This is a genomic window from Sphingomonas bacterium (genome assembly GCF_903642285.1).
Lineage (GTDB): Bacteria > Pseudomonadota > Alphaproteobacteria > Sphingomonadales > Sphingomonadaceae > Sphingomonas.
Map to the genome: position 1 here is coordinate 1 of NZ_CAHJWJ010000007.1, position 113889 is coordinate 113889.

The 113889-nt window shown below is 65.1% G+C and carries 115 protein-coding genes and 2 tRNA genes (1 of these 117 only partly in view); 60 read left to right on the forward strand and 57 right to left on the reverse strand.

Annotated features, from left to right (window positions below; all coding sequences use genetic code 11):
• Positions 1 to 828: IS1595 family transposase (locus HUU99_RS05070; protein WP_217430777.1), on the forward strand; the 828-nt coding region annotated here is incomplete at its 5' end.
• Between the two features lie 15 nt (positions 829 to 843).
• Here HUU99_RS05070 and HUU99_RS05075 read toward each other — a convergent pair.
• Positions 844 to 1347 carry a hypothetical protein gene (locus HUU99_RS05075; protein ID WP_174285498.1) on the reverse strand — a complete coding sequence of 168 codons (504 nt, stop codon included), beginning with the start codon at positions 1345 to 1347 and terminating at the stop codon, positions 844 to 846.
• A gap of 338 nt (positions 1348 to 1685) precedes the next feature.
• Between HUU99_RS05075 and HUU99_RS05080 the strand changes: the two genes are divergently transcribed.
• Entirely contained in the window at positions 1686 to 1919 is a 234-nt protein-coding gene (locus tag HUU99_RS05080) for a hypothetical protein (RefSeq protein WP_174285499.1), read from the forward strand.
• A complete protein-coding gene (locus tag HUU99_RS05085) occupies positions 1919 to 2161 on the forward strand; it encodes a hypothetical protein (protein ID WP_217430778.1) in 243 nt (80 codons plus the stop codon). Before HUU99_RS05080 ends, HUU99_RS05085 begins: the two co-directional genes overlap by 1 nt.
• A gap of 90 nt (positions 2162 to 2251) precedes the next feature.
• Here the strand turns inward: HUU99_RS05085 and HUU99_RS05090 are convergent, their stop codons facing one another.
• Positions 2252 to 2797, reverse strand: coding sequence for a type II toxin-antitoxin system VapC family toxin (locus HUU99_RS05090; RefSeq protein WP_174285501.1), 546 nt, complete (start codon positions 2795 to 2797; stop codon positions 2252 to 2254).
• Entirely contained in the window at positions 2784 to 3638 is an 855-nt protein-coding gene (locus tag HUU99_RS05095; RefSeq protein WP_174285502.1) for a hypothetical protein, read from the reverse strand. The genes HUU99_RS05090 and HUU99_RS05095 overlap by 14 nt, the downstream gene beginning before the upstream one ends.
• A gap of 140 nt (positions 3639 to 3778) precedes the next feature.
• Here HUU99_RS05095 and HUU99_RS05100 point away from each other — a divergent pair, with 140 nt between their 5' ends.
• Together HUU99_RS05100 and HUU99_RS15495 are read left to right on the forward strand one after the other, a co-directional pair.
• The gene (locus HUU99_RS05100) at positions 3779 to 4051 is read left to right on the forward strand and encodes a hypothetical protein (protein ID WP_174285503.1); all 273 of its coding nucleotides are present in this window, start codon (positions 3779 to 3781) and stop codon (positions 4049 to 4051) included.
• Between the two features lie 284 nt (positions 4052 to 4335).
• The gene (locus HUU99_RS15495; RefSeq protein ID WP_174285504.1) at positions 4336 to 5208 is read left to right on the forward strand and encodes a nidogen-like domain-containing protein; all 873 of its coding nucleotides are present in this window, start codon (positions 4336 to 4338) and stop codon (positions 5206 to 5208) included.
• A 60-nt stretch (positions 5209 to 5268) separates the two neighbouring features.
• Here the strand turns inward: HUU99_RS15495 and HUU99_RS05110 are convergent, their stop codons facing one another.
• Positions 5269 to 6012 carry a DNA adenine methylase gene (locus HUU99_RS05110; RefSeq protein ID WP_368039922.1) on the reverse strand — a complete coding sequence of 248 codons (744 nt, stop codon included), beginning with the start codon at positions 6010 to 6012 and terminating at the stop codon, positions 5269 to 5271.
• Positions 6013 to 6304: 292 nt separating this feature from the next.
• Here HUU99_RS05110 and HUU99_RS05115 point away from each other — a divergent pair, with 292 nt between their 5' ends.
• Both HUU99_RS05115 and HUU99_RS05120 read left to right on the forward strand, forming a co-directional pair.
• The gene (locus tag HUU99_RS05115) at positions 6305 to 6487 is read left to right on the forward strand and encodes a type II toxin-antitoxin system HicA family toxin (protein ID WP_174285505.1); all 183 of its coding nucleotides are present in this window, start codon (positions 6305 to 6307) and stop codon (positions 6485 to 6487) included.
• Positions 6480 to 6989: a type II toxin-antitoxin system HicB family antitoxin gene (locus HUU99_RS05120; RefSeq protein ID WP_217430779.1), complete on the forward strand. Its 510-nt coding sequence runs from the start codon at positions 6480 to 6482 to the stop codon at positions 6987 to 6989. Before HUU99_RS05115 ends, HUU99_RS05120 begins: the two co-directional genes overlap by 8 nt.
• Here the strand turns inward: HUU99_RS05120 and HUU99_RS05125 are convergent.
• Together HUU99_RS05125 and HUU99_RS05130 are read right to left on the reverse strand one after the other, a co-directional pair.
• Positions 6986 to 7237, reverse strand: coding sequence for a hypothetical protein (locus tag HUU99_RS05125; protein ID WP_174285506.1), 252 nt, complete (start codon positions 7235 to 7237; stop codon positions 6986 to 6988). The genes HUU99_RS05120 and HUU99_RS05125 overlap by 4 nt on opposite strands.
• A gap of 3 nt (positions 7238 to 7240) precedes the next feature.
• Entirely contained in the window at positions 7241 to 7672 is a 432-nt protein-coding gene (locus tag HUU99_RS05130; RefSeq protein WP_174285507.1) for a hypothetical protein, read from the reverse strand.
• Positions 7673 to 7987: 315 nt separating this feature from the next.
• Here HUU99_RS05130 and HUU99_RS05135 point away from each other — a divergent pair, with 315 nt between their 5' ends.
• Entirely contained in the window at positions 7988 to 8194 is a 207-nt protein-coding gene (locus HUU99_RS05135; protein ID WP_174285508.1) for a hypothetical protein, read from the forward strand.
• 332 nt (positions 8195 to 8526) lie between these two features.
• On the opposite strand, the gene HUU99_RS05140 is transcribed toward HUU99_RS05135, so the two are convergent.
• The 4 genes from HUU99_RS05140 to dapB form a co-directional block, all read right to left on the reverse strand.
• Positions 8527 to 8976, reverse strand: a complete 450-nt coding sequence (locus HUU99_RS05140; protein ID WP_174285509.1) for a hypothetical protein — start codon at positions 8974 to 8976, stop codon at positions 8527 to 8529.
• Positions 8969 to 9045: transfer RNA gene (locus tag HUU99_RS05145), tRNA-Arg, on the reverse strand. Before HUU99_RS05145 ends, HUU99_RS05140 begins: the two co-directional genes overlap by 8 nt.
• A 39-nt stretch (positions 9046 to 9084) precedes the next feature.
• Positions 9085 to 9729 carry an endonuclease III gene (gene nth / locus HUU99_RS05150; RefSeq protein WP_174285510.1) on the reverse strand — a complete coding sequence of 215 codons (645 nt, stop codon included), beginning with the start codon at positions 9727 to 9729 and terminating at the stop codon, positions 9085 to 9087.
• The gene (gene dapB, locus HUU99_RS05155) at positions 9726 to 10454 is read right to left on the reverse strand and encodes a 4-hydroxy-tetrahydrodipicolinate reductase (protein ID WP_174285511.1); all 729 of its coding nucleotides are present in this window, start codon (positions 10452 to 10454) and stop codon (positions 9726 to 9728) included. Before dapB ends, nth begins: the two co-directional genes overlap by 4 nt.
• Positions 10455 to 10721: 267 nt before the next feature.
• Here dapB and HUU99_RS15780 point away from each other — a divergent pair, with 267 nt between their 5' ends.
• Positions 10722 to 11537 (forward strand): alpha/beta hydrolase, encoded by an 816-nt coding sequence (locus HUU99_RS15780; protein WP_368039923.1) that lies wholly within the window; start codon positions 10722 to 10724, stop codon positions 11535 to 11537.
• A gap of 768 nt (positions 11538 to 12305) precedes the next feature.
• Entirely contained in the window at positions 12306 to 13019 is a 714-nt protein-coding gene (locus tag HUU99_RS05165) for an NAD-dependent deacylase (RefSeq protein ID WP_174285513.1), read from the forward strand.
• On the opposite strand, the gene HUU99_RS05170 is transcribed toward HUU99_RS05165, so the two are convergent.
• From HUU99_RS05170 to HUU99_RS05190, 5 genes are all read right to left on the reverse strand, one after another.
• Positions 13004 to 13402: an acyl-CoA thioesterase gene (locus HUU99_RS05170; protein ID WP_174285514.1), complete on the reverse strand. Its 399-nt coding sequence runs from the start codon at positions 13400 to 13402 to the stop codon at positions 13004 to 13006. The two genes, HUU99_RS05165 and HUU99_RS05170, sit on opposite strands and share 16 nt — an antisense overlap.
• Positions 13399 to 13980 carry a DedA family protein gene (locus HUU99_RS05175; protein ID WP_174285515.1) on the reverse strand — a complete coding sequence of 194 codons (582 nt, stop codon included), beginning with the start codon at positions 13978 to 13980 and terminating at the stop codon, positions 13399 to 13401. Before HUU99_RS05175 ends, HUU99_RS05170 begins: the two co-directional genes overlap by 4 nt.
• Positions 13981 to 13987: 7 nt before the next feature.
• A complete protein-coding gene (locus HUU99_RS05180; RefSeq protein ID WP_174285516.1) occupies positions 13988 to 16048 on the reverse strand; it encodes a S9 family peptidase in 2061 nt (686 codons plus the stop codon).
• Between the two features lie 157 nt (positions 16049 to 16205).
• A complete protein-coding gene (locus HUU99_RS05185; protein WP_174285517.1) occupies positions 16206 to 16586 on the reverse strand; it encodes a hypothetical protein in 381 nt (126 codons plus the stop codon).
• A gap of 600 nt (positions 16587 to 17186) precedes the next feature.
• Complete coding sequence (locus HUU99_RS05190; RefSeq protein ID WP_174285518.1) at positions 17187 to 17930, reverse strand: helix-turn-helix transcriptional regulator; 744 nt, start codon at positions 17928 to 17930, stop codon at positions 17187 to 17189.
• A 33-nt stretch (positions 17931 to 17963) separates the two neighbouring features.
• On the opposite strand from HUU99_RS05190, the gene HUU99_RS15505 reads away from it, so the two are divergent.
• Positions 17964 to 18314 carry a hypothetical protein gene (locus HUU99_RS15505; protein ID WP_254602939.1) on the forward strand — a complete coding sequence of 117 codons (351 nt, stop codon included), beginning with the start codon at positions 17964 to 17966 and terminating at the stop codon, positions 18312 to 18314.
• Between the two features lie 269 nt (positions 18315 to 18583).
• Here the strand turns inward: HUU99_RS15505 and HUU99_RS05200 are convergent, their stop codons facing one another.
• Entirely contained in the window at positions 18584 to 18832 is a 249-nt protein-coding gene (locus HUU99_RS05200; protein WP_174285520.1) for a glutaredoxin domain-containing protein, read from the reverse strand.
• 201 nt (positions 18833 to 19033) lie between these two features.
• Here HUU99_RS05200 and HUU99_RS05205 point away from each other — a divergent pair, with 201 nt between their 5' ends.
• On the forward strand, positions 19034 to 20836 hold the full coding sequence (locus HUU99_RS05205; protein WP_254602940.1) for an aminopeptidase P family protein: 1803 nt from the start codon (positions 19034 to 19036) through the stop codon (positions 20834 to 20836).
• A gap of 47 nt (positions 20837 to 20883) precedes the next feature.
• Here HUU99_RS05205 and HUU99_RS05210 read toward each other — a convergent pair whose 3' ends face one another.
• On the reverse strand, positions 20884 to 21036 hold the full coding sequence (locus HUU99_RS05210; protein WP_174285522.1) for a hypothetical protein: 153 nt from the start codon (positions 21034 to 21036) through the stop codon (positions 20884 to 20886).
• A gap of 81 nt (positions 21037 to 21117) precedes the next feature.
• On the opposite strand from HUU99_RS05210, the gene HUU99_RS05215 reads away from it, so the two are divergent.
• From HUU99_RS05215 to HUU99_RS05245, 7 genes are all read left to right on the forward strand, one after another.
• A tRNA-Thr gene (locus HUU99_RS05215) sits at positions 21118 to 21192 on the forward strand.
• 492 nt (positions 21193 to 21684) lie between these two features.
• Complete coding sequence (locus HUU99_RS05220) at positions 21685 to 22317, forward strand: hypothetical protein (protein ID WP_174285523.1); 633 nt, start codon at positions 21685 to 21687, stop codon at positions 22315 to 22317.
• Positions 22318 to 22324: 7 nt separating this feature from the next.
• Positions 22325 to 22585, forward strand: a complete 261-nt coding sequence (locus HUU99_RS05225) for a hypothetical protein (RefSeq protein ID WP_174285524.1) — start codon at positions 22325 to 22327, stop codon at positions 22583 to 22585.
• 87 nt (positions 22586 to 22672) lie between these two features.
• Entirely contained in the window at positions 22673 to 23725 is a 1053-nt protein-coding gene (locus tag HUU99_RS05230) for a hypothetical protein (protein ID WP_174285525.1), read from the forward strand.
• A gap of 341 nt (positions 23726 to 24066) precedes the next feature.
• Entirely contained in the window at positions 24067 to 24924 is an 858-nt protein-coding gene (locus HUU99_RS05235; RefSeq protein ID WP_174285526.1) for a hypothetical protein, read from the forward strand.
• Positions 24911 to 25507, forward strand: coding sequence for a papain-like cysteine protease family protein (locus HUU99_RS05240; protein ID WP_174285527.1), 597 nt, complete (start codon positions 24911 to 24913; stop codon positions 25505 to 25507). Before HUU99_RS05235 ends, HUU99_RS05240 begins: the two co-directional genes overlap by 14 nt.
• On the forward strand, positions 25500 to 26054 hold the full coding sequence (locus HUU99_RS05245) for a hypothetical protein (RefSeq protein ID WP_174285528.1): 555 nt from the start codon (positions 25500 to 25502) through the stop codon (positions 26052 to 26054). The genes HUU99_RS05240 and HUU99_RS05245 overlap by 8 nt, the downstream gene beginning before the upstream one ends.
• Before the next feature lie 272 nt (positions 26055 to 26326).
• On the opposite strand, the gene HUU99_RS05250 is transcribed toward HUU99_RS05245, so the two are convergent.
• Positions 26327 to 26491, reverse strand: coding sequence for a VOC family protein (locus HUU99_RS05250; protein ID WP_174285529.1), 165 nt, complete (start codon positions 26489 to 26491; stop codon positions 26327 to 26329).
• Positions 26492 to 26499: 8 nt separating this feature from the next.
• Between HUU99_RS05250 and HUU99_RS05255 the strand changes: the two genes are divergently transcribed.
• The 4 genes from HUU99_RS05255 (at position 26500) to HUU99_RS05265 (ending at position 29316) form a co-directional block, all read left to right on the forward strand.
• Positions 26500 to 26778: a hypothetical protein gene (locus HUU99_RS05255; protein WP_174285530.1), complete on the forward strand. Its 279-nt coding sequence runs from the start codon at positions 26500 to 26502 to the stop codon at positions 26776 to 26778.
• Positions 26778 to 27176, forward strand: a complete 399-nt coding sequence (locus HUU99_RS05260; protein WP_174285531.1) for a hypothetical protein — start codon at positions 26778 to 26780, stop codon at positions 27174 to 27176. Before HUU99_RS05255 ends, HUU99_RS05260 begins: the two co-directional genes overlap by 1 nt.
• The gene (locus HUU99_RS15370; protein ID WP_217430781.1) at positions 27169 to 27318 is read left to right on the forward strand and encodes a hypothetical protein; all 150 of its coding nucleotides are present in this window, start codon (positions 27169 to 27171) and stop codon (positions 27316 to 27318) included. The genes HUU99_RS05260 and HUU99_RS15370 overlap by 8 nt, the downstream gene beginning before the upstream one ends.
• Positions 27319 to 28581: 1263 nt before the next feature.
• Positions 28582 to 29316: a hypothetical protein gene (locus HUU99_RS05265; RefSeq protein WP_174285532.1), complete on the forward strand. Its 735-nt coding sequence runs from the start codon at positions 28582 to 28584 to the stop codon at positions 29314 to 29316.
• Here the strand turns inward: HUU99_RS05265 and HUU99_RS05270 are convergent.
• Entirely contained in the window at positions 29277 to 29636 is a 360-nt protein-coding gene (locus HUU99_RS05270; RefSeq protein ID WP_174285533.1) for a hypothetical protein, read from the reverse strand. The two genes, HUU99_RS05265 and HUU99_RS05270, sit on opposite strands and share 40 nt — an antisense overlap.
• Positions 29637 to 29773: 137 nt before the next feature.
• Here HUU99_RS05270 and HUU99_RS05275 point away from each other — a divergent pair, with 137 nt between their 5' ends.
• Together HUU99_RS05275 and HUU99_RS05280 are read left to right on the forward strand one after the other, a co-directional pair.
• The gene (locus HUU99_RS05275) at positions 29774 to 30739 is read left to right on the forward strand and encodes a nucleoside hydrolase (protein WP_302479972.1); all 966 of its coding nucleotides are present in this window, start codon (positions 29774 to 29776) and stop codon (positions 30737 to 30739) included.
• 23 nt (positions 30740 to 30762) lie between these two features.
• On the forward strand, positions 30763 to 31713 hold the full coding sequence (locus HUU99_RS05280) for an isopenicillin N synthase family dioxygenase (protein WP_217430782.1): 951 nt from the start codon (positions 30763 to 30765) through the stop codon (positions 31711 to 31713).
• An 18-nt stretch (positions 31714 to 31731) separates the two neighbouring features.
• Here the strand turns inward: HUU99_RS05280 and HUU99_RS05285 are convergent, their stop codons facing one another.
• The 16 genes from HUU99_RS05285 to HUU99_RS05360 form a co-directional block, all read right to left on the reverse strand.
• A complete protein-coding gene (locus HUU99_RS05285) occupies positions 31732 to 32496 on the reverse strand; it encodes a class II aldolase/adducin family protein (protein WP_217430783.1) in 765 nt (254 codons plus the stop codon).
• A gap of 14 nt (positions 32497 to 32510) precedes the next feature.
• Positions 32511 to 33485: an isopenicillin N synthase family dioxygenase gene (locus HUU99_RS05290; protein ID WP_217430784.1), complete on the reverse strand. Its 975-nt coding sequence runs from the start codon at positions 33483 to 33485 to the stop codon at positions 32511 to 32513.
• On the reverse strand, positions 33466 to 35790 hold the full coding sequence (locus HUU99_RS05295; RefSeq protein WP_174285536.1) for a TonB-dependent receptor: 2325 nt from the start codon (positions 35788 to 35790) through the stop codon (positions 33466 to 33468). The genes HUU99_RS05290 and HUU99_RS05295 overlap by 20 nt, the downstream gene beginning before the upstream one ends.
• A gap of 89 nt (positions 35791 to 35879) precedes the next feature.
• Entirely contained in the window at positions 35880 to 36593 is a 714-nt protein-coding gene (locus HUU99_RS05300; protein WP_174285537.1) for a TauD/TfdA dioxygenase family protein, read from the reverse strand.
• Between the two features lie 196 nt (positions 36594 to 36789).
• Positions 36790 to 37572, reverse strand: a complete 783-nt coding sequence (locus HUU99_RS05305) for an ABC transporter permease (protein ID WP_174285603.1) — start codon at positions 37570 to 37572, stop codon at positions 36790 to 36792.
• Positions 37569 to 38408: an ABC transporter permease gene (locus HUU99_RS05310; protein ID WP_174285538.1), complete on the reverse strand. Its 840-nt coding sequence runs from the start codon at positions 38406 to 38408 to the stop codon at positions 37569 to 37571. Before HUU99_RS05310 ends, HUU99_RS05305 begins: the two co-directional genes overlap by 4 nt.
• Positions 38405 to 39457 (reverse strand): ABC transporter ATP-binding protein, encoded by a 1053-nt coding sequence (locus tag HUU99_RS05315; protein ID WP_174285539.1) that lies wholly within the window; start codon positions 39455 to 39457, stop codon positions 38405 to 38407. The genes HUU99_RS05310 and HUU99_RS05315 overlap by 4 nt, the downstream gene beginning before the upstream one ends.
• Before the next feature lie 38 nt (positions 39458 to 39495).
• Positions 39496 to 40515, reverse strand: a complete 1020-nt coding sequence (locus tag HUU99_RS05320) for an ABC transporter substrate-binding protein (RefSeq protein WP_217430785.1) — start codon at positions 40513 to 40515, stop codon at positions 39496 to 39498.
• 85 nt (positions 40516 to 40600) lie between these two features.
• Entirely contained in the window at positions 40601 to 41578 is a 978-nt protein-coding gene (locus HUU99_RS05325; protein ID WP_254602942.1) for a pseudouridine-5'-phosphate glycosidase, read from the reverse strand.
• On the reverse strand, positions 41575 to 42696 hold the full coding sequence (locus HUU99_RS05330; protein ID WP_217430786.1) for a carbohydrate kinase: 1122 nt from the start codon (positions 42694 to 42696) through the stop codon (positions 41575 to 41577). Before HUU99_RS05330 ends, HUU99_RS05325 begins: the two co-directional genes overlap by 4 nt.
• Positions 42697 to 43026: 330 nt before the next feature.
• Positions 43027 to 43203, reverse strand: a complete 177-nt coding sequence (locus HUU99_RS05335; protein WP_217430787.1) for a PfkB family carbohydrate kinase — start codon at positions 43201 to 43203, stop codon at positions 43027 to 43029.
• Positions 43194 to 43754 carry a PfkB family carbohydrate kinase gene (locus tag HUU99_RS05340; RefSeq protein ID WP_174285605.1) on the reverse strand — a complete coding sequence of 187 codons (561 nt, stop codon included), beginning with the start codon at positions 43752 to 43754 and terminating at the stop codon, positions 43194 to 43196. Before HUU99_RS05340 ends, HUU99_RS05335 begins: the two co-directional genes overlap by 10 nt.
• Positions 43747 to 44457, reverse strand: a complete 711-nt coding sequence (locus HUU99_RS05345) for an NADPH-dependent FMN reductase (RefSeq protein WP_174285543.1) — start codon at positions 44455 to 44457, stop codon at positions 43747 to 43749. Before HUU99_RS05345 ends, HUU99_RS05340 begins: the two co-directional genes overlap by 8 nt.
• Positions 44454 to 45536 carry a pyrimidine utilization protein A gene (rutA, locus tag HUU99_RS05350; RefSeq protein WP_174285544.1) on the reverse strand — a complete coding sequence of 361 codons (1083 nt, stop codon included), beginning with the start codon at positions 45534 to 45536 and terminating at the stop codon, positions 44454 to 44456. Before rutA ends, HUU99_RS05345 begins: the two co-directional genes overlap by 4 nt.
• Positions 45537 to 45579: 43 nt before the next feature.
• On the reverse strand, positions 45580 to 46308 hold the full coding sequence (gene rutB / locus HUU99_RS05355; RefSeq protein WP_302479971.1) for a pyrimidine utilization protein B: 729 nt from the start codon (positions 46306 to 46308) through the stop codon (positions 45580 to 45582).
• 26 nt (positions 46309 to 46334) lie between these two features.
• Positions 46335 to 47834 carry a CoA-acylating methylmalonate-semialdehyde dehydrogenase gene (locus tag HUU99_RS05360; protein ID WP_174285545.1) on the reverse strand — a complete coding sequence of 500 codons (1500 nt, stop codon included), beginning with the start codon at positions 47832 to 47834 and terminating at the stop codon, positions 46335 to 46337.
• 145 nt (positions 47835 to 47979) lie between these two features.
• Here HUU99_RS05360 and HUU99_RS05365 point away from each other — a divergent pair, with 145 nt between their 5' ends.
• The 5 genes from HUU99_RS05365 to HUU99_RS05385 all read left to right on the forward strand — a co-directional run bounded on the left by HUU99_RS05365 (position 47980) and on the right by HUU99_RS05385 (position 51855).
• Positions 47980 to 48639: a TetR family transcriptional regulator C-terminal domain-containing protein gene (locus tag HUU99_RS05365; protein ID WP_174285546.1), complete on the forward strand. Its 660-nt coding sequence runs from the start codon at positions 47980 to 47982 to the stop codon at positions 48637 to 48639.
• A 522-nt stretch (positions 48640 to 49161) separates the two neighbouring features.
• The gene (locus tag HUU99_RS05370) at positions 49162 to 49389 is read left to right on the forward strand and encodes a hypothetical protein (protein ID WP_174285547.1); all 228 of its coding nucleotides are present in this window, start codon (positions 49162 to 49164) and stop codon (positions 49387 to 49389) included.
• The gene (locus tag HUU99_RS05375) at positions 49382 to 50014 is read left to right on the forward strand and encodes an HD domain-containing protein (protein ID WP_217430788.1); all 633 of its coding nucleotides are present in this window, start codon (positions 49382 to 49384) and stop codon (positions 50012 to 50014) included. Before HUU99_RS05370 ends, HUU99_RS05375 begins: the two co-directional genes overlap by 8 nt.
• Before the next feature lie 96 nt (positions 50015 to 50110).
• A complete protein-coding gene (locus tag HUU99_RS05380; protein WP_174285548.1) occupies positions 50111 to 50527 on the forward strand; it encodes a hypothetical protein in 417 nt (138 codons plus the stop codon).
• 8 nt (positions 50528 to 50535) lie between these two features.
• Positions 50536 to 51855, forward strand: coding sequence for a hypothetical protein (locus tag HUU99_RS05385; RefSeq protein WP_174285549.1), 1320 nt, complete (start codon positions 50536 to 50538; stop codon positions 51853 to 51855).
• 247 nt (positions 51856 to 52102) lie between these two features.
• On the opposite strand, the gene HUU99_RS05390 is transcribed toward HUU99_RS05385, so the two are convergent.
• The 3 genes from HUU99_RS05390 to HUU99_RS05400 all read right to left on the reverse strand — a co-directional run bounded on the left by HUU99_RS05390 (position 52103) and on the right by HUU99_RS05400 (position 55264).
• Positions 52103 to 53299 carry a hypothetical protein gene (locus tag HUU99_RS05390; RefSeq protein ID WP_174285550.1) on the reverse strand — a complete coding sequence of 399 codons (1197 nt, stop codon included), beginning with the start codon at positions 53297 to 53299 and terminating at the stop codon, positions 52103 to 52105.
• Positions 53300 to 53439: 140 nt separating this feature from the next.
• A complete protein-coding gene (locus HUU99_RS05395) occupies positions 53440 to 54441 on the reverse strand; it encodes a cation diffusion facilitator family transporter (RefSeq protein WP_174285551.1) in 1002 nt (333 codons plus the stop codon).
• A gap of 49 nt (positions 54442 to 54490) precedes the next feature.
• On the reverse strand, positions 54491 to 55264 hold the full coding sequence (locus tag HUU99_RS05400; RefSeq protein WP_174285552.1) for an N-formylglutamate amidohydrolase: 774 nt from the start codon (positions 55262 to 55264) through the stop codon (positions 54491 to 54493).
• A gap of 16 nt (positions 55265 to 55280) precedes the next feature.
• Between HUU99_RS05400 and HUU99_RS05405 the strand changes: the two genes are divergently transcribed.
• Entirely contained in the window at positions 55281 to 56207 is a 927-nt protein-coding gene (locus HUU99_RS05405; protein ID WP_174285553.1) for a transglutaminase family protein, read from the forward strand.
• The gene (locus HUU99_RS05410; protein WP_174285554.1) at positions 56207 to 57022 is read left to right on the forward strand and encodes a transglutaminase-like domain-containing protein; all 816 of its coding nucleotides are present in this window, start codon (positions 56207 to 56209) and stop codon (positions 57020 to 57022) included. The genes HUU99_RS05405 and HUU99_RS05410 overlap by 1 nt, the downstream gene beginning before the upstream one ends.
• Before the next feature lie 2 nt (positions 57023 to 57024).
• Here HUU99_RS05410 and HUU99_RS05415 read toward each other — a convergent pair whose 3' ends face one another.
• The 7 genes from HUU99_RS05415 to rpiA form a co-directional block, all read right to left on the reverse strand.
• Positions 57025 to 57402, reverse strand: coding sequence for a winged helix-turn-helix domain-containing protein (locus HUU99_RS05415; RefSeq protein WP_174285555.1), 378 nt, complete (start codon positions 57400 to 57402; stop codon positions 57025 to 57027).
• A 15-nt stretch (positions 57403 to 57417) separates the two neighbouring features.
• Positions 57418 to 58164, reverse strand: coding sequence for an HAD-IIB family hydrolase (locus tag HUU99_RS05420; protein ID WP_174285556.1), 747 nt, complete (start codon positions 58162 to 58164; stop codon positions 57418 to 57420).
• Entirely contained in the window at positions 58161 to 58979 is an 819-nt protein-coding gene (locus tag HUU99_RS05425) for a Cof-type HAD-IIB family hydrolase (protein WP_254602943.1), read from the reverse strand. Before HUU99_RS05425 ends, HUU99_RS05420 begins: the two co-directional genes overlap by 4 nt.
• On the reverse strand, positions 58976 to 59956 hold the full coding sequence (gnd, locus tag HUU99_RS05430; protein ID WP_174285557.1) for a phosphogluconate dehydrogenase (NAD(+)-dependent, decarboxylating): 981 nt from the start codon (positions 59954 to 59956) through the stop codon (positions 58976 to 58978). The genes HUU99_RS05425 and gnd overlap by 4 nt, the downstream gene beginning before the upstream one ends.
• Before the next feature lie 169 nt (positions 59957 to 60125).
• Positions 60126 to 61250, reverse strand: a complete 1125-nt coding sequence (tal, locus tag HUU99_RS05435; protein ID WP_174285558.1) for a transaldolase — start codon at positions 61248 to 61250, stop codon at positions 60126 to 60128.
• Positions 61250 to 63346, reverse strand: a complete 2097-nt coding sequence (gene tkt / locus HUU99_RS05440) for a transketolase (protein ID WP_174285559.1) — start codon at positions 63344 to 63346, stop codon at positions 61250 to 61252. The genes tal and tkt overlap by 1 nt, the downstream gene beginning before the upstream one ends.
• Before the next feature lie 66 nt (positions 63347 to 63412).
• A complete protein-coding gene (gene rpiA, locus HUU99_RS05445; RefSeq protein WP_174285560.1) occupies positions 63413 to 64102 on the reverse strand; it encodes a ribose-5-phosphate isomerase RpiA in 690 nt (229 codons plus the stop codon).
• Between the two features lie 180 nt (positions 64103 to 64282).
• On the opposite strand from rpiA, the gene HUU99_RS05450 reads away from it, so the two are divergent.
• The 7 genes from HUU99_RS05450 to HUU99_RS05480 are packed head-to-tail and all read left to right on the forward strand — an operon-like array spanning position 64283 to position 73315.
• The gene (locus tag HUU99_RS05450; protein ID WP_174285609.1) at positions 64283 to 65512 is read left to right on the forward strand and encodes an efflux RND transporter periplasmic adaptor subunit; all 1230 of its coding nucleotides are present in this window, start codon (positions 64283 to 64285) and stop codon (positions 65510 to 65512) included.
• Between the two features lie 6 nt (positions 65513 to 65518).
• Positions 65519 to 68827, forward strand: coding sequence for an efflux RND transporter permease subunit (locus tag HUU99_RS05455; RefSeq protein ID WP_174285561.1), 3309 nt, complete (start codon positions 65519 to 65521; stop codon positions 68825 to 68827).
• The gene (locus HUU99_RS05460; protein WP_174285610.1) at positions 68827 to 70473 is read left to right on the forward strand and encodes an efflux transporter outer membrane subunit; all 1647 of its coding nucleotides are present in this window, start codon (positions 68827 to 68829) and stop codon (positions 70471 to 70473) included. Before HUU99_RS05455 ends, HUU99_RS05460 begins: the two co-directional genes overlap by 1 nt.
• Positions 70361 to 70861 carry a poly(R)-hydroxyalkanoic acid synthase subunit PhaE gene (locus HUU99_RS05465; RefSeq protein ID WP_368039920.1) on the forward strand — a complete coding sequence of 167 codons (501 nt, stop codon included), beginning with the start codon at positions 70361 to 70363 and terminating at the stop codon, positions 70859 to 70861. Before HUU99_RS05460 ends, HUU99_RS05465 begins: the two co-directional genes overlap by 113 nt.
• A 20-nt stretch (positions 70862 to 70881) precedes the next feature.
• Complete coding sequence (locus tag HUU99_RS05470) at positions 70882 to 71949, forward strand: alpha/beta fold hydrolase (RefSeq protein WP_174285563.1); 1068 nt, start codon at positions 70882 to 70884, stop codon at positions 71947 to 71949.
• Complete coding sequence (locus tag HUU99_RS05475) at positions 71946 to 72479, forward strand: GNAT family N-acetyltransferase (RefSeq protein ID WP_174285564.1); 534 nt, start codon at positions 71946 to 71948, stop codon at positions 72477 to 72479. Before HUU99_RS05470 ends, HUU99_RS05475 begins: the two co-directional genes overlap by 4 nt.
• A gap of 47 nt (positions 72480 to 72526) precedes the next feature.
• Positions 72527 to 73315 (forward strand): esterase/lipase family protein, encoded by a 789-nt coding sequence (locus HUU99_RS05480; RefSeq protein WP_174285565.1) that lies wholly within the window; start codon positions 72527 to 72529, stop codon positions 73313 to 73315.
• Positions 73316 to 73417: 102 nt separating this feature from the next.
• Here HUU99_RS05480 and HUU99_RS05485 read toward each other — a convergent pair whose 3' ends face one another.
• From HUU99_RS05485 to hisS, 4 genes are all read right to left on the reverse strand, one after another.
• Positions 73418 to 74458 carry a DUF4167 domain-containing protein gene (locus HUU99_RS05485; RefSeq protein ID WP_174285566.1) on the reverse strand — a complete coding sequence of 347 codons (1041 nt, stop codon included), beginning with the start codon at positions 74456 to 74458 and terminating at the stop codon, positions 73418 to 73420.
• A 239-nt stretch (positions 74459 to 74697) separates the two neighbouring features.
• A complete protein-coding gene (gene prmC, locus HUU99_RS05490) occupies positions 74698 to 75651 on the reverse strand; it encodes a peptide chain release factor N(5)-glutamine methyltransferase (protein ID WP_174285567.1) in 954 nt (317 codons plus the stop codon).
• Complete coding sequence (gene prfA / locus HUU99_RS05495) at positions 75644 to 76717, reverse strand: peptide chain release factor 1 (RefSeq protein ID WP_174285568.1); 1074 nt, start codon at positions 76715 to 76717, stop codon at positions 75644 to 75646. Before prfA ends, prmC begins: the two co-directional genes overlap by 8 nt.
• Before the next feature lie 127 nt (positions 76718 to 76844).
• Complete coding sequence (gene hisS / locus HUU99_RS05500) at positions 76845 to 78110, reverse strand: histidine--tRNA ligase (RefSeq protein ID WP_174285569.1); 1266 nt, start codon at positions 78108 to 78110, stop codon at positions 76845 to 76847.
• A 50-nt stretch (positions 78111 to 78160) separates the two neighbouring features.
• On the opposite strand from hisS, the gene HUU99_RS05505 reads away from it, so the two are divergent.
• From HUU99_RS05505 to ppc, 4 genes are all read left to right on the forward strand, one after another.
• Positions 78161 to 78811, forward strand: coding sequence for a DUF1345 domain-containing protein (locus tag HUU99_RS05505; protein ID WP_174285570.1), 651 nt, complete (start codon positions 78161 to 78163; stop codon positions 78809 to 78811).
• A 67-nt stretch (positions 78812 to 78878) separates the two neighbouring features.
• On the forward strand, positions 78879 to 80801 hold the full coding sequence (locus HUU99_RS05510) for a M61 family metallopeptidase (protein ID WP_174285571.1): 1923 nt from the start codon (positions 78879 to 78881) through the stop codon (positions 80799 to 80801).
• A gap of 103 nt (positions 80802 to 80904) precedes the next feature.
• Positions 80905 to 81471 (forward strand): inorganic diphosphatase, encoded by a 567-nt coding sequence (gene ppa, locus HUU99_RS05515; RefSeq protein ID WP_174285572.1) that lies wholly within the window; start codon positions 80905 to 80907, stop codon positions 81469 to 81471.
• Between the two features lie 160 nt (positions 81472 to 81631).
• A complete protein-coding gene (gene ppc, locus HUU99_RS05520; protein ID WP_174285573.1) occupies positions 81632 to 84316 on the forward strand; it encodes a phosphoenolpyruvate carboxylase in 2685 nt (894 codons plus the stop codon).
• 234 nt (positions 84317 to 84550) lie between these two features.
• On the opposite strand, the gene era is transcribed toward ppc, so the two are convergent.
• Genes era through lepB form a run of 3 tightly spaced genes read right to left on the reverse strand, consistent with a single transcriptional unit; the run spans position 84551 to position 86957 of the window.
• The gene (gene era / locus HUU99_RS05525) at positions 84551 to 85444 is read right to left on the reverse strand and encodes a GTPase Era (RefSeq protein WP_174285574.1); all 894 of its coding nucleotides are present in this window, start codon (positions 85442 to 85444) and stop codon (positions 84551 to 84553) included.
• Positions 85441 to 86124, reverse strand: a complete 684-nt coding sequence (gene rnc / locus HUU99_RS05530; RefSeq protein ID WP_254602944.1) for a ribonuclease III — start codon at positions 86122 to 86124, stop codon at positions 85441 to 85443. Before rnc ends, era begins: the two co-directional genes overlap by 4 nt.
• Positions 86121 to 86957 carry a signal peptidase I gene (gene lepB, locus HUU99_RS05535; RefSeq protein WP_254602945.1) on the reverse strand — a complete coding sequence of 279 codons (837 nt, stop codon included), beginning with the start codon at positions 86955 to 86957 and terminating at the stop codon, positions 86121 to 86123. The genes rnc and lepB overlap by 4 nt, the downstream gene beginning before the upstream one ends.
• Positions 86958 to 87027: 70 nt before the next feature.
• Between lepB and pgi the strand changes: the two genes are divergently transcribed.
• The 5 genes from pgi to HUU99_RS05560 all read left to right on the forward strand — a co-directional run bounded on the left by pgi (position 87028) and on the right by HUU99_RS05560 (position 91480).
• Positions 87028 to 88521, forward strand: coding sequence for a glucose-6-phosphate isomerase (pgi, locus tag HUU99_RS05540; protein ID WP_174285575.1), 1494 nt, complete (start codon positions 87028 to 87030; stop codon positions 88519 to 88521).
• A gap of 38 nt (positions 88522 to 88559) precedes the next feature.
• Positions 88560 to 88955, forward strand: a complete 396-nt coding sequence (locus HUU99_RS05545) for a DUF4174 domain-containing protein (RefSeq protein WP_174285576.1) — start codon at positions 88560 to 88562, stop codon at positions 88953 to 88955.
• 44 nt (positions 88956 to 88999) lie between these two features.
• Positions 89000 to 89200, forward strand: coding sequence for a type II toxin-antitoxin system VapB family antitoxin (locus tag HUU99_RS15785; protein WP_368039921.1), 201 nt, complete (start codon positions 89000 to 89002; stop codon positions 89198 to 89200).
• Entirely contained in the window at positions 89201 to 90550 is a 1350-nt protein-coding gene (gene gorA / locus HUU99_RS05555) for a glutathione-disulfide reductase (protein ID WP_174285578.1), read from the forward strand.
• A gap of 132 nt (positions 90551 to 90682) precedes the next feature.
• Positions 90683 to 91480: a hypothetical protein gene (locus HUU99_RS05560; RefSeq protein ID WP_174285579.1), complete on the forward strand. Its 798-nt coding sequence runs from the start codon at positions 90683 to 90685 to the stop codon at positions 91478 to 91480.
• A gap of 50 nt (positions 91481 to 91530) precedes the next feature.
• Here the strand turns inward: HUU99_RS05560 and HUU99_RS05565 are convergent, their stop codons facing one another.
• Entirely contained in the window at positions 91531 to 92304 is a 774-nt protein-coding gene (locus HUU99_RS05565; protein WP_174285580.1) for an enoyl-CoA hydratase/isomerase family protein, read from the reverse strand.
• A 279-nt stretch (positions 92305 to 92583) separates the two neighbouring features.
• On the opposite strand from HUU99_RS05565, the gene HUU99_RS05570 reads away from it, so the two are divergent.
• Positions 92584 to 93780 carry an acetyl-CoA C-acyltransferase gene (locus HUU99_RS05570; RefSeq protein WP_174285581.1) on the forward strand — a complete coding sequence of 399 codons (1197 nt, stop codon included), beginning with the start codon at positions 92584 to 92586 and terminating at the stop codon, positions 93778 to 93780.
• Positions 93781 to 93814: 34 nt separating this feature from the next.
• Here the strand turns inward: HUU99_RS05570 and HUU99_RS05575 are convergent, their stop codons facing one another.
• From HUU99_RS05575 to HUU99_RS05585, 3 genes are all read right to left on the reverse strand, one after another.
• Positions 93815 to 94204 carry a hypothetical protein gene (locus HUU99_RS05575; RefSeq protein ID WP_174285582.1) on the reverse strand — a complete coding sequence of 130 codons (390 nt, stop codon included), beginning with the start codon at positions 94202 to 94204 and terminating at the stop codon, positions 93815 to 93817.
• 210 nt (positions 94205 to 94414) lie between these two features.
• Positions 94415 to 95038, reverse strand: coding sequence for a TetR/AcrR family transcriptional regulator (locus tag HUU99_RS05580; protein ID WP_174285583.1), 624 nt, complete (start codon positions 95036 to 95038; stop codon positions 94415 to 94417).
• A 57-nt stretch (positions 95039 to 95095) separates the two neighbouring features.
• The gene (locus tag HUU99_RS05585; protein WP_254602946.1) at positions 95096 to 96553 is read right to left on the reverse strand and encodes an ArnT family glycosyltransferase; all 1458 of its coding nucleotides are present in this window, start codon (positions 96551 to 96553) and stop codon (positions 95096 to 95098) included.
• 157 nt (positions 96554 to 96710) lie between these two features.
• Between HUU99_RS05585 and HUU99_RS05590 the strand changes: the two genes are divergently transcribed.
• The 6 genes from HUU99_RS05590 to HUU99_RS05615 all read left to right on the forward strand — a co-directional run bounded on the left by HUU99_RS05590 (position 96711) and on the right by HUU99_RS05615 (position 103515).
• Positions 96711 to 97646 (forward strand): hypothetical protein, encoded by a 936-nt coding sequence (locus HUU99_RS05590; protein ID WP_174285584.1) that lies wholly within the window; start codon positions 96711 to 96713, stop codon positions 97644 to 97646.
• A 212-nt stretch (positions 97647 to 97858) separates the two neighbouring features.
• Positions 97859 to 98779, forward strand: coding sequence for a glycosyltransferase family 2 protein (locus HUU99_RS05595; protein ID WP_174285585.1), 921 nt, complete (start codon positions 97859 to 97861; stop codon positions 98777 to 98779).
• On the forward strand, positions 98751 to 99554 hold the full coding sequence (locus HUU99_RS05600) for a ChbG/HpnK family deacetylase (protein WP_174285586.1): 804 nt from the start codon (positions 98751 to 98753) through the stop codon (positions 99552 to 99554). The genes HUU99_RS05595 and HUU99_RS05600 overlap by 29 nt, the downstream gene beginning before the upstream one ends.
• A gap of 37 nt (positions 99555 to 99591) precedes the next feature.
• Positions 99592 to 100146 carry an RNA polymerase sigma factor gene (locus tag HUU99_RS05605; protein ID WP_174285587.1) on the forward strand — a complete coding sequence of 185 codons (555 nt, stop codon included), beginning with the start codon at positions 99592 to 99594 and terminating at the stop codon, positions 100144 to 100146.
• Positions 100143 to 101114, forward strand: coding sequence for a FecR family protein (locus tag HUU99_RS05610; RefSeq protein WP_254602947.1), 972 nt, complete (start codon positions 100143 to 100145; stop codon positions 101112 to 101114). The genes HUU99_RS05605 and HUU99_RS05610 overlap by 4 nt, the downstream gene beginning before the upstream one ends.
• A gap of 28 nt (positions 101115 to 101142) precedes the next feature.
• Positions 101143 to 103515, forward strand: a complete 2373-nt coding sequence (locus HUU99_RS05615; protein ID WP_254602948.1) for a TonB-dependent receptor domain-containing protein — start codon at positions 101143 to 101145, stop codon at positions 103513 to 103515.
• On the opposite strand, the gene HUU99_RS05620 is transcribed toward HUU99_RS05615, so the two are convergent.
• Positions 103481 to 104980 carry a hypothetical protein gene (locus HUU99_RS05620; protein ID WP_174285588.1) on the reverse strand — a complete coding sequence of 500 codons (1500 nt, stop codon included), beginning with the start codon at positions 104978 to 104980 and terminating at the stop codon, positions 103481 to 103483. The genes HUU99_RS05615 and HUU99_RS05620 overlap by 35 nt on opposite strands.
• A 220-nt stretch (positions 104981 to 105200) precedes the next feature.
• On the opposite strand from HUU99_RS05620, the gene HUU99_RS05625 reads away from it, so the two are divergent.
• The 5 genes from HUU99_RS05625 to HUU99_RS05645 form a co-directional block, all read left to right on the forward strand.
• On the forward strand, positions 105201 to 106871 hold the full coding sequence (locus tag HUU99_RS05625) for a thiamine pyrophosphate-binding protein (RefSeq protein ID WP_174285589.1): 1671 nt from the start codon (positions 105201 to 105203) through the stop codon (positions 106869 to 106871).
• 185 nt (positions 106872 to 107056) lie between these two features.
• Positions 107057 to 109183: an NAD-dependent DNA ligase LigA gene (ligA, locus tag HUU99_RS05630; RefSeq protein WP_174285590.1), complete on the forward strand. Its 2127-nt coding sequence runs from the start codon at positions 107057 to 107059 to the stop codon at positions 109181 to 109183.
• Positions 109184 to 109340: 157 nt separating this feature from the next.
• Positions 109341 to 112637 (forward strand): TonB-dependent receptor, encoded by a 3297-nt coding sequence (locus tag HUU99_RS05635; protein ID WP_174285591.1) that lies wholly within the window; start codon positions 109341 to 109343, stop codon positions 112635 to 112637.
• Between the two features lie 118 nt (positions 112638 to 112755).
• Positions 112756 to 113862 carry a sensor histidine kinase gene (locus HUU99_RS05640; RefSeq protein ID WP_174285592.1) on the forward strand — a complete coding sequence of 369 codons (1107 nt, stop codon included), beginning with the start codon at positions 112756 to 112758 and terminating at the stop codon, positions 113860 to 113862.
• Positions 113859 to 113889: the start of a LytR/AlgR family response regulator transcription factor gene (locus tag HUU99_RS05645; RefSeq protein ID WP_174285593.1), read on the forward strand. Its footprint extends 785 nt past the window's final position; only the first 31 of its 816 coding nucleotides appear in the window; it begins with the start codon at positions 113859 to 113861; the stop codon falls past the right edge of the window. The genes HUU99_RS05640 and HUU99_RS05645 overlap by 4 nt, the downstream gene beginning before the upstream one ends.

Below are 113889 nucleotides of genomic sequence, written 5' to 3' on the forward strand. Positions count from 1 at the left end.
GAAACGACCCATCCGACGCCTCCCGCTAACACCTCACAGCATAGCATATTACGTCGTTTTCACACAGCCTCGGTGGTCGTCGCGCTGTTCGCCAACGGCGTGAATGGCGTCGCCGCCTGCCGGATGCAGCGCGAGATGGACGTCTCCTACAAGTCTGCCTTCGTCCTGCTCCACAAGATCCGCAAGATCATGGGATCGGACGAGGACGCGGCCCAGCTGGGCGGCGTCGTCGAGATCGACGGCACCGTCTTCGGCGGCAGCGTCCAGCGGCTGCCGAACGAAAAGGCGCTGTGGAAGGAGTTCATCGAGAGGAACAAGGCCGCCGCGCGCAAGAAGCGGCGCCTCATCGTCGTCATCCGCGAGCGGCAGGCCGAGAACGCGGACGGTCCCGGCAAGGTGCGCACGTTCCTCCTGAACAAGGAGGGCGACGCGATCGAGATCGCCCGGCGCATGGTCATGCCGGACGCGATCCTCCACGCCGACTTCAGCACCCAGTGGGAGCCGCTGCACCTCCACTTCGAGACCAGGCGCATCAACCACTCGGAGAGCTACTCGAAGGACGGCGCCTGCACCAACATGGCCGAGAGCTTCTTCAGCCGGATGCGCACCGCCGAACGCGGTGTCCACAAGATCCTGTCCGGCGCGCATCTGGCCCGCTACGCGATGGAGATGGGCTGGCGCGAGCAGTATCGCCGCAGGTCGAACAAGACGCAGTTCGAGATGATCATCGGCGCGGTCGGTCGATCGAAGCCCTCGACGACGTTCCTCGGCTACTGGCGGAAGCGCGCCGGCAACGACAACGGCCTGTTCGACGCGGTGGCCAGCTAGTTCTCCCGCCTGCGACTATGTCCGTGCCGGGCCCGCGCGTCCGACGATGCGCCAGCGGATCGGCTCGTCGTCGGTCTTCTCGACGTGGTTCCGTCTCGCCATCGACCGCAGGGTGCCATCCACCGCCTTGTTCACCTGGGCGACGAAGGCCTTGTCCGCGACGTCCATCTCCCGTTCCGTCACGAGCTGCCTGGCGATGTGGATGCTCCGCATCGGCACCGGCGACCGGCGGAGTATGTCCAGCGTCCAGCGGGTGACCTCGCCGTTCTCGAACGGGAGCGAGCTCGCGTGACGCTGCGCCGGCGTCACGGCGGGCGGATCCCAGACATCCGATATCTCGCTCATGATGACGTCGACGCTCGCGATCAGCCGGGCGCACTGCTCCACGCGTCCGCGCTTCTCCTCGAGCGTCAGGTGCGCCTTCTCGATCTCGTCGATCTGCCTCTCGAGCAGCTGCTTCTCGCCGAGCCACCGCCGGTAGGCGAAGACCAGAGACTCCTGGAGGTTCGTGTAGCCCATCCTGAAACCGGTATCGCGGCATCCGCGATTCGGCAAAGACCGGATCGCGCCCGGGACACAGGTTCCTTTGCGCCATAAGGTCGCGGAAATGGCGCACCCGACTGGATTCGAACCAGTGGCCTCTGCCTTCGGAGGGAAAGGGATAGGCACATAAACGGCTGAAATCCGTCATTTTCGCGCTATCCAAACCGGAACGCGCGGGGAACATGCAGGCAACATCGGGGAATAACACCGGAGCGACACCGGGGCGCTCGCGCGCCAGGTTGCCGCCGCCCATGTTCAGAACAGATCGGGAACACCGTATTGATCGCGTCTCTCGATTCGGCTGGAGTGACCTCATGCAGACCAACACTGAGCCAGCCGCACCGCGCCCGCCGTTCAGTGCTTGGCTGCTTACGCAGCAGGATCGGGGAGGCTTGGTCGGTCAGCTCAGCACGGGCGCGGCGGCAGACCGCCGGTTCCCGAAGCATGGCGGTCCTGATGACGTCCGCGCCCACCTGACCAGGATGCAGGCTGACGGCGACATGTTCGCCGCGGTCGACGACGCTGAAACCGACTGGTTGTGCTACTGATGCCCGGCGATTGCACCGGGAAAGACAGCTATGTGGCGCTGTTGGTGATGATCGGCCGCTCGCCCGGGTATCTGTGGCGGTTCGTCAACGACGGTATCCCCCGCGCGCTGAGCGAGCGCGACCACGGGCAGTTGCCCGATTTCTTCGGACAACCGCTCGGCCACCGGGGTCTGTGGTTGCATGCCCCAGCTGAGGCATCGCTGCCGTCTTTGCACCGCGAACGATCACGACGCGCTAATTGATCACGTCGCCGAGGAGCTATGGGAGAGCCGCCGCCACGGTTCGCCTGACGACTGGCCGTGGGCGGAGGCGGGCGGGTATTGGACGACGATTTACCGGGAACTGGCCGAAACGGCGGTCCGAAGCCTACACGCCGTCGAATAGGCTCGGCGGCGGCTCCGGCGGCTTCCGTATCGACAGCAGCCCGCCGCTTGGAAGAACGATTTTCTGATCTGATCGATCTGGAGCAGCTTTCGATCGAACGTATGCAGCTCGGGCACGTCGGCTACGAACGCTGTTGCGAGATGAATTGCATCCGGCGGCTTCAGGCCGGGATGCTCGCTAAATAGCAATTGCATAAGCTCGCGCGCTTTGGTGCCGACATACCCGTCGACCGGCACAATCAGGATGTAATCGTTCCGGAAAAAATCGGCCAGCATGTCGCCGTCCTCAGCCTTCACCCCGTCGTCTTTACAGACTTCCGCCAGCGAGAGACCGGACGTCAGAACCTCCAGTTGCTTCCGTCTCGCTTGATTGATGACATGGTTGCAAAGTCGCGCCCGGTCCTCAAAACCCCCGCCCTTGAGCGGAGCTTGTTCCTGTAAAATCGTCGCGATCCAGACGCATGCGTCCCATACAATCCGTCTAGGCTTCGCCACTGCGCAGCCTCTCTAGGTAGTCCTCGGAGGACAACCCGTTCGTGAAGTTCCGATCGATGATGTCGGTAAGCTGCGGCAGCTTCTCGGCTGGGTCTATAAAGTCGAGACGATGAACATCCGCTTGGCTGAGGCGTCCTGGCGAGCGATATCGCAATATTCCGATGACGGTCACGCTGCGGTGCCGCCAAACAACGTTGGCGACCGGCTGCCCCTCCAATTCTTTCAGCGCCTCACCCTCTAGGATACAGCGCACTTCAGCGCCGGTGAGGCGGCTTTTCACCACTATATAAGGCCGCTGATACCCGTCCGTCCCAACGTTCTGGATGTTGCCCTCAAAGCTACCCAGTTCGCGGTAAGGGTGGATCGGGTCGCTTTCCCTAACGACGGTCAGGTTTTCAATAACTCGGACGGCGTCGGCAGTGCCGAGGGTCAACGCCGCGCCGGTCGCATCGCTGATTACGGTTTCCGTCAGGCCGCCGGTCACGCGTCTGGCGAAGCGATCAGCTGCCTCGATCACGTTATCGGTGAAATACAGCGGTCGGGTGCCGCCGCTCCGGAGCTGATCCAGTCCCTCGGTTACCAGATCGCGAGCCTGGGCGGCTACGGTTGGACCCTCGGGATGCCCAGCCAGGGGGATCGCCTCCAACGTCATTCGAGCGGGGCTGTTTTTACTCAGCCCAACGACCCGCCAGTCGTACCGCTGGACATCGTCGCCAGCTACCGACGCAGCGACACCGCCCATCATAGCGACGAAATCTTCAATCTGGCCAAGCATGTCAGTGAGGAGTGGCGCGTCAGCCTCCCCCCTCCCTGCAATGCTGATTTCAACGCGCGTGGCCATAGCTGCTCCATAGAGCGGCAGAATTGCCGTTAGGTAAAGCGTTTCTATATCGTCGACCGACCGCGTCCGTTCCCGCCGAGCCGGGGGCACGCGGAGTTGCACAGCATTGCTGCCGGTCGCGAAAGGAGTACCGTGAACACATGACCTCGAGCGGCCCACCACGCATTCGGATCGACGAGTGCGACGAAGACCAACTGGCGATGGCGGCGCTTCTCGGCTGCGATCCCACGACCGCAGAGCGGCAATATATCGCCTACTTCGACGACGACACCGGCCGTGTGGAAGAGCGCCCCGGGCTTGTCGTCTTATGGCGCGGTGAGCGGCGTTTGATCGGACAGGCCGGCACGGTCTGGCTGTTGCGAGCGCCGCCGGCCGTCCCGCCGCCACCGCCCAAGCTATACCTCGTCCAGTGATAATGGAGCAGTTTGAACGGGCTTATTACTATTAAGCCCCTTCGCCTTCCCCCGCACGATCAATTCCCCTGCCCGCTCGGCCGCGCCATGGTTCGTCCCGATCGTATAGGTCACCGGCACCGCCTCGATCCGACATATGAATGGCGTATGCCGTTGTACCAAAACGAGACCTGGAACGGATATACCAGCCGTGGGATGCTTGTCCGGTTGAACAAACCTTTCATTTGCATTAACGGGCGAGTCCAGCCCCGCTCTGAGCGCGGCACAGGGAAGGGCAAAAACTCATGAAGACGGTTATTAAGACATTGCTCGCCGCGACGGTTTTGGTGGGCTCGGTTGCGCCTGTACCAGCTTTTGCTCAGATCGCTTCTGGGTTCAACAGCACATCGCTGGGCAGGAACGACGACGGTTCATCCGGATTAGTTACTCTGCCGTTTGCAATCAACTTCTACGGCCAGACTTACTCCGGCGTGTACGTGAATAACAACGGCAATCTGACGTTCAATTCCGCCAACTCGACCTACACTCCAGGTGGTCTTGGCTCTGGTTACTCCGGTCAGCCGATCATCGCCCCTTTTTATGCGGATGTTGATACGAATAACGTAGGTAGCGGCGTGGCGGCTTACGGTAACGGTATCTACAATGGCCATCAAGCATTCGGCGCGACGTGGGACGGGGTTGGTTACTTTTCGAGCGCCGACAAGCTGAACACGTTTCAGGCACTTTTGGTCGATCGCAGCGATGTAGGCTTGAATGACTTCGACATTATCTTCAAATACGGCAACATTAATTGGGAAACCGGTGATGCGAGCGGCGGTAATGACGGGCTTGGCGGTACCTCGGCAGCAGTTGGGTTCAATGCTGGAATCGGTGATGCCAATGGCACCTATTATCAGGCTCCTGGCTCGCTCCAGAATGGCGCATTGATCGATGGCGGTCCGGATGCGCTTAACGGTGAGCAACTCGGGTTCCAGGTCAGGGCTGGCCTGCCCGTCGCCATCCCGCCGGTAGCCGCCGCCGCTCCCGAGCCCGGCACCTGGGCGATGATGATCCTCGGCTTTGGCGTTGTCGGCTTCGCGATGCGGAACGCCAAGCGCCGCTCCGACGATAAGTTCGACGCCAAGATCAAGAAGATCACGTACGGCGCTGTCGCCTGATCTAGATACTTTCGTCACTGGGCTGGAGGCCGTCGATCGCAGATCGGCGGCCTTCTCGTTTCAGCGGGCAATGGTTCGAACGATCAGCTCACCAGTGCGTCGGGCGTCGCCGTGCACCGTGCACATGGTATAAGTTACCGGCACCGCCTCGATCGCGAACCGGCCGAACACCTCCCGCGCGCCGGGCGTGTCGTTGATCGACAGGATGAACTGACCCTCAATCGCCGCAAGGATTTGCGACATGCGCTCGAAGTCGGCGCGTTCGAACACGCCGGTGCCGTAATCTTCTTCGCATCCCCAATAGGGCGGGTCGATGTAGAACAGGACATCGGGCCCTTCATAGCGCCTGATCAGGTCGGGATAGGGCAACCGCTCGACGACGACGCCCGCCAGCCGCTCGTGCAGATCCAGTAGCAGCGGCTCCAGCTTCGTTACGTCGAATCGACCGGGGGTGCCGCGACTGACGCCGAAGCCGCGGCCGGCGACCTTCCCGCCGAACGTCGTGCGCTGGAGGTAGAGGAAGCGGGCGGCGCGCTCCAGATCGGTCAGCGTGGTCGGATCGATCGCGACCAGGCGCTCGAACTCGGCCCGGCTGGTGATCTGCCATTCCAGCACGTCCATGAACGCCTGATAGTGCCGCTGGAGGATGCGGTAGAGTGTCGCGACATCGCCGCTGACGTCGTTGATGACCTCCGCCTTCGGCTTGGTCGTGCGGCGCAGGAATACGCCGCCCATGCCGACGCAGGGCTCGACATAGGTTCGGTGGGGAGTGGCGTCGATCAGCGCGCACAGACGCCGAGACAGGACACGCTTGCGCCGATGTACGGAGCAGCGGGGTGCGCAGCGCGCATGGGGTCTTTAACGGGGATCATACTGGATCAAGCTCACAGGAACCGTCCCGCGCAAGCGGGCGGGATGTCCGTCGTCGCCGGCCGGACTTGTCGAGGGTTCTAGTCCTCGTCGGCTCTGCCAGCTGCACCCGGTATCACCCGCGGCCTTTTCCGACCGCCTAAAAATGCGATTAACGGAGTCGCTGGCATAGACGTTTGTGTCTATGGTGCTTGCGTATGTAGACAGATGCGTCTACTTAGAATGCATGAACAGCGATCAATTCCGCCGCTACCTTGCCAAGCAGGGCACCACCTTCGAGCCGGGCAAGGGCGGTCACCTGATCTGCCGCCGGGACGGCAGGATGTCGGTCCTGCCGCAGCACGGCGGTGCCAAGCAGCTCGGCACCGGGTTAATGCGGAAGATCAAAAAGGACCTCGGGCTTGAGTGAGCCCGAGCGTTCCAATCCCACCACTCACGCCAAGGATGGCACGATGCTCAATTACCCTATCGAATTGACCCCCGACGATAACGACACCGTCATGGTCATCTTTCCCGATGTCCCCGAGGCGGTGTCGTTCGGCGACGACGAAGCGGATGCGCTTGCCCGCTCCGTCGATGCGCTGGAAACGGCCCTGAACGGGTACATCACCGACCGGCGCGATATACCGGTTCCGTCCGATGCGAACGGTCGGCCCTGCGTTTCCCCGAGCCTGCTCGCCTCGCTCAAGCTGGGCGTCTACGGCGCGATGCGCGCGCACGGCTGGCGCAAGGCGGAATTGGCGCGGCGTATGGCGGTCAACCCGCGCCAGATCGATCGGCTGCTCGATCTCACGCACGCCAGCACGGTCGGACAGCTTGAGCAGGCGGCCGCCGTCGCTGGAGGTCAATACTACGTTGAGGTGCGCCACGTAGTTGGAATTGGAGAGCGCGAGGTACGGGTTAGCGCTTAGGCCGGCGACAGCGGCCCGTCCGGGTCAGCTTCCCACGTCAGCTTGTGGACGCGCCAGTTGCGGGACTCATCCCAAGCGTAGTGCGGCCCGAAGCTGATCGTCGATCCCACCGGCGGGTCGTTACCGATCGGAATGAAGAACGACGTGCGAGCGCCGCCCGGAAGGTCGACGATGACCTTCCGGGCGGGCTTGTTGTCGTCCGGCTCGTTCGCGCCGATCACGACCGAGACGACGCCGGTGCCGGCCAATCGTCAGACGTTCACGCCGATGTCGTGGAGCAGGGCTGCGCCGAGCTTGGCGAGCGGCGTCAGCTTCAGCAGCGACAGTTCGTTCTCGATGATCATCTCGGCGAACCGCTCTGCCTCTGCCTCAACGCCGGCCAAGCCGACCTTGGCCACCTCGGCGATCACGACCGGGGTAACGACCGCGATCGCGCTGGTCAGCTTCGCCTTGCTGGTCATGGACGGGTCGCTGGCAGCTGCGGCGTCCGATGCCGCAATTGCCGACGCCACGGCTACGCCGATCGGGTTGCTCTTGTCGGCGGTCGCGGCGATCGCGCCAGCCAGGCTGTTGCCCATCTGGTGGATACTGGCGAGCGCCGCGGTGCTGACCGTCGCGGAGGCAGCAGTGGCACCGATGCCGACAGCATGGGCGACGGAAGCGAAAATGGACTTTAAGGACATGGTGGGTCTCCGTGAGTTAGCGCAGCCGGAAGTGGCGAAGCGCGTAGTCGAGCGGCAAACCATCAAGGTCGTGCCGCGTGGGTTGTTCGGGATCGCTGTCGGAGCAAAAGCGCGGCAGCGGGTGGGGAGCGGCCGTCAGCGGCCGTTCCTTCTCGGCGTCACTCCGCCGGCGTGAAGTCGACATAGAACCGGTCGCCGACCGCGAAGTTGCCGATCAGCCGGGATCGCGTCGTCGCGTTCCCCTCGCCAGCGAACCGGATTGCAGCGTGACTAACGCAAGTTTTCCGATCGCAGCAAGCTTGGGGGATTTTGCTGATGGGTAATATCGTGGATCTGGCGCGACACTGGTCGCGACAGTCGGACAAGGGGAAGGGGATCAGGATCGAGGCTGACGCGCTCGATGTGCTCAACGCTATTGGTGTTGGCGAGCTGATCCTGACCAAAGCAGCCGAACAACAGAGGGAAGCATGCAGTCAGCGACTGACGATCTCTACGCCCGGGGAAATACCGGCTCGCCTATGACCGACGACGAGACGGAAGCCTCCGATCGCCCTTCCTCCAGATCGTCTGGTACGACCGGGACGCGGGACGTAACCGCAGCCGCTCGACGGGCACAGAGAGCATCGGGGAGGCGAGGCGGAGTTAGACGCGCTTTACCTCAAGCGCGAGCGCGGACAGGCGGTATGCGGCACCTGCGGCCAGCCGCTGCGCGCAGGCGCGCTCCATCTGATCACCGCCGCGATCGCCGACTATCTCGTCGCGCGCGAGGGGCGCTCCAGCATCGGATCAATCCGCCCGCGGCTCGCGCACGTCGCAAGCGCGACCAGTGGAACTCGAACGCGCGCGCGCTGAACCTAAATCCGCGGGATCGCGCCCAGACGAAGAAGCACCGGCCGATCGTGCCGATCGGGCAGATCGTTGCCACGCTGCTCGACGCAACGACCGGGTTCTACGTGTCGGTCGATTCGGTGCGGAAGTCGTTCGAGGCGATGCAGGCGGCTCTGTCGCTCCCCGGCGATGGCGAGGCGGGCATGAAGCTGATCCGCCGGTCGATGGCTCACCTGGCGCGTCAGCGGCTCGGCGAGCGCGACTGGGTCGAAGGCCAGATCATGCTCGGCCACAAGAAGGTGACCACGTCCGACACCTATGCGCCGTTCGATACCGGCTATCTCGGTCGGGCTCTGGAAGTCACCGAGGCAATCATCGCGGAGATCGAAAAGCTCGTTCCGGGTGCTTTTCACCCGGCGAACACCGGAGGAAGCGACGGAGCCGATGATGAAAATCGGCGGAAAGCCGTGGTGCACCCGACTGGATTCGAACCAGTGGCCTCTGCCTTCGGAGGGCAGCGCTCTATCCAGCTGAGCTACGGGTGCCTGAGCGATCGATCGCGTAGCAGGCGGGTGGCGCGGGCGCTAGTCCTTTGGCGGCGGGGTCTTGGGTTCGAACGCGCACAGGTCGGCGACGATGCAGCGCCAGCATTCGGGTCGCCGCGCCTTGCACACATAGCGCCCGTGCAGGATCAGCCAGTGATGTGCGTGGCCACGGAACGGGGCGGGGGTGACCCTGTCGAGCGCAAGTTCCACCGCCAGCGGCGTCTTGCCGGGCGCGAGGCCGGTGCGGTTGCCGACGCGGAAGATATGTGTATCGACCGCGAACGTCTCCGCGCCGAACGCCACGTTCATGACGACGTTCGCGGTCTTGCGCCCGACGCCGGGCAGCGCCTCCAGCGCGTCGCGGTCCGCGGGAACCACGCCGCCATGATCGCGGATCAGCGCCTCGGACAGCGCGATCACGTTCTTCGCCTTGGTGTTGAACAGCCCGATCGTGCGGATGTGCTGCTTCAGCACGTCGATCCCGAGCGCGACCATTTGCGCGGGCGTATGGACGGCGGCGAACAGTGCGCGCGTCGCCTTGTTGACGCCGACATCGGTCGCCTGCGCGGACAGCACGACCGCGACGAGCAGCTGATAGACATTGTCCGACGCCAGCTCGGTTTCCGGGTGCGGATTGTCCGCCGCCAGCCGTGCGTAGAATGCGACGACCGCCGTCTTCTTCACAGGCCCAGCACGTCGCCCATCGCGTAGCGTCCCGGCGTGCGCCCGGCGAGCCACAGCGCCGCGCTGACCGCGCCCTTGGCGAAGATCGACCGGTCGTCGCCGCGGTGGTTCAGTTCGATCCGCTCGCCTTCGCTGGCGAAGATCACGCTATGGTCGCCGACCACCGATCCGCCGCGCACGCTCGCAAAGCCGATCGTCCCTTCGGACCGTGCGCCGACCAGCCCGGCGCGGCTGTCGACACGCACCTCGCCGAGCGTCGTGCCGCGCCCCGCCGCCGCCGCCTCGCCGAGCAGCAGCGCGGTGCCCGACGGCGCGTCGACCTTGTAGCGATGGTGCATCTCCAGGATCTCGATGTCCCAATCCGCCCCCAGCCGCGCCGCGGCCTCGCGTACCAGGATCCGCAGCAGCGCGACGCCGAGCGAGGTATTGCCGGTCTGGAGCACCGCGATCTGCGCGGCGGCGGCGTCGAGCGCGCGCTGGTCCGCGGCGCTGAGCCCGGTGGTGCCGATGACGATCGGCGTCCCCGCCGCGACCGCGGCGGCCAGATGCGGCTGGAGCGCGGTCGGGGTGGAGAAATCGACCAGCACGTCGGCCGTGCGCGCCAGTGCGGCCGGATCGTCCCCCGCCTCCGCCCCGCCCGCCAGCGTCGCGCCCGCATCCTCGATCGCAGCGACGATCGCACGGCCCATCCGCCCGGCGATGCCGTAGATGCCGATCGCGGTCATTGGGTGGTGGTGGAGAGGGTGGTGGGCATGCGGCGCACCTTTGCACGAAGCGGGCGGCGGGGAACAGGTGGGATTACCGTCTATATGCATCTTGGGTTGGGTACACGGCGGCAAGCGCCCAGTTGTTGGCCGGGAGAGACATTACTGGCGGGGTATGAAAGCGGACGCTAACATCGTGCGATGCGGGTAAGAATAGGTGCGCTCAATAGTTTTATGTTGGCGTCAACCGCGCTGGGCTTGGGCGCGTGCTGGGTCGCCGGCTCGATCATGACTGCCGGCCACAATTCGCGCGTGGTATCGGCAACGTCACCGTCAGAGGATATCCGGCTCGAGACGCAGGATGGTGTTTCCATCGCGGCGACGTTCACGCCCGGTCGAAATGACCGATCGCCCGCCGTTCTTCTTTTGCACGGTGTTGGCGCTTCGCGACAAGCGACCGCCGCGAACGCTGGGTGGCTGGCGAGCCTCGGCTATGCGACGCTCACTATCGATTTCAGGGGACATGGTCAGTCGGGTATCAAGCCGCGTACTTTTGGTCTTAACGAGGCACTGGATGCACAGACCGCTTTCGCTTGGCTGAAGCATCGGCAGCATCACGCGTCTGTCGCTATCATCGGGATATCTCTTGGTGGGGCTGCCAGCCTTCTCGGCGACGACGGGCCGATCCCGGCGGACGCCTTGATATTGCAAGCCGTATATCCTGATATCAGACAGGCCATCAGAAATCGCATTGCGAGCCGCACGTCCGTCGGCGTCGGCTATTTGTTTGAGCCGTTGCTGAGCTACCAGGCACCGTTGCGCTTCGGTGCTTGGCCATCTCGGCTTTCGCCGTTAAAGGCATTGCCACGATACCGCGGGCCCGTTCTTGTCATTGGCGGTGAGCAGGACAGGTCAACTCCGCCCTCCGAAACACGCGCAATGTTCGCAGCGGCCCCTGGGAGGAAGGAGCTATGGCTGGTGCCATTCGGTGATCACGCTGACATATGCGATCTTGCGAGTCCAGCTTACCGGCGTCATGTCGAGGCGTTCCTTTTGAAGACGATCGGCAGGCCTGCCAATACGGGGTCAGAGATATCCGCTTAAAGCTAAATCATCCAAAGCCGCCAGACTGTTTCCCACCAAACCCGCCGTTCGTAACGCAAAGATCAAGATCTTTGCATCACGGTCCTGAACCTATAGGCTGATAGACACCCTTAATAGGGCGGGAGAAAAGCATTGCTACCTTTAGCCGCATTCGTCCTCCACAATTGACCCCGCCTGTCAGTGCCTCTGCGTCGGGCAACCTTTCAGAAACGCTCTATTGGGCGAGCACAGATGCGACTGGAAACCGCCTTTGTGATCGTAAACGAAGCGTACGGTACACGAAGCAATTCAACCGCCGCTATGGCGTGCGAGTTCGGACTTTGACGCAGCACCACATTAGCAAATTCGGGCCTGATCCCGACTTCATAACTACGACCAGCTGCCGTGGCTCGCTGGCTTCGAGCCGTCGACAAGATCGCAATCATTCGCTCGCAATGGATCGTTTCGATAGGGTATTGCGCGGGCTTGAACAACAGTTCGTCCCCAAAGAGAACACTCCCTAATCGCTATCAGTATCCTCTCACGCAAAACCAACAAAGACTATTGGTCGATCTGAGCAACGCCAAATGGCGCGTCACCCTCCGCTTTGTGGCACCAATACCGAACTGGTCGATTATCAGGACTATCATTGACGCCATGGCGACGATGCACAATCCTCCCTACCTCGGCGAACTACTCCGCGCGAGGTTTTCTACGCCGATACTCCGGAAGCTGCTCGACCGCTCTCCGCCCGTTCCACTCACCCCCACCACCCACTACACCCACCCCATGCCCCACCCCCAAACCATCGTCATCCTCACCGGAGCCGGCATCTCCGCCGAAAGCGGGATCGCGACGTTTCGGGGGCCGGGGGGATTGTGGGAGGGGCACCGGGTCGAGGATGTCTGCACGCCCGCGGCGCTCGCGGCCGATCCGGTGCTGGTGCACCGCTTCTACGACGCGCGGCGGGCGGCGCTGGGCGGGGTCGTGCCCAATGCGGCGCACGCGGCGCTCGCGCGGCTGGATGCGGGGTGGCGGGGAGAGCTGCTGATCGTGACGCAGAATGTCGACGATCTGCACGAGCGCGCGGGAACGCGGCGGTTGCTGCACATGCACGGAGAATTGCGATCGGCGCTGTGCGCGGCGTGCGGTTCGCGGGGTCCGCATGACGGGCCGTTGCCGCCGGGGTCGGTGTGCGGCGGGTGCGGGGCGGGGGCGGTGCGGCCGGACATCGTCTTCTTCGGCGAGATGCCGTACGCGATGGAGCGGATCGAGGCGGCGCTGGCGACGGCGGACCTGTTCGTGTCGATCGGCACGTCGGGCGCGGTGTATCCCGCCGCCGGGTTCGTGCAGACCGCGCGCGCCCATGGCGCGGCGACGCTGGAGCTGAACCTGGCGCGGTCGGCCGGGTCTGGCTGGTTCGACGAGAGCCGGCTGGGCGCGGCGGGTGCGCTGGTGCCGGATTGGGTGGATAGCCTGCTGGCGGTTCAGCCGCTGCCGTAGAAGGGTGCGGCGATGTCGGGGCGGACGCGGATCAGGCGACCGCTCCCCCGGTCCAGCAGCGCCCAGGTGGTGACCGCCTCCACCGTGACGCGGCCGTCCGCGGTCAGGAAGCGCACGTTGCGATCGAACCGCGCGCCGGCCGGGGCGGCGTCGACCCAAGTCTCGCCGATCGCGGTTTCGCCCGCCGCGATATTGGCACGGTAATCGACGACGTGACGCGTGATGACCCAGCTATGCGCCGCCTGATGATCCGCGGGCGCGACCGCTTCCCAATGTGCGACCGCGATGTCCTGGATCCAGCGGACCCACACCGCGTTGTTGACATGGCCGTTCGCGTCGATGTCCGCCGCGGTCGCGGCGAAGGTCATGGTGAAGCGGGTCATCGTCGCGGCCTCCCGTGCCAGCGCCGCCAGGCGAGCCGTCCGACATGCGCCGCGACCGCGACGCCGCCCAATATCCCGACCGCGCCGAGCAAAAGCGGCGTACCGGGGACGAAGCGGTGGAGCAGATGTTCGAAGCGCCGCCCGGCCAGATAGCCGATGGTGGTGAAGGTCACGCCCCACATGATCGCCGCCACGATGTTGACGATCAGGAAGGTCCGCGCCTCCACCCTGCTGGTCCCGATCGCGACCGGACTGACGGTGCGCAGCCCGTAGATGAAGCGGAACGCGAGGATGAAGCCGATCGGATAGCGTTCCAGCCAGCCGATCGCGCGCGCGAACGCCGGCTTCTCGCGCACGCGCCGCACCCAGCGATGATCGCGGAAGCGCCGCCCGCCCAGGAAGAACAGCTGGTCCGCGACGAACGATCCGGCGGACGCCGCCGCCATCGCGCCCGACAGCGGGAAATAGCCCCGGTGCGCCAGCAACCCGCCGCCGACGACGACGGTCTCGCCCTCGACGCCTGCGCCGACGAACAGCGCGGCGAGGCCGTAATGCTGGAGGAGCGATTCCAGGCTCACGTTTCGCCTACGCGTCCACACCGAGTTGCCACAGCACGAAGGCATGCTCCTCCGCGCCCTCGCGCAAGCTCTCGAACCGTCCCGACTTGCCGCCATGCCCTGCGCCCATGTTGGTCTTCAGCAGCAGGATATTGTCGTCGGTCTTGGTGGCGCGCAGCTTGGCCGCCCATTTCGCGGGTTCCCAATAGGTGACGCGCGGATCGTTGAGTCCGCCGGATATGAACAGCGGCGGATAGGCCTGCGCGCGCACCTGATCGTAGGGGCTGTAAGACCGGATCAGGTCGAACGCCGCCTTGTCCTCGATCGGGTTGCCCCATTCGGGCCATTCGCCCGGCGTCAGCGGCAGGTCGGCGTCAAGCATGGTGTTCAGCACGTCGACGAACGGCACGTCCGCGATCACCGCGCCCCATAGCTGCGGGTCCGAATTGACGACCGCCCCCATCAGCTCGCCCCCCGCCGACCGCCCCGCGATCGCGATCCGCCCCGCGCTGGTCCAGCCGTCCGCGATCAGCCCGTTCGCGACATCGACGAAATCGGTGAAGCTGTTCGCGCGCTTCTCCAGCTTGCCGTCATGATACCATTGCTGCCCGAGATCGTCGCCGCCACGGATATGCGCGATGGCATAGGCGAAGCCGCGGTCGAGCAGCGACAGCCGCCCGGTCGAGAAGCCCGGCGGGATCGCATGGCCGTACGCGCCGTACGCGTAGAGGAACAACGGCCGGCTGCTGTCCTTCGGGAAATCCGCCGGATAGACGATCGACACCGGCACCGGCGTCCCGTCGCGCGCCGCGATCTTCAACCGCTCGGTGCGGTAACCGCCGCCGTCATAGCCCGACGGGATCACCTGCACCTTCAGGACCGTCAGCGCGCGCGTCGCCACGTCGTAGTCGTAGACCGTCCCCGGCGTGACCATCGATTCATAGCCGAGCCGCAGTACCGGCATGTCATATTCAGGATTGTCGCCCAGCCCCGCAGTGTAGCTCGCCTCGGGAAAATCGATCCATTCCGGCGTGGCCGGGGCGTCGTAGCGGTGGATCGCGATCCGATCGAGCCCGTCCTCGCGCCCCTCGACCACGAAATAGTCGTGGTAGCATTCGACCCCGGTCATGTAGAAATGCGGGGAGGGCGCGATCAGCTCGGTCCATTCGCCGGGCGTCTCGATCGATGCGGTGACGAGGCGGAATTGCGGGTCGGTGTCGTTGGTGTGAATGAACAGCGTGCCGTCATGCTCGTCGACGTCGTACTCGCGCCCCTCCTTGCGCGCGGCGACCAGCAGCGGCGTCGCGAGCGGATCGTTCGCGGGCAGCAGATACAACTCGCTGGTATTGTGATCCCCCGTCGCGATGACGATCCAGTTGCGCGCGCTCGTCTCCGCCACCGCGACGCGGTAACCTTCGTCGGCCTCGTGGAACAGCTCGACATCGTCCGCTACCGGCGTGCCCAGCCGGTGGAAGCGCGCATTGTCGGTGCGCCACTGGTCGTTCGCGACGCCGTACAGGAAGCCGCTGTCGTCGGTCGTCCAGACGATGTCGGACAGCATGCCGGGGATGATGTCGGGCAGGTCCTCGCCGGTGGTCAGGTCCTTGACGCGCACCTCGAACCGCTCCGCCCCGCTGTCGTCGATCGCATAGGCAAGGAAGCGCGCATCGTTGCTGATCGCGAACGCGCCGAGGCGGAAATACTCGTGCCCCTCCGCCAGCGCCGTTTCGTCCAGCAGCAACTCGTCCGCACCGCCCGCGACGGGTTTGCGCCACCATTTGCGATACTGCCCGCCCGTCTCGAACGCGGTCCAGTAGAGCCAGTCGCCGTCCTTTTGCGGGACGGAGGATTCATCCTCCTTGATGCGGCCCTTCATCTCTTCGTACAGCCGGTCGACCAGCGGCCGGTGCGGCGCCATCACCGCCTCGAAGTACGCGTTCTCCTCCTCGAGATAGGCGAGGATGTCGGGGTCCTTCACGTCCGGATAGTTCGGGTCCTTCAGCCAGGCATAGGGGTCGTCGATGGTGACGCCGTGCGTGGTGAAACTGTGCGGGCGCGTGGCGGCGACGGGGGGATTGGGTGCGGTCATGCGCCGCGTCTTAGCGGGGGATGGGGGTGGGGGGTAGGTAGTGCGGGGTAGCGCGTCGCGCGCTTCCGCCCTCGGCCGGTCTGAGAGACGCTTACGCAGACCAGACCGCAGGAGCGCTTCGGCGTACGATGGAGACCGCGCCGATCGTTACATAGTCCTAACAGTGGACATATGTATTCTGCCACGAATCGGTGCCGAACTGATTGATCGCCTTATGGAATCTCAGCATATATCCATCCGGCCCGCACTTCTCGTCTCCGTCGACCAGGCTTCCTTGTGATCCCCGGTCGTCGTCACGTTGCCGCCTGCTGTCGCGATTGCTGGAGTTATCGCGGTTGCCGCCGTTATCGCGGTTCCCGGTTCCGCCGGATGCGCAGCGGAACAGCGTCGGCATCCATACGCCGTTGTAATACGCCAGCACAAAACCGTTGGCCCCGCATTTCTGGTCACCGGGCGATTGCGCGACGCTCGGCGCGGATACGGAGCCGACGCTGCAAACGAGCGCGATCGCCATCAGTCTTGGATTGAACACCTTCATGGTAATCTCCGTTTTTATTAGCGTACGTAATCGGTTCGTAATGCAGTAAATTTCTAGAAAACGCTGACGATAAAATAATCAGTTGAGTTCCATTTTGAAGTTATCGTAAGGGTTACGTCTTTTTCACATATCGTTAGATGCAATGGCAGGTTGGGAGCGAGATCCCATGTTTTTGCATAACCGGGATATTTTATGTCCACACTACCCATCGACGACCGTCTTCGGTTCGTCCGTTGACCCTCAACTTGAGAGCGCCGAAGGAATAGGTTTTACCTATTCCGACAGTTGCAGCCTTATAAGTAGTGGGATCGACATATTCGTAATCAGACTCGGTAACTTCGCACGATGAAGGACTGGATGCCTGTGGCTCGGTCCCCGCCGCGCCTTGAGCGATCGCATGCGCCGGCCCTATCGCACCTGCCGCGCCGACCAGAATGAGCAGCGCCGCCCGTATCGAATGGCGTATGGCCCTAAGGACGCGTCGCGCATATCCCCGGCAGCGGCTGGCCATATTCGTCCCCGTTCGCAATGATGGGGATGGTGTTAAGTGGGCGATCCGCGCGGCTGCATATCCCATTTGGGATATTGCCACGGCGCTCGTCAGAGGCGGGAGAGGAGCCGGATCATATCCGCCTGGCGCGACACGCCGGTCTTGGCGAGCGCGTGGCGCAGATGGAGCCGGGCGGTGCCGGTCACGATCCCCAGCACATGCGCCGCGCTGTCGACCGAATGCCCCTGCATCAGCAGCGCGGCGAGTTCGGCCTCTCGCGCGGTCAGTCCGAACGCGTCGCGCCATCGGTCGGCATTGGTACGAATGCGTGCCGTCGGATCGACGATGGTGACCAGCGCCGCCGCGCCGAACGGTGCCAGCATCCGGATCGCCCGCGGCAGCGGAAGCGCGGTGACGAGATAGGCCGCGCGACCGGAAGGCCTCCGGACCGGCACGCTGCCGCCGATCGGCGAAACGCACGCGACGGCCCGTGCCAGCAACATGCGCAATCGCTCATGGCTCGTGGGATCGCAGGCGTGAAGCCGCCCTGCCCGAATATCCAAGCCGTCCGCGGCGGCGAATATCCGCTCGACCGCCGCCCCGCCCCGGATAAACCGACCCTGCTCGTCTATCAGCAATACCGGATCCGATCGTTCGGTGAGCACCCCTTCCCAATAGGCGGCGGACAGCTTGTCGGCATGGAGGAAGCCGAGCTGAAGCGCCCGCGAGAAATCAGGCAACAGTGCCGCCATCATGCGCTTGCTGTCGTCCGGCGTCACACCCTCCGCGACCGCGCGGTGTACCGACAAACCGCCGATATGGCTGCCGCCACCCAGGACGGTAGACGCGGTCATGTAATGTCGAAGGTTGCTGTTATGGCGCTGGTAATGGACATATTCACGCGCGTTGTCGTTCGTCAGATCGAGGTGATCCACGTCGCAAAAGACCTGCGATGTTCGAAGTTGCAGGACGTGACCGATCTGCGGGTCGAGCGCGCCGATGCCTTCATCCACATATCGCTCGATCGCGCGTGGATCGGGATGGCGGATCGCCTGATGCGCAATCGCTCCCGTCATGGCATCGATCACGTAGAAGGACGTCGAGTAACCTCCGAGAAGTTCGCAGACTTGGCCGCCCCAATCGATCCAACGTTCCGGCTCGTACGCCGCAAGATAAGCTCGGTCGGCAAGATTGGCGAGTTCGTCCCCGATTCCCATAAAGGAAAGCGGTTACCCTAGGGCGTTTGCGCCGTCACCGTAGAAAACGATCGACTTAATGCGGGGCGGACAACCCACCCTCGCAATGTTGGAATTTCCATGCGACGTCCCCCGGAATGTCGGCGATATGCGTTTCGATCGGTTGGGCCTCGCAAAACGCTTGCCACCCTGCGCGAGGTGATTCCGCGCGTGACGTAGTGTCCACTTCGTCCACTTCCGATCGCGTTTCGCGCGATCGAAGCCCCGTCGGACGCCCGGTTTCGACGCGACTCGCAGCGGCGATGCGCCCGTCACTGCGCCGCCAGATACGCCTCCAGGTCGTCCGCCCCACCGATCCGCTCGCCGCCGATGAACACCTGCGGCGTCGTCTCCACCCCCTCCTTCGCCTCGTACGCATCGACCTCCTCGCGCGATCGCAGGATATGCTCCTCGACCGCATACCCCGCCGCCTGCAACAGCTGCTTGGCGCGGACGCCGAACGGGCAGATATGGTCGGGCAGGACCATGCGGTACAAAATCGCCTGTTTGTCGTCGGCCATCATGCGTCTCCCACTATGCGCCCGCCCGACGAACGAATCCGCCCCGCGGTTCCGGCGGCTGTCCTACAGCATGCGCATCTGGCATGGCCGCCGGATGGACCGCCGCCGCCTCGCCTGTCGCCCCCCGCTTCCCGCGGGCGTGGGGGGCGTGAATTTTCGCGACCACCGTCACCTTTGTAAACTTAGCCGATGAGAAATCCCGTGCCAGACCACCACGCCCGCCTGACCGCGCTCCGAGAACAACTCGCGCGCTTGCCGCTGGACGGCTTCGTCGTACCGCTGACCGACGAGCATATGAGCGAATATGTCGGCGCCTATGCGCAGCGGCTCGCCTGGCTGACGGGGTTCCAGGGATCGGCGGGGACCGCGGTGGTGCTGCCCGAGGGCGCGGCGATCTTCACCGACGGGCGCTACACGCTGCAGGTGCGCGAACAGGTCTCCGCCGAGGACTGGCAGTTCGTCGATGTGCCGCAATCGAGCGTCGCCGCCTGGCTGGCGGCGCATGCGAAGGACGGCGCGCGGATCGGCTATGATCCATGGCTCCACACCCGCGCCTGGCTGACCGAGGCGAAGGCCGCGCTGGCGGAGAAGGGCACGGTGCTGGTGCCCGTAGACACCAACCCGGTCGATGCGGTCTGGCCCGATCGCCCCGCGCCCTCCGACGCGCGGCTGACCGTTCACCGCGATGCGGTCGCCGGGGTGAACTCCGCCGCCAAGCGCGCCGGGATCGCCGACTGGCTGGCCGACAAGCGCGCCGATGCGGTCGTGCTGTCCGCACTCGATTCGATCGCCTGGGCGCTGAACGTGCGCGGCGGCGATGTCGATCACACGCCCGTCGCGCTGGCGTACGCGATCGTCGGCAGCGACGGCACCACCGATCTGTTCGTCGCGCCCGAGAAGATCGACGACGCGGTACGCCAGCATCTGGGCAATGCGGTGCGGATCCACGACCGGTCCGCGTTCGCGGGGGCGCTGGCGGGCTATGCCGGCAAGCGCGTCGTGGCGGACCCCGAACGTGCGGTGTCGGCGATCTTCGACGCGCTGGAGGCGGGCGGGGCGACCATCGTGCCTTTACGCGATCCGGTCGTCCTGCAAAAGGCGCTGAAGAACCCGGCCGAAGTTGCCGGCCACCGTGCCGCCGCCGCGCGCGACGGCGCGGCGCTGACGCGCTTCCTCCGCTGGGTCGAGAGCGAATGTATCAAGGGCGGCCAGACCGAACTGTCCGCCGCCGCCCGGTTGCTCGCGTTCCGGCAGGACAGCGGCGTGCTGCTCGATCTCAGCTTCCCATCGATCTCCGCCACCGGCGCGCACGGCGCGATCCCGCATTATCACGTCACCGAGCAGTCGAACGCGCCGATCCTGCCGGGGCAATTGTACCTGATCGATTCCGGCGGCCAATATGCCGACGGCACCACCGATGTGACCCGCGTGATGCCGATCGGCGCGCCGACGCCGGAAATGCGCGACCGCTTCACCCGCGTGCTCAAGGGGCATATCGCGATCGCGACCGCGGTCTTTCCCGACGGCACGATGGGCGGGCAGATCGATGCCTTCGCCCGGCGACCTTTATGGGAGGCGGGACTCGATTTCGCGCATGGCACCGGCCATGGCATCGGCAGCTATCTGGCGGTGCACGAGGGGCCGCAGCGGATCGCGAAGCCCGATTATCCCGGTGGCGCGGCGCTGGAGCCCTTACGCGCGGGGATGATGCTGTCGAACGAGCCCGGCTATTACAAGGCGGGCGAGTACGGCATCCGGATCGAGAACCTGCTGCTGATCGAGGCGCGGGTCGTCGCGGGGGCCGATCCCGACCGCGTCATGCTCGGCTTCGAGACGCTGACCTTCGCGCCGATCGAGCGCGATCTGATCGAACCGGCGCTGCTCACGCCCGACGAGTTGTCCTGGCTCGACGCTTATCACGCCAGCGTGATCGCGGTCATCGGTCCGCTGTTGCAGGGGGACGATGCGGCATGGCTGACCCGCAAATGCGCGCGCATCGGCTGATGCGAATGCTCGCGGTGCCGGGCTGCGGGGGCGTCGCGGGCATGGTCCTATGCGAACGGGGAGCGGCCCGGATCGGCGGGGTCGTCGGCGGCAGGCGTCGACGGATCGGCCGCCGGCACCGCCTTGCGCCGCCGAAGATTGGCGCGCAACGCCGCGGCCAACCGTGCGTCCCGTTCGGCCTTGTCGTCCTTCTGCGCCATCGCGGTCGGCTAGCGCGCGCCGTGCGCCTTGACAATCACCCCCCCCTCCGCTCTAGGCGCGCTTCCGTCCGACGGACGAGTGCTGCCGTAGCTCAGTGGTAGAGCGCATCCTTGGTAAGGCTGAGGTCGTGAGTTCAATCCTCACCGGCAGCACCAGTTTTTCAGTGACTTAGGCGGGAAACGGTCATTCCCCTCGGGGACCGGGTCAACACCGGGCGATCACGACGCGCAGTGATGTCTTAGATCGGCTGCTCGCTTGCTCATCATAGCTTGTTATCTCCGCGGGCATCGGCGTTGATGCGCGTGTCCGTTGGATCTGTGTAGCCCTCAAAATGAACGACTAGGCACCGACACGGAAACGCCAGACAGAATGACGGCGGGTCAGAGCCTCCGTCCGCGTGTCGGTAATCGAGTCCGGCCTGCTGGTGACTGGCGGGCGCGATCCGGTCCTTCATGCAAATTCCTGACCAAGGTACCCCTACGAAGAGGTCGTGACGGCGACCGGCGTTCTATTTCCTCAGGCCGGCGCTGGTCTGACGCGAACACCTTGACCACACGAAGTAATTGACGCCGCAGTTCTGACCCGCAATTTTCGATTGACCGTGTTGTTGCCTACATGCTTTTTCGGCGTGCACGAGGGAGAGGGTCATGTCGCAGGCGCGAAGTGATTATGGACCTGCAGATCCTCACACAGTCGTTCGTGAGATGATCTCGAAGCCGATGGACATCTATGGCAGTCCGTCGCCTTTGTCAGAGCGCGACCGCGAATTGGTGCTGGACGCGCTGGCCCTTGCGGTCGGTCTCGAAGAATATAAAATCATCGCCGTCGAGGGAGCTACCATCCTTGAGGCCTTCCCGGCTGTTACGGCGTTCGCGGCTAGCTTGATCAAGTTCGTCAACGATATGGTGCCGGGAACGACCGGCATGAGCCGCGCAGCTGTGAGGCAAGCCGCAGTATTGATCACGCCCGGCGGCAAGGTCGCGGCGTTGTTGGGCGGAAGCATATTTGGCAGGGAGCACGCACTAGATTTCGCGGAGTTCGGTGCAGCGCTGCAGTCCTTCGGGACGACGATGCTCGGCAGGGAGATCGATCCTCGCGCCGCGCTGCTTGATTCCAGAGAGGTCAACCAGACCTTTCGGGAGATGAGGGAGCGCGTAGAGAAGATGTCGGACGATCTGGGTGACGGAGGTGCCGGCGACACTGGCGCCGGCGCAGACGATGATAACGACGACGAACCCGGCATATCGAAGCCGGGCGGACCGACGAAAGATGGGGAGTAGCACCGACATGCCAGCCGTCCTTCAAATCCTTGAGTCTCTCCAGAAGACGACGCCTTGGCTGAAGGATTTCCCGCCACCCCTTGACGCAACGTTGGCCGAAATCGCAACGGCGCGTAGCCGCATCGACCCCCGTATCGACGACTTCACGCACTTCGAAGATCTGCTGAGAGACGCGTCCAAGCTGCTCGACCGCTGCCTTGCCTACCGTCGCGAGTACTTGGATCTCGCAGTTCGAGCGATCCAGGCATCGCGGGATGATAGCTTTTAGGACGATATCAACGCCACTCTGCGTGCCATCGATCTTGCTGCGTGGGACGAGCGGACGCGCAAAGCGGGAGCTGAAGCACAGACGGAGGTGAAGAAGGCTTTCGATGCGAGCAAGGGGGACCTTGCACCGGGCCTGAGTGCGTCGGCTCAGGCTGCCATCGAAACAACCAACGCCGCATCAACAGCGAACGGCGTCCGAGCAGAGTTGATTGCTACGAAGTGGGATAAGAGCGAAGCGCATCGGGCTGCCTCCCGCGAGCTGCGGCAGGCACCCGGGAGTCCACTTGCCTTCGGCGAACGAGCCTCCCGGGTCGCAACCTTGATCACCGAGGATTTTGCCGAGGCCGTCGACAAGATGCTGGCGAGCGCGGACGGGCTTAACCGGGCGTACGGGCTGGAACTTGAGCCAGTCGCGATCAATGCTGATAAACCGCTTGAGACCAGCGTGAACTGGACCCGTGACGCGATTCGCAGCTGGGAGGCGTTGCAATCGCTCACCGTCGAAACCGAGGTCCAGATCTCCCTTCGCCCTTTCATAGGGTTGATCACGCCGCCCGCGGTTGGACCGGTTCTCCACGGCGACATCATACTGGTGATCAAGTTCGAGCCCCAGCCCGCGCCCCCGCCTCGGCCCGCGGAAAATTTTGGTGAACTAGCGCCGGTCGGCGGCGCTGTCCCGATGCGGTACCTAGCGTTTGATCTCGATGAAGCTCACGGAATACGCGAAGGTGACCGGATCAGCACCGTCGGGTGCTCAATCGTTTTGAGTAATCAGGGGCAATTCGCCTTTCCAACGCTGGTCAACGCGACCTTTGGCATCACGGTGCCAAATTACGCGGTCGAGAACGCGGAAGCCAAGCCATTCGAGAGGAGGCCCCGTGCGACTTTGGCAGGCGTAACTGTCGAACCGCCGCGGAGCGGTGTGGACTGGTGCGACCCGGGTATTATCCGCCACATGCCAGCCAGGGGACGATGGGTGCTCTCTCTGGACCAGGTCGACTACGCGTTCGGTGACGTACCGCTGGACTGGAGCCATGTACGTGACATCAGGCTTCATGTGCGAGTTTATCGGAGGGTCGAGGAATGGACACCGCATCAGCACCCTATACGGCGACAGGACATGAAGCCGATCAGGGATTGATACTCAGCGCTCTCTAGCTTGTCCGTTAGATGACAACCCGATTGCGTCCGGATCTTCGAAGGTGCGCCCGCGGAGATCCTAGGCGTATTCGCGTGAGTGCGACGCGCATTTTTCGTGAGGCTTGAGCAGCAGGTTGCGCGAAGACAAACAACTGAAACAATTGTATAATTACTTGAACAAGTAAGTAATATTTGATCCAGATTTGAGGAGGATTGATACGTCGTGGCATTCTCAATCCGGCTATAGGCACTTCCTGAATCCCAGCGCTTCGACCGTTAAGGCGAAGAACTGCTTGCAGAATTGACCCCGCGCAATATCCTCCGAACAAACGGGGGCGTATAATGCGATTCGTCATGTTCTCAGCTGCCACGCTTCTTCTGACATCGTGCGCATCGATGGAGGTGGTACCTCTGGACATACAGGGAAAGAAGGCCGAGCCCGGGGCGGAGCAAGGCTTTCGCATTCCAAGAATGACACCGTACTTGGTCGTGGCTGAACTTCCAGGAAAGACCACGTCTGTCACCCCCAACGCGGGTGGCGCTGCGGCCGCAGGCAAGAAAGTGGTTGCCGCGCTGCCCGCACCGCCGCCGGGCGGCGGCCTCGTTCCAGGCGCACCGGTGGCTGCAGGCCCCTTCGGTCCTGGTGCTGCGGACGCCACCCCAGCCGCCGACGCGAGCACACCTGCGCCGGCCGTCGGCACGGGATCCGACACCAGCTTCGTTGCGCAGACCGATACGTTCGTGATGAAGATCGTCTACCTTCCCGACTATTCCCACGCGGTCGCCGTCCGCGTGAAGAGCGGCCTCTTTGGCGCGTCGTCCCTTCAGCTCAGCTTCCAGAACGGCATGCTTACGGCGGTCGGCGGCAAGGTAGACAACTCCAAGGCGGCCGACGTCGCGACGGCCGCGCTGCAAGCGATCGCCTCCGTCGCAACCGGAGGTGCCGCGAAGGCTGCTGCCGCAGCGGCGCCAGGTGCAGCGCCGGGCGCGGGGGAGACGGCAATCACAAAACCGGACAAGCCACCTCTCCGTCCCGGCATCTACGCGTTCGTGCCGGTTACGAGTAGAAGCCCGCTCGGTGTATGCACGGTGGCCTACTTCACACCCAATGGAGTTCAGTCGCCGCCGAGTGCCGACACCAACAGATGCGCCGATGTCCCGGGGGCGAACGCACCGAACGTCAACAATGCCGGAAAGTGATCGATCGAAGTGGCTCGCGATCGCACCAAGTGGCCCCGCCGGCGGCCACATGGTCAGCAATGTCGATCTGGTCACGCAGGCGCCCTACGCGGATCTCTGCTGGGCCGCGTGCGCGACGATGGTTCTCCGGCATTTGCGGCTGGTGGTAGACCTTCCAGACGTCGTCACGGCGACGTACGGCCATTTCGTGGATCAGACCGCTTGGCCCCAAGACGTTTACATGACGATCTACAAGCTCAATTGCCTCTATCTTTCGAGGGCACAGCTTATCGCCGAAGGGGACACCGTCGGTTCGGTCTGGGTCGGAAATTGGCTCGCTGCCGACTGGCCGCTTCAACCCTACATACGCTGGAACGACGGGACCGGCTATCACACGATCATTCTAGGCGGCGTCTACGCCGACGGGAGGGTGCGCGTGCTCGACCCAGCTTCCGGCGAGGACGCGATCCACACGTTCGAGGACATGATGCAGGCCTACCAGCAGGGCAGCCTTGAAGGGCTATGGTACGACATCGGCTTCACGAAGCGAGCGCTCACCTTCAGCCAAGGGCCAGTGGAAAACGAGGGCTCCGCAAATGACTGACCGAACGCTAGTCGCTCAGCAGATCGGGAGCTGGCTGCCCGCCGCAGACGAGCACCAGTTCGCCCAGCGCAGCAAGTTCGCGTTGGCCGAGGCGTTCCCGATTGAAACGCTATATCTCGGATCGGAGTCGTCCAGCACCGGGCGTCGGTTCGTGAGTGAAAACCTTGAGTTGCACCTGATCAGAGACGAGCGTGGGAAAGCCGTCTCGTACGCACGAACCCGGGCAGACGAGCAGGCAACGCTGTTGTCGCTAACGAACCGAAGTGAGCTTCCGGAGCTTATCGACCAAGGTCTCGCAAAACTCACTGTAACCGGAGCGGAGTACGACGGGGTAAGCATTGTCCTTCAGCAGTCAATTTCGCTCGCAGCTTTGAGACTGCACCGCGACGGAGAAAACATGATCTGCTTGCTACGGATTGAGGGCCGAGAGACGGGAACCCCTGTCGCATTGATGAGCGCCGACGATCTGTTCGACATCGCGAGCCGAGCGTCGGCTGATCGAAGGGATCGTTCGAAAGCAGAAGTGCAGCCAGACCAAGGTCTTTAAGGAATAGGCAAACACAGCGAACGGTGTCGGCCAGGGCCGCACTCGCCGAGCTGTCTGGTGGGCCAGGGCGACAATGGCCGCCCGCGACGCTGACAGTCAGGGATCGCGCAACCAGGGTGGCGGTCGATCGTCGGGTGGTGCACGACATCTCAAGCACCGCGGTGAGTGTTACGAGACGGGCGGAAGCAGTTGACCGGAATGATGCGCGGTGTGGATGGCTTCGTTCCGCGATAAGGGAGGCAATTTCCTGCCCCTCCGCCCCTTCTGCAATCCTATCTCGGCCCGGCGATCCCGATCAGATTTCCGGCCAGATCGGTGAAGTGTCCTACGCTCAGCTTTCCATTGGGATGCTCGACCGGGCCCAAGATGCGTATCCCGCCTAGTTCGACGGCTTCCCGCAGAGCGGTCTCGACGTCGTCAACGCCGACATAGAACATCGCGCGCGGTGCGTAGCCGGAGCCGCCGCCGATTCCCCCTGGTATGCCTACACCATCCGGGGTTCGGCAAGCGCTCGCTCGCGATCGAAGCCGCGGCGCAGCTCCGGACGCGTCTCGCCGAATACGAGAGCGATGCCCGCAGCGATATCCAGACCGAGATCAACAAGATCCTGAAGATCGCCGCGCGTCGCGCCTACCGCTTCGAGTTCGCCGAAGACTTCACGATGTCGTTGCACCTCGAAAACGTCGAGGGTCCGGTGCCCAAGAGCGGTGGCGAGAACCAGTGATGAGTCTGGCGTTCACCGCGGCGCTGGTCGATTTCGCGCGATCGCGACTAGGCGAGGAACACGCGATCCTGTCGCCCGGCACGGTCGCGCCGCTGGTGCTCGACGCGCCGATCGGGCATCTCGACAAGTCCTATCGAAGCGCGACGGCCGCGTTCCTGCCAGAGATGGCGAGCCAGATCCTGCTCCTCCTGTCGAGCGGCCATACGGAGGGAGGCGTGATCGAGGCACTTGGTCCCAGGATCGGTCGGCAGTACATCCTCGTCTCGGAGAACAGGGGCGATCGCGAGGGCAGGACCGGCGACGAGATCATTGTGGGAGGCGTGTCCCACAGCCGGTCCCTCTTCAACCAGGAACGCAACCAGGTGCGTCTCGTCGAGGTGGAGACATCCCATGCGTAACGTCCGCAGAATGGCCGAGCACGGCGAGCTCTGCATAAAGCTCGGTCAGCTTTCACACCCGATCACGGGCACCCCGCTCTTCCGTTCCTTCCGCGAGCTGTCCTGCTTCGCCGCCATGCTCGGCTACGAGCACCGAAGGTAACGAGCAACCGTTTGTTACGTCGCCGCAGGAAGTGGACAGCCTGCCGGGTCGCCGCGCTGATCCGCCGAGGAAAGTGATCGACCTCGTTCATGGGGCCCTGTCGGCACAAGATCCGGCGGTCGTACGCGGAGTTCACGGCGGCCGGAGAGATCTCCGCGAGGTTCAAGGCCGCGAGAAGGACGTCCGAGATGATGAACATGCGCAGCTCCAAATTCCAGGTTATATGATCGACCTTCGGGAATGGGAAATCAGGAGCGCAGCATTGCGGAGCTTTGAGACCGGGCCTTCACCCCTGTGCGTCCCGCGCTGTCCGCGACCGAAATTCCGATAGCCGATGGCAGGCTTGGAAAGTGGCTACGAGGCCGGGTTATCATCGACCTTGCCGTGTCCGAGGCCGACTGGCCAGGACGCTACCTGCTCGGCATCGACTGTGAGCGCCCCGTAATACGGTGCGCGTTCGGCCCGCGACTGCGACCGCGACCGGGTTCGCTCGCGCTGGTCCGTTCTCGAGTGCCACGGTTGGACGATTGACCGCATCTGGAGCGAGGGCGAATTCCAACGGTCTACGGACCAGCTTGAGGTTGTCGCGGCGAGGTCGATGCCGCCGAGACACAACACGACGCGCATGAAGCCGGCGCCAAGACGGCTCGCGTCGGGACAGTCGAGATGGTCATGGTCGAGCGGGAAAGCGGGACGGATGTCGAACCGCCGCGACCTGACGCGGTACCGCTAAGCGTCGCTAACGTGCAAGCCGAACTCAGAGGCCCGTAACACCTCCGCAGCCTCACAGCAGAAGCTGCAATTCCGCTTCTGAGCGGGGCCTTCCACCGGCGAACCTTCGCGCCTTTCGATCCTGCGTGCGCGGTAGCTCGCGGTTATCTGCGAACGGAATTGCAGAATATCGGCGGAAGCGCAGCATCGGCGCTGACGGTAACACATCTTTACCAGCAGCTCACTCACAACCCCATCAACGATATCGGCGATCATAGGTCAGGGGGAGCGTAGACGATGCTTTGTTACATTCGACCAAGTCGAAGCGCACTACCGGCGGACATTAACGACAAGCGCAACGTAAAAATACAAATCAGCTTCAGCTGAACCATTCAGTCACGCAGCGTAATCCAACGCTTTAGTCTTAAAGTGACGATCTTGGTATTGGCGCCAAGCGGCGCGATCCCGGAGCATCTATCGAGCAGACGGCGTGAGTACGCAGGGAACGGGGAAAAGGCCTCCTTCCGTTGCGGCCACAGCATGAGACGTGAATTGAAGACCGAAGCTGCATATGTGAACATCACGAATCGCCAGTTCGTGGCGACAATCCGCGCGAAGCTCGATGCCGGCGGACATGCGGACGTTCCCGTCGACCGCCTGTGGGTGGACGAGGACGACCAGGGGTATCCTTTCCTACTGCGCGTTCCCGTCGGAGCCGAGCTTATCATGCCCCTGATGCCGCTCAACGGCTTCTTCGAAGCCGACACCCCAGAAAAGATGGACGTCCACATCGGCCACTTCGCCGATGCGCTGGTGAACTTGAGGCGTGGCGAGAAGATGCTGCTGCGATATGTGAACGGCGTTCGGAAGGCCGCCGTCGAGGTGATCACAGCGGCCCGTGCAGATGGGCTCGACCTTCTTCTCGACCGCGTCGGGCTGAAGCCTGCCTATGCCTGGCACCTCGCGGGCGGCTCGTGGAAGGACGCGATCTCCTACGTGCTCGCGGAACTCCGGGTCCGCCACACCTCCTTCTACCTTCGGCCCACGGTCTCCGAATACTACGTCGAGGAAGCAGCCGACGTAGCGGACGAGATCCAGGGCCTTCGGGAGGAACAGCGCGAGCGGCAGGAACGGCTTCTCGAACTTGAGACCATCGGCGCCGATCTCGAGGTCGATGCGATCACCTTGGATCTCCTCGCGGCGCATGGTCTGGATGCAGACCAGGTGCTGCGTGATCTTTGGAAGCGTCAGAGCGTCACCTTCACCGTCCAGCATCTCGGAAGATAGATCGCGGCCATCACATAGTCCGCGATTTCCTCCGAGGCCACGCCCCGCGCGCAGGTGAGCAGGGGGACCTCGAGGAGCCAGCGCGGATAGAAGTCTACGCCTGCCGAAGCGAAGCAGATCCAGCGCAGTCGCCCGGGCCAGCCGGCCGGGCGGGGCGGCGAGGGGTGCCAAGAGAGAACCGGCGCCACGACGAACATGTCGGCATCCATGACGGTGGCCCATTGCCCGACGGATATGGCGGCGACAGTTGGGGCGCTCGGCAGAAGGCGTATTCGACCGTTCATCGCTTCGGTCATCTGACTGGCGATGATGAGACACATCGGACGGATGCTCCTTGAGCGTTGGCCCGTGTTGACGCGGAACAATATATGACTACTCTATCAACACAAGTCGAAAGGCGGCGCGTCTCAGCGCGGCCGGGCACCGCATCGGAGACGTTTACCTGCACCGTGTCATCATCGACACCGATCCGGGACAGGACGACGCCTTCGCATTGTTGCTGGCGCTGGCGTCGCCGCAGGTCGAAGTCCTGGGCATCACCACGGTGAGCGGCAACGTCCCGGCGGCGCAGACGGCCGACAATGCCCGGCGTATCGTGGAGCTTGCCGGCTATCCGGACGTCACCGTCTGCGCCGGTGCCGACCGGCCGATCCTGCGAAGCCGGCGATCCGCGATCGATATCCATGGCGAGACCGGAATTGACGGCTGGGACTGGCCGCCGGCCGAGCATCCGCCGACGCCGCGCAACGCGGTGGAATGGCTTGTCGAAACGTTGCTGCGCGAGCCGGCCGGCAGCGTCAGCGTGATCGCGCTGGCGCCGCAGACCAACCTGGCGCTGGCCTTGCGCCTCGAACCGGCGATCGCCGATCGCATCGCGCACATCATCTTCATGGGCGGCGGCTATTTCGAAGGCGGCAATATGACTCCGGCGGCCGAATACAACATCCTCGTCGATCCGGAAGCGGCCGCGATCGTTCTGGCGTCGGGGGTCGGCATCACGGCGGTGCCGATCGACTGCACCCACACCGCGCCCGCACCCATCGGATGGTCCGAGGATTTGGAGATGTTGGGTACGGAGGTGGGCCGGGCCTGTGCCGGCATGATGCGGTTCTTCGAAATCCACGGAAACAAGAAGTTTGGTACACGCTCGCGACCGCTGCACGATGCCATCGCCGTCGGTGCGCTGTTGTGGCCAGATCTTTTCGAGGGGCGGCACTGCCCGGTCGGCATCGAACTGAACGGCAGCCTGACCACCGGCATGACGGTGGTGGATTGGCTGCGGCAGACCGGTCAGCCGGACAATTGCCAGTGGCTCCGCCGCTGTCTTCACCCTGATGAACTGTACCGTCGAATGTTCGCCGCGCTCGCCACATTGCCCCAGGCACCGAGCCGGTCGTCACCAGCCTATGGGAGGAACCGATGAGAGGCGACTTTTCCGAGATACCCGTGATCGACGTCAAGGCGCTGGCGGAGGGCACTGATCCCGAAGCGCGCGCCGCCACGGTCGCTGCGCTGGGCGACACGCTGGAGCGAAGCGGTTTTTGCTATCTCGTGGGCCACGACGTGCCGCCAGCGACGATCGACGCGTTGTGGGACATGGCCAAGGCCTTCCACACGCTGCCGATGGAGGCCAAGCAGGCCATCGCGCTGAACGAATACCACCGCGGCTATATCCCGTTCTCGGCATCTACTCTGGTGACATCCAGCGTGGCGACGGTGACCCGGCCCAACCAGAGCGAGTCGCTCATGGTCATGCACGAGCTGTCGCCGAACGATCCGGATCTCGGCCGACCCCTGCAGGGTCCCAATCAATGGCCTGACGAGCTGCCGCAATTCCGCGAGGTGGCGCTGGCCTATATGGCGCGGCTGACGAGCCTGGGGGAAATGATGGCGGGCGGACTGGCAGAAGCCCTTGGGTTGCCGCGCGAATGGTTTTTACCCTATTTCAGCACGCCGACCCTGTTTCTGCGACTGCTGCACTATCCGCGTCAGGAAGACGATGCCGGCCTGTTCGGCGCCGCCCCGCATACCGATTACGGATTCATCACCCTGCTGATCCAGGATGACGTCGGTGGACTGGAGGTCTGCAATAAACACGGGGACTGGATCGCGGCTCCCCCCGTTCCGGGCGCGTATGTCATGAATGTGGGCGATATCCTTCAGCGCTGGTCGAACGGCCGGTTCGCGTCGACCCCCCACCGGGTGCGCAATCTGAAGCCGCAGGACCGCTATTCCATGCCGTTCTTTTTCGATCCTGGCATGGACGCACTGGTAAGTTGCCCGCCGGCGCTGGTGAAGGAAGGCGAGAAGCCCCCGAAGCCGCCGGTCGTCTATGGCGATTATCTGCTGGAGCGGCTGAACAAGAACTATGCCTATCGTCGCAAGGCGGCCGAATGAGCCTGTAGGGCGGGTTATCTAATTCCGGTAGTTGCCTTGACCGAGCAGACGCAGCGCCGCGGTCCACCCAAGTTCTTCCCAGTCGGCGAGGTCTTCGGGATTGGCTTGGTGCCCGGTATGGGCCTGCACCTGCGGCGTGGGCTCGACCAGCTCGCGCCCGCCGGCCAGCGCGGCGATCTGGATGTCGCAGGCACGTTCCAGCGTGTATATCCGGTTGAAGGCCTCCGCGGCGGTGCGGCCCACCACGAGCAAGCCGTGGTTGCGCATGATCAACCCCTTGTGATCGCCGATGTCCTGGATCAGCCGGGCGCGCTCCTCCGAGTCCAGCGCGAACCCCTCATATTCATGATAGCCCAGGCGATCGTAGAACATCAGCGCATGCTGGCTGATGGGCAGCAGTCCGTCCTTCTGACAGGAAACCGCCGCGCCCGCCCGCGTGTGGGTGTGGATGACGAAGCGGACTTCCGGCCGGCCGGCATGAATCGCCGAATGGATGTTGAAACCCGCCGGATTGACCAACGCACCCGAGTCCGCATCCACGGGGAAGCCGTCCGCGCCGACTTCGACGAGATCGCTGGCGCAGATCTCGTGGAAAAGCATGCCATAGGGGTTGATGAGGAACCGGTCATGGCCGCCGGGCAGTCGTGCGCTGACGTGCGTGTAGATGAGGTCGGTCATCTGGAAATGGGCCAGCAGGCGATAGATGGCCGCCAGTTCGCAGCGAACCGCATCATCCTCGGCGGTGTACCGGCTTTCGTTCGAGCGAGGCTGGGCAATCGTCATGATCATTTCCTGGCCTAAGCGTTAGCCTGCCGGGTCTTGAGGGCGATATAGTCGCCGTAGGAGACAGGAGCATAGCGCGGTTCGCGGTCGCTGCCGCAAAAGGCGTCGAGGCAGCGGATCACCGCGCTCGCGCTGGGATTATAGAAGAACGGGATGGATTGTCGCCGTGAACCCGCGCGGCGATCGGCCGGCGGATAGGCGACCCGGTGAGGCGTGGAGACCCAGACGTCGTTCGTCGCGCGCATGAACGCATCGCCGATGTTGATGACGAACGCATCGTCTAGGGCCGGAACGTCGATCCAACCGCCATCGCGGCGGTGCACCTGCAGGCCACCGGCAGAAGCCTCGGACCGGAGGATGGTCAGGAAGCCGTAATCGGTATGGGCGCCGGCCCGTAGCTGACCATCCGAAGGAGGGCCGAGCGGTGCCGGATAGTCGATCACGCGCAAGGCGGACAGATGGCCGACGAAATCGGGCTCGAAAAAGTCGGATGGCAAGCCGACGGCGGCACACGCGATCTGCAAGAGCCGGGCCGCCAGACGCTCCATCTGCTCGAAATAGTCGGAAAAAGCGGAGGCGAGACCCGAAGGTTCCGCCGGCCAAGGGCCACCCGGTAGCCGGGGGCCGTGGTTCAGGCTTCGCTTATAGTCGCCCGGTCCGATGACCCCGGCCGTCGCGCTCAGCGTTTCCTGGCACAGCGCACTGTAGCTCAGGCCGCCCTCTTCGTCACCGAGGCTGTTATGCGTCCCCGCCTCCGGTCGATCGAAAAAGATCCGGGCCAGATCATAGAGCCGCTGCGTCGCAGCCGGATCCACGCCGTGTCCGGTCACGAGGAAAAAGCCCAGCCGGTGGCAAGCGGCCTCGACGGCCCTGACGACCGCGTCGGATGCGGCGTCGTCAGGGCCGCCGAACGCGGCGAGATCGATGACCGGAATGTCCTGGGTCGAAGCTTGAGGCATGCTTTTCGTCCTAGAACGAAGTCGCGACACTGACGATTGCCGCGAAGCCTGCCCCAGGCAGATATGTGGGCGAGCCGGATGCGGCGATCGTGGTGCCGTTGATCCCGCGGGTCGGCAGCGCGTTGTACTGGGTCGAATAGACGCCACCGAGATATTTGGTGTTGGTGATGTTTACCAGGTTGAGCTGTATCGTCGGCGCCTTGGCCGCACCGATGCTCTTCAACCGGTAGCCGATCGTCACGTTCGCGGTGGTGTAGCTTGGTATCTGCTCATCGTTCATGAAGGTCGAATATTGAGAGTTGGTATGGTGGACGCCGACGTTCGCAAAGGCGTTGCCGTTATCATAATCGATGGCGAACGACTCCATGAACTTCGGGGATCGGACGGCGTACTTGCCCTGGGTCGGCAGATAATCGCCGTTCAGCGCCTGGATATTGCTGTCGTTGATTGCGTGAAGATACTCAGCGGAAACAAAGGGTCGGATGTGATGCCAGGAGCGCAGCCCCGCTTCGACGTCGATGCCGCGTGACGTCTGGTTGCCGGCGTTGATATACTGGGTGACCGCCACCCCGTTCTGCAGGACCCTGGTCGCGATCTGGCGATTCCTGAAGTTATAATTGAACGCCGAGATCGAACCGCTCAAGAGGTCGCCGGAATAGCGGTAGCCGATTTCCTCGACGATGGAATATTCCGCTTTTTGATTGTTGACACCGACCTGGGTTATCTGGCCGGTGGTCTGGCTATAGACATCGAAAAGTTGCGACGCCTGCGGGGTCAGGAAGTTGGTTCCCGCGTTCGCATAGATTTGATGCTGATCGTTGAACTTGTAGCGGGCAGCCAGGGTCGGCAAGGGGATCGAGTAATGCGCCGTGCGAACGGGGGTCTCGCCGGGGATCAGGTTACGGCCCTCCTGCGAGAACCCGACCTCCTTGAAACCGCCGTCGATTTCCAGCCGGTCATTCAGCAGGCTGGCGCGGTCGCTAATGAAAAAGCCGTTCACCCAGGCATAGGCTTCCGTGTAGCTGGAGCGGTAGAGGTCGCCATTAGGCAGATGGATCAGACCCGAACTGGCCCAGACGCTGTCCGGCTTGCCGTTTGCGCCCTGCAGCGCGACTAGCACGCCCGTGGTCGATGCATAGTCGTTTTCATACCAATAGCCAACGGTAAAGGTGTGGCCGCCGATATGATAGTTTAGTGCGGCGTTAACACCGGTACGAAACTGTTCGTATATATTGGGTGTGTAGACCGTCGCCGAATTGGCGACGGTCGAGGTGCCGTCGCCGACGGGAAGGGGCAAGAACGTAACCTTGTTGGGCCCCGAATAGGTCCCTGTCTCGGATAGCTGGGCGCCGCCGGGGCTGGTCCCATATCCGTGGAAGAAATACGGTGTGACCGCCAGTTCGAGCTTGGTGGTCAGTTTGATGCGGTTGGGCCAGGAGGCCGCTACGTTGGCAAAGGCGCTTTCGTGAAGCGCGTAGAGCGTGGTCATGCCCGGCGTGAAGGTGCGGTCATAGGTCCAGTTCAGGCCGCTCGCGTTCCACTGCGCCAGGGTCGGCCAGCGTTCCAGCGCGAATACCTGCGTGTTCCAGGAAACCGACAGAGCGGAGGAACTGCCGCCGTCGAATTCCTTAATCATCTTGAAGTCGATGTGCTGACGGCTATTGTAGCCGGGTCCGTGCCAGAAGTCGGACGAGGTGTTGGAGCCCGAGATAAAGGCGCGCATCCCGGTATTGCCGATATCACCGCTGTCCAACCGCACGAACTGGTTATTGAAGTTGTAGGAGCCATACGCCAGGTTCACATAGGCACCGGGAGTCTTCGATGGATTGCGGAAATGCAGCTCGACCAGACCGCCGGCGGCACCGAATGTGGGCACGTCGAAATCCACCGATCCCGGCGTCAGGGTGATGATTGAAAGATTCTCGCTATCGACGACTTCGTTCGGGTAGACGGCACCGTTGTTGAACGGCATGCCTTCGAACAGCCAGCCGATTTCGGCGATGTCCAGACCGCGCACCGACAGGTGACCGACGGAGAGGCCGAACGGGTCTCCCATGGTCACGTTCGCGCCGGGCTGGAGCGCCAGCAGCTGTTCGGGATTGGCGGTCGGCAGCTGTTTGGCGATATAGTCGCGCGTCACCGACTGCTTTACGCGCGGCGCGTCCTCGTCGATCATGAGGCCGCCGGCCACTGTTTGGTTACTCACGCCATCCTTGGTGATGGTACGGCCCTCGACGATGATGTCCGACGTCGTCGGCGCGATGTTCTGTGCGAAGGCCTGACTGGCCAGCATAGCGGAGGCTAGAAGCGATACGGCAAGAGTCGTGTAACGCATTTACAGTCTCCTCTATAGGGGTGCACTTTCTACTGATGGACGCTCCATTCGGTTTGGGAATGAGCGGCGTGGTGACCCGCGGTAAGACGTTAGAAAGGGCGTTCGCCCCGCACGGTGACGCGGTGTAGATGACGCCGGTAGCGCGCTCGATCATATTCGGTAGCGCGGTGAACCATCGTCCGGTTGTCCCACACGACGAGATCGCCAGCGCGCCAATGATGCGCGTATACTTCCTGTGCCTCGGTCGCTTTTTTCATCAGCGACAAGATCAGGGCCGATCCCTCGTCTGGATCGAGGCCCACCGGCAGGGACGTGTCGGGCCCGAGGTATAGCGCCTTGCGGGCCGTCGCTGGATGCGTCCGCACCATCGGATGGATGACGTCGGGCATGCGGCGCTCCTCCTCTTCGGTTAGGGCGCGCGCATTTTTGCGCGTGGCGTGCAGCATGGTGTAGCTGTGCCGAACCGACATCCGATCGAGGCGCGCCTTCTGCTCGGCCGGCAATTTGTCGTAGCTAACGGCGACATTGGCGAATTCCGTATCGCCCCCTTCTTCGGGCACTTCCAGGGCATATAGGAAAGTATAGGCGGTCGGATGCTCGAGAAAGCTGAGATCGGTGTGCCAGGCAAAGCCGTCGCTCGGGTTGCCGATCGGCTTACCGTTTTCGACGATATTCGATATCACATAGACGTCCGGGTTTTCGGGAAGCTGATAGTCTTCACGAACGCCGTATTCGACGGGGCCGAAGCGGCCGGCGAAATCGACCAGATCTTCGGGTGCCAGGGTCTGGCCGCGCACGACCATCAAGCCATGGCGATCGAGCGATGCCTTAATTCGGCGGCTTGGGCATCGGTGATCGTCCGCAGATCGAAATCCTCGATCGTGCCCGCGAAATTAGCACTGCTTTTGATATTCATGACTCAGCCCCCTTATGGAGGGCATCACACCAAAGCACGCGGACGACGTCAACAATTATTTTGTTAGCCGACAACTGTTTTCATCATTTTGGTAATTTGGCCCCGGCTAGGCGCTCCGTGACGACGATCACGAGCAGCGTGACGAATATCGTGAAGCTCGAGACCGCCGCGGCCTCTGGGGTGAAATTCAATCTGAGATAGTCGAATAGCTGCAGCGGCAGCGTCGCCGTACCGATGTCCTTCAGCAGGAACGACGTGGAGAAGGCATCGAACGAAGCGATGAAGGCAAACAGGCAGCCGCCGATCACGCCGGGTCTGATCAGCGGAAACGTGATGCGAAAAAACGTCTTGAAAGGCCCCGCGCCGAGACTGCGCGCGGCCAAGTCGCACGACCAGTCATAGCCTTGCAGAGACGTCAAAACGCTCAGATAGATAAAGGGCAGCGTCAGAAGAATGTGGCCCGCGAGCAGCGCAACGCCATAATGAAGACCGATGCCCAGCGCATAGAAGAAGAACAGCAGACCGATGGCGGTAAGCACTTCGGGGAGCAGCATCGGTATCATCATCGCCATTCGGACCCTGTTGGCGACCGATGGGCGCGCCCGCGCCGTATACAGCGCCGCCAGGGTTCCGATGATGCCGGACGATAGGGTCGCGACCGCGGCGATTCGGATCGAGGTGAGAAAGGCCTGCACGAAGACCTCGTTGTGAAGGAAGGTCGCATACCAGCGTAGGGACAGACCCTGCGGCGGAAACGTCAGGAACGCGCCGGCATTGAACGAGGCGACGATGACCACCAGGATCGGCGCGAGAAGGAAGGCGTAGATCACACCGCTGAGCCAGCTGCTCGCGCGAAAGGTCCTCATGGGCGGTTCCACCGCAAGGGCGTGAGACGAAGAAAAACCAGGACGATCAGGCCGCCACACACAGCGAGGATGAGGGCCTGAGCCGCGCCCAGCGGCCAACGGAACGAGTCGATCAGGGTGTCGACCACGGTCATCGGCATGGTCTTAACCTGCATGCCGCCCAGCAGCACGGGAGTCACATACGCGCTGATCGACAGGATGAAGACGATCACGCAATCTGTCTGCACGCCGGGCATGACCAGCGGCAAAATGATGCGCCAGAAGACGGTGCGGCGGGACGCGCCCAGACTGAGGCCGGCCTGCTCCATCGTCGGATCCAGTTTTTGCAGCTGCGCCCGGATCGGCAGGATCATGAACGGAAGGAAGACGTGGGTCAGGGCGATGATGATCCCCAGCTGATTGTACATCAGTGGAATGACGGACGTGGTCAGGCCGAGCGCCCGGGCCGCCCGGTTGATGACGCCATTGTTGCCTAGCAGGATCGTCCAGCCATAGGAGCGGACCACGATGCTCACCAGCATGGGCGACAAGACGATGGCGTTGCGCAGTGCCTGGCTTCGTCCCGGCGATCGCGCCAGGTTCCATGCGACCGGACAACCCAGAAGGAGCGCCGCGGCGGTGGTGATGAAACCGATTTGCAGCGTCGTGCCGATCTGCCGCCAGGAGTAGGCGCTAGCCAAAACGGTCATGTAATTGGCGAAGGTGAAGCCGCTGCCATACGCCCCGTCATCGGTGGACGGTCGCATACTAATCAGGATGATGTTGAGATACGGTAATGCCACGAGCAGAACCAGGATCAGCAACGCCGGCAACAGGAGGAGAAAGCGCCGGCTCATGCCGCACGACCGATCGTCCAGAGGGGGTCGGCGGCCAATCGCAATCCTACGGCATCCCCGCGCTCCTGGCGGCCCGGGCCAACCACCTGAACGCTGACCATCTCTCCACCAGGCAGGCGCACACGGTATTCGGTGAGGCTGCCGCTATAGTGGATCGAGTCGATCGAGCCGCTTACCACCCCCGGCTCATCGGCGTTCGCCAGCGTCAGCGCCTCGGGACGGACCAGCACCGACACCGGCCCTTCCGCCGGTGCGTCCTGCAGAAGTTCACGCGCGCCCAGGACGGTGTGGGCCATCGTCCGGCCATCCGCATTGGTGACCGAGGCCTGCAGGAAATTGGCCTGGCCGATGAAGGTGGCGATCTCGAGCCCTTGCGGGCGCTCGTAAATGTCGCGCGGGGCCCCGAACTGGGCCACCTCGCCCTTGAACATCACGACGATCCGATCGGACATCGCCATCGCCTCCGCCTGATCGTGGGTGACGTAGATCGTGGTGATCCCGACCCGCCGCTGCAGATCGGTGATGAACTCGCGCATCTCGTCGCGCAGTTTGGCGTCGAGGTTGGCAAGCGGCTCGTCCAGCAGCAGGATGCGGGGCTCGATGACGAGGGCCCGCGCCAGCGCGACCCGCTGCTGCTGGCCACCGCTGAGTGCTCGAGGATAGCGGTCCGCTTCCGGCACCAGCCGAACCATCTCCAGGACCTTGGCGACCCGGCTGCGGATCATCGCCGGCAGCATTTTGCGCATCTCAAGGCCGAACGCGAGGTTCTGCGCCACGGTCATATGCGGGAACAAGGCATAGGACTGGAACACCATCCCGATGTCGCGCCGATTGGGGGGCAGATGGGCGACGTCCTCGCCATCGAACAGGATGCGGCCGGTATCGGCCGTTTCGAAACCGGCAATCAATCGCAGGGTTGTCGATTTTCCGCACCCAGAGGGACCCAGCAGCGAAACGAATTCGCCTTCCCCAATCGATAAGGACACGGAATCGATCGCCGTCGTGGTTCCATATCGTTTCGTGAGGGCCTCGATGACGACGTTGGTCATGCGCGCGTTCGTCCCTGCCAGATGCTAGAGGAAGGAGTTCATTCGAAGGTCTGCGACCATCGTGCCTCGAGTTCGAGGGCATGGCGGTTGACCCAGTTCCAGTCTGTCGGGAGGATCCGATCCAGCTGCGTTCCCGTGATCGGGACGGCGGCCCGCAGGTTCGGCGGCACGACGACCTTGCGATTGACCGGTGTGACGAAGAACCGGCGCGCGAGCAGCAACTGGATATCCGGCTCCAGCAGGAAATCCAGATACCGGTACGCCAGTTCGCGCGCCGATGCGCCGGCACAGAAACAAAAGCTCTGATCCCACATCAACAGGCCTTCGCGCGGTGTGACGCAGGCGACGGGAAGCCCCTGTTGGCGCAGACGGGCGATCTCGCCGAAATCATACGGCGCCACGATGATCTCTCCGGTGCCCATCATGGTCGACATGTTGAAATCCGTCTGCAGGACAGGCCCGAGCCGACGCAGCGCGGCGAAGGCGCCGTTCATGTCGGTCGGCCCCTTGCCGAACAGCCGACCGGCCAGCGTCACCATAGATTTGCCTACGCTGTTCTGCAGATTGTAGAGGCCCAGCCGCCCGCGAAATTCCGGGTTGGTCCACAGGTCGCGCCAGGACGTTGGGGGACGATGGACGAGATCGGTTCGATAGCCGATCCCAATGGGCGAGATCATGCCGACCAGGGAAACGCCGTTGAGGCTCTGTGCCGCAGGGTGCAGATCCTTATAGTTCCGGAGCCGCGACAGATCGAGCCGTTCAAAATATCCTCCGGGAATCAGGGGCTCGATGAACGGCTCGTTCATCATCAGAATGGAATAATCCGACCTGCCGCGTCCCGCGGCCCGCAGATTGGCGCTGAAGGTGCGCCCGAACCCGACATCCAGCCGAACGTCGGCACCGGTACGTCGCTCGAATAGGGGGAGCAGGGTGCTTCGCCAGAACGTCTCCCAGCTGCCGCCATAGGTCGTCACGATCAGGCTGTCGGGCGGCCGTGCCTGCGCCGCGCCACCCAGGCAACTTGCCGCCGCCCCCGCCAGGAAAAATCTACGGTCCAATGGCGTCACGGAAAAACGATCATGGCACGAAAATCCGTTTTCATGGGGGTGGGAGCGGCGCTGTCGTGACCGATGCGGTGCGGATCTAATGCACGAGTTGCATCGGCTCGGACCGCGGTTGGGGTTGGGGCGCATCCTGCCGCAGGGCAGCCGCCAGCTGGGCGGCCAGCACGGCATTGTTGTGGACCAGTGCGATGTTCGTCGCGAGGCTGCGACCCTGGGTCAGTTCCAGAAGCCGGCCGAGGAGGAATGGTGTCACCGCCTTGCCCGTGATCCGGGCCGTCTCCGCTTCGGCAACCGCCTGGGCGATATGGGCCGCGATCTCCTCCGACGGGATTTCGTCCCGCTCGAGAACCGGATTGGCGACGACCACACCTCCCGACAGACCCAGCAGGCGCCGCATCCGGATCATCTTCGCGATCGCCTGCGGGGTATCGTGCCGCAAGGGGGCCGGAAGCCCACTGCTGCGGCTCCAGAAAGCCGGGAACAGGTCGGTGCCATAACCGATGACGGGCACGCCTTCGGTTTCGAGATATTCCAGGGTGCGCGGCAGATCGAGCAGGGCTTTCGCGCCGGCGCAGACGACCGCCACGTCGGTACGCGCAAATTCCGTTAGATCCGCGGAGACGTCCGAGCTGGTCTCGAACCCCCGATGGACGCCGCCGATGCCGCCCGTGGCGAAGACATCGATCCCGGCAAGCCTGGCGCAGATCATGGTAGCGGCCACTGTAGTCGAACCGTTTTTTCCACCTGCGATGGCGAAGGCCAAATCGGCTCGGCTCAGCTTGAGCACGTCCTTGGCACGGCCCAGCCAGTCGAGGGTCGCGTCCTCCAGCCCGATGCGAACCCGGCCCTCGATGATCGCGATGGTCGCAGGCGTGGCACCATTCTCCCGAACCGTCTCCTCGACCGCCCGCGCCGTGGCGACGTTCTCCGGGAACGGCATCCCATGTGTGATGATGGTCGATTCCAGTGCGACCACGGGACGTCCCGCCGCCAGGGCCTGCCGGACGGCGTCCGAAAAGTTCAAGGGCAGGTCATCGGGACCGGGATGATATTTCACTGTAAGACTTTCCTTCGTTCAGCCGTCAAACCGGCAAGGCGATGGCGGTTGCGCTCGATCAGCTCGGATGATGTCGAGGTATTGACGCTTTCTTCGCTTTCGATGGTAAGCACCGCCGCGAGCATCCCCGTGCGGCACGCCTCTTCAAGCGGTTCTCCATCGAGGAGCCGCGACAGGGTGCCGGCGATCAGCGCGTCCCCTGCGCCGGTGACGTCTACTACGTTTGCCTTCAGGCTGGGCAAGGCGGTCAGGCTTTCGCCCTCTGCCACCAATAGCCCGTCACTGCCGATGGTGAGGACGACCGCGCCGGTGCCGCGTTGCAGCAGAATCTTGCACAATGCGTCCGGTGATGTCGCCGAATCTGCCGCCGTCAGCGCGAGGGCTTCCTGGACGTTGAGAAACAGGAGGTCGATACCGTGCAGCTCGCCCTGAAGGCGCATGACCTTGAGCGCGGAGACGGGATCGACGGCCAGGCGAAACCGCGCGCCGACGCGCCGGTTCCGCAGCCAGGCCATGACCGGGGTCGGAAGGTTGCAGTCCGCGAACAGCCAGCTGGCACCGGCCAGCGTCGGCCAGACCCCATGCAGATCGTCGATCGTGACGGTATCGAAAATCTCCATGTCGGCAATGCCATAGGCAAGTTCGCCGTCCGGATTCAGGATGGCCAGATATTCGGCGGTCGGATGCGTATTGGTGGTAAGAAGGCGCGTGGTATCCACCCCGCTGAATTGCAGATGCTTCGTGAGCGAACGGCCGTTTTCGTCGTCGCCCAATACGGAAACCAGGCTGCTGGCCGCGCCCAATCGTGCCAGCGTTTCGGCGACGTTTCGCGCCACGCCGCCGAAACTTCGGCGGCTGTTTACCGGGTTGGAGGTGCCATGTTGGAGTGCCTGCTGCGACCGATATTTGCGGTCGACCGTCGCGCCGCCGACGCAGACGATGCGCTTGGCCTCCGCAAGGACGTACGCGCGGCCGCACAGATAGCCTTTGCGGGTGAGCTGTGCGATGTAGGTGGCAACGGTCGGGCGGGCCAACCCGAGGCTGTCGGCTATCTCCTGTTGACCTGCAAACGGGTCTGCAGCGATGCCATCCAGCACAGCCTGCTCCTGCTCGCTCAATTTGTCTCTTTTTGGCACCGCGTCTTCCAACTTGGGGATCCGAGGTCTGCCACGTATTTGTCGGATCGGCAAACACTTGTTTGCCGAGAGACCAATCTTCAGCATTGAAGCGATGGGAGCTACCGTGGGCTTGTCGCGATACCGAAAAAGTGGATTTGTTTGGGATCGGCATCGATGACAACGGAACGGGAGATATGGCTATATTTCCGGATGCGACAATCAAGCGATCGGAGCGCTGGGCGCGCAGCGGCCGGCGGTGATCTCGGCCATCGTCGCGAACTAGGCGATCGCACCACGCTTCGCGCACGCGAAGCTGCCCGCGGCGACACCTCAGCGTAGGACAGTCTGCATCTCGCCAGTGGCGATATAGCTGGCGGCGAACGCGCCAATCAACGCGTCACCCGCGCCGGTGGTGTCGCTGGCGGTCGTCGCCACCGCCAACTGCCGCGTGGTTTTTCCGTTCTTTTCATAAAGGACGGCGCCGTCGGCACCCAAGGTCAACAGCACGGCGATCCCGACTTCTGGAGGAGCGCTTCGGCGGCGCGCTCGGGATCGCCCGAGCGCTGCTCCGGGGGAGAGAGGGTGCCCGCCTCGACTTCGTTGACGATCAGGATGTCGACGAGGTTCAGCAGCCCCGGTTCGACCCGTTCCGGCACCGGCGCCACGTTGAGCATGGTGATCACATGATGTCGTCTTGCAAATTCAAACGCGGCGCTCGTTGCGCTTTGCGGCGTTTCCAGCTGAGCGAGAACGAGTTTTGCGGACTTGATGGCCTGCTCAGCGTCCCGCACATTATATTCGGCCACGCACGCATTGGTGCCCGTATCGAGGATGATGACGTTCTGGCCATCGCTTCGACTAAGAATGGTCGCCGTGCCCGTGGCATGGTGTCCCTCTTGTCTGACCGCGCTGACGTCGATCCCCTCGTCACGCCACATCTCAAGCGCGGCCTCGCCGGCCGGATCGTGACCAATCGCGGCGATCATGGCGACCGATGCGCCGAATCGCGCCGCCTGTACGGCCTGATTGCTCCCCTTGCCGCCATGCGAGCTACTGATCCTCGGGCGGCGATCGTCTCTCCGGTTGCGGGAAGCGGTTCACGACGAGCGTGGCGTCCCGGTTATAACTGCCGACGACCATAATCTTAGGCGGCTCCATCGCCGGCCTCCGAACTGCGAGGACCTGCGAGGAATGCATGGCCTTTGCGAAGCCCAGAAGGTCGTCGAGGGCCGCCGTTAACGTATGATCCAGTTTGGTGTCTGAACACGATCCCTGCTCGTCGAAGGGATGGCTCGACGAGTTGATTGGGACTTGCATTGGCGTCGGCCAGCCGCGCAGCGCGTGGACGACATCGCGCAGCGCCGATAAAGTCGAGATCGCGCCCGGCAGTCCACCGCCGGCGGCCACGCAGCAGACGGGGCGGCCGGTCAGGTAGGGACGATCATCGTTCGCCAGCGGCTGCAGATGATCGATCGCGTTCTTCACGAGGCCCGACGGCCCGCCGTGATAGACCGGCGATGAAATCACCAAGGCGTCGCAGTGACGGATGGCTGCCAAGAAACGATCCAGTCGACGATCCGGCGATGCGCCACCGTTTGGATTGAACAGCGGGAAATCGAGGTCGAGTCCGGTGAAGACGCTCGTCGCCACGCCACGCTCGTCAAGCGCCGCCATCAGCCAATGGAACGCCTTTTCGCTGGTCGAGCCGGGGCGGATGGCACCTCCCATGCCGACGACCGAGATGGCGGCGCGCGCGGTCATGCGGCGTTCGCGGCGGCGACGTGCCGCCGGCTTTTCATCAGCGGCTGGATCCGTGTGCCGAACGCTTCGACACCTTCTACGAAGTCGTCGAACGTCAGCAATACGCCGCCCGTGCCCGGCACCGTCGCCACTTCGTCCAACAACCGCGCCACCGTCGCATGCGAACCGACGAGCGTGCCCATATTTATGTTCACCGCCGAGGTAGCGTCGCTCATCTGGCGGGTATTGGTGGTCGCGGAAACCGCGTTGGCCGCGGTCTGCCCGGTCAGCCAGGCGATCGCTTCATGGTCGACGCCGTCGCGATAACGCTGCCACTTCGCCTGCGCGGCTTCGTCGGTCTCGTCCGCGATCACCATCATCAGCACGAAAGTGTCGACCGACCGACCGGTCTTGGCAGTCGCGGCGGCAAGGCGCTGATTGACGGACGCGAAGGCGGTGGGCGTGTTGACGCCCTTGCCGAAGCAGAAGGCATGGTCGGCGTATTTGGCCGAGAAGGCCAGGCCTTCGTCGGAACTGCCAGCGCAGATGATTTTCATGTCGGCACTGGGACGCGGGCTGACGCGGCAATCGTTCATCTGGAAATAGTCACCCTTGAGGTCCGATTTTCCCATCCCCCACAAGTCGCGCAGTACCTGCGCATATTCGGCGAGCATGTCGTAGCGCTTGGTGAAATGCTCCTCGCCTGGCCATAGTCCCATCTGGTCGTATTCGGCCTTCTGCCAGCCGGTAACCAAATTGATCCCAAACCGGCCGTGCGAGATCGAATCGATCGTCGACGCCATGCGCGCGACGATCGCGGGCGGCAGCGTCAGGGTGGCGGCCGTGGCGTATAGCTTGATCCGCTCGGTGACCGCGGCGAGACCAGCCATCAGCGTGAAGCTCTCCAGATTGTGCTCCCAGAATTGGGTCTTGCCGCCGAACCCGCGCAGCTTGATCATCGTCAGCACGAAATCGAGCCCGTACCGCTCGGCCTTCAGCGTGATCTCCTTGTTGAGATCGAAGCTGGGCATGTATTGCGGTGCCGTCTCGGAGATCAGCCAGCCGTTGTTGCCGATCGGCAGAAATACACCGATTTCCATGCGATATCCCTTCAATGTCGGCCGCGTCGGCCGGGAATAGTCGTCACCCGACCTCATGATCGGCGGGATCCTTCTCACCAGACAGTTGTCCGATCGCAGTCCTGAAATCAGCGACGGTGGACACCCATCCGAAGAAGGTCTCGATGTTGTAGACGGCGGCCTGCTGGATGAAGTCCGGACCCAGCTGGTGGGTCGCATCGGCGAGCATCACCCCGAAATATTCGAGATGGAAACCGTCCCGCAGCGTCGATTCGACGCAGACATTGGTAGCGATACCGACGAACACCAGGTTGCGGACGCCACGGGCGCGTAAGATGCTATCGAGCTGCGAATTGTAGAAAGCGGAATAGCGCGTCTTGTGGACACGAAGGTCGCCCGCTCGCGGCTTCAGTCTATCGACGATCTCATAATCCCAACCGCCGCGTGTGAGCAGTTGGCCTTGGAGTTCCGGCCGCTTGCGCATGGTCTTTAGCGCGTTCGACTTGTGGTAGTTCGGTGATCCCTCGGTCCCGGCCTCCACATAGTCGGCATCCCAGCCGTTCTGGAGATAGACGACCTGGATCCCCGCAGCGCGCGCCGCATCGAGCGTCTCGCCGATCCGCTTGATCGCATCCATCGCCCCGGCGATGTCGAACCCGGCGAGATCGCAATAGCCGCCAGTCGACGCATAGGCGTTCTGCATGTCGATGACGATCACCGCCGTCTCTTCCCGCGCCAGACGCAGCGGTTCGGGGCGTGCGGGCAGCGTGAACAGGGTCGGCGCGGCCGTCATGTCAACATCCTCCGTTTTCGACGGGGTCAAGTCATCGTCGGAATGACGAAGGAGGATTCGACCGCCGTGTCCGGCGCGGGCCAGCGCTGTGTCACGGTCTTCACCTTCGTGTAGAACCGCAGGCCTTCCATGCCGTACTGGTTGTGATCGCCGAAGCCCGAGCGCTTCCATCCGCCGAAACTGTGATAGGCGACCGGCACCGGGATCGGCACGTTGATGCCGACCATGCCGACCTCCACCTTGTCGGCAAAATCCCGCGCCGCGCCGCCATTGGCGGTGAAGATCGCGACGCCGTTGCCGTACGCGTGGCGGCTCGGCAGCGCGATGGCCTCCGCCAGCGTGGTGGCGCGCACGATCTGGAGAACAGGGCCGAAGATCTCGTCCTGATAACTCTTCATCGTCGGCGTCACGTGATCGAACAGGGTCGGTCCGACAAAAAACCCCTGTTCATATCCTTGCAGCGAGAAGCCCCGGCCATCGAGGAGCAGCCTCGCGCCCTCGTCGACGCCCATCTGGATGTAAGTCTCAATACGCGACTTGTGCTGCGCGCTGACGACGGGCCCATAATCGGCACCGGCATCTGTGGAGACGCCGACCCGCAGTTTGTCGATGGCGGGGAGCAGCTTGTCGATGAGGCGGCTGGCGGTGTCGTCGCCGACCGGCACGACTACCGGCAGCGCCATGCACCGCTCCCCAGCCGAGCCGTAAGCGGCGCCCGTGATATCCGCCACCGCTTGATCGAGATCGGCATCCGGCAGTACGATGCCGTGGTTCTTGGCACCGCCCATTGCCTGGACGCGCTTTCCATTCGCGACGCCGCGTGAGTAGACATAGTGCGCGATGTCCGACGATCCGACGAAGCTGATCGCTCGGATGTCCGGATGATCGAGCAGTGCGTCGACCGCGGCCTTGTCGCCATGAACCACGTTCAGGATGCCGGCCGGAAGTCCCGCCTCGATCATCAACTCCGCCAGCCGCACCGGAACCGACGGGTTGCGCTCCGAGGGTTTGAGGATGAAGGCATTGCCGGCCGCGATCGCCGGGCCGAACATCCACATCGGGATCATCGCCGGGAAATTGAACGGCGTGATGCCCGCGACCACGCCGAGGGGCTGGCGCAACGAAAAGACATCGATGCCCGGCCCTGCGCCCTGGGTGTATTCGCCCTTGAGTAGGTGGGGGATGCCGCACGAGAACTCGATGACCTCAAGTCCGCGCTGGATGTCCCCCCGCGCATCAGCGACCACCTTTCCGTGCTCGTCGGCCAGCATGAGGGAAAGGGCGTCCATCTCTCGCTCCAGGAGTGCCTTGAAGGCGAACATCACGCGAGCGCGCCGCTGCGGGTTCGTCGCCGCCCAGCCGGGTTGGGCAGCCTTGGCTCCGGCGATCGCCTCGTCGATCTCTTCATGCGTGGCGAAAGTCACACGTCGCCGTGGCACACCCAAATTCGGATCGAAGATGTCGCCGCGCCGACGCCCCGTTCCATGGCGGCGCTCGCCCGAGATGAAATGCGCAACCGCCTGCATTGCCTACCCTTTCTCCGCCAACCGGCACCCGAATCGCCGTCGGCCCTGAAAAATTATGAAACAATCAGGTATCAGCGGTATTCGGTGGTTGCAATACCATCCGAAACGGGGCATTTCCTGATTATATGATCACAGGACCGTCAGAATGACCACGGCGCGACGAACGCGTATCCAAATTCGAAACGAAACGGCGATCCTCGAAAACGCGCAGCGCGTTTTCGCAACCCATGGGTTCAGGGGGGCGACCATGGAGGCCATCGCGGCGCTCGCGGGCATGTCCCAGCCGAACCTTCACAATTACTTCCGCACGAAAGCGGAACTCTATCAGGCCGTTCTGGAGCGCACGCTCGACATCTGGCTTGAACCCATCGGAGGCCTTGATCCAGATGGAGAACCGGGGGACGAGTTGAGACTTTACGTCAATCGCAAGCTGGAGATGTCAAGGCAATTCCCTGAGGCGTCGCGGGTTTTTGCTCAGGATATGCTGGAAGGCGCATCGGTCTTGAGCCCGCATCTTTCCGGCCGGGTAAGAGAAAAGGCACTCGCATTCGCGGCGATTGTCAACGGCTGGATCGCGGCTGGGAAGTTCCGGCCTGTGAACCCCCTCCATCTCCTGTTCTTCCTCTGGGGCGCTACTCAGCACTATGCAGACTTCGCGCCGCAGGTGCGGGCCGTCCTCGATATTCCAAAATTGGGGCGGCTCCAATTCACCGAGGCGGAAGAGACGTTCGCGACGATACTGTTTGGTGGACTGTTGATGCCCAAGCCGAACCAAGCCGTTTTAGACGATAGCGTCATCAAATAAAGGACGATACGATCTTAATGCTCGGCAGGCGGTCGCGGATCTTATCAAGACTTTTCGATAGCCATTCGTCGGGAAAAAGGAAGGCCGCGTCTGATGGCACGCCCGCCGCCAAACACTTGCGCGTCAAGTCGTCGACGATGATTAAGGAACGGGGCACATTAGGAGGACCTACGGGCCAATGAAAAGCACGCCGTTCAATCGATTGCAATTCGGGAATTTCAAGGTGTAGACCGTCAGTGCTCCATCACCACGAAAACCTCCCAATGATCTGAGTGCCCATTCCTTTCATGCCAGGCGCACCATTGCCCAGAACTAGCCCGCAAAACGGTGCGACACCTTCTCAATTTCTACCGGCGTGGAGATGAATGGCAGGCCACCAACCAGGGATTGCGCAGGCGAAGGCGCTGGTCGATGCCATGGACGGCACCGGCGCGAGCGCGACCGACCGCATGACCGCGATGCTCTCCGGCCGCAAGCCGCGGGCCGTCCTACTCTCTCCACCCGGCAAAAGAGGCACTCGCCATGGCGATCACTCGGCAACGCTGCCGTTCGGAAGCTACGACGCTGGAGGCGCTCGGTGCGTTCGACAAACTGCTGATCGGCCAGGCCGAGCTGCTGCGCACGACGCTGGACGGCACGAGCGGTGAGGCGGCGCTGGCGCCGATGCCCGACCTCCAAGCCGGCGTTGCCGCCATGGCCGATACGCTGCGGCGGCGGCAGACCGCATTGTTCGGAGGCGGCGTTGGCTGACGCCGCCAAGCTGACCGGGGCCGATCCGATCGGTGGCGACCTGCTCGCCAGCATCCGGGCGCTGCACGAAGGTCCGTCGCGTGCCTATCACGGCTGGCGCCACATCGAGGCGCTGCTCGCGCTGTTCGACGAAGTGCGCAGCGCACTGCACGATCCCGGGGCGATCCGGGCCGCGATCCTGCTGCACGACGCGGTCTACGACGCGCGCGCCAGCGACAACGAGACGCGCAGCGCGGCGCTCGCGGCGGACCTGCTCGACGGCATCCTCCCGCCCGTCTCGCTCGCGCGCACGGTGCGGCTGATCGAGGCCACCGCGGCACACGCGATCCCGCCCGGCCTCGACGACGACGAGACGGCCGACATGGCCCGGTTCCTCGACATGGACCTGGCGATCCTCGGCGCGCCAGACGCGACGTTCGACCGCTATGAAGCGGGCGTCCGTGCCGAGTACGCGCACGTACCCGAGCAGGCGTTCCGCATCGGCCGCGCGGCGATCCTGGAGCGGTTCCTAGCCCGCGATCCGCTGTTCTTCTCGCCCTGGGGACGCGCGCGGTTCGAGGACAGGGCGCGGCACAACCTCCGGCGCTCGATCGCCGCGCTTCGGACGGACGCTTCGCCCGGCTGAGGGTGCCGTGAGACTCGCGGCGGCGCACGTCTCCGGTTCCGTTGATCGCCGGTGCTTGATCGCGGCAGCCGTCACGATTATGCTTCGCTACCGCGTGTGTCCGCCGGCAACCGCGCGCGCAATGACGCCATCGGAGGTACCGCCCTGTCACTTGCGATCCTCCTGACCGCCACCCTCGCCGCCACCGCGCCGATCCGCCTCGCGGTGAAGATGGTGAGCCTCGCCTCACCGCGGCCCAACGCGCTGCACCGCGCCGGCTACGACCACGGCGGCGGCGCGGCCGAGGAGAAGGAGTGCCGCACCGCGATCACCGACGAGATGCAGGAACGCCCGGTGCCGATGATCGCCTGCCTCGACGCGAAGGCGGGCGGCCTCGACTTGCAGTTCGACCCGCCGCATGCGGAAGAGGCGTGCGTCGAGACGGTGGTGATCCCGGCCGCGACGCTGCGCCGGGAGGGCGCGAGCCCGAGGCTGCTCGACGCGCTCGCGGCGGCGCACGCACGCGCACGGTGAGGGGGCGGATGGCGACAGCCTGGCGTGTGCCGATCGCATCGCTCGCGCTGGCCGCGCTGGGCGTCATGACCTCGGCCCGCGCCGCTCCCGTCGATCCCCGGCCGGACCCGAATGCCTGCACCCTGCTCTCCGCGACCGATCTCGAGCCGCTGCTGTTCTCCGGATCGGGCGGGGCGCTGGATGGCCACGACTTCTACCCGGCCCCCGGCCTTTCGACTTGCCGCTGGTACGCCAAGCCGAGCGACCATGCCGCCGACGCGGTGCCGCGCACCGCCACCCTCGCCTTCTACCACATCGCCGACGCAGGACGTGCGCAGGCGCAACTGGATCGGCAGGCACACCACGATGCGAGGCCATCGCTGGCGATCACCGGCCGGGCGGACGACGCGATCGTCCGGCCCTCACCGACGATCGTGGCAGCCCGTCACGGAGCGGACGTCGCGGTGATCGACGCCACCGGTGCCGAGCTGGACAACCCCGACCAGCTGGAGGTGCGCTACCTCCTCGACGCGCTGGCGCTCAAGGCGGCCGGCGCCGCGGTCAAGCAGCCGCCTTGGGCCGCACCCGGCCAGATGGGCAAGCTGGTACCGCTCGCACCGACCGGCTCGATCGCCGGATGGACCCCGCCCCCGCATGCCGTTCTGGCCGGCGCCGGCATCCTCGATCCGTTCATCCATGCCCTCAAGACCCTCGCGGACTGGCGGTTCGGTCTCATGGCCGTTGGGCCGCCGGCCGCGCTGGCGCTGTTCTTCGTCCCCTGGCACCGGCGTCCACGCCGAGCGGCCTATGGCGGCCTAGCCGATGCGGAGCGCGATTCAACCCGAAGCCGCTGGCCGGCGTGGATCGGCGGGGCGCTGCTCGCGGGTCTGGTCCTCATCATGCTGTTCGGGGAAGAGATCGCGACCGCGCTGATCGACCGCTACGGCGAGACCGGTGCCGCCACCGTAACCGGCAGTTTCGCGACCTCGACCCAGTACAACCACCGCGACGTGGTCGGCTACCGCGTGCTGATCGGCACCGTCGACAGCCGGGTCGTGCCCGGGCAGTTCCGCACCGACGACTTCAACGTTCGAGGCCTTGGCGACACCTCGATCTACCCTGGCGAGGCTGACGTGTTCACGGTGCGGTATCTCGCCCACCACCCGCAGGACTTCATCATTCGCAACGACGACGAGAGCCCGTGGGCGCGCAAACTCGCCTGCGCCCGGCTTGCAGCCTGGCGGAACGAGGCGGCGCTGAGCGTCCGGGCTGTCCCCGGGAACACGGGCTTCCGGACCGACCTCCGCCACGCGATCGCGGCCGCGCAAAACGCAGGCTGCAGTCGCTGACCGACGGCGGTCCAAGCCTGAACCTCCGATCGAGGATCGGAGCGGAAGGTTTCGTCTACGGCACGTGCGCGACCTGCGTTGCGATCTGCTGCCACAACGACCCGTGATAACAGCCCCATCGTAAAGCACGTCGCCGCTACTGGGTTGCTGGAGCTTTCCATGACCCCGCCCTCTTCGAGTTCGGCGCTAGCCACCCGACGACACCCGCGTTCCCATACGTGGTCCGTGGGCGGAGCGACGAATTCCGCTAGCGGCTGGGCAGAACGGACCGCAACTGGTCCACGATCCGTTCGGCCGCCGCCTGCACGGTCGCATCGACCGATGGCCCCAACGTCGACCCCGCCGGCGCGTGATCCAGATCGCCGCTGACGATCGCGTCGAATGCTTCCTCATCGATCGGTGGCATCCGATCGGATGCCGGATGCGCGGTACGGTACTGGGCCATCATGCGGAACTCTCCTTCCATATAGGCCTTGAGCTTGCCAAAAGCCTGGGCGTCGAGCGGGGGCCGCAGGCGGCCCTCGGCGAGACCTTCACCCTTCCAAGCGACGGAGCCGTCCTTGAGCACCATCGTGGCGGCGACCTTCGCGGATGAAGTCCCCGCGTCCAGACTCTTGCCATCGCTGCTCAGCACGCCCTCGATGACGTTCCAGCTCGGCCCCTTCGACTCGGCTTTACTGTCGTTGACCGCGAGCACGACATCCTGATGCAAGGCCGCCAGTTCGGCAGCCAAGGCCGGGTGTGACAAGCTTTTGTGTCTCGGTTCATCCGGGTCGACCCTCGCACAGGCGACCAGTTCGGCCTTGGTCGCGAACCACCGACCCTCTCCTTCGCCGAACGCAAGGCTTGAAGAGCCCCGAATCGCACGGACGCGGCGCTGCTCCGCCTGATCGACCAGCCGGACCGCGTCGGACGACAGAACGGTCACGACCACGCCGCGTCGCCGGAGCGCGGCTGCCAGCGCCTCCATCCCCTCGCGGCGCCTGTTATCGCCGACCGATCCGGCGGCGAGCGGGGCGGTCATGCAGCCGTCGGGATCGACGTCCGCGTCGACGAGCGCGATGCTGGCCAGCCGTTCCACGCCGATCTTGCGGTGCATTTGCGCCGCCAGCTTGGAGTCGGACGCATTGGTCGCATCACGATCCTGCGCCGGCAGGATCAGCGTATCGGCTGTGCTTGCCTGATTCCTGGCCTGGGGCTCCGCCGACGCGCACGGTGCCGCAATCAGCGCGAGCGCGACGATCGATCCTTCGACAAGCGACCTGAGGAGAGTGGCCTGTCGCATCATGAACCAATCCCCAGATCGCAGGTGATGATCGTCCATAGCGTCGGCTTCTGCCAAAGCCAGAAACGCTGACGAGGCCCTTCGAGCCAACACGACTGCTCGGGCGGCGAGAGACTGACGCGGCTCGCGAGCGCTGGGTCCGCTCGGCTTGACGAGCACATATGCCTCACTCTTATCCAAGAGCGGGCACCTGTCGGGTTATTTTGCGGGCAACCTCACGATGCGTGATTTAATGCGCCGCGCGCCACAAAGTTATCGAACCACGCCGCGTTTCGGTATCATTCGGGGAAAGGGCCTCGTCAGCACCCGTCGCATTCGTCGCCGCGTTCGAGCTGGAGCGTCGCATGCCCGATCCCGAACCGGTCGTGCAGCATCTCGCGCGCGGTGGACAGAAACGCGTCGCCCGGATGGCCCTGCGGCACGACCAGATGTGCCGTCAGTACGGGTTCGGTCGTCGACATCGGCCAGATATGCAGATCGTGGATCCGTTCGACCCCGGGCAGCGTGGTCAGCGCATGCTCGACCCCGTCGTAATCGATTCCCCGGGGCACCGCCGCCAAGGCCATTTCGACGGTTTCGCGCAACAAACCCCAGGTCTGACCGAAGATCAGCGCGACGATGACGAGGCTGACGACGGGATCGATCCAACCGATCCCCGTCTTCCAGATCACCAGCCCCGCGATCACCACGCCGGCCGAAACCAGCGCATCGCTGAGCATGTGCAGATACGCGCCGCGGACGTTGATATCGCCCTTGCTCCCGCGCGCGAACAACCAGGCGGTCAGCCCGTTGACCGCGATGCCCACAGCGGCGACCATCGAAATGGTCAGGCCCGCGACGGTCGGCGGGTCCGAAAAACGCTGCACCGCCGCCAGCACGATCGCCCCGAGTGCGACCAGCAGCAGCAGAGCGTTGAACAGGGCCGCAAGGATCGTCGATCCCTTCAACCCATAGGTAAAGCGCTTCGTCGGGGCCGCGCGCGCCAGGGTCGCGCCGCCCCAGGCGACCGCGAGGCCGAGGACGTCGGACAGGTTATGCCCGGCATCCGCGAGCAGCGCGACCGATCCGGACCACAGCCCCACCCCGCCCTCGCCGATCACGAAGGCGATGTTCAGCGCGATGCCGATCGCGAAGGCGCGCCCGAACGACGTGGGTGCGTGCGAATGGCCATGCCCGTGCCCGTGGTCGTGCCCCTGCCGCTGGTCGTGCCCCTGCCGCTGGTCGTGCGCCTGCCGCTGGTCGTGCGCGTGACCGTACGAATGCCCGGGCGAATGGCCGTGGTCGTGATGATGGCTGGCCATGTCGATCCTTTCGAGTGCGGGTCGCGTATCATCCGGCAACGATGATACGCTAGCCCATCGCGATCGATGCCGCGCCGAGCACGCGAACGAGCCGATCGCACCAGTCACGGCAACCGGCCTCGTCGTCGATCAGGTCCTGCCGCACCTCGATTTCCGCATAAGGCAGTCGGTCGGGATACGCATGGCGCGGGATGGTATAGTCGATCAGGTCCATCCGATAGGGTTCGTTGTCGCCCACCGTCAGGTCGCCTTCGTCGCGCAGCGCCGTCAACAGTGCCTGCGCGAACGTCGGATCGCCGTCATCGTACAGGATGCCGACCTGCCACGGCCGCGCATAGCCGCGCATCACCGGCGTGAAGCTGTGCAGCGCGATCAGGATCGTCGGCCGTCCCTTCGCTCGCCGTCGCGCGATCTCCGCGCCGATCGCCGTCTGATAGGGTGTATGGATCGCCGCGATCCGCGCCGCCCGGCGGGTTTCGTCGAGCGCCGCGTTCGCCGGCACCGGCGTGCCGTCGCTGACCGCGGGCATCGCGTCCGCTGCGTCGGGATCCCGGTTGCAGTCGATGACGAGCCGCGAATAGACCTGTTGCACGAACACCGCATCCAGCGCGGTCGACAGCAACTCGCCAAGCCGCGCGACACCGATGTCCCACGCGATGTGGCGCGTCCGTTCGCCGGGCTCCAGACCCATATCGCCGAGGACCGACGGGATGCGATTGCCGGCATGATCGCCGATGAGAAGGAACGACGACGAGCCTTCGGGGTTTTTCGTTACGATAGGCGATGGATCATCGGCACCAAGCAGTGCAATGTTGCCGCTCATGGGATGCGGGGACCCAATGCCATTGCTCACCCTTTCACACGTCACGCGCTACATCTACCGCCATCCGGTGTCGTTTGGCGAGCACCGGATCATGGTGCGTCCCCGCGAAAGCTACGATCAGCGGCTGGTCGATGCGGAACTGGTCATTACCCCGGAGCCGTCGGCCCTTCGCTGGTTGCAGGACGTGTTCGGTAATTCGGTCGCGATCGCCACCTTCTCCACCCACGCCAAGGAATTGGTATTCGACAGCCGAGTCCGGCTGATCCATGAACCCGCCGAGCTGCAGGACGTGGATATCGAGGAATATGCCCGCTTCTATCCGTTCACCTATTCGTCGGAGGAAATGCCGGACCTGCTTCGCTCGATCGAGCGGCAGCATCACGATCCGCTTCGCCTGATCGATGGCTGGGCCAACCGCTTCGTCGCGAAGGACGGACGCACCGATACGCTGGACATGCTGTCGGCGATGACCGCGGCGATCAAGCGCGAGTTCACCTATGTCGCGCGCGCCGAAAAGGGCACGCAGACGCCGACCGAGACATTGGCGAAGCGCAAAGGCACGTGCCGCGATTATGCGATGCTGATGATCGAGGCGGTCCGCGCGCTCGGGTTCGCGGCGCGGTTCGTGTCGGGATATGTCTATAATCCCTCTTCGCGCGAGCGCCATGTCGGCGGCGGCAACACGCACGCCTGGGTCCGCGTCTACCTGCCCGGATCGGGCTGGGTCGAATTCGATCCGACCAACGGCATCGTCGGCAATCGGGGGCTCATCCGCGTGGCCATCGCGCGCGATCTCTACCAGGCCGTTCCGATCTCCGGTTCCTGGGGCGGCTTTCCCGGCAGTTTCCAGGACATGTCCGTATCCGTCGATATCCGGCTCGACGATACCGCGCTGCCTATCGCCGATCCGATCCCCGTTCCCCGCCCCAGAAAGACCGCATGATGCTGATTCGAACCGGCTACGACATCTGTTACGAGACCGATATCGCCACGCCGATGATGGCGATGCTGAGCGTTCACCCGTCGCGTGACGAGGACCTGAGAACGCCGCACCGGATCGTCGCGACGCCCGACGTGCCGATGCACGACTACCGCGACGCGTTCGGCAATATCTGCACGCGCTTGACGGTGCCGGCAGGCGGGCTGACGCTCCGCTGCGATTTCACGGTCGAGGATAGCGGCCTGCCCGACCCGATCGCGGCGGACGCGGTCCAGCACCGGGTGGAGGACCTGCCCGACGACGTGATCGTCTATCTGCTCGGCAGCCGCTATTGCGAGACGGATCGGCTGTCGGATGCGGCGTGGAGCCTGTTCGGCCATATCCCGGGGGGCTGGGAGCGCGCGCAGGCCATCGTGTCGTTCACGCATCACCATATCGAATTCGGCTATCACCATGCGCGACCGACCAAGACGGCATGGGACGCCTATCAGGAAAAACAGGGGGTCTGCCGCGACTTCGCGCATCTGGCGATCACGCTGTGCCGCTGCATGAACATCCCGGCGCGCTATTGCACCGGCTATCTCGGCGATATCGGGATCGACCCCATCCCGGGACCGATGGATTTTTCGGCCTGGTTCGACGTGTATCTGGGGGGCGCATGGTACACGTTCGACGCGCGTCACAACAAGCCGCGGATCGGCCGTATCCTGATGGCGCGCGGCCGCGACGCGACGGACACCGCCTTGACGACCACGTTCGGCCCGGCACGACTGGTGGGGTTCGACGTCCACACCGCGGAGGTTCCACACCCGGGGTGAGATCAGCGATCTTCGGCGGGCTGGGGCGTATCGCGCAACAGTTCACGAAGCGAATCATACGCCTCCCCCTCGGCAGCCGCCATCATCCGCCGCTCGATCGCGCGAAACGCGGTCAATACCGCGCGGCCGGTGACGCTCAACGTCGCACCCCGCCCGGTGCCGCCCCCCGACACCGTATCGACCAGCCGGTCCGCAAAGCACCGGTTCATCTCATCCACCAACAGCCAGGCGCGCCGGTAGCTCATGCCGAGCGACCGGGCACCGGCCGAGATCGACCCGGCCGCATCGATCGCCTCCAGCAACGCCGCCTTGCCCGGCCCCATCGCCAGCGCGTCGCCGCAGAGCAATTGCGCCTTCAGCTTCAACGCGCCGGCGCGCATTTTATCGGCCGTCCTTCATTTCAGGCAGGCGACGATCCCCGCGATCGCGGCCAGCGTGCCTTCGGGGTCCTTCACGCGCACGGTATCGAGGCCCAATTCCTTGGCGGGATAGTCATTGCCACCCGGAAAGATCGCGTCGCCGATGAACATCATCTCGTCCAGCGCGATATCGCTCGCGTCGCGAAGCTTCTTCAGTCCGTACGCCTTGTCAACGCCCTTTTGCGTGATGTCGATCGACGTCGCGCCGCCCATGTTGATCGACAATTCGGGCAGGCGCTGGCGGAGGTCCGCCTGGATCACCTTGCGCTTGGCGAAATCCGGGTCCCATTTCTCCTTGGCCTCCAGCGGCGCTTCCTGACCAAGCGCGGAGAATGTGATCTGACTGCCGCGGTCCTCGATCCGCTCGCCCCAGGTCCGCTCCGGCGTGAACCCGGTCGCCGCCAGCGCGGCATCGAACGATTCCAGGATTTTCGTCTTCTCGGCGTCGTCGAACAGCTCTGCGTAGATGGCATGCCACCGCCCCGCCTCGAACCGATAGAGCTTGGTTCCGGTCGTCGGCATCAGCCAAAGCTTCGTCACGTCCGCGCGCGCCGGAAGTCGGCTCGCGACCTGCTTCTCGAACTGCGGCCAATCGCCGCCGGAAATCACCGCAACGTTCGCCACATCCAGCAGGTCGGCCAGCGCCTCCCCCATCGGTTCCTGAAGCGGCTGCTTGCTCTCCGCCAATGTTCCGTCGAGGTCGAACGCAACCAGCTTCTTCATGCATGAACTCCGTTTTGCATCAGGATGATATCGTCGATCGCGTGAGCCACGCCGTCCGCATCGTTGCCGGCCGTGACGTGCTGCGCCTTCGCCTTCACGGGGTCGGGCGCGTTGCCCATCGCAATCGATACGCGGGCGAGCGCCAGCATCGGCAGGTCGTTCGCCTGATCGCCAACCGCCGCGGTCTCGGCCAGCGGAATATCGATGGCCGCAGTCAACGCGGTGATGCCATCGCCCTTGTTCGCCGCGCGCGCGGTCACGTCGAGATAATAGGTCTGCGACTGCACGATCGTCGCGCGGTCGCCGAACTTGGCCGTGGCCTTCTTATGCAGATCACGAAGCAGCTCGGCGTCGTCGCTGACGAAGGTGATCTTGTCCGCCTCGTCCAGCAATTCGTCGAATGAATCCTGTACGATCGGGTTCTGGTTCGATGCCAGTCGCTCATGCTCGACATGCACGCCCTCATCGGTCGAGGCGTGCCATTCGTCCTTCGCGAACACCCAGCGATCGACCTTCGCATCACCCACGATGTCGAACACGCCCCGCGCGACGTTCGGGTCGATGACATGATGCTCCATCACTTGACCGACGCGCGTGAAGACGATGCCGCCATTGAACGCGCCCATCGGTCGGTCGATCGCGAGCGTGTCCGCGATCGGCATCATCCCCGACCGGGGTCGCGCGCTGATGATCGTGAAGGCGACACCCGCATCGTTCAGGCGGCGAACCGCGTCGACGACGGCAGAAGTCAGTTTCTTGTCCTTGTCGACCAACGTCCCGTCGACATCCGATACCAGCAAGCGAATCCCGCTCACTGCGGGATCTCGACATGTCCGCCAAACCCATACCGCATCGACGATAGCAGCTTGTCCCCGAACGTATGTTCGACCCGGCTGCGGTAGCGGGCGAACAGTGCCGCGGTCAGCACGTTGGCGGGCACCTTCTCTTCCATCGCGGCGTCGATCGTCCACTGACCCTCGCCGGAATCCGCGACGCTGCCGGTGAAATGTTCGAGCATCTGGTCCTTCGCCAGGCCGATCGCGGTCAGGTCGAGAAGCCAGGAGGAAATCACGCTGCCACGCCGCCAGACTTCGGCGATGTCGGTCAGGTTCAAGTCGAACCGTTCGTCCTCGGGCAGCTTGTCGGACACTTTGCCCTTCAGGATATCGAAGCCTTCGGCATAGGCCTGCATCAGGCCGTATTCGATCCCGTTATGCACCATCTTCACGAAATGCCCGGCTCCCGGAGGCCCGGCATGGATATAGCCCTTTTCCGCGCGGGGGTCCTCGCTTTCGTCGCGGCCAGGGGTACGCTCAATCGTGCCGAGCCCGGGTGCCAGCGCCTCGAACATCGGATCGAGCGTAGCGAAAGTGTCGTTATCGCTGCCGATCATCATACAGAAGCCGCGCTCCAGTCCCCAGACGCCGCCCGAAGTGCCGACATCGACATATTTTATGCCCTTCTCCGCCAACGCCTTCGCGCGTCGGATATCGTCCTTGTAGAAACTATTGCCGCCGTCGATGATGATCTCGCCCGCCGCGGCCTTTGTGGCGATCGCAGCGATGGTCTGTTCGGTCGGATCGCCTGCGGGCAGCATGACCCACCAGATCGCAGGCGTATCGAGCTTGGTTCGCATATCGTCCAGCGACGTCGCCGCGACCGCACCGTCCGTCGCCAGTTTCTGCACCGCTCCCGCGTCGTGATCGTAGGCGACGACTTCATGGCCACCGCGCATAAGCCGCCTCGCGATATTGCCACCCATGCGGCCGAGGCCGATCAGTCCGATCTTCATGCCGTTGTCCTTGCCTGAGTACGTCTCAACACGTTTGAATCGTCACCCCGGGCTTGCCCCGGGGTCCATCGTGCGGCGAAACGGACGCGTCGAGGCGCGCGGCACGATGGATCTCGGGTCAAGCCCGGCATGACGGATAAGGGCCATGACTCTTGCCTCAACGCTGTAGTTACACCGCCGCCGGTTGCTTCGCCGCGATGGCCCCCAGCAGATCGTCGAACGCCTTCGTGAACGACGCCACGCCCTGCAGCACCAGCGTGCCCGTCACACCGGTCAGGTCCAGTTTCAGCCGGTCGGCTTCCGCCAGCACATGCTTCGCCGACTCGATATCCTGCGTCAGCGTATCGGCGGCGGTGCCGTGATCGCGGAACGCGTCCATCGTCTTCGGCGGCATCGTATTGACCGTATCGCGACCGATCAGCGTGTCGACGTACAGCGTGTCGGGATAGGCCGGGTCCTTCGTACCCGTCGACGCCCATAGCAGCCGCTGCGGCATCGCGCCCTTCGCCGCCAGCGCCTGCCAGCGGTCCGATTTCAGGAATTCCAGATACCATTGATAGGCCAGCTTGGCGTTGGCGATCGCGACCTTGCCGCGGATCGCCTTCAACGCCTCGGCATCCGCATCGCCGTCGTTCACACGCGCATCGATCTGCTCGTCGATCATGCCGTCGATCCGGCTGACGAAGAAACTGGCGACACTGGCGATCCGGTCGATCGGCTGCCCCTGGAGCACCCGCTCCTCCAGCCCCATCGCATAGGCTTCGGCCACGCGGATATACGCGTCGAGCGCGAACAACAGCGTCACGTTGACGTTGATCCCGGCGGCAATCGTCGCCGCGATGGCGGGCGCGCCGCCCTCGGTGCCGGGGATCTTGATCATCAGGTTGCGACGATCGACCGCGTCCCACAGCTTCTTCGCCTCGGCGATGGTCGCATCGGTATCGTTCGCGAGATAGGGCGAGACCTCGAGGCTGACATAGCCGTCCTTGCCGTCCAATCGCTCATAGACCGGTTTCAGCGTGTCCGCCGCCGCCCGGATATCGCCGATCGCCAGATGTTCGTAGCGGCTCATCGTCGATGCCTCGGCATTGTCCTTGTCGAAGGCCGCCAGTTTCTCGTCATAGGCATCGCCGTGACCCATCGCCTTTTCGAAAATCGACGGGTTGGATGTCACGCCGGTAATGCCATCCTCGTCCACAAGCTTCTTGAGACCGCCGGCAGCCAGGAATTTGCTGTCCACGAAATCGAGCCAGACCGCCTGGCCGTGCTGTTCCAGTTCGTTCAGCGCACTCATCACTTGGTCTCCATCAGGGATTTCGCGACCGACACGACGTGGTCGATCGTGAAGCCGAACTTGTCCTGCAGCTTCGCGATCGGTGCCGATGCGCCGAACGTGTTCATCACGATCGTCTTGCCGTCCAGCCCGACATAGCGGTCCCAGCCGATCTCGCCCGCCATCTCGACCGCGATACGCGCCTTCACCGCCTTGGGCAGCACGCTCTCCTTATACTCCTCGGTCTGCTTCTCGTACCGGAACCAGCTCGGCATCGAGACGACACGCGCCTTCACCCCGTCGCCGGTCAATTGCTCATAGGCATCGACAACCAGCGACACCTCGCTGCCGGTGCCGATCAGAATAACGTCGGGAACGCCCTCGCAGCTGGCGAGCACATACGCGCCCTTGTTCAAACCATCCGCGGCGGCATATTTCGAACGGTCGATCGTCGGCAGCGCCTGACGCGAGAGGACCAGCGCGGTTGGATGGTTGCCCGCCTCGACGATCGCCCTCCACGCCGCGGCGACCTCGTTCGCGTCGCCCGGCCGGATCGTGTCGAGCCCCGGGATCGCGCGGAGCGTCGCCAGATGCTCGATCGGCTGGTGCGTCGGGCCATCCTCGCCGACACCGATCGAATCATGCGTAAAGACGAACGTTGCGCCGATCTCCATGATCGCCGCCAATCGGATCGGTGCCCGCATGTAATCCGCGAACACCAGGAAGGTGGAGCCATAGCCGCGCAGGTGCGACAACGTCATACCGTTGACGATCGCGCCCATGCCGTGTTCGCGCACGCCGAAATGAAAGTTCACGCCGGCATAATTGTCGGGCTCGAACGAATCCCGCCCCTTGATGTCGGTCTTGGTCGACGGCGACAGATCGGCCGATCCGCCCAGCAGCCAGGGCAGCCTGGGAACGATCGCGTTCAATATCTTGCCGCCGGCGTCACGGCTGGCGATACCCTTGGCATCGGTATCGAAGCTCGGCACGTCCGCATCCCAGCCATCGGGCAGTTTGTCGCCAAGCATCTGTGAAAGCTGATGCCCGTCTTCGGGAAACGTCGTCCGGTAGCGCTCCAGCATCGCCTCCCATTCTTCGCGCAAGGGTCGGCTGCGGCCGATCATCGCATCACGAAGTCGGCGCTCGACGCCGTCGGGCACGAGGAACTGCGCATCTTCGGGCCAGCCATAGGCGCGCTTCGTCGCCATGACATTATCCTCGCCGAGCGGTTCGCCATGCGCCTTCTCGCTACCCGCCTTGGGCGATCCGTAGCCGATCACCGAATGGACGACGATGAAGGTCGGCCGATCGTCCGTCGCCTTGAAGGTGTCGAGCGCCGCGGCAAGCGCGGCGGTGTCGTTGGCGTCGTCGATATGGATGACGTTCCAGCCATAGGCCTGGAAGCGCATACCGACGTCCTCATCGAACGCCAGATCGGTGCCGCCCTCGATCGAGATGTGGTTGCTGTCGTAGATCCAGCACAGGTTAGACAGCTTAAGATGCCCGGCGACGCTCGCCGCCTCGGCCGAGACACCCTCCATCATGTCGCCGTCGCCGCACAGGACATAGATGTCGTGATCGAACAGCGGAAAGCCGTCGCGATTGTAGCGGGCCGCCAGCCAGCGCTCGGCGATCGCCATGCCGACCGAATTGCCGCAGCCCTGCCCCAGCGGCCCGGTCGTCGTCTCGACGCCGGTGGTATGGCGATATTCGGGATGCCCCGGCGTCTTCGAGCTTAGCTGGCGGAACTGCTTGATGTCGTCCAACGACACCGCTTCGGCACCCGATTTCTTGCCGTCCTTGTCGATCTCCTCGATACCGGCGAGGTGGATCAGCGAATAGAGCAGCATCGACGCATGTCCGACCGACAGCACGAAGCGGTCGCGGTTCGGCCAGTCCGCCTTGGCGGGATCGTAGCGGAGAAATTTGGACCAGATCGTATAGCCGACCGGTGCCAGCGCCATCGGTGTTCCGGGATGGCCGGAATTGGCCTTCTGCACCGCATCCATCGACAACGTGCGGATCGTATCGATCGCCAACCGGTCGGGGCTGCCATCCTCGTGCAGGCTCGTGGTGGACGACGCCGGTGGCGCGGCGGTGATGGTATCGGACATCGTGAAGACCCTCGCTTTGCCCCCCGAACGCTTGCGCGCCCGAAGTGGTTTCTTGTCCGCCCGCCTTTATCCGCGCTTGTCCTGCCGTTCCAGTCTCGTAACGACATCACCTGTAGCGACGTAGAGCGCCGACACCTCGCTTAGAAAAAGACCGTGGCCGACCACGCCGGGAATGGCATCGATCGCCGCAGCGGCGGCGACCGGATCCGACAGGTCGATCGAATGCGCGTCGAGGATGAAATTTCCCTGGTCGCTGCGGAAAGGCGTCCCGTCCGCCCCTTTCCGAAGCACCACGTCCGCACCAATCGCCGTTAGCCGCGCGGCTGCGTAAGCGCGCGCGAACGGCAGCACCTCGACCGGCAGCTTGGCCTTACCGATCCGCGCCACCAGTTTCGAGGAATCCGCCACCACGACCATCCGCCGCGATGCCGCCGCGACGATCTTCTCCCGCACCATGGCACCACCGCCACCCTTGACGGCGAAGAACCGGTCGTCGATCTCGTCCGCGCCGTCGATCGTCAAGTCGACCACGGCGATGTCCGCGAAGTCGGCGACCATGATTCCCGCGGCACGCGCCGCTCGTTCGGTTGCCAGTGAGGTGGCGACCACCCGCACGACCAGCCCGGCGGCGAAGCGCTCGCCGACCTGCGCGATCACGTAAGCGGCCGTCGAACCCGTACCCAGCCCAAGCGTCATGCCCGAAACGATTTCCGCGGTCGCTGCCAAGGCGGCCGCCCTTTTTTCCTGTTCGTTCACACGAACCTCTCCTATCTAAATCAAGCATCGGCCAACGATCAGGTTGTTCGCAGATGCACAATTTTTAATGCGCCCTGCAACGAATCGATGATCTATAGGTTCGACGGTCGCGCCAACGTCGGATGAATTCGACCCGACGCGACACATCAACCGAGCGGGTAGGCGCGATTGACCGACATTATGGAGACGAAACGCCCGATCTGGTTCGCGCTGACCTTGTTGGCGACTGCTGCGGCGATATCGGGCTGTTCGTCCAAGGGTAGCGGCGGCGAGAAGGCGCAGGCCAAGGGCGGCGCGGGCCAGCCGGGACAGGGCACGCCGGCGGTTGGTTATGTCGTCGTCCAGCCGACGAGCGCCCCGGTCGTTACCGAACTGAGCGGCCGCACCACCGCTTTCGAAAGTTCCGATGTTCGCCCGCAGGTTACCGGCATCATCCGCCGTCGGCTGTTCACCGAAGGCTCGCTGGTGCGCAAGGGACAGCCGCTCTACCAGATCGATCCACGACTCTATAAGGCGTCGGCAGACCAGGCGAGCGCCAACCTGCAAAGCGCGCAGGCAAATCTCGTCGCACAACGAATCCTTGCCGAACGATACAAGCCCTTGGCGGCGCAGCAGGCGATCAGCCAACAGGACTACACCAACGCGGTCGCGACCGCGCGGCAGGCGCAGGCATCGGTCGCGCAGAACGCCGCCGCGTTGCAGACGGCGCGCGTGAACCTGCAGTTCACGACATTGCCGGCACCGATATCGGGCCGGATCGGACGATCGCTCTACACCGTCGGTGCGCTCGTTTCCGCAACGCAGACTGATCCGATCGCGCAGATCCAGCGACTCGACCCGATGTATGTCGACGTTCAGGAATCGGCGGGCGACGTGCTGGCGCTGCGTCGCGCGCTGGCGACGGGTGGCGTGACCGCGACGACGGCGCAGGTCCGGCTGAAGCTGCCCGACGGCAGCGACTATGGCTCGGTCGGTACGATCGAATTTTCGGAAGCGCTGGTCGACCAGACCACCGGCACCGTTACGCTGCGCGCACGCTTCCCCAACACGCAGGATTTGCTGTTTCCCGGCATGTTCGTGACCGCGACCTTCGCGCAATCGATCGACCGGTCGGCATTCCTGGTGCCGCAGCAGGGGGTATCGCGCGATCCGAAAGGTGTGGCGACCGTCATGGTCGTCGCGGCCAACAACAAGGCGGTGCAGAAGACGATCACCACCGCGCGCGTGCAGGGGCAATATTGGGTCGTGACCGCGGGGCTGAAGGCGGGCGACAAGGTCATCACCCAAGGCCTTTCGAAGATCAAACCCGGCCAGGGCATCAAGCCCGTCCCCGCCAACACCCCACAGAACATCGAAGTGCCACCCGGCATGAAGGATGGCGGCAAGGGCAGCCAGGCAAAGGGCGGCTGACCGGCGATGCTGAGCCGTATCTTCATCGATCGCCCGATCTTTGCATGGGTCATCGCGATCATCGTCATGATGTGCGGCCTTGGTGCCATCATGGGTTTGCCCATCGCCCAATATCCCGACGTCGCGCCGCCCCAGGTGACGATCCAGGCGACCTATCCCGGTGCCAATGCGCAGACGATCCAGAATGCGGTCACTCAGGTCGTCGAGCAGCAGCTGACCGGCATCGACGGCCTGCTATATTTCCAGTCCGCATCGTCGAGCAGCGGATCGGTTACGATTACGGTTACGTTCGACAAGGGCACGAACCCCGACATCGCCCAGGTACAAGTGCAGAACCAGGTGCAACAGGCGCTCAGCCGCCTGCCGACCCAGGTCCAGTCGCAGGGATTGATCGTCAAGAAGTCGAACCCCGACTTCCTGCTGGTCGCGGTGGTTTACGACACGACCGACAAATCGACCGCGCAGGACGTGTCGGATTATCTGGTGTCCAACCTGCAAGACCCGTTGGGTCGGACGCAGGGGGTAGGCAACACGAACGTATTCGGATCGCAATACGCGATGCGGATCTGGCTCGATCCCAATAAGCTCAACAGCTTCCAGTTGATGCCGTCCGACGTCGTCACCGCAGTCGAGGCGCAGAATACCGAGGTCGCGGCCGGCCAGATCGGTGCTCAGCCGTCTCCCGAAACGCAATTTCTCAGCGCGACCGTCACCGCGCAATCGCGGCTCCAGACACCCGACCAATTCGCGAATATCGTCCTCAAGACAACGCCCGGCGGTGCGGCGGTCCGGATGAAGGATGTCGGCCGGATCGAGCTGGGTGCCGAAAGCTATGCCGCACGCAGCCGGATCAATCGCCATCCGGGTGCTGGCATCGCCGTGCTGTTGGCACCGGGGGCCGACGCGCTGAAAACCGCCGAGTTGGTGAAGTCGCAGATCGAGACCGCGGCCAAGAGTTTCCCGTCGGGTTACCAATATGCGTTCGTCAACGATTCGACGGACTTCATCAAATTATCGATCCGGGAGGTCGTGAAGACGCTGATCGAGGCCATCCTCCTGGTCGTCGTGGTCATGTTCGTGTTTCTCCAAAGCTGGCGCGCGACGCTGATCCCGACCATCGCCGTTCCGGTCGTCCTGCTCGGCACCTTCGGCATTTTCTATCTTGCCGGATTTTCGATCAACACGCTGACGCTGTTCGGGCTGGTGCTCGCGATCGGGCTGCTTGTCGACGACGCGATCGTCGTGGTCGAGAATGTCGAGCGGCTGATGGAGGAAAACCCGGAAATGAGCCCCCGCGACGCGACGATCGCGTCGATGGAGGAGATTACCGTGGCGCTGATCGCGATCGCGCTCGTGCTGTCCGCGGTGTTCCTGCCGATGGCATTCTTCGGCGGATCGACCGGTGTCATCTACCGTCAATTCTCGCTGACGATCGTGTCGGCGATGGTGCTGTCGGTGCTCGTGGCGCTGATCCTGACCCCGGCGCTCACCGCGGCGCTGTTCAAACAGAAGAAGAAGGATGCGCAAGGCGATCCGGTGGAAGATGGCTGGGCAGGCCGGCATTTCCCCCGCGCCGCGCATCTCGTGGCCCGTGGTCGCGATAGGTTCAATGAGGGGTTTGCGAATCTCACGACCCGGTACGCGACGTCCGTAGAGGCCGTAATCAACCGCAAATGGTTGTTTTTAATAATCTATCTGATGATCGTCGCCGTCCTTGCGATCCTGTTCCTGCGGCTACCGACCGGTTTTTTGCCGACCGAAGACCAAGGCATCGGCATCATCCAGTTCCAACTACCGCCCGGCGCGACGCAAAACCGCACAATCGTGGTCCAGAAGGCGGTCGAGAATTATTTCCTGAAAAACGAAAACGCCAACATCGCGACCGCATTTTCGGTCAGCGGTGTCGGTCAGGGTGGCTCGCCGGGGGGGCAGAATACCGGCGTTGGCTACGTCGCGCTGAAGCCATGGGATCAGCGATCGGGCTCCGCTAATTCCGCCGATGCCATCACCGCCCGCGCATCCGCCGCGTTCGGCAATCTGCGGGATGCGCAGGTCTATGCGCTCGTGCCGCCGTCGGTCCGCGGTCTTGGCCAGTCGAACGGCTTTACGATCGAATTGCAGAACAGCAGCGGGATGAGCCAGACCCAATTCGAGGCGGCGCGTGACAAATTGCTGGCCAGCGCGGCGGGCGACCCGATGTTCGTCGGCGTCCGCATCACCGAATTGCCCGACACGCCGACGCTGCATGTCGAGACCGATCCGCAAAAACTCGCGACGCTCGGACTGACCCAGGCCAACGTCAATACGACGCTGGCCACCGCCTGGGGCGGCCAATATGTCAACGACTTCGTCGATCGCGGGCGCGTGAAGCGCGTCTATGTGCAGGGCGACGCGCCGTTCCGGTCGCAACCGTCCGACCTCGACCAATGGTATGTCCGCGGATCGACCAACCAGATGGCCCCGTTCTCGTCCTTCGCAACGACCAGTTGGGAGACCGCCCCCGTATCATTGTCGCGGTTCAACGCCATCCAGAGCTACGAATTCCAGGGATCGGCGGCACCCGGCAAATCATCAGGGCAGGCGCTGGAGAGGATGCGTCAGCTTGCCGGACAAATCCCGGGCACGAGCATCGCCCTGGCAGGTCTGTCCTATCAGGAGAATATCTCGTCGGGTCAGGCGCCCGTGCTTTACGGGCTGTCGCTGCTCGTCGTGTTCCTGTGTCTTGCCGCCTTGTACGAAAGCTGGTCCATCCCGGTCGCGGTGCTGCTGATCATCCCGCTCGGGTTGATCGGCGCGATCATCGCCGTCACGCTGCGCGGGCTGACCAACGACGTCTACCTCCAGATCGGGTTGCTGACGACGATGGGACTGGCCTCGAAGAACGCGATCCTGATGATCGAGTTCGCCGAGCAGGAGGAGAAAAAGGGAGCGCATGTCTTGGAGGCTGCGCTGTCCGCCGCCAAGATCAGGCTTCGTCCGATCCTGATGACGTCCTTTGCCTTCATCTTCGGCGTTTTGCCGCTAGCCATCTCGACGGGCGCGGGCGCGAACAGCCGGATCGCGATCGGCACCGCGGTTATCGGCGGGATGCTGACCGCAACCCTGCTCGCGATCTTCTACATCCCCTTCTTCTTCGTCCTCATCCGCCGCGGTGTGCGCGACGGCATCGCAAAACTGCACGGACGGCCGACCGGTTTTCAGGGCCCGCACGATGGACCAGGCGATGACGGCCGCGGTCCGGCGGGCGGCGGTGGCCAGCCGCGCCTCGAAGGGCCCGGACCGACCCCCGCCTTACCGGCACCGGAGCCCGCATGATGCGCCGCGCCATCGCTACGCCGGTCACGCTGATCGTCGCAACCGCACTCGCCGGATGCAACCTTACGCCGCACTACGAACGAGGCGCGCTGCCGGTGCCCCCGTCCTGGCCGATCGGCGACGCCTATCTCGCGCAATCCGAGGCGAAGCTGCCCGCGGTCACGTATGCGCAGGTGTTCACCGACCCCCGGCTGCAAGCGATCATCCGTCAGGCGCTGGCCAACAACCGCGACCTGCGCGTCGCCGCGGCGAACATCATCGCGCAGCGTGCGCAATACCGTATCCAGCGCGCCGACCTGTTTCCGACGATCAGCGCGAACGGGCAATATTCCTATGCCGGCGGCGGCAACGGCGCACGGGCGACCGCGACGAGTTCCACCGCAGGGGGAACGGGTAGCACGACGGGTACGGGCACGACCGGCACCACCGGGACGGGCAACACGGGCACCGGGGCCACGGGTACGGGCGCAACCGGCACGGGGGCGACGGGAACGAGTGCGGGCAGCGTCGTGAGTTCGACCGCAGGCAGCGCCTTCTCCGCTGATATCGGGACGACCGCGTTCGAGATCGACCTGTTCGGCCGCGTCCGATCGCTGACCAGCGCCGCGCTGAACCGCTATCTCGAAACCGAGGCCGCGGCCCGTGCCACCCGGCTGACGCTGGTCGCCGAGATCGCGAATGGCTGGCTGACCTATGCCGCCGATCAGAGCCTGTTGAAGATCGCGAAGGATACCGAGGCGAGCGCCGAGCGCACCGTCACGCTGACCAACGCGCAGCTACAGGGCGGCATCGCGCCGCGCACCAACCTGCGCGAGGCGCAACAGACGTTGTACACGGCGCAGTCCAGCCTCGCGGCACAAAGAACCGCGATCGCGCAGGATATCAACGGGTTGCAGCTTCTGGTCGGCGCGACCGTCGATCCCAAGCTGCTACCCGCGTCGATCGAGGAAGGGATCGGCAGCATCGCCACCCTGCCCGCCGGGTTGGACTCGACGATCCTGCTGCGGCGACCCGATGTGGTCCAGGCGGAATATGAATTGCGCGCGACGAATGCGCAGATCGGTGCAGCGCGTGCGGTTTTGTTTCCCCGATTAACGCTGACCGGGCTGGCCGGTTTTGCGAGCAGCGCCCTATCGTCGCTGTTTACCGGCGGCGCGTTCAGCTACTCGGCCGCGCCTTCGCTGACCTATCCGATCTTCCAGGCGGGCGCGGCGCGTGCGGGCGTGACGTATTCCAAGGCACAGCGCGACGTTGCGCTCGCGACCTATGAAAAGACGATCCAGACCGCGTTCGAGGAAACCGCCAACGCGCTCGCCCGGCTCGGCACCATATCGGACCAGCTGGGCGCGGATCGGAACAACGTGATCGCTGCGACGGACGCCTATCAATTGACCAATGCCAGCTTCCGCGGCGGGGTGGGCACGTTCCTGGACGCGCTCGTGGCGCAGCGGACGCTGTTCAGTGTCCAGCAGGCGCTGGTCGCAACCCAGCTGACCGCCGCGCAGAACCGGGTGACCCTGTACCAAGTGCTCGGTGGCGACTCGACGCTGGAGACGACCGCAGCCGGGCCGAAGCCGGTTACCGCCTCGGGCGCGCCGCGTATCGACGATCCGCAACCAGACCCGGCGGCACGCCCGACCCGGTGACCGATGCCTTGACGACCTGCATCTACACGCCGACTATGCTGCGATGACGACGCCGCCCGATCCTGCAGCATTCTTCCGCCAGATGCTCGGCGAATGGGAGAAGATGGCGAACGGCTTCGGCGGCGAAGCGATGAAGTCGGAGGAATGGGCACGCGCGATGCACGGCGCATCCGCTGCGACCACCAACATGCAGGCGACGCTGAAAGGCGTGATGGAACGCGCGCTGGCCGCCGCCAACATGCCAAGCCGCACCGAATTGGAAGATGTGTCCGCGCGCCTCGCCCGGATCGAGGCATCGCTGGCCCGGATCGAAGCCGCGACGACCGACCCGGACGCCGCCGCGCCCCGCCCTGGACCTGCACGAACGCGAAAGCCGCCGGCCGCATGAGTGGCACCGCCGGATCCTGAATGGCGACGTTCCCCGAACTCTATCTTGGCGCGCAACGTGAATTCGACCGGGCGATGCAGCGCAATCTGGCGGGGCTCGGCTATTTCGCGACGAGCCGCCCGACGTTGGGGGCGACCGCCAAGGACGTGCTGATCGAGCGCGGAACGATGCGTCTCTACCATTATCACGCGCGTACCGACGAGATATACCGGGTGCCGGTCCTGCTGGTCATGGCGACGACCAACCGCGGCTATATCTTCGACATGATCCCCGGGCAGAGTCTCGTCGAATATCTGCTCGACGCGGGTTTCGACGTGTTTATGCTGGATTGGGAAGCGCCGCGGATCGACGAACGACGCTTGAGCCTGGAAAGCTATGTGCTCGACTTCCTCCCGGCCGCGGTCGCGCGAGTCGCCGAGGAAACGGGCGAGCCCGATGTGTCGCTGATCGGCTATTGCTTCGGCGGCGTGCTGTCGTTGCTATGGGCTGCGCTCGCACCCGACGGCGTGCTCGCCAACCTTGTCACCTTCACGACCCCCGTCGATTTCTCGGCGATGGAGATGTTCCAGAACTGGGCGGACAAGCGCTTCTTCGATGTCGATTCGCTGGTCGAGGCGTTCGGCAACTGCCCCGGCGACTATCTCTACACCGCGTTCGACATGCTTCGTCCGGCCGCGCGGCCCGCGCAGCATCTGCGCGTGCTCGACAGGATCGACGACGAGGCGTTCGTTAAGTCGTTCCGCATGTTCGATCGGTGGAACACCGACACGCTGCCGCTGGCGGGCGAATATTTCCGTCAGATGGTCAAGCTGCTGCTGTGGGACAATCGATTGCTTCACGGCACGCTGAGCGTCGGCGGGATGCCGATCGATCCGCAACGCATAACCGCGCCCTTCCTGCACATCGCCGCGCAACACGACCATATCGTTCCCACCCGGGCGTCCGCACCGCTGATCGACATGGTCGGGTCCGCGGACAAGCGCGAGATCATGCTGAAAGGCGGGCATGTCAGCGTCGTCGCAGGGCCCAATGCGGTGCACCGGATGTGGCCGGCGCTCGTCCAATGGCTGGAGACTCGGTCGACATGAGCTATACCATCCGCCGCTTCCAGCCCGGCGACCGCGATGCGATGCTGGCCTTTGCGCAAGGCTTGCCCGAGCACGACCTGTTGTTCCTCGGCCGCGATCTGCGCCACCCGCGCGTCATCGAAGCTTGGCAGGACGCGATCGTCGAGGGCTGGATCGACAGCCTGATCGCCGGCGACGGCGGTTCGCTCGTCGGCTCGGCCGCTCTCGTCCGTGATCCGCTGAGCTGGAGCGCGCATGTCGGCGAGGTCCGGTTGCTGGTCGCCGGCGATCGTCGTGGCGCAGGATTGGGCCGCGACCTGCTGGAGGCGATCTTCGCGGTCGCCGCGGCGCACGGCCTCGCCAAGCTGACCGCGGCGATGACCACCGACCAGCTAGGATCGATCGCGCTGTTCGAAAGCCTCGGCTTCCGCGCGGAGGCGATGCTGAAGGATCACGTCCGCGGTCGCGACGGCGTTACGCACGATCTCGCGATCCTCGCCTATGATGTCGAGCGGACGACGCAGCGCAACCGCGCGTTCGGTGTGGAATGAACCTTCACCATCTCGGCGCGTACGGTTCGGGTAACCAGGAGACCATGATGGCGACAGCAGCCCCTATCGATGAAGTCCGCGCCCCTTCCGCATTGCTGGCGTTGACCGAACTGCCGCGCGCGCTCGCCGAACTGGGATCGCTGTCGCTCGCCGCCCCGTTGCTGGCCGGCGCGCCGAAGGGGGACGGCCATCCGGTGCTGGTCCTGCCCGGCTTCGTCGCCAGCGATGCGTCGACCGCGGTGCTTCGCCGGTATCTGAAGCAATTGGGTTATGATGCCCATGCCTGGGAACTGGGCCGCAATTTCGGGCCGCGCGCGATCGGCCGCGAAGGCGAGAAGCTGGTGGAACGGCTGCGCGTGGTGCACGAACGGACGGGCGAGAAGGTCAGCCTGGTCGGCTGGAGCTTGGGCGGCGTCATGGCACGATTGCTCGCGCGCCGCGCACCCGGTGCGGTGCGGCAGGTCATCACGCTGGGATCGCCTTTCGCGGGCAGTCCGAAGGCGTCGAACGTCTGGCGTGCGTATCAATTGCTGACCGGGCAGAAGATCGACGACGCGCATACCAGGCGGCAACTCGCGGAGGTCGCCGCCCCGCCGCCGGTGCCGGCGACCGCGATCTACAGCCGTGAGGACGGCATCGTCGCCTGGCAGAACTGCCTCGAGCCCGCCGGTCCGAATAGCGAGAACATCCAGGTCCGCGGCAGCCATTGCGGACTAGGGGTCAACCCGGCGGTGTTATACGCGGTCGCGGACCGGCTGGCGCAACCGCTGGACGGCTGGCGTCCGTTCGCCGCCAAGGGGCTGATGGGCCTGATGTATCCGAGCGGAAACGCCTGAGGGTATCGACCTCGTCATCGCCGCCAGTCCGGACCCCGAGCCGCAAACCATATCGCCTGCAGTCCGTGCATAGCGTGACAAGCCCGGTATGCGGACGAATGCCTATTCTGCGGCCGTAACCTCGGAATCCGTCCGCGGCGTTCGGCGGCGGCGCGGCTTGGGAACGTCTTCGCCGGTGTCGTTCGACGCGGCCAGCGACGCACTTAGCGACGGCGGCAAGCGGTCCGCCTCGACCGTCGCCGGAACATCGGCCGCGACGGGGGTCGCATCACGACGCGGGCGACCGCGGCGGCGCGGGGCCTCTTCGGACGACGGTATATCGACGGTGGCCGCCTCGACGACGGGCACCGTCACCTCGTCGCGCGGCTGTGCGCGCTGGCGATCGATGCGTGGCACGCGTTCGGCGCGCGGCTGGACTTCGCCACCGCCCTGATCCTCGCGCGGGCGACGGTCGTTGCCGTTGACGTTGGCATTACCATTGGCGCGCGGCTGGTCGGCGCGCTGGCCATCCTGACGTTCGTAGCGCTGCCCATCCTGGCGATTGCCGTCCTGGCGCTGACCTTCGTAGCGCTGCCCATCCTGGCGGCCATTGTCCTGGCGCGCCCCATCCTGGCGCTGACCCTGATAGTCGCGCCGCGGACCGTCACGGTTCTGGTCGCCCCGACCCTGGTCCCGACCCTGATCGTTGCGGTTGCCGTCGCCCCGCTGACCATCGTTCCGGTTCCCGTCATATCGCTGATCGCCGGCCTGTTCGCCCGAACGGATCGGCTCGCCCTCGGCTCCGAAATCGTCCTCGCCGTCAGCGTCGTAGCCGTCGTCGAACGCATCGCTCGACTGCTGGCGGCGGGGCTGAGTATCCTCGAACCGGCTGCGCTGTTCGCTCAGCACGCGGAAATAATGATCCGCGAATTGCAGATAATATTCGATATTGACCCGGTCGCCCGATTGCTGCGCGTCACGTGCGAGGTTCTTGTATTTCTCGTGAAGCTGGGCCGCATTGCCGCGCGCGCGGCTGTCGATGCGATTGCCGTTGTCGCGACCCTGGCCGCCGCCCTGACGCGGATTGCCACCGCCGCCACCGCTGCCGTTATTGTTGTTGCCACCACGACCGCGACGGCGGCCGGCTTGCCGATTATTGATCAAGCTTGTGTCCTCGTCCTCAAAACCAATACCGGTCTTGCTCGAAATCCATGGTGCAAACCCCCGACCGCGCGCCGTTGCCGGCACATCCGGTCTGCCACGGCCACCGGACAGCAGCGTCATGACGAGGGATGCGGGCGAACGCCCGGAATCAACAGCGTCTGTCGAATTTGCGTGCCCCTGTAGCGCGCATTAGCGGGTCATGGGCCTCTACTACAAGTGAATTGTTGGTTCCGACCACGTTAAATGCACGTCGCGACCAGAACGCGCGGTCGGCCGCCCAGATCGGCGCGGCAGACGACCGCGAACCCCTCACGCGCTAGTAACCCGGTGACCGCCGCCGCCTGTGTCCGGCCGATCTCCAGGATCGCCGCGCCACCCGGCGCGACGAGACGACGAAGCGTGGGTGCAAGGCGTCGATACTCGTCCAGTCCATCCGCACCCGCGAATAGCGCGCCCGCGGGTTCGTAGGCGCGCACTTCGGGCGGCAAGTCGGCGTCGGTCTCGACATAAGGGGGGTTCGCGACGACGAGATCGAACCGCGCGGCGATCGCCGCCGCCCAGTCGCCCTGCACGAACCGCGCACGCCCCCCCGCCCCCGTCGCGTGCGCATTCGCGGTGGCATACCGGAGCGCTGCGGCGGATCGGTCGATCCCTAATCCCTGCGCATCAGGCCATTCGGCCAGCAGCGCCAGGAGCAGCGTACCGGGGCCTGTGCCCAGGTCGAGCATCGTTGCCGGCGGCTTGTCCTGAAATCGGTCGATCGCAGCCTCGACCAGCGTCTCGCTGTCCGCACGCGGCACCAGCACACCGGGACCGACCGCGATGTCGACTGTCCAGAACCCGCGTCGGCCGGTGATATAGGCAATGGGCTCGTGGGTCGCCCGGCGTTCGACCAGGGCAGCGAATGCCGGGGGGACGGAGCGGTCGAGGTCGAGCAGCAATGCGTTGCGTTCGATCCGCAGCGCGTGCGCCATGAGGAGTTCGGCATCGAGCCGGGGGGTGGCGGAAAAGGCGAAGCGCGCCGCGGCAGCAGCGAGCGCGGTGCGTATAGCGAAGTCCTCCCCGGGACGGGCAGGGGGACCATCCGAGGGATGGTGGAGGGGGGCTTCGGCAAGCGCTTCGCTCGGGGCACCGCCCCCTCCACCACCGCTTCGCGGCGGTCCCCCTCCCCGTCCCGGGGAGGATTTATCCATCGATCTGCGCCAACCGCTCCGCCTCGTCCTCCGCGATCAGCGCACCGACCAACTCGCCCATCTCTCCCGCCAGTATCTCGGGCAGCCGGTGCAGCGTCAGGTTGATCCGGTGATCCGTCACGCGCCCCTGCGGGAAATTATACGTCCGGATGCGTTCCGACCGATCCCCCGATCCGACCATCGATTTGCGCGCACCCGCGCGCTCGGCGTGCAACCGCTCGCGCTCCGCCTCGTACAGCCGCGTCCGCAGGACACGAAGCGCCTTCGCCTTGTTCTTGTGCTGCGACTTCTCGTCCTGCTGGATCACGACCAAGCCCGTCGGGATATGCACGATCCGCACCGCGCTGTCGGTGGTGTTCACCGACTGGCCACCCGGCCCCGACGACCGATAGATATCGATCCGCAGGTCCTTGTCCTCGATCTTGACGTCCACCTCCTCCGCTTCAGGTAGGACCGCCACGGTGGCGGCGGACGTATGGATACGCCCGCCCGCTTCGGTCACCGGCACGCGCTGGACGCGGTGGACCCCAGACTCGAACTTCAGTTTCGCGAACACGCCCTGCCCGGTGACGCTGGCGACGACTTCCTTGTAACCACCGGCGTCGCTGTCGGACGCGGAGATCAGCTCGACGCGCCAGCCCTGCCCCTCGGCATAGCGCTGGTACATGCGGAACAGATCGCCCGCGAACAGCGCCGCCTCGTCGCCGCCGGTGCCGGCGCGCACTTCCAGCATTGCGGAGCGTTCGTCCGCCGCGTCGCGCGGCAGCAGCGCGAGCGCAAGACGGCGATCGGCGGCCTCCAGCGAGTCGCGATTGGTGTGCATTTCTTCCGCCGCCATCGCGCGCAGTTCGTCGTTAGCATCCTGCGCCATATAGGCGAGACTCTCCGCCTCCGCCCGCAACCGCCGTACCTCGGTCGCGGCCTGCGCGACAGGTTCGAGCTCGGCATATTCCTTCGACACCTGCACGAAACGGTCACCGGGAAGATCGCCGGTCGCCATGAGCGCGGAAAGCTCGTCACGCCGCGCCTCGATCTGGCGGATGCGGTCTGGGGAGATGGAGGTCATGGGCGCGTCCGTTCCCCGGCGAAGGCCGGGATCCGGCCTCGGCGCAGGGCACCGATCGCGCGACCCCGCAACGTCTTCAATAAGGGCTGGACCCCGGCCTTCGCCGAGGAACGAGAAACGGGGAACATCATGTGCCGCTCGTAAATACGGGGCCGATCGCACGTTCCAGATGCTCACGCAGAACATCGGCCACGTCGGCATCCCAGATCTTGAGGTGAGCCCGTCGACCTTCGCCATCCGGGCGAACGAACAATAAGGCGGAAGGCGGGACCCGTTCCTTCCCGGCATTGTCGGTCCGCTTCTTCACCTTGCCCGAATAGGCCATCGTCGCACGAATGCCGAACCGCCGCATCCGCGTCAGCATGCCGGCCGCCTCGGCATCATGGTCGGGGTCATCAGGTATGACGACTATCTCCGGCCCTATTCCCACCGGCTCCCTGATGAGCATCGCCAGTCGCTCGACCCCGGCCGCCCAACCGACCCCCGGCGTCGCAGGGCCGCCCAGGCTCTCGATCAACCCGTCATATCGCCCGCCGGCCAGCACCGTCCCCTGCGCGCCCAGCCGGTCGGTCACGAATTCGAACGCGGTGTGCCGATAGTAATCGAGTCCCCGCACCAGTCGCGGGTTGCGCGTCCAGGCGACGCCCGCCGCGTCCAGCCCCGCGGTGACCGCATCGAAGAAGGCGCGCGCCGCCACCGTCAGATACGCGTCGATATCGGGCGCGGCATCCGCGATCGGACGGTCGCGCGGGTCCTTGCTGTCCAGGATGCGCATCGGGTTCTTCCCGAGCCGGGTCACGCTGTCCTCGGACAAGTCCCCCCGGTGCGCCTCGAAATGCGCGACCAGCGCCGCGCGCCAGGCGTCACGCGTCTCGGCGTCGCCCAGCGTGTTCAGCTGCAGCGTGACCCCGTCGGCGATGCCAAGTTCGTGCAGCAACTGGTCCGCCATCACCAGCAGCTCGACGTCGGCGGCCGGCTCCGCCGCACCGATCACTTCGGCGTCGATCTGGTGGAACTGGCGATACCGCCCCTTTTGCGGGCGCTCGTAGCGGAACACCGGTCCGCTGGTCGTCAGCTTCAGCGGCGCATATTGCTGCCAGCCTTCGGTCAGATAGGCGCGCGCGATCCCGGCGGTGAATTCGGGGCGTAGCGTCAGCGAATCGCCGCCGCGGTCGGGAAAGCTGTACATCTCCTTCGACACCACGTCGGTCGTCTCGCCGATCGAACGTGCGAACACCTCGGTCGCCTCGAACACGGGCACGTCGACGCGCTGGAAGCAATAGAGCGCGCGGACTTGCTCGAACCTCGCCAGCACGTGGGCGAAGCGCCGCTGTTCGTCGCCGAAGATGTCCTGGGTGCCGCGGACGCGCCGCGGGGTCTCGATACGTGCCATAGTGGCGGCGGTATCTAGGCGAGCGATGCGCCAAGCGCTAGCGGTTGCGCATGGCCTTCAAACTCGACCTCGGCAAGCGGATCGCTCCGCCCCGCTTCATCGCCTTCATCGCGATCTTCGCCGCCGCCCTCGTCGCGCTGCCCGGGCCGCTGGGGCTCGGGCGCGGAACGATGCTGGCGTTCGACATCGCGACGATCGTCTTCCTGGCCTCGGTCGTACCGCTCGTGCGCTACGACAATGCGGACCGGATGCGGAACCGGGCGAAGACGAACGACGCGAACCGGACGATCCTGCTTGGTCTGACCTTCGCCACGATCGCCGTGATCCTGGTTTCCATCGCGAACGAGCTTCATGCCAAAAACGACAAGGCGGCGATCTTCATCATCATCGCGACATTGGTGCTCGCATGGCTGTTCACCAACATCGTCTACACGCTTCACTACGCGCACATCTATTACAGCGACGAGGACGCGGACGGGCAGGACAATGGCGGCCTCGAATTCCCGCATTGCGATACCCCCGATTACTGGGACTTCGCCTATTTCAGCTTCACGCTGGGAATGACGTTCCAGACATCTGACGTCGACATGACCAGCCGCACGATGCGCCGGGTCGCGCTTGGTCATTGCATGATCGCGTTCGTCTTCAATATCGGCGTGCTGGCCTTCACGATCAACGTGCTCGGCGGCGGTGGCGGTTAAGGCGCTGGACGACGGGCCTTTCGTCCGCCTACACCCCCGCGGTCGATTTCCCGGCGAAAGGCCTTTCATGAACGTTCGTCTCGTTGCCGCCCTGCTCGCGTCCACCATCGCCGCCGCCACCCAGGCGCAGGTTCCTGCGGGCAATTCGGCACCACAGCCGCTGCCATTTGCGAACGCGATCCCCGAGCCGCAGGACGTGATGTACCCCGGCACGATCGAACTGGCGGTCGATGCGACGAACACCGGGCAGGGCATCTTTACGGCACACGAGACGATCCCCGTCGCGAAGCCGGGGCCTATGGTCCTGCTCTATCCCAAATGGCTGCCCGGCAACCATTCCCCCACGGGTCAGATCGACAAGCTGGCCGGGCTGTTCATCCGCGCGAACGGCAAGCTGATCGCGTGGACACGCGACCCGGTCGACGTCTACGCGTTCCACATCGACGTGCCGCAGGGCGCGAGGAAGATCGAGATCGACCTGCAATTCCTGTCCGCGACGAAGCCCGAGCAAGGTGCCATGGTGATGGGCAAGGACATCCTTCGCCTGCAATGGAATTCGGTGAGCCTGTACCCGGCGGGCTATTTCACGCGCGATATCCCGATCAGCGCGACGGTCAGATATCCGCAGGGCTTCGCCGCCGCGTCCGGTCTGCCGTCCCGCGCCAATGGTGCGAATTACGCCTATCAGACGACCAATTACGAGGTGCTGGTCGATTCTCCGACGATCGCCGGCCGCTATTACAAGCCGATCGCGCTGTCGCCGAACGTGACGCTCGACACCTTCGCGGACAACGCCGAACAGCTGGCGACGACACCGGCGCAGGTCGACGCGCACAAGCGGCTGGTCGACCAGGCAGTCAAGACCTTCGGCGCGCAGCATTACGACAATTATCATTTCCTGTTCGGCATTTCCGAAGAGATCGGCGGGATCGGGCTGGAACATCACCGCAGTTCCGAAGACGGCGTCCGCCCCGGCTATTTCACCGAATGGGACATGCAGACGGGCGCGCGCAACCTGCTGCCGCACGAATACTCGCATAGCTGGGACGGCAAGTTCCGTCGCGGTGCCGACCTTTGGACGCCCAATTTCGACGTGCCGATGCGCGATTCGCTGCTGTGGGTGTATGAGGGCCAGACGCAGTTCTGGGGCTATGTCCTGCAAACGCGGTCGGGTTTGGTGTCCAAGCAGGATACGCTCGATCAATATGCATCGATCATGGCCAGCTATGACGCGGCACCCGCGCGGCAATGGCGCGATCTGGTCGACACCACCAACGATCCGATCATCTCTCAGCGCCGGCCAAAGGGCTGGACCAGCTGGCAGCGCAGCGAGGATTATTACAATGAGGGGTTGCTCGTCTGGATCGACGTCGACTCGCTGCTGCGCGAAAAATCGGGGGGGACGAAATCGATCGACGATTTCGCGCGCGCGTTTTTCGGCATGCGCAACGGCGATTATGGCGAGTTGACCTACACCTTCGACGATGTCGCGGCGACACTGAACGGGATCGTGCCCTATGACTGGGCGGGCTATCTCCACCAGCGACTGACCGAGCATGCTTCGGGCGCGCCGATCGAGGGCTTCGCGCGCAACGGTTATCGGCTGGTCTATACCGACACGCCGACCAAATCGTTCAAGCAAGGCGAAAAGTCGCGGAAAATCGCCGACCTTACCTATTCGGGCGGCTTGATCGTCAACGCGACGGGCGACATTACCGGTGTCACCTGGAACGGCGCGGCGTTCAAGGCCGGATTGGACGTCGGCACGACGATCGTCGCGGTCGGCGACATGGCCTATTCGGACGACCGGCTGAAGGCGGCGATCACCGCGGCGAAGACCAGCAAGGAACCGGTGAAACTGACCGTCAGGAGCGGCGACACCTATCGCATGGTCGCGGTCGATTGGCATCAGGGTCTTCGCTATCCGCATCTCGAAAAGATCGGCATCGGCGATGGTGGGCTGGACCTGTTGCTCGCACCGCGGCCCTGATCGACGGTACTCGGCGTGCCTGACGGCACGCGCGGGACATAAACTCGACGGGCCCGCGATCCTGCGTTAGGCCCCCTCGCCTTCAGCAGTAAAAGGACTGATTATGCGGATCGACCTGATCCCCACCGGCAAGAATCCCCCGGACGACCTGAATGTCATCATTGAGGTGCCGACCGGCGGGGAGCCCGTAAAATACGAGTTCGACAAGGCGTCCGGCGCGCTGTTCGTCGATCGAATCCTGCACACGCCGATGCGCTACCCCGCCAATTACGGTTTCGTGCCGCATACGCTCTCCCCGGACGGCGATCCCCTCGATGCGCTGGTCATCGCGCGCTCCCCGTTCATCCCGGGCTGCGTCGTGCGCGCGCGCCCGATCGCGGTATTGAATTTGGAGGACGAGGCCGGCGGCGACGAGAAACTGGTCTGCGTGCCGGTCGATTCCACCTTCCCTTATTATTCGAACGTCGGTGGCCGCAGCGACATGCCGGAAATCGTGTTCGAGCAGATCGAACATTTCTTTACCCATTACAAAGACCTCGAAAAGAAGAAATGGGTCCGTGTCGGCAAATGGGGCGACGCGGACGAGGCGCGCCGCATCACGCTGGAAGCGATCGAGCGGTACAATGCGGAGAAGGCGAAGGGCGAGGAAGCGGACCCGGTCGCGACTTGATTTGCGCCCGTCACCCCTGCCTCGTGCCGGGGTCCGTCGTGCCGCGAAACCGGAAGGCCGCGTGTTCGCGGTGCGATGGATGCCGGATTACGTCCGGCATGACGAAAATCCACCATAACCCCGGTTGACCCCGCCCCCGCCGCAGCGCAGCGTCCCCGACATGGCCAGCCTGCCCCCGATCGCGAACAATCCCGATATCCGCTTCCTCGGAGCGCTGCTCGGGGACGTCATCCGCGATTATGGCGGCGCGGACCTGTTTGCCGCGACCGAAGCGATCCGGCGGGCGTCGATCGACCGCCATCGTAGCGACCATGCGGACGAGCCCGCCTTGGGTGCGCTCGGGCTCGACAAACTGGGGCTCGACGAGACGCTGGATTTCGTTCGCGGTTTCATGCTGTTTTCGATGCTCGCCAATCTGGCGGAGGATCGGCAGGGGATCGCCGCGGACGACGACGCCGACCTGTCGTCGGCGATCGAGACGCTGGCGGCGGAGGGGATCGACCGCGCGCAGATCATGACGCTGCTCGACCACGCGCTCGTCGCCCCCGTTCTCACCGCACATCCGACCGAGGTACGGCGCAAGAGCATGATCGACCACCGCAACCGGATCGCGCAACTGCTCGCGCTGAAGGATGCGGGGCGTGACGAGACGCCCGATGGCGACCGGGTCGAAGACGCGATCCGCCAGCAGATCGCCTTGCTGTGGCAGACGCGCGTGCTGCGCCGGGAAAAACTCTATGTCACCGACGAGGTCGATACCGCGCTGAGCTATCTGCGCGACGTGTTCCTGCCGACGCTGCCCGCGCTCTATCAGCGGTGGGACCGGGCGATGGGCACGCGGGTGCCGAGCTTTCTTCGCCCGGGCAGCTGGATCGGTGGGGACCGCGACGGCAATCCCTTCGTCACCGCGGAGTCTCTGCGAACCGCGCTTGCCCGGTCCAGCGCGGCGGTGCTCGAATATTATCTGACGGCCGTCCACGCGCTTGGTGCGGAACTGTCGATCTCGAGCACGCTCGCGCAAGTCGACGACGCGGTCGAAGCACTCGCCGCGGCAAGCGGCGACGGCGCGGCAAGCCGGCAGGACGAACCCTATCGCCGCGCCTTGTCGGGCATCTATGCGCGCCTGACCGCGACACATGCCGCGCTGACCCGCAAACCCGCGCCGCGCCCCTCCCTGCTGCCGGGCGAGCGCTATGCGGACCCGCAAGCGTTCCGCGCCGATCTGGTCGCGCTGGCGCATGCGCTGTCGGTGCAGACGCCGCTACGCTCGGGCGGGGCGCTCGGGCGGCTGATCCGCGCGGTCGATACGTTCGGCTTCCACCTCGCCACGCTCGACATGCGGCAGAACTCCGCCGTGCATGAGCGCGTCGTCGCCGACCTGCTGAAGGTCGCGGGGGTCGAGGCCGAGTATCTCACGCTGGACGAGGCGGCGCGGGTCGCGTTGCTACGCCGCGAACTCGCCAGTCCGCGTCCGCTTACCAGCCCCTATGCAACCTATGCCGAGGAAACCCGGGGCGAACTCGCGATCATGCACGCCGCCGCCGAGGCGCACGCGACCTACGGCCCGGGCTGCATCGCCAACTATATCGTGTCGATGGCGCAGTCGGTCAGCGATCTGCTCGAAATCCAGCTGATGATGAAAGAGGTCGGCCTCTACCGCCCCGCCGCCGGCGACGCGCCCGCGACCGCCGCGGTGATGGCGATCCCGCTGTTCGAGACGATCTGCGATCTGGAGGCTGCGCCCGGCATCATGACCGACTGGTTCGCGCTGCCCGAGGTCGCAGCGCAAGTCAGCGCACGCGGCCATCAGGAAGTGATGATCGGCTATTCGGACAGCAACAAGGACGGTGGTTACCTGACCTCGACCTGGAGCCTGTCCAAGGCGTCGACCGCGCTGAAGCCGGTGTTCGAGGCGGCGGGGGTCGGCATGCAGCTGTTCCACGGCCGCGGCGGCGCGGTCGGGCGCGGCGGCGGGTCGGCCTTCGCCGCGATCCGCGCGCAGCCTTCAGGGACCGTACAGGGCCGCATCCGCATTACCGAACAGGGCGAGGTGATCGCGGCGAAATACGGCACCCGCGACAGCGCGGCGAAAAGCCTGGAGGCGATGGCGTCTGCCGCGCTTCTCGCGAGCCTGGAGCCGTCGCGGCTGTCCGACGCGGAGAACAAGGTCTTCGCCGACGCGATGGACACGCTGTCCGACACCGCGTTCCACGCCTATCGCGATCTCGTCTACGCGACGGAGGGCTTCCGCACCTTCTTCCGCCAGATGACGCCGCTGACGGAGATCGCGGGCCTCAAGATCGGATCGCGCCCCGCCAGCCGGACCAAGTCCGACGCGATCGAGGATCTGCGCGCGATCCCCTGGGTGTTCAGCTGGGCGCAGGCGCGCGTCATGCTGCCCGGCTGGTACGGCGTCGGCGCGGCGATCGACGCGTTTCCCGACAAGGCCTTGCTGGCGGAGATGGCCGAGGGCTGGCCGCTGTTCGCCGCGACGCTGGCGAATCTCGAAATGGTGCTGGCGAAGTCGGACATGGCGATCGCGGTGCATTATGCCGGGCTGGTGGAGGACCGGGGCCTGCGCGACACCGTGTTCGGCCGGATTCGCGACGGCTGGCATTTGACGCGCGACGGGTTGCTGGCGGCGACGGGGCAGACGCGGCTGCTGGAGAAGCACCCCGCGCTCGACGCGTCGATCCGGCTGCGATTGCCCTATATCGAGCCGCTGAACCTGCTCCAGATCGAACTGCTGAAACGCCACCGCGCGGGCGAGGCGGATGCGCGGATCGGCGAGGGCATCCTGCTGTCGATCAACGCGATCGCGACCGCGCTTCGGAATTCGGGGTAGCTTACCCGCACCCCCTCCCCACCCCGGCGAAGGCCGGGGCCCAGCTGCGGGCTTTTGGGTGGCAAGGGAAAGCCCTCTCCAACAAAAACCGTGGCACCTGGGCCCCGGCCTTCGCCGGGGTGGCGAATGGGACAGCGCGTCCCCCGTCACCCCGGCCTCGTGCCGGGGTCCAGGGCCACAAGCGGATCGCTCGCGGTCCTGGATGCCGGGACGAGCCCGGCATGACGGAGGAAGCTACTCCACCCAATCCAGGCCGATATCCCGGTACACCCCCCGATCCTCGTCCCAGCCCGGCTTGACCTTCACGTGCAGATATAGATGCACCGGCCGCCCCATGATCCCCGACAGCTCCGCCCGCGCGCGCGCGCCGATCTCCTTGATCCGGACGCCGCCCTTGCCGAGCACGATCGCGCGCTGCGTCGGGCGTTCGACCAGGATCTGCTGGTGGATCTCGACCGATCCGTCCTCGCGTTTCCTATACTGCTCGGTCTCGACCGCGCTCGCATAGGGCAGCTCGGAATGGAGCTGCAGGTACAATTGCTCGCGCGTGACCTCGGCGGCGAGCGATCGTTCGGTCGCGTCGGACACCTGGTCCTCGGGATAATGCCACGGTCCCTCGGGCATCGCCGCCGCCAGCGCGGCCTTCAGTTCGGGCACCCCGTCCCCCGTTGCCGCACTGACGAACCAGGTTTCCTCGAAAGGAATCAAGGCGTTCAGCCGCTCGGCATGCAACAGCAGCTTCGCCTTGTCCGCCAGATCGACCTTGTTCAGCACGAGATGGATCGGCGCGCTGCGTCCGACCAGCGCTTCGACGATGTCGGTCACCTTCCTGCCAAGCCCGCCCTTCGCATCGATGACCAGCAGGATGATGTCCGACCCCTCCGCCCCGCCCCAGGCGGCGGCGACCATCGCCCGGTCGAAGCGGCGCTTGGGTTCGAAGATACCCGGCGTATCGACGAGCAGGACCTGCGCATTGCCCTCGATCGCGACCCCCATCAACTTGGTCCGCGTCGTCTGCGCCTTCGGGCTGACGATCGCGACCTTCTGCCCGACCAGCATGTTGACGAGCGTCGACTTACCCGCATTGGGTGCCCCGACGACGGCGACGAGCCCGCAGGATTCGGTCATGTCTTCATTCCTTTGGAGACGGTCAGCCGCGCCAGCAATGCCGCCGCCGCCGCGGTTTCCGCCTCGTGCTTGTTCGCGCCCTCCGCGCTCGCTTCGTCCGCCCTGCCGACCGAGACGGTAACGGTGAAGCGCGGCGCGTGGTGCGGCCCCGAGCGATCGGCGACGGTGTATTCCGGCGGCCGGCGCTGGTTCGCGGCGGCCCATTCCTGCAGCGCCGACTTGGGATGTTGCGGCGCGCGCGCGTCGCGGCGGGGGCGGTCGCCCCATAAGCGGCGGACGAGATCGCGCGCGGCGTCCAGCCCCGCCTCGCGGTAGAACGCGCCGATCAGCGCCTCCATCACGTCGCCAAGCACATTGTCGCTATCCGACGCACCGTCGTCGCGCGCCTGCTTGCCGAGGCGCAGATGATCGCGCACCGCAAGCCCGCGCGCAACGTCGGCACAGACCGCACCCGTCACCAGCGCGTTCAGCCGCTTCGACAATTGTCCTTCGGGCTCTGTCGGATACAGCTCGAACAGCCACTCCGCCATCACCAGCCCGAGCACCCGGTCGCCGAGAAATTCCAGCCGCTCATAGGTCGCGATCGCATGGCTGCCATGCGTCAGCGCGCGCTCATATTCGCCCAGGTCGCGCGGTACCTGCCCCAGGACGCCGGTCAGCCAGCCGGCGAGATCGCTCAAAAACCCTCCCCGATCCGCTTCCAGCGCGCGGCGGTGAACCAGGTCCACGGTTTGATCCACGACGCCGTGCCGTCGGTCGAGAAGAACGACACCACCGCCTTGCCCTCCAGCCGGTCCATCGGGATCAGCCCCATCCCCATCGGCGGCGAAAAGCGGCTGTCCGCGCTGTCGTCGCGGTTGTCGCCCATCAGGAACACGGTGCCGGGCGCGACGGTGTAGACCCCGGTATCGTCGCGGTCCGCATAATAGCCGCGGTCGAGCACATCGTAGCTCTTGCCGTCGGGCAGCGTCTCGCGGAACCGCTGGTAGCGGCAGATCGGCACGCCGCCCGCGTTATCCTGAAACTGCGCGTCGCAGCTATAGTTGGGCGTGATCGGTATCGTGAAGTCGGGCAGGCGCACCTTGGGCACCGCCTTGCCGTCCAGCCATAGCACGCCGCGCTTCATCTGGACCGTGTCGCCCGGCAATCCGATCACCCGCTTGATGACGGCGACCTCGTCGCCCTTGGGTCCTTCGAACACCACCACGTCGCCGCGCGCCGGCGTGTGCGGCAGGATTCGGCCGGGGATCAGCGGCGCGCCCCAGGGCAGCGACCAGCGCGAATAGCCGTAATTCCATTTCGAGACGAACAGATAGTCGCCGACATACAGCCGCGGCAGCATCGATTCGCTCGGGATGCTGAACGCCGACAGCACGAAGCTGCGGAAGATCGCGACGATGACGATCAGCTTCACGAGGAAGATCAGCGTCTCGACGGTTTCGGATCGGGCGGGTTTCGGCTTGGCCATGGCGCGGGGTTCGCGTACCGCCACGTCCACGTCAAGCACGGGCATCGCGTACGGATCGATTGATCGCGCCGGACGTATCAGGTGCGACCCTGCCATTATCGACACGGAGTGACCGATGCCCGCCGACTGGTCCGCCATCGAGGCCCTGCCCTCGCCCAAGCTCACCGACCTGTTCGCCGAGGACGACGGCCGTCTGGCCAGGTTCAGCCTGGATGTCGCCGGCATCCATTTCGACTGGTCGAAGACGCATCTGACCGCCGACGCGCTGACCGCGTTCGAGGCGCTCGCAAAGCAGATGGACCTGGCGGGCAAGCGCGAGGCGATGTTCGCCGGGCAGCACGTCAACACGACGGAAGACCGCCCCGTCGAGCACACCGCCGAACGCGGCGAGGGCAATGACGAAAGCGTCGCACGCGCCGCGCAATATCACGCGCGGATGCGCACGCTGATCGACGCGATCGAGGCGGACGCGCTGGGGCCGATCCGCTATATCCTCCATGTCGGCATCGGTGGCTCCGCGCTCGGGCCGCATCTGCTGGTCGACGCGCTCGGTCGGGATCACGACCGGTACGAGACCGCGATCGTATCGAATGTCGACGGCACGGCGCTGGAAGATGTGTTCGAACGGTTCGATCCCGCGACGACGTTACTGGTGATCGCCTCCAAGACGTTCACCACGACGGAAACGATGCTGAACGCCAATTCGGTGATCCAGTGGATGACCGCCAACGGCGTCGACGACCCCTATGGCAAGGCGATCGCGCTGACCGCATCACCCGACAAGGCAGTCGAATGGGGCGTCGACGAGACGCGCGTGCTGCCCTTTTCGGAAGGCGTCGGCGGCCGTTATTCGCTGTGGTCGTCGATCGGCTTCCCCGCCGCGCTGGCGCTAGGCTGGGATTGTTTCCAGGAACTGCTCGACGGCGCGGCCGAGATGGACCGGCATTTCCGCCTGACCGCGCTTCACGAGAACGCCCCCGCGCTCGCCGCCTTCGCCGATCTTTACTACACGCAGGTCCGCCGCGCCGAAACGCGCGCGCCCTTCGCCTATGACGAACGGCTGCGGTTGCTGCCGAGCTATCTCCAGCAGCTGGAGATGGAGTCTAACGGCAAGGGCGTGACCAAGGAGGGCGCGCCCGTCGGCCGCCCGACCGCGGCGATCACCTGGGGCGGGGTCGGCACCGACGCGCAGCATGCGGTGTTCCAGCTTCTCCACCAGGGGACGCATTTGGTGCCGGTGGAGTTCCTGGCGGTCATCGAGGCAGGCGACATGCTCGACGCGGACCATCACCGACAATTGCTGCTGAACGCCTTTGCGCAAGGCGCGGCGCTGATGAAGGGCAAGCAGGTCGATGATCCCGCGCGCAGCTATGCGGGCGACCGGCCGTCCTCGACCCTGCTGCTCGATACGCTCGATGCACGGACGCTGGGCGCGCTGATCGCCTTCTACGAGCACCGGGTGTTCGTGAACGGGGTGCTGCTGGACATCAATTCCTTCGACCAGTTCGGCGTCGAACTCGGGAAGGAAATGGCGAAGGAAGCCGCGAAGGGCGGCGGCGATTTCGATCCGTCGACGACTGACCTCATCAAGCGCGCCGGGCTCGATTGATCGCGGATAATGTGAGGCGGTGGGGCGTTGAGACGGATATGCCGATCCAGCTCCCACCCATCATGCCCGTCATCGTCGCACCGACGGCCGTTTCGGTCGCGGCGATGAAGGGAAAGCGCCGCGTGCTGATCCTCGTCGGCCCCGCCTTTGACGACCCGTCGCTTCGGAAGGAACAGCAGGCGCTCGACGGGTGGCGGGTGCAGGCAGCGGTCCGCGACGTGACCATGGTCGTCATCGTCGGCGATCATATCGCGGGCGCGGCGGACGACGCCGCGGCGGTCCGCCGGCACTGGAACCTGCCGTCGGACCACTTCGCGATGATCCTGATCGGCAAGGACGGTCATGAGGCGTTCCGTACCGACAATCCGGTGGCGGCGGCCGTCCTGACGCAGACGATCGACGCCATGCCGATGCGGCGGGCGGGACAGCGCTGAAGCTAAACTATCATGGAAATCATCACGCGATATGGAGAACGGTGATGAGGGTTAGCTTGGACATCGATGAGCAGCTGTGGAAGGACGCTATGGGCGCTACAGGCTGTCAGACCAAACGGGCCAGCGTCGATGTCGCGCTGAGACGGACGCCCGCCGCACGGCAAGCGGAGATAGCGTGGAAAGAACGCTGCGCTCGAACAACAACTGTCGCCGATGGTGAAGTTTCAAACGCGTCGGAGGTTTAGATGCCCGAATACGACTACGACCTCTTCGTCATCGGCGCCGGTTCCGGGGGCACGCGCGCGGCGCGGGTCGCGGCGGCGCACGGCGCGAAGGTCGCGGTGGCGGAGGAGTACCGGGTCGGCGGGACCTGCGTCATCCGCGGCTGCGTACCCAAGAAGTTGCTCGTCTACGGTGCGCATTTCGCGGAGGATTTGAAGGACGCTGGCCGCTTCGGCTGGAATGTGCCCGCGCAATGCGATTTCGACTGGAAGACGCTGCGCGACAACGTGTTCGAGGAGGTCGACCGGATCAACAAGGCCTATACGCAGACGCTGGAGACTGCGGGGGCCGAAATCGTTCATGCGCGCGCGGAGGTTACCGGACCGAACAGCGTCCGGCTGTCGACCGGCGAGACGAAGACCGCCAAGACCATCCTCATCGCGGTCGGCGCACATCCCGCGATCCCCGCCTGCCCGGGGCATGAACATGGCATCACCTCGAACGAGGCGTTCCACCTGGACGCGATCCCGAAGCGCATCCTGATCGCGGGCGCGGGCTATATCGCCAACGAGTTCGCCGGCATCTTCCACCAGTTCGGCGCGCACGTCACGCTCATCAACCGGACCAAGGACATCCTGCGCGGCTACGACCTGTCGATCCGCGACCGGCTGCTCCAGATCTCGCTGATGAAGGGGCTGGACTTCAAGTTCGACGCGGGCTTCGAGGGGATAGAGAAGACCGACGACGGCTGCTTCACCGTGTCGCTGGCCGGGCATGATCCGGTGACGGTCGATCTGGTGATGTTCGCGACCGGCCGCATCCCGAATACCAAGGGGTTGGGCCTGGACAGCGCGGGCGTGACGCTGGACGATGCGGGTGCGATCGTCGTCGATGCGGACAACAGGTCGAGTTGCGACAGCATTTACGCGATCGGCGACGTAACCAACCGGGTCCAGCTGACCCCGATCGCGATCCGGGAAGGCCAGGCGTTCGCCGAGAACCTGTACGGTGCGGGCAATGTCCGGGTCGATTACGAGAACATTCCCTCCGCGGTCTTCAGCCACCCGCCGCTGGCCGGCGTCGGCATGACCGAGGCGCAGGCGCGGCAGAAGCTGGGATCGGTGAAGGTCTATTCCTCCGATTTCCGCCCGATGAAGAACGTGCTGGCGAACCGCGACGAGCGCGCGCTGTACAAGATGGTGTGCGACGGCGAGACCGACCGCGTCGTCGGCATCCACATGATCGGCCCCGACGTGCCCGAGATCATCCAGGCCGCGGCGGTGGCGGTGAAGGCGGGGCTGACTAAGAAGCAGTTCGACGAGACCGTGGCGCTGCATCCGACGATGGCGGAGGAGTTGGTGCTGTTGAAGTAGCGCTGAAGCGGCGTCGAAATGTTGCCGTAATCGTCGATCAAAATTGCTGCTGATCTTCGTTCATGGCGAGGCGGATGCATGCGGAGTTGGTATTTCCTACTTACGTGGTTTGCCGTGGTCATCCCCAGGGCCATGGGCGCGACGATCGATGCTCGCCAGGCACCGACCTACGCGCCCGTATCGCGTGACATGTGCACCATGCCTGCGGGGTGGGTGCGGCCGTTTACGCACGTCTACCATCTGCGCAACGGCGCCATTCTCGTCTTCGTAGGGGTGGATCATACGGACGATCTGACCGACGATACGCATCGGCAGCTCAAGACCGCGTTCGAACGCTACAAGCCGACTCTCGCGCTGATCGAGGGCACGTCGTCAACAAAAAGCGCATTCGACTGGTACCGACGGGACATCGCGGGTCTCGCGAAGCAGCGAACCGATGGGGGCGCCGTATCGGAAAATCTGTACGCGGTTACCTTGGCGGTAAGCGGCGGCGCCCAATTCTCGGGTTGGGATTTCAGCCCGGACCAAGATTACAAGGTGCTTGTCGACGACAAGTTCGCGATCGACGATGCGCTCGGTGCTCACCTTCTTCGCGGCAAGGTGAACCCTTTCGGAAGCGAAGCCACGGCTGACAATGTGGCAAGGCAGGTACGCTATGCCACCGCCGTCCAGCCCGTCGCGGGATTCGAATATGCCGCTTGGTACCGACGAGCTTATGGCGAGCATTACGATCCCATCAACGGCACGCCTTGCGGAAAAGGAATCGCGAGTCGGGTTGTCAGTGATCTCAGCTATCGCCGGAATTTGCACCTGACGGGTCTCATCGATGCCCACGCGATCCCCGGCCAGATCATTCTCGTCGAGGCTGGCGCCAATCATTGGCTCGCGCTCAAAGATTGGCTCGCGACGCGATCGACATCGTTTGACTGATCGCATCTAGACCGCACGCGTATTTCGAAGGTGGTCGATAATCGACGCCCCTACTCCCCCCGGAAACTCCCCACGCGCCGTTCCGCCACCGCCCGCACCCCTTCGGCAAAATCCGCCGTCTTCTGCAACCAAGCCTGCTCCGCTAGTTCGTGATCCGTCTGCGCCTCGACCAGCGCGGCCAAGTCACCCCGCATCGTCGCCCGCGTCGATGCGACCGCCAGCGGTGCGCCCGCCGCGATCTCGTGCGCCAGGGCCAGCGCCACCTCGAACGGATCGTCGGCCAGCGCATCCGCCAGCCCCCACTCGAACGCCTGTTCCGCGCGGATGCGCCGCGCGGTCAGGGCCATCAGCAGCGCGCGCTGACGGCCGATCACGCGTTCCAGCACGGCGGATATGCCGAAGCCGGGATGGAACCCCAGCGCCACGAAATTGGCGACGAACTTGGCGTCGGGCCCGGCCACGCGGAAATCGGCGACTAGCGACAGGCCCAGCCCCGCGCCGACCGCGGCGCCTTGCACTGCCGCGACGACCGGCGTCTTCACCCCGAACAGCTTCGCCGCCGCGACGTAGAAGGGGTTGCGCGCGCCGGGTGCCAGGTCCTTCGCGACGGGGTTGGCGTTGACCAGGTCGGCGCCGGCGCAGAAGGTCCGTCCCTCCGACGCCAGCAAGATCGCGCGGACGTCGCGGTCGGCGTCCGCTTCGTCGAACGCCGCGCCGATGGCCTCGATCATCGCGAGGTCGGCGAAATTGTAGGGCGGGCGGGTGAAGCGGACGATCGCGACGTGGCCGTCGTAGGTAGTGGTGACGCTGGTTTCGTTTGCCATCGGATCCACCGTTCTTCCTGAGCCTGTCGAAGGGCGTATCCGGTGGCATGTGCTTCGACAAGCTCAGCACGAACGGTCGGGGAGGACGGTGACGTTCCCCTCTTTCGTCACCCCGGGCTCGACCCGGGGTCCCGCTTCTTCTTGTGCGCCGAAGAAGCGGGGCCCCGGGTCAAGGCCGGGGTGACGGAGCGGTGGTCCTAGCGTCACCGGCCAGACTTTCAAAGCATCGCCCGACCGCCTAGATGCGAGCGCCATACCCATCCCTCGAAAGGCACCTCCATGCGCGAAGCCGCGATCGTCTCCACCGCCCGGACCGCCATCGGCAAGGCCTATCGCGGCGCGTTCAATGCGACCGAAGCACCGGTGCTGGCGGGGCATGTCATGAACGCCGCGGTGGCGCGTGCGGGGATCGACGCCGCGCGGATCGACGATGTGTTCTGGGGCGTCGGCAACCAATGGGGGACGCAAGGCGGTAACGCGGGCCGGATGGCGATCTTCGCTGGCGGGCTGCCCGAGAGCGTCCCCGCCTTCACGCTCGATCGCAAATGCGGGTCCGGGCTGACCGCGGTGGCGCTCGCCGCGCGGTCGATCATCGCGGGCGATATCGACGTCGCGCTGGCGGGCGGGATGGAATCGATCAGCTTCACCGTCACCAAGGACGCGCCGCGCTACGTCAACACCAGTGTCACCGACAACGTCGCCGCCGCGTACATCCCGATGATCGAGACCGCGGAGATCGTCGCCGATCGCTACGGCATCAGCCGCGCCGCCCAGGACGAATACGCCGCACAGAGCCAGCAGCGCGCCGCCGCGGGCGTCGCGGCGGGGGCGTTCGCCCAGGAGATCGTGCCGATCACGGTGGAGAAAGCGCTGTTCGACAAGCAGGGCAACCGCACCGGCAGCGAGACGGTGACGATATCGCAGGACGAGGGCATTCGCGCGGGTACGACGGTCGAGGCGCTGGCGGGGCTGAAGACGGTGTGGGCGGGCGGCGAGTTCACCGGGCCGGGCAGCAACGTCACCGCGGGCAATGCCAGCCAGCTGTCGGACGGTGCCGCCGCGCAGATCGTCATGGACCGCGCGACCGCCGCGGCGGAGGGCAAGGACATCCTGGGCATCTATCGCGGGTTCCAGGCGGCGGGCTGCGCGCCCGACGAGATGGGGATCGGGCCCATCTTCGCGATCCCCAAGCTGCTCGACCGCGCCGGGCTGTCGGTCGGCGATATCGGGCTATGGGAGCTGAACGAGGCGTTCGCGTCGCAATGTCTGTATTGCCGCGACCATCTCGGCATCGATCCGGCGAAGTACAACGTCAACGGCGGTGCGATCGCGGTCGGGCATCCGTTCGGGATGACCGGATCGCGGCTGGTGGGGCATGCGCTGATCGAGGGAAAGAAGCGCGGCGTGCGCTATGTCGTGGTGTCGATGTGCACTGCGGGCGGGATGGGCGCGGCGGGGTTGTTCGAGATCGTTTGACGTCTTGTGCTCCTGCGGACGCAGGAGAAAGAGATTACGCGCGCAGCCCGATCCGCACGCCGGTGACGCTCGCCACCAAAGTCTCGACCTGCGCCGCCAGGAAACCCGCCGCGACGAACGCGTCGATTTCGCGCGTCGGCAGCGCGAAGCCGTGGTGCCAGGCGTGGACCGCCAGCCGGCGCAGCGCTTCGAGCCGGCCATCCGCGAGCCGCGAACGGGTGCCGAGCCCGAACAGGCCACCGACCGCACGCGACATGCGGCTGGGCTGCGACAGGCTGCGCAGCGGATCGCGCTTGGCGAGCGCGATCACGCTCCATTCCAGCGCGGTGAATCCCGGCAGCCCGGCGACCGCTTCGGCGATGGGCGCGGGGCAGGTCGCGCCGACCGGGGCGGCGAAGGCGTTGTCGAGATCGAGATAGGCCATGATCGAACACCCCTGATGGCGAGCGACGTCGGCCGATCACCGCGCGCAACCAAGGTCGCGCGCGCCGTTCCGCCGGCATTGATGTGTAACGATGCCGCGGCGGCGAAAACCCGTCGCGGTCGTGAAGCGGGAACGCCCCGTCTTCGATACCAGGCGGTATATAAAAGCCGACCCCCGGTCGTCAACCGCTTTCTTTACCGTTCGGTAGAATTAATTTTCCGGAGCGGTCGGCCAGATCGACAGACTGGTCTCCACCAATTGCTCCAGCTGCTCGACCGATGCGCCCGACCCCGCCTGTATCGCCAGCCCCTGCATCAATGCGAGGAGATAGCGGACGAGCGCGGCGGGGGTCATGCCGTGGGGCAGTTCGCCTGCGGCCTGCGCGCGTTCGAACCGGGCGACCATCGCGGCCTCCGAAGAGGCACGCCGCGCGATCACCGCATCCTTGATGGACTCCGTTTCGCTACCGCATGCCATCGTGCTGATGACGCTGAGGCAGCCTTTGGGGTTGCAGCTCGACGCGTGCATTTCGAGCCCGCCGCGCAACAGCCGCTCGGCGACGCCGCGCGCGGTCGGGGCGTCGAGCGCGGTCTTCATATACGCCAGCTTCTCGCGCTCATAGAGATCGAGCGCCTTGCCGAACAACGCTTCCTTGTTGCCGAACGCGGCATATAGGCTGGGCTTCGTGATCCCCATCGCCGCGGTCAATTCCGCCATCGACGCCGCTTCGTACCCATTGGTCCAGAACACGCGCAGCGCCGCGGTCAGCGCCTCGTCGAGATCGAACTCGCGCGGCCGACCCTTGGCGGGTGCCTGGGGACAGCAGAGTTTCATACCAAGCGGTATATAGTGAAGCCGTCATCCGAGTCCAGCGAGACGTTGGCCGGCCGATCAGCCGCGGTGCGTACGTCGCCGATAGACCAGCATATGCCCGCCCTCGCGCGGCGCGATCTGCACCAGCCGATAATCGCGCGCGAGCGCGGCGCGCATGACGGCCAGGCTCTGCGCGTTCCAGTCGGCGAGCGGGTGATCCAGCGTCACGACGACGGGCGGCGCGGCAGCCATGATCCGCGCGACCTCGCCGGCCTCGTCGATCCCCGTCGCCCCCTGTTCGGGGGCATAGGCCAGCGTCGAGGGGAAGGCATAGGCCGTCGGCAGGCAGGCCTGCGCCAGATGGTACAGGATCGAATCGCCCGCGAAGACATAGGGGCAGCGACCATGATCGTTCGCTGCCATCGTCCGCGCGACCGCATACACCGCGGCGCGGTCGTCGGTGCGAAGCGCCAGCTTGACCGCGAACACCGCGCACCCCGCCGCGAGCGCGGCGATCATCGCGCGCCGGTGCGGGGTGAAGGTCGGTGCCGCCGCCACGCACAGCGGGGCGACGAGCGGCAACGCGTAATGATCGAAGAACACGCCGATCATCGCATACCCCACCAGCGCCGCCACCAGCCAGCCGAACGCGATACCCGGCGCGCGGGCGCCGGGCCCCGCCCGCAAGGCGACACATGCCGCGATGGCGAGCGGCGACAATTGCGACCAGGTACCGATCAGCCGCATCGCGATCTTGCTGGCCGGATAGCCGTGCCGCAGCAGGATCGACGAGAAGTTCGCGAACCAGAAGGCGGCGAAGATCGCGGGCCCCTTCGCCCGGTAGATCGCGACGACCAGCGCGGTCGGCGCGATGCCCAGTGTGATCCATGCGATCGCCGCTGCGCCCATAACCCGCCGGCGCGCGCCGGCGCGGCGCAAATAGACCAGATGGACGACGCCGAAATACGCCCCCTCCACCGCGGGAGTGTATTTGGTCTGGATCGCCAGCCCGGCGAGCAGACACACCATAACGCCGTTGCCGACGATCGCCCCGACCCGCCGCTCGCCCGCAAGTTCCGGCAGCCGCAGCGACAACAAGGCCGCGAGCGTCACGAACAGGTCGTAGAAGACCGGCGACTGGCCGGCCCGGCCGCTCAGCAGCGGCAGCCAGACCAGATAGGCCGCACCCGCCGCCAACGCCGCGCCGCGCGATGCGCCGACCTTGCGCGCCATCCGCTCGACGACCCACGCCGTTGCCGCCGCGAACGACAGCGCGACGAGCTGGTACGCGACGATGCCGTTGCCGGGAAGCAAGCGGATCGCGGCGTAGATCGCGAACAGCCCGATCGGCTTGCGGTCCCAGATATCGACATAGGGCAGCGCACCGCTGAGCATCCGGTCGCCGACGAGCAGATAATATTGTTCGTCGACATGGACGATCGGGTTGCCGACGTCCCAGACCCGCGTCGCCACGGCCAACGCGAGGAGGATCAGCGGCAACCGGCCGCGCTGCCATGGCGACATTCGCTCGCGCATCCCGTCCCGCCTTACCCTCGCCTCGTCGCAATCGCTTCGTCGAACGCCGTCGCACGGTGGCGAAGCGGATGCCATGACGAATGTCCGGGTGCGGAATCGGTCGCACCGCATCGTCCATGCAATGTGAGCGATGCCTGACGCATCGCGAAGGGCTGTCATGAACGATACGCTGCGCACCGCCTTCGACCGGACCCGCCGCCTGCTGGCCGATCCGCTGGTCGCCCGCATCGGCGGGCGGGCGATCTCCGTCGCGGTGCTCGGCGGTGCGTTGTTCGAACTTCACATGATGGATTGGCACGCGATCGCCGCGATGGTGCCGCATGCGCCGATATTCTGGTCGGTGTTCGCGGTCATGTACATGACGCCGGTCGTCGCCGACTGGTCGATCTACAGCCGGATCTGGCGGATGCCGGTATCGGGGATGCAGCATCTGCTTCGCAAGACGATCGGCAACGAACTGGTGTTCGGCTATATCGGCGAGGCGTATCTGTACACCTGGGCGCGGCGGTCGGGCGAAGTCGGTGCGGACGCGTTCCGCGCGGTGCGCGATGTCGCGATCCTGTCGTCCGCGGTCGGCAGCATCGTCACGCTGGCCGCCGCGCTGGCGGTCGTGCCCGTCGCGGGCAAGCTGCACCTCGCCATCCCTTATTGGGCGATCCTGCCGTCGATCGCGGTCATCCTTGCCCCGCCGATCTTCGCCCTGGCGTTCGGCAAGCGATTGTTCAGCCTGCCGCCGGCGATGCTGGCGCGGATCGTGACGATCCATGGCATTCGCGCCGCGCTGACCGTGCTGCTGACCGCGGTACTCTGGCATATCGCGCTGCCCGATATCGCCGTCGTCTACTGGCTCGCCTTCGCCGCGCTGAAACTCGTCCTGTCGCGGCTGCCGTTGATCTCGAACCGCGAACTGGTCTTCGCCGGTACCACCGCGGCGCTGCTCGGTCGCGGATCGGACGTAGCGCAACTGATGACGATGATGGCGGCGCTCGTGGCGGCGACGCATGTGCTCGCCGGGATCGGCCTGTCGATCGGCGACGCGATCGAGGGTGCCGCCAGGCGCACGCGCGGCGTCCTCAGCCCCAGCGCGGCCTGATCCGCGTAACCGGCCAAAGCGCGGCCTGATCCGCGTAACCGGCCAAAGCGCCACCTGATCCGCGCAATCGCCAAGGCGCGCCCCGATCCGCTCGGTCCGCAGGATGATTAAAAAATCGTCACCGTCGGGTGCGGGTCCGCGAGCCCGGCATCGTCCTGCATGTGACGGGGAGATCGCGGCATCGGAAACGGTGTAGCGGGTGGGGACACTGCATGCTGTTTGATTTCGAGACGCGTAGCGCCGATCCGTTCGGCAACGATAGCGGTGCCTCCGGCTGGACACGCCCCGCGATACTCGACCGGCGCATGCCCGACTGGAGCGTCGTCGTCCCCTTTTTCAACGAACGCGTATTGTTGCCGCTGACGTTGGAAAGCCTGGCCGCGCAGCGGGTGCGCGCGCGGTTCATCCTCGTGGACAACGGCTCGACCGACGGCAGCGCGGGCGTCGCCACCGCGGCATGCCGCCGCCTCGGTCTCGATTTCGTCGTCGTTACCGAGGCTCGCCCGGGCAAGGTCGCCGCGCTTACCGCCGGCTTGCGCCTCGTCCGTACGATCTACGTCGCGACCTGCGATGCGGACACCTGGTATCCCGCGGATTATCTCGCCAATGCCGGCCGCGTCCTGGCCGAGGGCCATGTCGTCGTCGGTGCCTATTTCGTGACGCAGGGCGCGAGCGCGGACGCGCACGAGAAGGCAGGTCGCCGGATCGTGAAGACCGCCGCGCTGCTTCGCGGGCAATGTCATACCGGCGGCGCGGGCCAGGCGTTTCGCACCGACGTACTGCGCCGCGCGGGCGGGTTCGATGCCGCGCGCTGGTCCTATGTGCTGGAGGACCACGAGATCGTCCACCAGGTGCTGAAACACGGCACGATGGGCTATGCGACCGACCTGTGGTGCGTGCCCTCGGTGCGCGACCGCGATCGCCCGTCGATCCGCTGGACGCTGGCCGAACGGCTGCTCTACGCCGCGCTCGCGCCGGTTGCGGGGGACTGGTTCTTCTACCGCTTCCTCGGCCGCCGGCTTGACGGGCGTCGCCTGTCGAGCCAGTCGATCCGCGAACGCCGGTTCCACGGTCCGGAACGCGCTGGTCCGGAAAGGACGGTCGGTGCCGCGGCTTATTCTGTGTGCGGATGATTTCGCCTTTTCGACCGACACCAGCCACGTCATCGCCGAACTGGCCGCCGACCGCCGGCTGACCGCCACTAGCTGCATGGCGGTATTGCCCAATTGGACCGGAGACGCGCGGCTGCTCGACACCGCGCCCGACACGCTCGAGGTCGGGCTGCACCTCGTGCTGACCCTGGAAGCGCCGGTCACCGCCGCGCCGACGCTCGCACCGGCGGGCATCCTGCCCACGATCGATCACCTGCGACGCGCCGCCGCACGCGGTACGCTGCCGCTCGCGGAGATGGCGGCCGAGATCGCCGCGCAGTTCGACCGGTTCGAATCGGCGCGCGGCCGGGCCCCCGCCTTCGTCGACGGCCACCAGCACGCGCACGCGCTGAAGGGCGTGCGCGAGATCGTGCTGGACGAGATCGCCCGCCGCGCACCCGCGGCCTGGGTGCGGACTTGCACCGACGCGTTACCTGCTTTGCTGGCCCGTCCGTTCCGCGGCAAGGCACTGGCGAGCGCGGTCCATTCGGTCGGGCTGCGCCGCGCCGCCGCCGCGCGGGGCATTGCCTGCAACGCAGGGTTTGCGGGCCATTATGATTTCGCGCGCGATTACGACACGATCTTCCCGGCGTTCCTCCGCCGCCCCGGCGAGCGCCATCTGGTGATGTGCCACCCGGGCACCGGGGCCCGTGCGGGCGACGCGATCGCAGCGGCGCGCGTCCGCGAAGCGGCAGCATTGCGCCGCCTGCCGATCGCCGCCATTGCTAGAGCACACGGCCTGGTCTTTCCCGGCTGATTCTGGGGCCAAGGGTCGGAAACCCTATGGGAGTCGCATGACCGAAAGCGGGTTGAAGGCCGTCTTCCTGGAAATGCGTCCGCAATTGCTCCGTCTGCTGGCCGCGCGGCTCGGCGACCGCGACGAGGCCGAGGATGCCTTGCAGGACATGTGGTTCCGCATCGACCAGCTCGTCGTCACCGGACCGATCGGCCAGCCGAGCGCGTTCCTGTACCGCATCGCCGCCAATCTCGCGACCGATCGGCGCATCGCGGGACAACGACGGATGGCGCGCGATACCGGCTGGGTGGACGTCCAGGTCGCCGCCGAGGACCTTCCCGATGCGGAGCGCGTGCTGATGGGCCGCGAGAAGCTCGCCGCGGTCGAGGCGGTGATCGCCGAGATGCCCGAACGGATGCGGTCCGCGCTTCGCCTGTTTCGGTTCGAGGAACGGCCGCAACGCGACATCGCCACCCAGCTCGGCATCACCGTCAGCGGCGTCGAGAAGCTGCTGCGGCGCGCGTACAAACAAATTTCGGATGCGACGACGCAATTCGATGCGGGTGCCGCCGATCGGAATCGTCTGATCGATGAAAGGGGTCCGTTGACGTGACCGACATCATATCCAACGCGGCCATGGCCGCGCCGATCCCCGACGCCATCATGGGTCAGGCGATCGATTGGCATCTGCGCTCGAACGCGATGGGCGAGGCCGAATGGGTCGCCTTCGTCGACTGGCTGGAGGCCGATCCGGCGAACGCGCGTGCCTATGACCGTGTCGCGGCGGACGACCGTGCGATGCCCGCCATCGCCGCGCCGCTGGCACCGCCGGCTGCCCGTCCGCTGCTGCCGCGCCGCTGGGCCTTCGGCGTCGGCGGCACCGCGATCGCGGCCAGCCTGGTCGCCTTGCTCTTGCCCGCGATGCTACCCCAGGCGGCGATGCCCTATTCGGTCGTGACCCGCCCCGGCGAACAGCGCACGATCGCGCTCGCCGACGGCACCCGAATCGATCTGGACGGCGCGTCTCGCCTGGACCTCGACAAGACCAAGCCGCGCAGCGTCAGCCTGGCCTCGGGCGAGGCGGTGTTCCACGTCCGCCACGACGCCGCCGATCCGTTCACCGTCCGCTCGGGCGCGCTGACGCTGCGTGATATCGGCACCGTCTTCGACGTGACGCGCGCGGGCAAGCGGCTCGACGTCGCAGTCGCCGAAGGATCGGTGATGTTTCAGCCGGGTCGCGACGCGCTGACGCTCGTTGCGGGCCGGCGTCTGTCCGCCGACGAAGGTCTGGGCAGCGTTACCTTGGCTGCCGTCGAACCGGCTGCGGTCGGCGGGTGGCGCGACGGGCGCATGACGTTTGCCGGCGAACCGCTATCCAGCGTCTTCGCCGCGATAGGGCGTCGTTACGGAACGGATGTCCGCCTCGCACCGGGCTTGTCCGACCGTCCCTTTACCGGCATGGTCGCGCTGTCTGGGGGGGCGGGTCGCGACATACCGCATCTCGCTGCATTGATCGGAGCGACGTGGCGGCGTGACGGTGAGCGATGGATCATCACGCCGGGGGCGGCACCGACGAACTGATCCGCCCGGGGCCGGCCGATCCCGCGGCTTGGTCGCAGTTCTCGCGACCGTAGTCTTCGCCACCGCCGCCCCCGCAGCCCCGGCCGCGCACATCGCCATCCCGGCCACGACGCTGGACGTGGCGCTGACCACGCTCGCCCGGCAGAGCGGGCAGGACATCATCAGCACCGAATCCGCGCTGCGTGCGGTGCGCACCCGCGCGCTGTCGGGTGATGTCCCGGTCGCGGCAGCGCTGGCCCGGCTGCTGGGTGGCAGCGGCTATCATGCGGTGGCGATCGATTCGCGCAGCTGGCGCATCGTTCGCGACGCCGCCGTCCGCCCCTCCCTACCGTCCCCGCCGCCGCCCGCCCGCCGCGCGGCAGCGCCGCCGCCCCCCGAAACCCCGAACGGCGATATCGTCGTCACCGCCAGCAAGCAGCATATCCCGCTGCTTCGCTATCCGGGCACCCTCACGACGATTTCGCCGAACGGATCGCCCGACATCCCGTCGCTGCCCGACATGACCGATGTCGCCCGCGCGACCCCGGTCCTGCAGAACACCGAATTCGGACCCGGTCGGAACAAGATCTTCATTCGCGGCATCGCCGACAGCAGCTTCGACGGGGCAACCCAATCGACCGCAAGCATCTATGTCGGCGACGTGCAGCTGGGCTATGCCGGCGCGGACCCCAGCCTGAAACTGTACGACATGCAGGGCGTGCAGGTGATGGAGGGGCCGCAGGGCACGCTCTACGGCTCCGGATCGATCGGCGGTATCGTCCGCCTGCTGCCCAATCCCGTCGCGCTCGACCGGGCGAGCGGGGCGGTGTCCGCCGGCGGGACGTTCACCGCGGGCGGTGGACCCGGCTACGACGTCGCCGGCATGGTCGACCTGCCCGTGATCGACGACCGGCTGGGCTTTCGCGCGGTCGCGTATGACGAGCGGCAGGGCGGCTATATCGACGACCCGGCACGCAGGCTTGATCATACCAACCGGATCGACACCCTGGGTGGACGACTGGCGGTGAAATATGATCCCGGTGGCGGCTGGATGATCGACGCGACCGGACTGATCCAGCGGATCGACGGCGCGGACGCACAATATGCCGAGGCCGGCAGCGGCCCGCTGTCGCACCGGTCCTCCCTGCCGCAGCCGTTCCACAATCAGGTCGCGCTCGGCAGCCTGTCGATCCGCAAGACCTGGGCGAGCGGACTGGAATTGCTGTCGGCGACCGCGATGACCGACAATCATTCGGCCGAGATGTTCGACGCCACTGCCTTGTCCCCGGCGCGCGGCGGGCCGGGCGGCGAGCGACCGGCGACCGCCTATGATGTCGATACCGCGAAGCGGTTGCTGACCGAGGAGATGCGGCTGTCGCGGTCGCTGACCACCGGCAGTTCCTGGGTCATCGGGTTCACGCTGCTCAGCAATACCGACGCCGAACAGCGCGCGCTGGGTATCGTCGGCACCGTGCCGTCGATCGACGGCGTGACCAACGTCACTCAAAGCGGATCGGCGTTCGGCGAGGGGACGCTGGCGGTCACGCGCAACTTCGCGGTCACGCTTGGCGCGCGCCTGACGATCGCGCGAGTCGACGGCGAGCCCGATTTCAAGACCATCAACACCAATTTCGTGAAGGGCCGATCGACCCGGCGAGTCGATCCGACCGCCGGGTTTTCGTGGAAACTGACGTCCGACCTCGCGCTCTATGGCCGGTTCCAGACGGGGTATCGCACCGGCGGGCTCGCGGTCGCGCGCGGCATCGGGCGGGTCGCGGATTTCGGTTCCGATTCGATCCGCGTCGGGGAGATCGGCGTGCGCAAATTGCGAAGCGGCGCGACCGGCCTGTCGCTGACCGCGGCGGTTTCCTATGCGCGCTGGACCGACATCCAGGCCGATCTCGTGAACCGCCGCGGACTGCCCTATACCGACAATATCGGCAACGCGCGGATCACGGCGGTGGAGGGCACCGCCGACTGGGTCCCGATCGTCGGGCTGCGTGCGACCGCGGCGTTCCTGTATACGCAGAACAGCGTCACCGGCCCGCTCGCCGACCTGTCGAGCCCCGCGCATCGCCGCCTGCCGGACACGCCGCCGATCGCCGCGAAGATCGACGCCAGTTACGAATGGTCGATCGGTCGCGGCATGACCGCGATCATCGGCGGATCGGGAAATTATACGGGCCGATCCGTGATCGGCACCGGCGACCTGTTCGATGTCGATCAAGGCAAATATGCCGATTTCGCGGTCCGCGCCGGGCTGCGGCACGGACGGATCGAGACGACGCTGTCGATCGACAATCTGACCAACGTCCGCGGCAACCGCTTCGCGTCGGGCAATCCCTTCGCCTTGTCCGCGCGCGACCTGACGACGCCGCTTCAGCCGTTCAACGTCCGGCTGGGGACGGCGATCGGGTTTTGAGATGATAGACGTCCGCCCATAATCGCCCGAGCGGCAGCCGGACGGGGCGCGCATAGCCGCCGCGCGCGACGAGGCCCGCGACCTGTACCGCGCGTTCGGGCATCTCGTCGGTCTCCGGCCCTTGCAGCACGACCACCTCCGGTCGCCGCGCGAAGATGCGGTCCACCTCCGCCGCCTGGTCGACCCCGATCGCCCCCGCCTCGCGCGCGATCTGCAGGTGCGAGGGGAAGAGGTAGCGCGACAGCGCGTGCCGGCCGGTGAAGGTGTAGAGCGCGGGGTCGCCGATATCGACATACAGACTGCCCGGCCCGGGCCCGATCGCGCGGACGACCGCGGCGAACTCGGCGGGACTGCCGCGGTGATGCAGCGCGGAGGCCACCACGAGCTGACCGCCGACGAACCCCGCCACCATCGCCGGGATCGCGAGCCATCGCCCGATCCGCCGATCGCCGAAGAACGCCGCGGTGCAAAGGGTCGCGGGCAGCATCACCGGCAGCGTATAGTGGTTGTACCAGCCGCCGAAGACGACGAGTCCGAAGACCGCCACCGCCAGCCAGCCGCGCAGGAACCCGCGCACGCTGCGCTGCTGCGCATCGCCCCGCGGCGCGCCGATCCCCGCCAGCGCAAGGAGGAGGAGCGGCCCGAGCAGCGCCAGCGCCACGATCGCATTGTCCAGCCGGACCGCGGGTGCGTCGGCATGGCGCTGGAGGATCGACAGGAAATTCGCATATACGAACGCCTGACCCTGGCCGATCGCGACATAGGTTCCCGCGGCGAGCATCGTGGGCACCAGCGCGACCGTACAAAGCACCGCGCCGTAACCAATCGCCCGGCCGATCGACCGGGTGACGCGGTGTTCGTCCCACATAAGCCACAGCCCGATCCAGACGCCTTCGAACAGCGCCGAATATTTGACCTGCAGCGCGCATCCGACCAGCGCCATCGCCAGCACCCCGGCCCGCCGCCGGCGTTCGGGGACGGCACCCGCGACCAGCGCGACCGCGCCCGCCATCAACGCATTATAGAAGACGGGCGATTGCCCCCCCTGCCCGTCCGCCAGATCGATCCACAGGATGTACAGCACGCCCGCCATCAGCGCGCCGCGCGACCACCCTGCGATCCGCGCCAGCCGCACGATCGGCGCCGCGGTCGCGACGACCGCCGCCAGCGCCATCGCCTGATAGACATAGACCCCGGTCTGCGGCGACCAGGGCGCGGCGGGCATATAGACGAGGAACAGCCCGATCGGCTTGCGGTCCCAGATGTCGACATAGGGCAGCGCCCCGCGCCACATCGCGCGCGCCATGAGGAGGTAGAATTCCTCGTCCACCTGAATGATCGGATTGCCGAACGTCCGTGCCCGGGCAGCGATCGCGACGAGCAGGAGGATGGCGAGCGTGCGCCACCATGCACGGCGCGTCGGCGCGGGTGTCGGGGTCAACCCGGGCGAAGACCACGCGTTCATCGCGCCACCGATTAGGCAAGGTCGTCGTCCGGCACCAGCGTCGATGCCGAGGCGGGGCCCGCTCCAGCCGCCGCCCCGGCGTAGGCCGGGGCCCAAGTGCAAGACGCTTGTGAGGACACGGTGTACGCTGCAACAGTCGCTTACCTGACTGGACCCCGGCCTGCGCCGGGGTGGCTGGGTAGGTCGGACGAAAACCACTGATGACGCCCCGGAGCCTCGCATGAACGCCCCCCAACGCACCGCCGCGCGCCTGCTGGTCGACCAGCTCGTGATCCAGCGCGTCGACCGTGCCACCTGCGTGCCGGGCGAAAGCTATCTGTCGGTCCTCGACGCGCTGACCGATACCGGGATCGACCTGCTGACCTGCCGCGCGGAGGGCGGGGCGGCGATGATGGCGGAGGCGTATGGGAAACTGACCGGCCGGCCCGGCATCTGCTTCGTGACCCGCGGGCCGGGTGCGACCAACACGATGCCGGGGCTCCACATCGCCGCACAGGATTCGACGCCGATGATCCTGTTCGTCGGTCAGGTCGCGCGCGCGATGCGCGGGCGCGAGGCGTTCCAGGAACTCGATTACCCAGCGACCTTCGGCGCGGTCGCCAAATGGGCGGTCGAGATCGACCGTGCGGATCGCATCCCCGAACTGGTCGCGCGCGCGTTCCGGATCGCGATGCAGGGACGCCCCGGGCCGGTCGTTGTCGCGCTGCCCGAGGATATGTTGGACGATATCGCGACCGTCGCCGATGCGCCCTATGTCACGCCATCGCAACCCGCGGTGTCGGCGGACGACGCGAACGCCGTCGCGGCGATGCTCGCGGAGGCCGAACGCCCGTTCGTCATCGTCGGCGGATCACGCTGGACGCAAGCCGCCGCCGACGCGCTGGTCGCCTTGGCCGCTGCCCATGACCTGCCCGTCGCGACCGCGTTCCGCCGCGCGCATCTGTTCCCGGCGACCGATCCGCATCATGCGGGCGACTTGGGGATCGGCCCCAATCCCGTGCTCGCCGCCGCGGTGCGCGAGGCGGATATGCTGATCCTGCTCGGCGGCCGGCTGTCGGAGATCGCGTCGTCGGGCTACACGCTCATCGACGTGCCGACCCCGCGCCAACGGCTGGTGCATATCCATCCCGATCCGCTGGAACTGGGCCGCATCTACCAGCCAGCGCTCGCGATCGAGGCGACGCCGGGCACGTTTCTGACCGCGATGGCCGATATCCCCGCCGGGCCACCGCGTCCGAGAACCGCCGACCTCCACGCGTCCTACCGCATGTGGTCCGATACCACCGGCCCGCTGCCGGGCGGCTTCGATTACGGCGCGGCGATGCTGTGGCTGCGCGACCGGCTGCCGGGCGATGCGATCCTCTGCAACGGGGCGGGCAATTATGCCGGCTGGCTGCACCGCTATTACCGCTTCCGCCGTTTCGGCACGCAGCTGGCACCGACCAGCGGATCGATGGGGTACGGCGTCCCTGCCGCGGTCATGGCCAAGCGCCAGCATCCGGACCGCATCGTCATCGCTCTGGCAGGCGACGGCGATTTCCTGATGAACGGGCAGGAATTCGCGACCGCGGTGCACCACGGCATCCCCATCGTCGCGGTCGTGATCGACAACGGCATGTACGGCACGATCCGGATGCATCAGGAACGGACCTTCCCGGGGCGCATCGCCGCGACCGCGCTGACCAGCCCCGATTTTGCCGCACTCGCGCGCGCCTATGGCGGGCATGGCGAGACGGTGGTAGCGACCGCGGACTTCGCCCCCGCCTTCGAGCGCGCGCTGGCGAGCGGGAAGCCGGCGATCGTCCATTGCCTGCTCGACCCCGAAGCGATCACGCCGACCGCGACGCTGGCGGGGCTGCGCGCGGCGGCGGAGGGTAAGCAGGTCGAATAAGGTTACCCACCCCGGCGAAGGCCGGGGCCCGGTTGCGATGGTTCCGGTAACGGAGGGAATCGCGCCGCCGTGAAAAGCTCGTGGCTTGACCCCGGCCTTCGCCGGGGCGGCGGCAGGCGGAGTTCGATCCGCCAAATCGCCCACCGCCCTTGCCGCCCCCGCCCCGCTTCCGTTACCCCGCCCCCATGACCGCGCCGCCGACCGACCCCGAAACCGCCGCCGAAGAACTCGCGACACTCGCCGCGCAAATCGCCGAAGCGGACCGCCGCTATCACGACGAGGACGACCCCGAACTCACCGACGCCGCCTATGACGCACTCGTCCGCCGCAACCGCGCGATCGAGGCGGCCTTCCCCGACCTGGTCCGCGCCGACTCGCCAAGCCGCCGCGTCGGCGCGACCCCCGCCGGGCCGCTCGCCAAGGTCGTACATGCCAGGGCGATGACGAGCCTCGACAATGCGTTCAGCGACGAAGAGGTCGCGGACTTCGTCGCGCGCATCCGCCGTTTTCTCCGCCTGCCCGACGACGAACCCGTGGCGCTGACCGCCGAGCCCAAGATCGACGGCCTCTCCTGCTCGCTACGCTATGAAGACGGCACTCTCGTCCAGGCGCTGACCCGCGGCGACGGGCAGGTGGGCGAGGACGTGACCCCCAACGTCCGCACCATTGCCGCCATCCCCCAGCACCTGCCCGCGGATGCGCCCGCGATCTTCGAGGTCCGCGGCGAGGTCTATATGGCGAAGGCCGATTTCGCCGCGCTCAATGCCCGCCTGCTCGCCGACGCGGACGACCCTGCCAAGGCACGCCAGTTCGCCAATCCGCGCAACGCCGCCGCCGGATCGCTCCGCCAGAAGGACGCCGACGTCACCGCGCGGCGTCCGCTGCAATTCTTCGCGCATGGCTGGGGCGAGGTCAGCGACATGCCCGCGGACACGCAATCCGCGCTGGTCGAGCTGCTCCGCCGCTGGGGCTTCCACATCGCCGACGGTTTCGCGCGGGTCGAGGGCACGGACGCGGCGCTGGCCGTCTACCGCGCGATCGAGGCCGCCCGCGCGGACCTGCCGTTCGACATCGACGGCGTCGTCTACAAGGTCGACCGGCGAGACTGGCAGGCGCGGCTCGGCCAGGTCGCGCGCGCCCCGCGCTGGGCGATCGCGCACAAATTCCCCGCCGAGCGTGCGGAGACGGTGCTGGAACGGATCGACATCCAGGTCGGCCGCACCGGCAAGCTGACCCCCGTCGCCCGCCTGAAACCCGTCACCGTCGGCGGCGTCGTCGTCACCAACGCCACGCTGCACAATGCGGACGAGATCGCGCGGCTGAACGCGTGGCCCGGCGACCGCGTCATCGTGCAGCGTGCGGGCGACGTCATCCCGCAGATCGCGGCGAACCTGTCGCGCGACGAGGCGCGCGGCACATGGCCCTTCCCCGACCGCTGCCCGGAATGCGATTCGCTTGCCGAACGCGAAACGGAGGAGGTCGACTGGCGCTGTTCGGGCGGGCTCATCTGCCCCGCGCAGCGCGTCGAGCGGCTGATCCACTTCGCCTCGCGCCGCGCCTTCGACATCGGCGGGCTGGGGCTGAAGCGGGTGGAGGACTTCTTCCATGACGGCCTCATCGCCTCCCCCGCCGACATCTTCCGCCTGAAGGACCGCCGCGGGACGCTGGTCGCGCGCGAGCGGCTGGCAGAGGTGTCGGTCGACAATCTCCTGCAGGCGATCGAGGACAAGCGTGCCGTCCCGCTCGACCGTTTCCTGTTCGCGCTCGGCATCCGCCATGTCGGCGAGGTCACCGCGCGCGACCTCGCCCGCCGCTACCGCAGCTTCGCCGCGTTCATGGCGATGGTCGAGCAGGCGCTCGCGATCCGCGGCGAACAGGTCCCCGTCCTCGCCGAACCCGACCGCAAGTTCGCGCTGCGCCGCCAGCGCGCGATCGTCGCCGCGGTCGATACGCAGCAGATCGGCCCCGAGGTCGCCGAGGCGCTGCTCGATTTCTTCGCGGAGGAGCACAACCGCGCGGTCGTCGCCGATCTCGCGGCCGAGCTGACGATCCTCGATACCGTCCACGAAACCCGCGCGTCCGAAGTGTCGGGGATGACGATCGTATTCACCGGCGGCCTGGAAACGCTGTCGCGCGACGAGGCGAAGGCGCAGGCGGAATCGCTCGGCGCGCGCGTCGCCGGATCGGTGTCGGCGAAGACCGACCTCGTGGTCGCCGGGCCCGGTGCCGGGTCGAAACTGAAGAAAGCGGCGGATCTGGGCGTTCGGGTGATCTCCGAGGCGGACTGGCGGGCGATCTCCGCCGGCCGCTGACCGCGCCGTTGCTTTTTTGCAACGCACCATGACCGAGTTCTAACGATCCGGGTTCGCGACTCGCCAACGTCATCGAACCGAAATATTCACCGTGCAGGGCAGCCTTCATCGAACACCGCCGCAACGGCGACGAGCGAAGGCTCAACGGGGGAATATCATGCGTAACAACCTATTCTGGGGCGTGGCCGCGGTCGCGCTCATGGCACCGGCCGTGGCATCGGCACAGGAAACGACGGCAGCGATTCGCGGCACGGTGACGTCGGGCGGCGCGCCGGTCGCCGGCGCGGCCGTCGTCATCACCAACGTTCCCTCGGGAACGGTCGCCAAGACGACCAGCACCGCCGATGGAAGTTATTCCGCGGCCGGTCTCCGGGTAGGTGGGCCATACACGGTCGAAGTGACGAGCGCCGCCGGAAGCAAGACGGTCACCGATGTCTATACCGTCGCCGGTCAGGCGTTCAGCCTGCCGATCGAGATCGCCGACACTGCCACGGATATCGTCGTAACGGCGAGCCGAGTGCGTGGCGCTGGATCGAACAGCGAAGGCCCTGAAACCGTCCTGACCGCCAACCAGATCAGCAAGATCACCTCGGTCAACCGCGACATCCGCGACCTGATGCAGCGCGATCCGTTCGCGACGCTCGACACCAGCCAGTCGACCGGCCGCCAGGTCAGCTTCGCGGGCGTCAATCCGCGCTTCAACCGTTTCACCGTCGACGGCGTGCCGCTGACGGACAGCTTCGGTCTGAACCCCGACGCCCTGCCGTCGCGCCGTGGCCCGGTGCCGCTCGATTCGATCGGCGAGTTCGAGACCAAGGTCGCGCCCTATGATATCCGCGACGGTTTCTTCCAGGGCGGCATCGTCAACGCCATCCTGAAGTCGGGCACCAACGAGTTCCACGGCACGGGCTTCTACACCTATTCCAGCGACGCGCTGAACGGGAACCGGACCAAGCCGTTCTCGTCGCTGAACGGCGGCACCAATGCCGACGGCACCGTGACCCTACCGCCTTTCCAGAGCCGCGATTTCGGCGCGACGCTTTCCGGGCCGATCATCAAGGACAGGCTGTTCTTCATGGTCTCGGCCGAGCGCGTCCGCGCCAGCCTTCCGCTCGCCTATGGCGGGGGTGCCACCAGCAACGGCACCAGCCCGTTCACCAACCTCAGCGACACGACGGTCAACGCCGTCGGGACCATCGCGCAGAACGTCTACGGCGTGAACGCGGGCGGTATCCTGACCAACAACGGCGACCGCGACGACCGCATCGTCGGCAAGATCGACGCCAATATCTCCGACACGCAACGGCTCGCGATCACCGGTATCTATACCAAGGACCAGATCAATACGCTGGGCAGCACCAACGCCAACACGCTGCCGACGACGTCGGACGACTATCTCAAGCCGAACCGGGTGTTCGCGGGCGTCGTCCAGCTGAACTCGGACTGGTCGTCGATGCTCTCCACCGAGACCCGCGTGCGGTACAAGGATTACAAGAGCGGCCAGACGCCGCTTCTGGCCAACACCGCGCTGGCGACGGTCTGCACCGATCCGGGCACCGCCGCGGCGATCACCACCGGCTCGGCGACGAGCTGTTCGTCGGGCGTCCCGACCGTACTGGTCGGTCCGCAGACCTCGGCACAGGCCAATCTGTTGCGGGTCAAGACCTTCGGCGCATCGGAAGTGGTGCGCGTCACCGCAGGCGATCACGTCGTCCGCGGCTATTTCGAGTACGAGAACAGCAGTAATTACGATCTGTTCGTGAACGGTGCCAACGGCAGCTATTATTTCGACACGATCGCGGCGTTCAACGCGCGCATCGCGCAGACCTTCAGCTACTCCAATGCGACGACGCTGAACCCGGCCGATGCGTCGGCGATCTTCAGCTACCAGACCTATACCTTCGGCCTGCAGGACGACTGGCGGGTCACCGACAAGCTGCACCTGTCGTACGGCGTCCGCTACGATCTCTATGGCAGTAGCGACCGCCCGCCGTCGAACGCGAACTACGTCGCGCGCGAGGGCTTCTCGAACCGCGCGTTCCTCAGCGGCCGCGGCTTGTTCCAGCCACGCGTCGGCTTCGATTACAAGGCTGACCCGCGCCTCTCGATCCGCGGCGGTGCCGGCATCTTTGGTGGCGGCACGCCCGACGTGTACGTCGGCAACTCCTTCTCGGCCTCGGGCGCACAGCCGGTATCGGTCACCCAGTTGGCGGCCGGATGCCTTGCGGCGGTCAACCCCGTTAGCCTGACCAGCATTCCCGCGTCCTGTAATGCGGCGCTCCAAAACGGCAACGCCACCCAAAACGGCAGCGCTTCGGCGATCGCGCCGAACTTCAAGATCCCGTCCTACTTCCGCGGGACGCTGTCCGTGTCACACGACACCAATCTCGGGCCGCTCGGCGATCACTGGAATTTCGGCGCAGACGGCTTGTACACGAAGACCCGCAACGCGATCTTGGTGCAGGACTTCCGCGATCGACCGATCGCCGGTTTGCTGACGCCGGACGGTCGCCAGCGCTATTACGACGTCGTCGCGACCATCCCCGGCGCGGCGGGCACCTGCACCACCACATCGACAGTCTGCAACGACAACGCAGGCGACTATGTGCTGACCAACACCAGCAAGGGCCGGAGTTTCGTCGCGGTCGCCCGGTTCGACAAGCGTTGGGACCTGGGCGTCAGCATCGGCGGCAGCTTCACCTACCAGGACGTCAAGGATCTGCAGGCACTGACCTCGTCGGTCGCCTCGTCGAACTACAACAATGGCGCTTATTACGATGCCAATGGCGGTGCCTATGGCCATTCGAACGATGAAGTACGCTATTCATTCAAATACAATGTCGACTTCGACCACGCGTTCTTCGGCGAAAACCGCACCCGGATCGACCTGTTCGGCACGACCCGAATCGGCGCTCCGTACAGCTACACCTTCCAGGACATCAGCAGCAGCGGTTCGTCGCGCAGCAACGTGTTCGGGACGGTGGGGAGCAACAGCCACTATCTCTTCTATGTGCCGACCGGACCGAACGATCCCAAGGTCATCTATGACAGCGTTGCCACCCAAACGGCGATCGACAACCTCATCAACACGACGGGGCTGAACCAATATCGTGGTCAGGTGGCACCGCGCAATGCGTTCAACTCGAAGTGGTTCTCGCGCCTCGATCTGCACGTCGAGCAGGAAATCCCGACCTTTGTCGGCAAATCCAAGATTTCGCTGTTCGCGGATATCGAGAACTTCACGAACCTTCTCAACCATAATTGGGGTGAGCAGCTACGGGCCAGCTTCCCCTATTACAAGACGGTCACGCAGGTGTCGTGCGTGGCAGCAGGGACCAACTCCTGCGCCCAATACAAGTACACCAGCTTCAACCCTTCGAGTTCGGTGCAGGATCAGCTGATCGTGCTGCCGTCCTTGTACACGATCCGCGTCGGCGCGCGTCTGAGCTTCTAATTCGCGCGTTGGACGGGACAACCGACCCGCCGCTTCCCTGAGGAGCGGCGGGTTTCTTGTTACCCTCCCTTCCCCCGCTTTGCGCCCCGCCGCCACCCGGTGTAGGACGCCGGCGACGATGGCCACGCTGACCGCCTCGCCGCCGATCACGGCGCGCCCTTTCTTCGAGGACAAGAGCCGCGCCTTCTGGACGCTTCAGGCGGTCGGGTGGAGCGGGTATCTGGTGCTGCGCGGCGCGTCGTCGGTATCGAACCTGTCGCTCGAATCGATCATCCCCGTCATCATCGAGGCGATCGTCGGCTATTGCATCACGCTGCTGCTTTCCACGCTCTACGGCTATTATCGCGGGCTGCACCGGGTGTCGGGCATTCTCGCGACCGTCCTGACGCTCGCGGTGGCGACCTTGCTCTATGCGACGCTCGACGCGTTCACCTTCTCGTTCATCCGGACGACCGAACCGGGCATCACGCTCACGCGCATGCTCGGCGCGGCCTATGTCGCGTTCACCGTATTGGCGGGGTGGTCGGCGCTGTATTTCGGGATCAACTTCTACCTGATCGTCGAGGACCAGATCGACCAGATGAAGGATCTGGAGACGCAGGCCAGCTCCGCGCAACTGGCGATGCTCCGCTATCAGCTGAACCCGCATTTCCTGTTCAACACGCTCAATTCCATCTCGACGCTCGTGCTCCTGAAACAGACCGAGCGGGCGAACGCGATGCTGTCGCGGCTGGCGTCGTTCCTTCGCTATACGCTGGCGAACGAACCGACCGCGCACGTCACCATCCAGCAGGAGATGGAGACGCTGAAGCTGTATCTGGAGATCGAGAAGATGCGATTCGAGGATCGGCTGCGGCCGAAATTCGATATCGATCCGCGCGCCGAACGTGCCCGCCTGCCGTCGCTGCTGCTCCAGCCATTGGTCGAGAATGCGATCAAATACGCCGTCACCCCGCAGGAAGACGGCGCGGAAATCCGGGTCGCGGTGCAGTTGAGCGGAGAACGCGTGCAGATCGGCGTGTCCGATACCGGCCCGGGCTTGAACGGCGTCCGCCAATCGCCGAGCCTTTCAACCGGCGTCGGCATCGCCAATATAAGGGAACGCCTGGTACAGGCCTACGGCCCGGACCACCGTTTCGAAATACGCGCCATGCCGACCGGCGGGTTCGGGGTCGAGATCGAGATCCCGTTCCAGCTCGAGGACGTGAACAGAGAGACCGCATGACCATTCGCACCATCCTCGTCGACGACG

Coding starts and splice junctions, on each gene's coding strand:
- HUU99_RS05075 (WP_174285498.1), bottom strand. CDS start 1,347: ATGGGCTACACGAACCTCCAGGAGTCTCTGGTCTTCGCCTACCGGCGG.
- HUU99_RS05080 (WP_174285499.1), top strand. CDS start 1,686: ATGCAGACCAACACTGAGCCAGCCGCACCGCGCCCGCCGTTCAGTGCT.
- HUU99_RS05085 (WP_217430778.1), top strand. CDS start 1,919: ATGCCCGGCGATTGCACCGGGAAAGACAGCTATGTGGCGCTGTTGGTG.
- HUU99_RS05095 (WP_174285502.1), bottom strand. CDS start 3,638: ATGGCCACGCGCGTTGAAATCAGCATTGCAGGGAGGGGGGAGGCTGAC.
- HUU99_RS05100 (WP_174285503.1), top strand. CDS start 3,779: ATGACCTCGAGCGGCCCACCACGCATTCGGATCGACGAGTGCGACGAA.
- HUU99_RS15495 (WP_174285504.1), top strand. CDS start 4,336: ATGAAGACGGTTATTAAGACATTGCTCGCCGCGACGGTTTTGGTGGGC.
- HUU99_RS05115 (WP_174285505.1), top strand. CDS start 6,305: ATGAACAGCGATCAATTCCGCCGCTACCTTGCCAAGCAGGGCACCACC.
- HUU99_RS05130 (WP_174285507.1), bottom strand. CDS start 7,672: ATGTCCTTAAAGTCCATTTTCGCTTCCGTCGCCCATGCTGTCGGCATC.
- HUU99_RS05135 (WP_174285508.1), top strand. CDS start 7,988: ATGGGTAATATCGTGGATCTGGCGCGACACTGGTCGCGACAGTCGGAC.
- dapB (WP_174285511.1), bottom strand. CDS start 10,454: ATGACCGCGATCGGCATCTACGGCATCGCCGGGCGGATGGGCCGTGCG.
- HUU99_RS15780 (WP_368039923.1), top strand. CDS start 10,722: ATGACTGCCGGCCACAATTCGCGCGTGGTATCGGCAACGTCACCGTCA.
- HUU99_RS05165 (WP_174285513.1), top strand. CDS start 12,306: ATGCCCCACCCCCAAACCATCGTCATCCTCACCGGAGCCGGCATCTCC.
- HUU99_RS05170 (WP_174285514.1), bottom strand. CDS start 13,402: ATGACCCGCTTCACCATGACCTTCGCCGCGACCGCGGCGGACATCGAC.
- HUU99_RS05180 (WP_174285516.1), bottom strand. CDS start 16,048: ATGACCGCACCCAATCCCCCCGTCGCCGCCACGCGCCCGCACAGTTTC.
- HUU99_RS05185 (WP_174285517.1), bottom strand. CDS start 16,586: ATGAAGGTGTTCAATCCAAGACTGATGGCGATCGCGCTCGTTTGCAGC.
- HUU99_RS05190 (WP_174285518.1), bottom strand. CDS start 17,930: ATGACCGCGTCTACCGTCCTGGGTGGCGGCAGCCATATCGGCGGTTTG.
- HUU99_RS15505 (WP_254602939.1), top strand. CDS start 17,964: ATGGACATATTCACGCGCGTTGTCGTTCGTCAGATCGAGGTGATCCAC.
- HUU99_RS05200 (WP_174285520.1), bottom strand. CDS start 18,832: ATGGCCGACGACAAACAGGCGATTTTGTACCGCATGGTCCTGCCCGAC.
- HUU99_RS05210 (WP_174285522.1), bottom strand. CDS start 21,036: ATGGCGCAGAAGGACGACAAGGCCGAACGGGACGCACGGTTGGCCGCG.
- HUU99_RS05220 (WP_174285523.1), top strand. CDS start 21,685: ATGTCGCAGGCGCGAAGTGATTATGGACCTGCAGATCCTCACACAGTC.
- HUU99_RS05225 (WP_174285524.1), top strand. CDS start 22,325: ATGCCAGCCGTCCTTCAAATCCTTGAGTCTCTCCAGAAGACGACGCCT.
- HUU99_RS05235 (WP_174285526.1), top strand. CDS start 24,067: ATGCGATTCGTCATGTTCTCAGCTGCCACGCTTCTTCTGACATCGTGC.
- HUU99_RS05240 (WP_174285527.1), top strand. CDS start 24,911: ATGCCGGAAAGTGATCGATCGAAGTGGCTCGCGATCGCACCAAGTGGC.
- HUU99_RS05245 (WP_174285528.1), top strand. CDS start 25,500: ATGACTGACCGAACGCTAGTCGCTCAGCAGATCGGGAGCTGGCTGCCC.
- HUU99_RS05250 (WP_174285529.1), bottom strand. CDS start 26,491: ATGTTCTATGTCGGCGTTGACGACGTCGAGACCGCTCTGCGGGAAGCC.
- HUU99_RS05260 (WP_174285531.1), top strand. CDS start 26,778: ATGAGTCTGGCGTTCACCGCGGCGCTGGTCGATTTCGCGCGATCGCGA.
- HUU99_RS15370 (WP_217430781.1), top strand. CDS start 27,169: ATGCGTAACGTCCGCAGAATGGCCGAGCACGGCGAGCTCTGCATAAAG.
- HUU99_RS05270 (WP_174285533.1), bottom strand. CDS start 29,636: ATGTGTCTCATCATCGCCAGTCAGATGACCGAAGCGATGAACGGTCGA.
- HUU99_RS05285 (WP_217430783.1), bottom strand. CDS start 32,496: ATGACGATTGCCCAGCCTCGCTCGAACGAAAGCCGGTACACCGCCGAG.
- HUU99_RS05295 (WP_174285536.1), bottom strand. CDS start 35,790: ATGCGTTACACGACTCTTGCCGTATCGCTTCTAGCCTCCGCTATGCTG.
- HUU99_RS05300 (WP_174285537.1), bottom strand. CDS start 36,593: ATGGTCGTGCGCGGCCAGACCCTGGCACCCGAAGATCTGGTCGATTTC.
- HUU99_RS05305 (WP_174285603.1), bottom strand. CDS start 37,572: ATGAGGACCTTTCGCGCGAGCAGCTGGCTCAGCGGTGTGATCTACGCC.
- HUU99_RS05310 (WP_174285538.1), bottom strand. CDS start 38,408: ATGAGCCGGCGCTTTCTCCTCCTGTTGCCGGCGTTGCTGATCCTGGTT.
- HUU99_RS05315 (WP_174285539.1), bottom strand. CDS start 39,457: ATGACCAACGTCGTCATCGAGGCCCTCACGAAACGATATGGAACCACG.
- HUU99_RS05345 (WP_174285543.1), bottom strand. CDS start 44,457: ATGACCGCGCGCGCCGCCATCTCGGTCGTCGGCATGGGAGGTGCCATC.
- rutA (WP_174285544.1), bottom strand. CDS start 45,536: ATGGAAATCGGTGTATTTCTGCCGATCGGCAACAACGGCTGGCTGATC.
- rutB (WP_302479971.1), bottom strand. CDS start 46,308: ATGACGGCCGCGCCGACCCTGTTCACGCTGCCCGCACGCCCCGAACCG.
- HUU99_RS05360 (WP_174285545.1), bottom strand. CDS start 47,834: ATGCAGGCGGTTGCGCATTTCATCTCGGGCGAGCGCCGCCATGGAACG.
- HUU99_RS05365 (WP_174285546.1), top strand. CDS start 47,980: ATGACCACGGCGCGACGAACGCGTATCCAAATTCGAAACGAAACGGCG.
- HUU99_RS05370 (WP_174285547.1), top strand. CDS start 49,162: ATGGCGATCACTCGGCAACGCTGCCGTTCGGAAGCTACGACGCTGGAG.
- HUU99_RS05385 (WP_174285549.1), top strand. CDS start 50,536: ATGGCGACAGCCTGGCGTGTGCCGATCGCATCGCTCGCGCTGGCCGCG.
- HUU99_RS05395 (WP_174285551.1), bottom strand. CDS start 54,441: ATGGCCAGCCATCATCACGACCACGGCCATTCGCCCGGGCATTCGTAC.
- HUU99_RS05400 (WP_174285552.1), bottom strand. CDS start 55,264: ATGAGCGGCAACATTGCACTGCTTGGTGCCGATGATCCATCGCCTATC.
- HUU99_RS05405 (WP_174285553.1), top strand. CDS start 55,281: ATGCCATTGCTCACCCTTTCACACGTCACGCGCTACATCTACCGCCAT.
- HUU99_RS05410 (WP_174285554.1), top strand. CDS start 56,207: ATGCTGATTCGAACCGGCTACGACATCTGTTACGAGACCGATATCGCC.
- HUU99_RS05415 (WP_174285555.1), bottom strand. CDS start 57,402: ATGCGCGCCGGCGCGTTGAAGCTGAAGGCGCAATTGCTCTGCGGCGAC.
- HUU99_RS05420 (WP_174285556.1), bottom strand. CDS start 58,164: ATGAAGAAGCTGGTTGCGTTCGACCTCGACGGAACATTGGCGGAGAGC.
- gnd (WP_174285557.1), bottom strand. CDS start 59,956: ATGAAGATCGGACTGATCGGCCTCGGCCGCATGGGTGGCAATATCGCG.
- tal (WP_174285558.1), bottom strand. CDS start 61,250: ATGAGTGCGCTGAACGAACTGGAACAGCACGGCCAGGCGGTCTGGCTC.
- tkt (WP_174285559.1), bottom strand. CDS start 63,346: ATGTCCGATACCATCACCGCCGCGCCACCGGCGTCGTCCACCACGAGC.
- HUU99_RS05450 (WP_174285609.1), top strand. CDS start 64,283: ATGGAGACGAAACGCCCGATCTGGTTCGCGCTGACCTTGTTGGCGACT.
- HUU99_RS05455 (WP_174285561.1), top strand. CDS start 65,519: ATGCTGAGCCGTATCTTCATCGATCGCCCGATCTTTGCATGGGTCATC.
- HUU99_RS05460 (WP_174285610.1), top strand. CDS start 68,827: ATGCGCCGCGCCATCGCTACGCCGGTCACGCTGATCGTCGCAACCGCA.
- HUU99_RS05470 (WP_174285563.1), top strand. CDS start 70,882: ATGGCGACGTTCCCCGAACTCTATCTTGGCGCGCAACGTGAATTCGAC.
- HUU99_RS05475 (WP_174285564.1), top strand. CDS start 71,946: ATGAGCTATACCATCCGCCGCTTCCAGCCCGGCGACCGCGATGCGATG.
- HUU99_RS05480 (WP_174285565.1), top strand. CDS start 72,527: ATGGCGACAGCAGCCCCTATCGATGAAGTCCGCGCCCCTTCCGCATTG.
- prmC (WP_174285567.1), bottom strand. CDS start 75,651: ATGGATAAATCCTCCCCGGGACGGGGAGGGGGACCGCCGCGAAGCGGT.
- prfA (WP_174285568.1), bottom strand. CDS start 76,717: ATGACCTCCATCTCCCCAGACCGCATCCGCCAGATCGAGGCGCGGCGT.
- hisS (WP_174285569.1), bottom strand. CDS start 78,110: ATGGCACGTATCGAGACCCCGCGGCGCGTCCGCGGCACCCAGGACATC.
- HUU99_RS05505 (WP_174285570.1), top strand. CDS start 78,161: ATGGCCTTCAAACTCGACCTCGGCAAGCGGATCGCTCCGCCCCGCTTC.
- HUU99_RS05510 (WP_174285571.1), top strand. CDS start 78,879: ATGAACGTTCGTCTCGTTGCCGCCCTGCTCGCGTCCACCATCGCCGCC.
- ppa (WP_174285572.1), top strand. CDS start 80,905: ATGCGGATCGACCTGATCCCCACCGGCAAGAATCCCCCGGACGACCTG.
- ppc (WP_174285573.1), top strand. CDS start 81,632: ATGGCCAGCCTGCCCCCGATCGCGAACAATCCCGATATCCGCTTCCTC.
- era (WP_174285574.1), bottom strand. CDS start 85,444: ATGACCGAATCCTGCGGGCTCGTCGCCGTCGTCGGGGCACCCAATGCG.
- lepB (WP_254602945.1), bottom strand. CDS start 86,957: ATGCCCGTGCTTGACGTGGACGTGGCGGTACGCGAACCCCGCGCCATG.
- pgi (WP_174285575.1), top strand. CDS start 87,028: ATGCCCGCCGACTGGTCCGCCATCGAGGCCCTGCCCTCGCCCAAGCTC.
- HUU99_RS05545 (WP_174285576.1), top strand. CDS start 88,560: ATGCCGATCCAGCTCCCACCCATCATGCCCGTCATCGTCGCACCGACG.
- HUU99_RS15785 (WP_368039921.1), top strand. CDS start 89,000: ATGAGGGTTAGCTTGGACATCGATGAGCAGCTGTGGAAGGACGCTATG.
- gorA (WP_174285578.1), top strand. CDS start 89,201: ATGCCCGAATACGACTACGACCTCTTCGTCATCGGCGCCGGTTCCGGG.
- HUU99_RS05560 (WP_174285579.1), top strand. CDS start 90,683: ATGGGCGCGACGATCGATGCTCGCCAGGCACCGACCTACGCGCCCGTA.
- HUU99_RS05565 (WP_174285580.1), bottom strand. CDS start 92,304: ATGGCAAACGAAACCAGCGTCACCACTACCTACGACGGCCACGTCGCG.
- HUU99_RS05570 (WP_174285581.1), top strand. CDS start 92,584: ATGCGCGAAGCCGCGATCGTCTCCACCGCCCGGACCGCCATCGGCAAG.
- HUU99_RS05575 (WP_174285582.1), bottom strand. CDS start 94,204: ATGGCCTATCTCGATCTCGACAACGCCTTCGCCGCCCCGGTCGGCGCG.
- HUU99_RS05580 (WP_174285583.1), bottom strand. CDS start 95,038: ATGAAACTCTGCTGTCCCCAGGCACCCGCCAAGGGTCGGCCGCGCGAG.
- HUU99_RS05585 (WP_254602946.1), bottom strand. CDS start 96,553: ATGCGCGAGCGAATGTCGCCATGGCAGCGCGGCCGGTTGCCGCTGATC.
- HUU99_RS05590 (WP_174285584.1), top strand. CDS start 96,711: ATGAACGATACGCTGCGCACCGCCTTCGACCGGACCCGCCGCCTGCTG.
- HUU99_RS05595 (WP_174285585.1), top strand. CDS start 97,859: ATGCTGTTTGATTTCGAGACGCGTAGCGCCGATCCGTTCGGCAACGAT.
- HUU99_RS05605 (WP_174285587.1), top strand. CDS start 99,592: ATGACCGAAAGCGGGTTGAAGGCCGTCTTCCTGGAAATGCGTCCGCAA.
- HUU99_RS05620 (WP_174285588.1), bottom strand. CDS start 104,980: ATGAACGCGTGGTCTTCGCCCGGGTTGACCCCGACACCCGCGCCGACG.
- HUU99_RS05625 (WP_174285589.1), top strand. CDS start 105,201: ATGAACGCCCCCCAACGCACCGCCGCGCGCCTGCTGGTCGACCAGCTC.
- ligA (WP_174285590.1), top strand. CDS start 107,057: ATGACCGCGCCGCCGACCGACCCCGAAACCGCCGCCGAAGAACTCGCG.
- HUU99_RS05635 (WP_174285591.1), top strand. CDS start 109,341: ATGCGTAACAACCTATTCTGGGGCGTGGCCGCGGTCGCGCTCATGGCA.
- HUU99_RS05640 (WP_174285592.1), top strand. CDS start 112,756: ATGGCCACGCTGACCGCCTCGCCGCCGATCACGGCGCGCCCTTTCTTC.